Source organism: Rhodoblastus acidophilus (assembly GCF_009720655.1).
Classification (GTDB): domain Bacteria; phylum Pseudomonadota; class Alphaproteobacteria; order Rhizobiales; family Beijerinckiaceae; genus Rhodoblastus; species Rhodoblastus acidophilus_A.
In genome coordinates, this window is the sequence record NZ_WNKS01000001.1 from 281006 (window position 1) to 394360 (window position 113355).

105 protein-coding genes (1 of these 105 running past the window's edge) are annotated in these 113355 nt (G+C 64.7%); 40 read left to right on the top strand and 65 right to left on the bottom strand.

The genetic code is table 11. The features are described 5' to 3' along the window. From bcsA to GJ654_RS01335, 6 genes are all read left to right on the top strand, one after another. Positions 1–2102, top strand: partial view of a UDP-forming cellulose synthase catalytic subunit gene (bcsA, locus tag GJ654_RS01310; protein ID WP_155444283.1) — the 3' portion only. 226 nt of this gene lie to the left of the window's left edge; the window shows 2102 of its 2328 coding nt (coding positions 227–2328); the start codon falls outside the window, past its left edge; the stop codon is at positions 2100–2102. After that, on the top strand, positions 2102–4681 hold the full coding sequence (locus GJ654_RS01315; RefSeq protein ID WP_246664542.1) for a cellulose biosynthesis cyclic di-GMP-binding regulatory protein BcsB: 2580 nt from the start codon (positions 2102–2104) through the stop codon (positions 4679–4681). Before bcsA ends, GJ654_RS01315 begins: the two co-directional genes overlap by 1 nt. Then, positions 4672–5802: a glycosyl hydrolase family 8 gene (locus GJ654_RS01320; RefSeq protein WP_155444285.1), complete on the top strand. Its 1131-nt coding sequence runs from the start codon at positions 4672–4674 to the stop codon at positions 5800–5802. Before GJ654_RS01315 ends, GJ654_RS01320 begins: the two co-directional genes overlap by 10 nt. Beyond that, positions 5787–7682 (top strand): hypothetical protein, encoded by a 1896-nt coding sequence (locus tag GJ654_RS01325; protein ID WP_155444286.1) that lies wholly within the window; start codon positions 5787–5789, stop codon positions 7680–7682. Before GJ654_RS01320 ends, GJ654_RS01325 begins: the two co-directional genes overlap by 16 nt. Positions 7683–7694: 12 nt before the next feature. After that, positions 7695–8864, top strand: coding sequence for a cellulose biosynthesis protein BcsN (gene bcsN / locus GJ654_RS01330; RefSeq protein WP_155444287.1), 1170 nt, complete (start codon positions 7695–7697; stop codon positions 8862–8864). A 315-nt stretch (positions 8865–9179) separates the two neighbouring features. Next, the gene (locus GJ654_RS01335) at positions 9180–9542 is read left to right on the top strand and encodes a hypothetical protein (RefSeq protein WP_155444288.1); all 363 of its coding nucleotides are present in this window, start codon (positions 9180–9182) and stop codon (positions 9540–9542) included. Positions 9543–9632: 90 nt separating this feature from the next. Here the strand turns inward: GJ654_RS01335 and GJ654_RS01340 are convergent, their stop codons facing one another. From GJ654_RS01340 to GJ654_RS01380, 9 genes are all read right to left on the bottom strand, one after another. Continuing rightward, positions 9633–9926 (bottom strand): hypothetical protein, encoded by a 294-nt coding sequence (locus GJ654_RS01340; protein WP_155444289.1) that lies wholly within the window; start codon positions 9924–9926, stop codon positions 9633–9635. 166 nt (positions 9927–10092) lie between these two features. Next, positions 10093–10575: an Lrp/AsnC family transcriptional regulator gene (locus GJ654_RS01345; protein WP_155444290.1), complete on the bottom strand. Its 483-nt coding sequence runs from the start codon at positions 10573–10575 to the stop codon at positions 10093–10095. Between the two features lie 7 nt (positions 10576–10582). Further along, the gene (locus tag GJ654_RS01350; RefSeq protein ID WP_155444291.1) at positions 10583–11395 is read right to left on the bottom strand and encodes a transglutaminase family protein; all 813 of its coding nucleotides are present in this window, start codon (positions 11393–11395) and stop codon (positions 10583–10585) included. A gap of 9 nt (positions 11396–11404) precedes the next feature. Continuing rightward, positions 11405–12364: an alpha-E domain-containing protein gene (locus tag GJ654_RS01355; RefSeq protein WP_155444292.1), complete on the bottom strand. Its 960-nt coding sequence runs from the start codon at positions 12362–12364 to the stop codon at positions 11405–11407. Positions 12365–12372: 8 nt separating this feature from the next. Next, entirely contained in the window at positions 12373–13803 is a 1431-nt protein-coding gene (locus GJ654_RS01360) for a circularly permuted type 2 ATP-grasp protein (RefSeq protein WP_155444293.1), read from the bottom strand. 236 nt (positions 13804–14039) lie between these two features. Beyond that, a complete protein-coding gene (locus GJ654_RS01365; RefSeq protein ID WP_155444294.1) occupies positions 14040–14258 on the bottom strand; it encodes a hypothetical protein in 219 nt (72 codons plus the stop codon). 99 nt (positions 14259–14357) lie between these two features. Further along, on the bottom strand, positions 14358–15440 hold the full coding sequence (locus GJ654_RS01370; protein ID WP_155444295.1) for a CorA family divalent cation transporter: 1083 nt from the start codon (positions 15438–15440) through the stop codon (positions 14358–14360). 52 nt (positions 15441–15492) lie between these two features. After that, complete coding sequence (locus GJ654_RS01375) at positions 15493–16926, bottom strand: homospermidine synthase (protein ID WP_155444296.1); 1434 nt, start codon at positions 16924–16926, stop codon at positions 15493–15495. Between the two features lie 116 nt (positions 16927–17042). Beyond that, positions 17043–17600, bottom strand: a complete 558-nt coding sequence (locus GJ654_RS01380) for a GNAT family N-acetyltransferase (protein WP_155444297.1) — start codon at positions 17598–17600, stop codon at positions 17043–17045. A 740-nt stretch (positions 17601–18340) separates the two neighbouring features. Between GJ654_RS01380 and GJ654_RS01385 the strand changes: the two genes are divergently transcribed. Further along, positions 18341–19924, top strand: a complete 1584-nt coding sequence (locus tag GJ654_RS01385) for a glucan biosynthesis protein (protein ID WP_155444298.1) — start codon at positions 18341–18343, stop codon at positions 19922–19924. Positions 19925–20325: 401 nt separating this feature from the next. Here the strand turns inward: GJ654_RS01385 and GJ654_RS01390 are convergent, their stop codons facing one another. Both GJ654_RS01390 and GJ654_RS01395 read right to left on the bottom strand, forming a co-directional pair. Next, on the bottom strand, positions 20326–20766 hold the full coding sequence (locus GJ654_RS01390) for a hypothetical protein (RefSeq protein ID WP_155444299.1): 441 nt from the start codon (positions 20764–20766) through the stop codon (positions 20326–20328). Positions 20767–20771: 5 nt separating this feature from the next. Next, entirely contained in the window at positions 20772–21920 is a 1149-nt protein-coding gene (locus tag GJ654_RS01395; protein ID WP_155444300.1) for an ImmA/IrrE family metallo-endopeptidase, read from the bottom strand. 30 nt (positions 21921–21950) lie between these two features. On the opposite strand from GJ654_RS01395, the gene GJ654_RS01400 reads away from it, so the two are divergent. After that, positions 21951–22496 (top strand): hypothetical protein, encoded by a 546-nt coding sequence (locus GJ654_RS01400; RefSeq protein ID WP_155444301.1) that lies wholly within the window; start codon positions 21951–21953, stop codon positions 22494–22496. A 520-nt stretch (positions 22497–23016) separates the two neighbouring features. Here the strand turns inward: GJ654_RS01400 and frdD are convergent. The 7 genes from frdD to GJ654_RS01435 form a co-directional block, all read right to left on the bottom strand. Further along, positions 23017–23397, bottom strand: a complete 381-nt coding sequence (frdD, locus tag GJ654_RS01405) for a fumarate reductase subunit FrdD (RefSeq protein WP_155444302.1) — start codon at positions 23395–23397, stop codon at positions 23017–23019. After that, positions 23394–23792: a fumarate reductase subunit C gene (locus GJ654_RS01410; RefSeq protein ID WP_155444303.1), complete on the bottom strand. Its 399-nt coding sequence runs from the start codon at positions 23790–23792 to the stop codon at positions 23394–23396. Before GJ654_RS01410 ends, frdD begins: the two co-directional genes overlap by 4 nt. Beyond that, positions 23789–24565: a succinate dehydrogenase/fumarate reductase iron-sulfur subunit gene (locus GJ654_RS01415; protein ID WP_155444304.1), complete on the bottom strand. Its 777-nt coding sequence runs from the start codon at positions 24563–24565 to the stop codon at positions 23789–23791. Before GJ654_RS01415 ends, GJ654_RS01410 begins: the two co-directional genes overlap by 4 nt. Then, a complete protein-coding gene (gene frdA / locus GJ654_RS01420) occupies positions 24558–26345 on the bottom strand; it encodes a fumarate reductase (quinol) flavoprotein subunit (RefSeq protein WP_264586082.1) in 1788 nt (595 codons plus the stop codon). Before frdA ends, GJ654_RS01415 begins: the two co-directional genes overlap by 8 nt. 132 nt (positions 26346–26477) lie before the next feature. Continuing rightward, positions 26478–27296, bottom strand: coding sequence for a purine-nucleoside phosphorylase (locus GJ654_RS01425; protein ID WP_196305390.1), 819 nt, complete (start codon positions 27294–27296; stop codon positions 26478–26480). Then, positions 27280–27699 carry a cytidine deaminase gene (cdd, locus tag GJ654_RS01430; protein ID WP_264586083.1) on the bottom strand — a complete coding sequence of 140 codons (420 nt, stop codon included), beginning with the start codon at positions 27697–27699 and terminating at the stop codon, positions 27280–27282. Before cdd ends, GJ654_RS01425 begins: the two co-directional genes overlap by 17 nt. A gap of 12 nt (positions 27700–27711) precedes the next feature. After that, on the bottom strand, positions 27712–28530 hold the full coding sequence (locus tag GJ654_RS01435) for a hypothetical protein (protein ID WP_155444306.1): 819 nt from the start codon (positions 28528–28530) through the stop codon (positions 27712–27714). Positions 28531–28866: 336 nt separating this feature from the next. On the opposite strand from GJ654_RS01435, the gene GJ654_RS01440 reads away from it, so the two are divergent. Continuing rightward, a complete protein-coding gene (locus GJ654_RS01440; RefSeq protein WP_196305391.1) occupies positions 28867–29433 on the top strand; it encodes a methylated-DNA--[protein]-cysteine S-methyltransferase in 567 nt (188 codons plus the stop codon). Here GJ654_RS01440 and GJ654_RS01445 read toward each other — a convergent pair. After that, positions 29417–30613 (bottom strand): hypothetical protein, encoded by a 1197-nt coding sequence (locus GJ654_RS01445; RefSeq protein WP_155444308.1) that lies wholly within the window; start codon positions 30611–30613, stop codon positions 29417–29419. The genes GJ654_RS01440 and GJ654_RS01445 overlap by 17 nt on opposite strands. A gap of 156 nt (positions 30614–30769) precedes the next feature. Here GJ654_RS01445 and GJ654_RS01450 point away from each other — a divergent pair, with 156 nt between their 5' ends. The 6 genes from GJ654_RS01450 to GJ654_RS01475 all read left to right on the top strand — a co-directional run bounded on the left by GJ654_RS01450 (position 30770) and on the right by GJ654_RS01475 (position 35537). Beyond that, on the top strand, positions 30770–30970 hold the full coding sequence (locus GJ654_RS01450) for a hypothetical protein (RefSeq protein WP_155444309.1): 201 nt from the start codon (positions 30770–30772) through the stop codon (positions 30968–30970). Between the two features lie 69 nt (positions 30971–31039). Beyond that, positions 31040–31996: a thioredoxin-disulfide reductase gene (gene trxB / locus GJ654_RS01455; protein WP_246664524.1), complete on the top strand. Its 957-nt coding sequence runs from the start codon at positions 31040–31042 to the stop codon at positions 31994–31996. Between the two features lie 148 nt (positions 31997–32144). Then, positions 32145–32531: a response regulator gene (locus tag GJ654_RS01460; protein WP_155444507.1), complete on the top strand. Its 387-nt coding sequence runs from the start codon at positions 32145–32147 to the stop codon at positions 32529–32531. 120 nt (positions 32532–32651) lie between these two features. Continuing rightward, complete coding sequence (locus GJ654_RS01465) at positions 32652–33026, top strand: phage holin family protein (RefSeq protein ID WP_155444310.1); 375 nt, start codon at positions 32652–32654, stop codon at positions 33024–33026. Between the two features lie 35 nt (positions 33027–33061). Then, entirely contained in the window at positions 33062–33973 is a 912-nt protein-coding gene (locus GJ654_RS01470) for an SPFH domain-containing protein (protein ID WP_155444311.1), read from the top strand. Between the two features lie 70 nt (positions 33974–34043). Next, positions 34044–35537, top strand: coding sequence for a DUF1254 domain-containing protein (locus tag GJ654_RS01475; RefSeq protein WP_155444312.1), 1494 nt, complete (start codon positions 34044–34046; stop codon positions 35535–35537). A 75-nt stretch (positions 35538–35612) separates the two neighbouring features. Here the strand turns inward: GJ654_RS01475 and GJ654_RS01480 are convergent, their stop codons facing one another. Then, the gene (locus GJ654_RS01480; RefSeq protein WP_155444508.1) at positions 35613–36272 is read right to left on the bottom strand and encodes a phosphodiester glycosidase family protein; all 660 of its coding nucleotides are present in this window, start codon (positions 36270–36272) and stop codon (positions 35613–35615) included. 146 nt (positions 36273–36418) lie between these two features. On the opposite strand from GJ654_RS01480, the gene ribB reads away from it, so the two are divergent. Next, positions 36419–37714, top strand: coding sequence for a 3,4-dihydroxy-2-butanone-4-phosphate synthase (gene ribB / locus GJ654_RS01485; RefSeq protein WP_155444313.1), 1296 nt, complete (start codon positions 36419–36421; stop codon positions 37712–37714). A 422-nt stretch (positions 37715–38136) separates the two neighbouring features. On the opposite strand, the gene cbiB is transcribed toward ribB, so the two are convergent. Beyond that, a complete protein-coding gene (gene cbiB / locus GJ654_RS01490) occupies positions 38137–39114 on the bottom strand; it encodes an adenosylcobinamide-phosphate synthase CbiB (RefSeq protein WP_155444314.1) in 978 nt (325 codons plus the stop codon). Here cbiB and cobD point away from each other — a divergent pair. Continuing rightward, positions 39113–40114, top strand: coding sequence for a threonine-phosphate decarboxylase CobD (gene cobD, locus GJ654_RS01495; RefSeq protein ID WP_155444315.1), 1002 nt, complete (start codon positions 39113–39115; stop codon positions 40112–40114). The genes cbiB and cobD overlap by 2 nt on opposite strands. Here cobD and GJ654_RS01500 read toward each other — a convergent pair whose 3' ends face one another. Then, positions 40115–40954, bottom strand: a complete 840-nt coding sequence (locus GJ654_RS01500; protein ID WP_196305392.1) for a DUF1499 domain-containing protein — start codon at positions 40952–40954, stop codon at positions 40115–40117. It lies immediately after the preceding gene. Positions 40955–41022: 68 nt separating this feature from the next. Here GJ654_RS01500 and aroC point away from each other — a divergent pair, with 68 nt between their 5' ends. The 4 genes from aroC to GJ654_RS01520 all read left to right on the top strand — a co-directional run bounded on the left by aroC (position 41023) and on the right by GJ654_RS01520 (position 43947). After that, positions 41023–42132 (top strand): chorismate synthase, encoded by a 1110-nt coding sequence (aroC, locus tag GJ654_RS01505; protein ID WP_155444317.1) that lies wholly within the window; start codon positions 41023–41025, stop codon positions 42130–42132. A gap of 64 nt (positions 42133–42196) precedes the next feature. After that, positions 42197–42439, top strand: coding sequence for a hypothetical protein (locus GJ654_RS01510; protein WP_155444318.1), 243 nt, complete (start codon positions 42197–42199; stop codon positions 42437–42439). A 74-nt stretch (positions 42440–42513) separates the two neighbouring features. Further along, positions 42514–43161, top strand: a complete 648-nt coding sequence (locus GJ654_RS01515; RefSeq protein ID WP_155444319.1) for a class I SAM-dependent methyltransferase — start codon at positions 42514–42516, stop codon at positions 43159–43161. A 30-nt stretch (positions 43162–43191) separates the two neighbouring features. Then, complete coding sequence (locus GJ654_RS01520) at positions 43192–43947, top strand: lysophospholipid acyltransferase family protein (RefSeq protein ID WP_155444320.1); 756 nt, start codon at positions 43192–43194, stop codon at positions 43945–43947. Here the strand turns inward: GJ654_RS01520 and GJ654_RS01525 are convergent. The 4 genes from GJ654_RS01525 to GJ654_RS01540 all read right to left on the bottom strand — a co-directional run bounded on the left by GJ654_RS01525 (position 43908) and on the right by GJ654_RS01540 (position 47921). Further along, positions 43908–44795: a GNAT family N-acetyltransferase gene (locus GJ654_RS01525; protein ID WP_155444321.1), complete on the bottom strand. Its 888-nt coding sequence runs from the start codon at positions 44793–44795 to the stop codon at positions 43908–43910. The two genes, GJ654_RS01520 and GJ654_RS01525, sit on opposite strands and share 40 nt — an antisense overlap. 69 nt (positions 44796–44864) lie before the next feature. Further along, a complete protein-coding gene (locus GJ654_RS01530) occupies positions 44865–45917 on the bottom strand; it encodes a glycosyltransferase (RefSeq protein WP_155444322.1) in 1053 nt (350 codons plus the stop codon). Between the two features lie 71 nt (positions 45918–45988). Next, a complete protein-coding gene (locus tag GJ654_RS01535; RefSeq protein ID WP_155444323.1) occupies positions 45989–46675 on the bottom strand; it encodes a fumarylacetoacetate hydrolase family protein in 687 nt (228 codons plus the stop codon). Between the two features lie 4 nt (positions 46676–46679). Further along, on the bottom strand, positions 46680–47921 hold the full coding sequence (locus GJ654_RS01540) for an MFS transporter (RefSeq protein WP_246664526.1): 1242 nt from the start codon (positions 47919–47921) through the stop codon (positions 46680–46682). 113 nt (positions 47922–48034) lie between these two features. On the opposite strand from GJ654_RS01540, the gene GJ654_RS01545 reads away from it, so the two are divergent. Together GJ654_RS01545 and GJ654_RS01550 are read left to right on the top strand one after the other, a co-directional pair. Then, a complete protein-coding gene (locus GJ654_RS01545) occupies positions 48035–49654 on the top strand; it encodes an FMN-binding glutamate synthase family protein (protein ID WP_155444324.1) in 1620 nt (539 codons plus the stop codon). Between the two features lie 125 nt (positions 49655–49779). Beyond that, positions 49780–50571, top strand: coding sequence for a trypsin-like serine peptidase (locus GJ654_RS01550; protein ID WP_155444325.1), 792 nt, complete (start codon positions 49780–49782; stop codon positions 50569–50571). A gap of 11 nt (positions 50572–50582) precedes the next feature. Here the strand turns inward: GJ654_RS01550 and GJ654_RS01555 are convergent, their stop codons facing one another. Continuing rightward, on the bottom strand, positions 50583–51116 hold the full coding sequence (locus tag GJ654_RS01555; RefSeq protein ID WP_155444326.1) for a hypothetical protein: 534 nt from the start codon (positions 51114–51116) through the stop codon (positions 50583–50585). Between the two features lie 149 nt (positions 51117–51265). Further along, complete coding sequence (locus GJ654_RS01560) at positions 51266–52930, bottom strand: electron transfer flavoprotein-ubiquinone oxidoreductase (RefSeq protein WP_246664527.1); 1665 nt, start codon at positions 52928–52930, stop codon at positions 51266–51268. 141 nt (positions 52931–53071) lie between these two features. Here GJ654_RS01560 and GJ654_RS01565 point away from each other — a divergent pair, with 141 nt between their 5' ends. From GJ654_RS01565 to GJ654_RS01580, 4 genes are all read left to right on the top strand, one after another. Beyond that, entirely contained in the window at positions 53072–53923 is an 852-nt protein-coding gene (locus GJ654_RS01565; protein ID WP_155444327.1) for a uracil-DNA glycosylase, read from the top strand. Beyond that, the gene (locus tag GJ654_RS01570; protein ID WP_155444328.1) at positions 53907–54530 is read left to right on the top strand and encodes a ribonuclease HII; all 624 of its coding nucleotides are present in this window, start codon (positions 53907–53909) and stop codon (positions 54528–54530) included. Before GJ654_RS01565 ends, GJ654_RS01570 begins: the two co-directional genes overlap by 17 nt. 166 nt (positions 54531–54696) lie before the next feature. Then, the gene (locus GJ654_RS01575) at positions 54697–55884 is read left to right on the top strand and encodes a site-specific DNA-methyltransferase (RefSeq protein WP_425540367.1); all 1188 of its coding nucleotides are present in this window, start codon (positions 54697–54699) and stop codon (positions 55882–55884) included. 91 nt (positions 55885–55975) lie between these two features. After that, a complete protein-coding gene (locus GJ654_RS01580; RefSeq protein ID WP_155444330.1) occupies positions 55976–56863 on the top strand; it encodes a hypothetical protein in 888 nt (295 codons plus the stop codon). Between the two features lie 10 nt (positions 56864–56873). On the opposite strand, the gene GJ654_RS01585 is transcribed toward GJ654_RS01580, so the two are convergent. The 3 genes from GJ654_RS01585 to GJ654_RS01595 form a co-directional block, all read right to left on the bottom strand. Beyond that, the gene (locus GJ654_RS01585; RefSeq protein ID WP_155444331.1) at positions 56874–57800 is read right to left on the bottom strand and encodes an MBL fold metallo-hydrolase; all 927 of its coding nucleotides are present in this window, start codon (positions 57798–57800) and stop codon (positions 56874–56876) included. 38 nt (positions 57801–57838) lie between these two features. Then, positions 57839–58213 (bottom strand): hypothetical protein, encoded by a 375-nt coding sequence (locus GJ654_RS01590; RefSeq protein WP_155444332.1) that lies wholly within the window; start codon positions 58211–58213, stop codon positions 57839–57841. A 119-nt stretch (positions 58214–58332) separates the two neighbouring features. Continuing rightward, positions 58333–60141 carry a methylmalonyl-CoA mutase subunit beta gene (locus tag GJ654_RS01595; RefSeq protein WP_155444333.1) on the bottom strand — a complete coding sequence of 603 codons (1809 nt, stop codon included), beginning with the start codon at positions 60139–60141 and terminating at the stop codon, positions 58333–58335. Positions 60142–60281: 140 nt separating this feature from the next. Here GJ654_RS01595 and GJ654_RS01600 point away from each other — a divergent pair, with 140 nt between their 5' ends. Further along, the gene (locus GJ654_RS01600; protein WP_155444334.1) at positions 60282–60605 is read left to right on the top strand and encodes a hypothetical protein; all 324 of its coding nucleotides are present in this window, start codon (positions 60282–60284) and stop codon (positions 60603–60605) included. Between the two features lie 119 nt (positions 60606–60724). Then, the gene (locus GJ654_RS01605) at positions 60725–61921 is read left to right on the top strand and encodes an alpha/beta hydrolase (protein ID WP_155444335.1); all 1197 of its coding nucleotides are present in this window, start codon (positions 60725–60727) and stop codon (positions 61919–61921) included. Positions 61922–61981: 60 nt separating this feature from the next. Here GJ654_RS01605 and GJ654_RS01610 read toward each other — a convergent pair whose 3' ends face one another. From GJ654_RS01610 to ccmI, 6 genes are all read right to left on the bottom strand, one after another. Beyond that, positions 61982–62422 (bottom strand): PIN domain-containing protein, encoded by a 441-nt coding sequence (locus GJ654_RS01610; protein ID WP_246664528.1) that lies wholly within the window; start codon positions 62420–62422, stop codon positions 61982–61984. Beyond that, positions 62419–62661 (bottom strand): type II toxin-antitoxin system Phd/YefM family antitoxin, encoded by a 243-nt coding sequence (locus tag GJ654_RS01615; protein WP_155444337.1) that lies wholly within the window; start codon positions 62659–62661, stop codon positions 62419–62421. The genes GJ654_RS01610 and GJ654_RS01615 overlap by 4 nt, the downstream gene beginning before the upstream one ends. A 62-nt stretch (positions 62662–62723) precedes the next feature. Then, positions 62724–63188 carry a cytochrome c-type biogenesis protein gene (locus GJ654_RS01620; protein ID WP_155444338.1) on the bottom strand — a complete coding sequence of 155 codons (465 nt, stop codon included), beginning with the start codon at positions 63186–63188 and terminating at the stop codon, positions 62724–62726. A 111-nt stretch (positions 63189–63299) separates the two neighbouring features. Next, the gene (locus GJ654_RS01625; protein ID WP_155444339.1) at positions 63300–65279 is read right to left on the bottom strand and encodes a heme lyase CcmF/NrfE family subunit; all 1980 of its coding nucleotides are present in this window, start codon (positions 65277–65279) and stop codon (positions 63300–63302) included. After that, positions 65276–65767 (bottom strand): cytochrome c maturation protein CcmE, encoded by a 492-nt coding sequence (gene ccmE / locus GJ654_RS01630; RefSeq protein ID WP_155444340.1) that lies wholly within the window; start codon positions 65765–65767, stop codon positions 65276–65278. The genes GJ654_RS01625 and ccmE overlap by 4 nt, the downstream gene beginning before the upstream one ends. Beyond that, complete coding sequence (gene ccmI / locus GJ654_RS01635) at positions 65764–66846, bottom strand: c-type cytochrome biogenesis protein CcmI (protein ID WP_155444341.1); 1083 nt, start codon at positions 66844–66846, stop codon at positions 65764–65766. Before ccmI ends, ccmE begins: the two co-directional genes overlap by 4 nt. Positions 66847–66992: 146 nt before the next feature. Between ccmI and GJ654_RS01640 the strand changes: the two genes are divergently transcribed. From GJ654_RS01640 to GJ654_RS01650, 3 genes are all read left to right on the top strand, one after another. Continuing rightward, positions 66993–68498 carry a helicase HerA-like domain-containing protein gene (locus tag GJ654_RS01640; RefSeq protein ID WP_155444342.1) on the top strand — a complete coding sequence of 502 codons (1506 nt, stop codon included), beginning with the start codon at positions 66993–66995 and terminating at the stop codon, positions 68496–68498. A 119-nt stretch (positions 68499–68617) separates the two neighbouring features. Further along, positions 68618–70147 carry a Do family serine endopeptidase gene (locus tag GJ654_RS01645; protein WP_155444343.1) on the top strand — a complete coding sequence of 510 codons (1530 nt, stop codon included), beginning with the start codon at positions 68618–68620 and terminating at the stop codon, positions 70145–70147. Between the two features lie 105 nt (positions 70148–70252). Next, on the top strand, positions 70253–70936 hold the full coding sequence (locus tag GJ654_RS01650) for a response regulator transcription factor (RefSeq protein WP_155444344.1): 684 nt from the start codon (positions 70253–70255) through the stop codon (positions 70934–70936). On the opposite strand, the gene GJ654_RS01655 is transcribed toward GJ654_RS01650, so the two are convergent. Then, the gene (locus GJ654_RS01655; RefSeq protein WP_155444345.1) at positions 70909–71607 is read right to left on the bottom strand and encodes an O-methyltransferase; all 699 of its coding nucleotides are present in this window, start codon (positions 71605–71607) and stop codon (positions 70909–70911) included. The genes GJ654_RS01650 and GJ654_RS01655 overlap by 28 nt on opposite strands. Before the next feature lie 377 nt (positions 71608–71984). Between GJ654_RS01655 and GJ654_RS01660 the strand changes: the two genes are divergently transcribed. Then, complete coding sequence (locus GJ654_RS01660; protein ID WP_155444346.1) at positions 71985–72341, top strand: hypothetical protein; 357 nt, start codon at positions 71985–71987, stop codon at positions 72339–72341. 40 nt (positions 72342–72381) lie between these two features. Here GJ654_RS01660 and cydX read toward each other — a convergent pair whose 3' ends face one another. The 3 genes from cydX to GJ654_RS01675 are packed head-to-tail and all read right to left on the bottom strand — an operon-like array spanning position 72382 to position 75262. Next, complete coding sequence (gene cydX / locus GJ654_RS01665) at positions 72382–72507, bottom strand: cytochrome bd-I oxidase subunit CydX (protein WP_155444347.1); 126 nt, start codon at positions 72505–72507, stop codon at positions 72382–72384. Positions 72508–72522: 15 nt separating this feature from the next. After that, positions 72523–73683: a cytochrome d ubiquinol oxidase subunit II gene (gene cydB / locus GJ654_RS01670; protein ID WP_155444348.1), complete on the bottom strand. Its 1161-nt coding sequence runs from the start codon at positions 73681–73683 to the stop codon at positions 72523–72525. Between the two features lie 10 nt (positions 73684–73693). Next, on the bottom strand, positions 73694–75262 hold the full coding sequence (locus tag GJ654_RS01675) for a cytochrome ubiquinol oxidase subunit I (RefSeq protein WP_155444349.1): 1569 nt from the start codon (positions 75260–75262) through the stop codon (positions 73694–73696). A gap of 405 nt (positions 75263–75667) precedes the next feature. On the opposite strand from GJ654_RS01675, the gene GJ654_RS01680 reads away from it, so the two are divergent. Then, complete coding sequence (locus GJ654_RS01680; protein WP_196305393.1) at positions 75668–76075, top strand: Rrf2 family transcriptional regulator; 408 nt, start codon at positions 75668–75670, stop codon at positions 76073–76075. Positions 76076–76078: 3 nt separating this feature from the next. Here GJ654_RS01680 and GJ654_RS01685 read toward each other — a convergent pair whose 3' ends face one another. Next, complete coding sequence (locus GJ654_RS01685) at positions 76079–76546, bottom strand: RrF2 family transcriptional regulator (RefSeq protein ID WP_210350793.1); 468 nt, start codon at positions 76544–76546, stop codon at positions 76079–76081. A gap of 469 nt (positions 76547–77015) precedes the next feature. On the opposite strand from GJ654_RS01685, the gene petA reads away from it, so the two are divergent. Continuing rightward, positions 77016–77543 (top strand): ubiquinol-cytochrome c reductase iron-sulfur subunit, encoded by a 528-nt coding sequence (gene petA / locus GJ654_RS01690; protein ID WP_155444351.1) that lies wholly within the window; start codon positions 77016–77018, stop codon positions 77541–77543. A 38-nt stretch (positions 77544–77581) separates the two neighbouring features. Next, entirely contained in the window at positions 77582–78010 is a 429-nt protein-coding gene (locus GJ654_RS01695) for a NifB/NifX family molybdenum-iron cluster-binding protein (RefSeq protein ID WP_155444352.1), read from the top strand. 235 nt (positions 78011–78245) lie between these two features. Here the strand turns inward: GJ654_RS01695 and GJ654_RS01700 are convergent, their stop codons facing one another. Next, positions 78246–79385 carry an amidohydrolase gene (locus GJ654_RS01700; protein WP_264586084.1) on the bottom strand — a complete coding sequence of 380 codons (1140 nt, stop codon included), beginning with the start codon at positions 79383–79385 and terminating at the stop codon, positions 78246–78248. Positions 79386–79584: 199 nt separating this feature from the next. Between GJ654_RS01700 and GJ654_RS01705 the strand changes: the two genes are divergently transcribed. Continuing rightward, positions 79585–80487 carry a GNAT family N-acetyltransferase gene (locus tag GJ654_RS01705; protein WP_155444353.1) on the top strand — a complete coding sequence of 301 codons (903 nt, stop codon included), beginning with the start codon at positions 79585–79587 and terminating at the stop codon, positions 80485–80487. A gap of 117 nt (positions 80488–80604) precedes the next feature. Here GJ654_RS01705 and phoB read toward each other — a convergent pair whose 3' ends face one another. The 6 genes from phoB to pstS all read right to left on the bottom strand — a co-directional run bounded on the left by phoB (position 80605) and on the right by pstS (position 85865). Next, positions 80605–81348, bottom strand: coding sequence for a phosphate regulon transcriptional regulator PhoB (phoB, locus tag GJ654_RS01710; RefSeq protein WP_155444354.1), 744 nt, complete (start codon positions 81346–81348; stop codon positions 80605–80607). Between the two features lie 13 nt (positions 81349–81361). Continuing rightward, a complete protein-coding gene (phoU, locus tag GJ654_RS01715; RefSeq protein WP_155444355.1) occupies positions 81362–82063 on the bottom strand; it encodes a phosphate signaling complex protein PhoU in 702 nt (233 codons plus the stop codon). Between the two features lie 9 nt (positions 82064–82072). Beyond that, on the bottom strand, positions 82073–82816 hold the full coding sequence (pstB, locus tag GJ654_RS01720; protein WP_246664545.1) for a phosphate ABC transporter ATP-binding protein PstB: 744 nt from the start codon (positions 82814–82816) through the stop codon (positions 82073–82075). A gap of 101 nt (positions 82817–82917) precedes the next feature. Beyond that, positions 82918–83757 carry a phosphate ABC transporter permease PstA gene (gene pstA / locus GJ654_RS01725; RefSeq protein ID WP_155444357.1) on the bottom strand — a complete coding sequence of 280 codons (840 nt, stop codon included), beginning with the start codon at positions 83755–83757 and terminating at the stop codon, positions 82918–82920. 1 nt (position 83758) lies between these two features. Next, positions 83759–84745 (bottom strand): phosphate ABC transporter permease subunit PstC, encoded by a 987-nt coding sequence (pstC, locus tag GJ654_RS01730; RefSeq protein ID WP_155444358.1) that lies wholly within the window; start codon positions 84743–84745, stop codon positions 83759–83761. Between the two features lie 76 nt (positions 84746–84821). Continuing rightward, on the bottom strand, positions 84822–85865 hold the full coding sequence (gene pstS, locus GJ654_RS01735; RefSeq protein ID WP_155444359.1) for a phosphate ABC transporter substrate-binding protein PstS: 1044 nt from the start codon (positions 85863–85865) through the stop codon (positions 84822–84824). 665 nt (positions 85866–86530) lie between these two features. Here pstS and GJ654_RS01740 point away from each other — a divergent pair. After that, entirely contained in the window at positions 86531–86836 is a 306-nt protein-coding gene (locus GJ654_RS01740; protein WP_155444360.1) for a hypothetical protein, read from the top strand. Positions 86837–86944: 108 nt separating this feature from the next. Here GJ654_RS01740 and GJ654_RS01745 read toward each other — a convergent pair whose 3' ends face one another. The 3 genes from GJ654_RS01745 to GJ654_RS01755 all read right to left on the bottom strand — a co-directional run bounded on the left by GJ654_RS01745 (position 86945) and on the right by GJ654_RS01755 (position 92717). Continuing rightward, a complete protein-coding gene (locus tag GJ654_RS01745; protein WP_155444361.1) occupies positions 86945–88864 on the bottom strand; it encodes a methyl-accepting chemotaxis protein in 1920 nt (639 codons plus the stop codon). A 181-nt stretch (positions 88865–89045) separates the two neighbouring features. Continuing rightward, the gene (locus tag GJ654_RS01750; protein WP_155444362.1) at positions 89046–92048 is read right to left on the bottom strand and encodes an autotransporter domain-containing protein; all 3003 of its coding nucleotides are present in this window, start codon (positions 92046–92048) and stop codon (positions 89046–89048) included. Between the two features lie 150 nt (positions 92049–92198). Next, on the bottom strand, positions 92199–92717 hold the full coding sequence (locus GJ654_RS01755) for a CYTH domain-containing protein (RefSeq protein WP_155444363.1): 519 nt from the start codon (positions 92715–92717) through the stop codon (positions 92199–92201). A 274-nt stretch (positions 92718–92991) separates the two neighbouring features. On the opposite strand from GJ654_RS01755, the gene GJ654_RS01760 reads away from it, so the two are divergent. Then, positions 92992–94599 (top strand): inorganic phosphate transporter, encoded by a 1608-nt coding sequence (locus tag GJ654_RS01760; RefSeq protein ID WP_155444364.1) that lies wholly within the window; start codon positions 92992–92994, stop codon positions 94597–94599. 196 nt (positions 94600–94795) lie between these two features. Here GJ654_RS01760 and ppk2 read toward each other — a convergent pair whose 3' ends face one another. The 7 genes from ppk2 to GJ654_RS01795 form a co-directional block, all read right to left on the bottom strand. Then, the gene (ppk2, locus tag GJ654_RS01765; RefSeq protein ID WP_155444365.1) at positions 94796–95722 is read right to left on the bottom strand and encodes a polyphosphate kinase 2; all 927 of its coding nucleotides are present in this window, start codon (positions 95720–95722) and stop codon (positions 94796–94798) included. Positions 95723–95802: 80 nt separating this feature from the next. Continuing rightward, positions 95803–97530, bottom strand: coding sequence for a SulP family inorganic anion transporter (locus GJ654_RS01770; protein WP_155444366.1), 1728 nt, complete (start codon positions 97528–97530; stop codon positions 95803–95805). A 69-nt stretch (positions 97531–97599) separates the two neighbouring features. After that, the gene (locus GJ654_RS01775; RefSeq protein ID WP_155444367.1) at positions 97600–99042 is read right to left on the bottom strand and encodes a carbohydrate porin; all 1443 of its coding nucleotides are present in this window, start codon (positions 99040–99042) and stop codon (positions 97600–97602) included. A 3-nt stretch (positions 99043–99045) separates the two neighbouring features. Further along, a complete protein-coding gene (locus tag GJ654_RS01780; RefSeq protein ID WP_155444368.1) occupies positions 99046–99753 on the bottom strand; it encodes an MgtC/SapB family protein in 708 nt (235 codons plus the stop codon). A 30-nt stretch (positions 99754–99783) separates the two neighbouring features. Continuing rightward, complete coding sequence (locus tag GJ654_RS01785; protein WP_155444369.1) at positions 99784–100680, bottom strand: cation diffusion facilitator family transporter; 897 nt, start codon at positions 100678–100680, stop codon at positions 99784–99786. Between the two features lie 141 nt (positions 100681–100821). Next, positions 100822–102453: an NRAMP family divalent metal transporter gene (locus GJ654_RS01790; protein WP_155444370.1), complete on the bottom strand. Its 1632-nt coding sequence runs from the start codon at positions 102451–102453 to the stop codon at positions 100822–100824. A gap of 174 nt (positions 102454–102627) precedes the next feature. Beyond that, positions 102628–102831: a hypothetical protein gene (locus GJ654_RS01795; protein WP_155444371.1), complete on the bottom strand. Its 204-nt coding sequence runs from the start codon at positions 102829–102831 to the stop codon at positions 102628–102630. A gap of 409 nt (positions 102832–103240) precedes the next feature. Between GJ654_RS01795 and GJ654_RS01800 the strand changes: the two genes are divergently transcribed. Beyond that, the gene (locus tag GJ654_RS01800) at positions 103241–105169 is read left to right on the top strand and encodes a potassium transporter Kup (protein ID WP_155444372.1); all 1929 of its coding nucleotides are present in this window, start codon (positions 103241–103243) and stop codon (positions 105167–105169) included. Here the strand turns inward: GJ654_RS01800 and GJ654_RS01805 are convergent, their stop codons facing one another. The 6 genes from GJ654_RS01805 to kdpF all read right to left on the bottom strand — a co-directional run bounded on the left by GJ654_RS01805 (position 105170) and on the right by kdpF (position 113244). Continuing rightward, positions 105170–105856: a response regulator gene (locus tag GJ654_RS01805; RefSeq protein WP_155444373.1), complete on the bottom strand. Its 687-nt coding sequence runs from the start codon at positions 105854–105856 to the stop codon at positions 105170–105172. Continuing rightward, on the bottom strand, positions 105853–108534 hold the full coding sequence (locus GJ654_RS01810) for a sensor histidine kinase (RefSeq protein ID WP_155444374.1): 2682 nt from the start codon (positions 108532–108534) through the stop codon (positions 105853–105855). Before GJ654_RS01810 ends, GJ654_RS01805 begins: the two co-directional genes overlap by 4 nt. A 3-nt stretch (positions 108535–108537) precedes the next feature. After that, positions 108538–109134 carry a potassium-transporting ATPase subunit KdpC gene (gene kdpC / locus GJ654_RS01815; protein ID WP_155444375.1) on the bottom strand — a complete coding sequence of 199 codons (597 nt, stop codon included), beginning with the start codon at positions 109132–109134 and terminating at the stop codon, positions 108538–108540. A 157-nt stretch (positions 109135–109291) separates the two neighbouring features. Beyond that, positions 109292–111421, bottom strand: coding sequence for a potassium-transporting ATPase subunit KdpB (kdpB, locus tag GJ654_RS01820; protein ID WP_155444376.1), 2130 nt, complete (start codon positions 111419–111421; stop codon positions 109292–109294). A gap of 11 nt (positions 111422–111432) precedes the next feature. Then, complete coding sequence (gene kdpA, locus GJ654_RS01825) at positions 111433–113142, bottom strand: potassium-transporting ATPase subunit KdpA (protein ID WP_155444377.1); 1710 nt, start codon at positions 113140–113142, stop codon at positions 111433–111435. A 15-nt stretch (positions 113143–113157) separates the two neighbouring features. Next, positions 113158–113244: a K(+)-transporting ATPase subunit F gene (gene kdpF / locus GJ654_RS21650; protein ID WP_155444513.1), complete on the bottom strand. Its 87-nt coding sequence runs from the start codon at positions 113242–113244 to the stop codon at positions 113158–113160. Positions 113245–113355: the final 111 nt, after the last annotated feature.

A 113355-nucleotide genomic window follows, 5' to 3' on the forward strand; every position in this document is an offset into this window, starting at 1 on the left:
CCCTGCCGCCCGCGTCCGATCCGGTGGGTCTGTTCTTCGGCCTGATTCTGCTCGCCGCCGAAGCCTATTGCGTCCTCATCTTCGCCATCAGCCTGACCGTGAACGTCGATCCGCTCAAGCGCAAGGATCTGCCGCGCGATCCCGACCAGGACCTGCCGACCGTCGATGTGTTCATTCCCACCTATAACGAGACCCGCGACATCATCGCGGTGACCGTGGCGGCGGCGAAGTCGATGGACTATCCCGCGGAGAAGCTGAAGGTCTATCTGCTCGACGACGGCGGCACCGACCAGAAGTGCAATGACGAAAACCCCGAAAAGGCCGCCGCGGCGCGCGAACGACGCGCCGAGTTCCAAAAACTGTGCAAGGAGATGGGCGCGACCTATCTCACCCGCGCCCGCAATCTTCACGCGAAGGCTGGCAATCTCAACGCGGGGCTGAAACATTCCTTTGGCGAGATCGTGGTGGTGTTCGACGCCGACCACGCGCCGTTCCGCGCCTTCCTGCGCGAGACCGTCGGCCATTTTCTGCGCGACGAAAAGCTCTTTCTCGTGCAGACGCCGCACGTCTTCCTCAATCCCGACCCGGTCGAGAAAAACCTGCGCACCTTCCACGAAATGCCGTCGGAGAACGAAATGTTCTATTCGACGACTCAGCGCGGCCTCGACAAATGGAACGGCTCGTTCTTCTGTGGTTCGGCGGCGCTGCTGCGGCGCTCGGCGCTGGAGGAGGCCGGAGGCTTTTCCGGCGTCACCATCACCGAGGATTGCGAGACCGCCTTCCATCTGCACGGGCGCGGCTGGACCAGCGTCTTCGTCGACAAGCCGCTGATCGCCGGCCTGCAGCCCGAAACCTTCTCCTCCTTCATCGGCCAGCGTTCGCGCTGGTGCCAGGGCATGATCCAGCTCATGCTCCTGAAGAATCCGTTTTTCGCCAAGGGTTTGCAGCCCATGCAGCGGCTCGCCTACCTGTCGAGCATGACGTTCTGGCTGTTTCCGTTCCCGCGCCTGATCTTCATGCTGGCGCCGCTGCTCTACATTTTCTACGACGTCAAGATCTTCGTCGCCAATGTCGAGGAGGCCATCGCCTACACGGCCATCTATATCGTCGCCAACATGATGATGCAGAACTATCTCTACGGCTCGCTGCGCTGGCCATGGGTGTCGGAAATCTATGAATATGTGCAGGGCGTCTTCCTGTTCCGCGCGATCATTTCGACGGTGATGGCGCCGCGCAAGCCGACGTTCAACGTCACCGCCAAGGGCGAGACGCTGGACCACGATTTCCTCTCCGAACTGTCCTGGCCGTTCTTCCTCATCTGGGGATTTCTCGTCGCGGGCGAGGGGATGGCGATCTGGCGCTACATCTATGACCCCGACGCCAACTCGCTGATGCTGGTGGTCGGCCTGTGGACCGCCTTCAATCTGGTCATCGCCGGCGCCGCGCTGGGCGCGGTGTCCGAGCGCCGCCAGCCGGACCGCTACCCGCGCTTGGGGATCGAGCGCCAGGGCGCGCTGGAGGTGAACGGCGAACTCCATCCCGTCATCGTGAAGAATGTTTCGGCCGGCGGCTGCGCCTTCGCTTTCGCCGACGAGGCGCCTTACCGCTTCGGCGTCGGCGCTCCTGTCGCGCGGCTGCACATCAAACCGCTTCCCGGGTCGCCCATGCCGGCTCATGCGATCAGCCTGCCGCTTTGCATCAACCGCGGCGGGCCTGGCCCCGATGGGCTCTATGGCGCGGCCTTCGGCGATCTCGGCGCAGGCGGCTATTTCGCGCTGGCCGAACTGATGTACGGCGATTCCGAGGCTCTGCCGCGCTTCCTGATGAGCCGTCGCCGGCACAAGAACCTGTTCGCAGGCACGGCGCGGGTCATGCTCTGGGGCCTGCGGGAGCCGTTCCGCGCGCTCCGCTACGCCATTTGGCCGTCGAAGGAGCGGGATGAGGCGCCCGCGCCGTCTCCCGCGCCCAACCCCGGGGGGCGCGTCGATGTCGACGCCGCCTACGCTTCGGAAATTTCCGCCGCCCTGTTGCGCCAGACGCTCGATCTTGCCGCCGCGCGCATGGCGCGCGAGGCGCCTCGCAAGAAGGGAGAGGCGGCGTGATGTCCCCCCTCGCGAAACGGGTTTTTTGCGCGCTGGCGTCCGCCGTCCCGCTCCTCGCCGTCGCCGCCCAGGCGCAAAGCCTGCTGGCGCCCTTGCCCATGTCGCAGCTTCCCCTGATCGGGTCCGCGCCGTCAAAACTTCTTGCGGGGGCGCCCAGGCCGTCGCCCCCGCCGCCGTCGAATAAGATCGACTACACGCCGGTTTCCGCGATCCTCGACCCGCATGTCGGCGAGGCCGTGCTGCGGCATTTGCCCAACAACATCCAGGGCTTTCGGCTGCAAGGCGAAACCGGCGCCTCGGAATGGCCGATCTATCTGTCGGAAACGCAGGCCCTGCGAAAACTGTCGTTCCGGATCGGCTATCTTTCGGCCGTCTCGGTGATGCCGGAGGCCTCCACCCTCACGGTTTTCATCAACGACGTCGCCATCGGCGAGACCCATATCAACGCGCCCAACAAGGCGGAGCAGGTGGATTTCGCCGTGCCGCCCGAACTGCTGCGTCCCGGCTTCAACGCGGTGCGCGTCAGCGTCGACCAGCGGCACCGCGTCGATTGTTCGCTCGCCGCCACCAACGAACTGTGGACGCAGATCGACCCGTCGCGCACCGGCCTGCTGATCCCCGGCGGCGACGCCGGCGTGCGCGACATCGCCGACATTCCCGCGCTGCCGCCGGACGCGCAGGGGGCGCTGCCGATCCGCGCCGTGCTGCCGGGCCGCACCAGCCCCGCCAATATCGAGCGCATGATCCGCGCCGTGCAGTTCATCTCGACCCACGGCCGGTTCGAGCAGCCCTCCGTCGACGTTGGGCCGATGGCGTCGGGCGACTATGGCGTCAATCTGGTGGTCGGGCTCTACGAGGACGTGGCGAAACTCGCCGATCTCGACGGCGATCTCTCCGGCCTCGGACGCGTCGACGGTCCGCGCCTCGCCCTGCTGGCGGCGACGCCGTCTCGCCGCGCAACGATTGTCATCACCGGCCTGACCGAGGACGACGTCAACCGCGCTTTGGCGGATTTCGCACGCGAGCCCGCGCGAAAAGGCTCGCCGGAAGGGCTGCGCGCGGCGCAGAGTTTTCCCGGCTATCGCATCGGCGGCGGCCAGACCCTGCGCCTGCGCGATCTGGGCCTGCACAGCCAGGAGTTTTCCGGCCGGTTCTTTCGCGCCGGGTTCAACATCGTGCTGCCCGCCGATTTCTACCCCGCCAATTACGCCAAGGTTCCCTTGAATCTGTCGGGCGGCTATGTGGCGGGCCTTTCGCGCGGCGCGCAAATCCTCATCTCCATCAACGGCCGCGACGCCGTGAGCGCGCCGCTGCCCGCCAACGGCGGCGGCGTCTTCAAGGACAAGACCCTGCCGCTGCCGCTGGGCTTTTTCCGTCCCGGCCTCAACCGCATCGAAATCGCCGCGCAGGTTCCGACGCCTGAGGACCTCGTATGTGATCCCGTCAAAATGCTGGAGGCGAAAAAACGCTTCCTGCTGCTCGATTCCACGCAATTGCGTCTTCCCGATCTCGCGCGCATCGGCCGCGCGCCCGATTTGGCGGTGACCGCGACCGGCGGCTTCCCCTTCATCGGCGCGGGCAAGCAGCCCAAAATGTTCATGCCCGCGCCGGACCGCAATTCCATCGCCGCCGCCGCAACGCTCGCCGGACGCATGGCCGCCTCGGCCGGGCGTCCCATCGACTTCCGCTTCACCCTGACGCCGCCGCCTGAAGGGTCGGGCGCGACCCTCGCCATCCTCGACGGACGAACCCTCGACGACGAGACCGCGAAAAAATTTGGCGTCGACGGCGCGCGCCTGCGCGAGGCCTGGCGAGACAGGTTCGACGCCAAGGCGTCGGAGGTGGAGGAAAAACTCTCCGATTTCGACTCTCGCGCCCGCGCGCGACTTGTTCTGCAAAAGAACCTGCCCGCTGCTTGCCACATGAGCAAGCGCGCGGTGGCGGCCGCCAGCGCCGCCGCCCCGCCGGAGCCGCCGCCGACGATGGAAGAGGCCCATGCGCTGGAAAACGACGGGGAGCGCGACCTCGTCGCGGCCTGGGCGCGCGATGGCGTCAGCGAGGTTTTTTGGCGCAGGACCGGCGAGGCGATCAGCGCGGCGAGTGACGGATTGACCCGGATCACGCGGGGCGCGTGGAACGGCGCCCGCCATTTCGCCGGCGGCGGCGGCGAAGAGCGCGCCGCCAAGCGGGTTTACCGGCCGGCCAATTCGCTTGTCATCGCCCAGGTTCCGCTCGGCGCCGGTGCCGACGATATCTGGACGCTGGTGACGGCGCCCAACACGGCGCTGCTGGCGGAATCCGTCAATTGCCTGTCCGATCCGCGCGTGTGGCGCCAGGTCGAGGGACGGGTGGCCGCGCTCGACGCCTCGAACGGCGAAATCGCCCATCTCGAACCTGGAAGTCTCCGCTTCGTCGCGACACAGCCGCTGTCGGTCTCCAACCTGCGCCTGATCGCGGCGAGCTGGCTGTCGCTCAATTCCTTGGCCTATGTCGGGCTGGCGCTGCTCGCGGCGCTGCTGTTCGGCGCCGCCACCTTCGCCTTTGTCCGCTCGGTCGGCAGGAGGCAGGAATGCGACTGATCCGCATCGTCACGCTCGCGCTGACCGCCGTGCTGATCGCCGCCTCGGCCGTCTCGATGGCCCGGGCCGCGCCGGCGCGCGCGCAACCGGTCGAAGACGCGCCGCTCGATCTGGATGCGACGGAAAAGAAACTCGGCGGCGCGCTGAAGGCGCCGGAGCTTTGGGCGCTGTACAAGGCGCGATTCGTTTCCGAAACCGGTCGCGTCATCGATACCGCCAATGGCGGGATCAGCCACAGCGAGGGCCAGGGCTATGGCATGCTGTTCGCCGTCGCCGCCGACGACCGCGCCGCCTTCGACCGGATCTGGGGCTGGACCCGCGCCAATCTGATGGTGCGCGACGACCAGCTTCTGGCCTGGCGCTGGGAGCCCAATGCGCGCCCGGCGGTCGCCGACATGAACGACGCTTCCGACGGCGACATCCTGGTGGCCTGGGCGCTGGTGGAGGCGGCCGATCGTTGGAACGATCTCTCCTACCGCATCGCCGCCCGGCGCGTGGCGGTGGAGGTGGGCAGAAAGCTTCTGCTGCTCGGGGGCAAGAACGGTCCGCTGCTGTTGCCGGCGGTCGCGGGTTTTTCGAGGGAGGACCGGGCCGACGGACCTGTCGTCAACCTGTCCTATTGGGTGTTCCCCGCCTTCGCCCGCCTGCCGCGCGCCGCGCCGGAAGTCGATTGGGCGGGCCTGACCCAATCGGGCCTGGCCGTATTGCGCGCGTCGAAATTCGGCGCGGCCGGCCTCCCCTCGGACTGGCAGAGTTTCGCCGACGGCGTTCCAGCCCCGGCCAAGGGGTTTGCCCATGCCTTCTCCTACGACGCCATCCGCATCCCGCTTTACATGGCCATGGCCGGGGTGGGAGAGCGCCCCGCCTACGCGCCGTTTCTGAAACTCTGGGAGCGGTCCGGCCCGGTCGTCGCCGTCGATCTGGGCAGCGGTGTCGAAAAGGCCTTTGGCGAGCCCGGCTATGAGGCTGTCGCCGCGCTCACCCAATGCGCCGTCCAAGGGAAAAAGCTGCCGGGCGATTTCGCCGCGCCGCGCCCGAGCCAGAACTATTACCCGGCGACCCTGCAGATGCTGGCGGTGATCGCCGCGCAGACGAGGTATGAGTCATGCGCAAGAAGCTGAATCTGCTGTTTGGCGTCCTGCTTCCGCTGCTGAGCGCGCCTCCGTTCGCCAGCGCGCAAGGGTCGCGCGTCGACGAGAGCGCGCTGCGCTATTACGCCTCGACCGGGCAGGCCGAGCGCGCGCAGGCGGAAATTCGCCGCCTGCGCGCGCTCTATCCGGCATGGACGCCCCCCGAAAATCTGTCCGAGAAGACGTCGGCGGGCGGCGCCGACGAGGACGATCTGTGGGACCTCTTCGCCGCAAACAAACTGACGGAATTGCAGGCGGCGATCATGGCGCGCCGCGCCGCCGAGCCGGGTTGGGAGCCCTCCGCCGACCTGCGCGCAAAATTGCGCGTAAAACTGTTCCGCGCGCGCGTGCTCGGCATGGCCCACGATGGCCGTTACGCCGACATCGTCCGGGAGCTGAAGAGCGGCGGCATGCGGATCGAGGGCGCCGATGTCGAGACCCTTTGGGCCGTGGCGGACGCCTGGCGCGCGACAAGACAGAACGCTCAGGCGCTCGACATCTACAAGGCGATTCTGAAGGACACGTCCGAGCCTGGCCCGCGCCTCGCCACCGTGCAGAAGGCGATCGGCGGCCTGCGCATGGACGAGGCCGAACAGCTGATCGCCCTGGCGAAGAAGGGCGAGCTGGAGCCGATCGCCATGGACATCGCTCGCGCCCGCATCGCCGCTTTTTTGCACGACGAACGCAAGGAGGAGGTGGAGGCGGCCGATCTCAAACTGTTCGCCGAATACGCCAAGGGCGAAAAGGGATTGAAGGACGCCAATCAACCGGGGCTGCTCGGCTGGTATCACTACAAGCTGAAAAGCTATCAGGACGCGCTCGACTGGTTCAAGCTGTCGCTCGAACATGGCGGCGACGCCATGGTGGCTCATGGCCTGGCGCATTCGCTGCGCTATCTCGGGATGAAGCGCGAGGCCGAGGAAGTGGCCTATGCGTGGCGCGAGCCGCTGGTCAACAATTCCATCCTGTTCATCGACATTCTGGAGCGCGACCTGACCCGGCCGATTCCGCCCTATGTCGAGCCCGAGCGTCTCGCCCGCTACGGCGAGGTGACCCTTCAGACGGCCTCGGGCGAGGGCGCGCAGGCGCTTGCGTGGTACGCCTACAATTCCTGCCAGTATGATGCGGCGCTGCAATGGTTTACGCGCGCGGTGGCGTGGCATCCGAAGGAGCCGACCGTCTATGGGCTGGCGCTCACGCTCGGCCGGCTGAAGCAGGACAAGGAGGCGACGGTTTGGATCAACCGTTATGACGGGCTGTTCCCGCTGGCGGTCGAGATCATCTTCCCCGTCACGGTCAAGCCGCCGACGCCCTGCGACCAGCGCCTGGATCAGGTCGCGGCCTACCGCCCCGGCCTTCCCGGCGCGTCTGGCGCGCCCGCGCCCTATGGCGGCGATCCCCGCGCCGTCTCCGATCCCACCGGGCGTTATGCCTGGGGCCGCGTGTCGCCGCCCGGCCTCACCGCACCGATGGGCGCGCCCGGCGTTCCCAAGCTGGCGCGCGCATTCCCGATCGCGGTCGCGGCGGAAAATCCTCTGCGTTTCGCCCCGGCGGGGCAGGGCATGCTGCTCGGTCCCGGCGGCAGGCCCCCGGGCGGCTTTGCGCAGGACCGCTGGCAGACCGGCTTCCCGCTGGTCGCCCGGCGCGTGCCCGGCGTCGGCGCCATGCCCTACGAGCGCTACGGCTACGCCCTGCTGCCCGGCTACAACGGCGTCCAGACTTATTCTTCGCCAAAAGCCTCCGATCAGCTGGCGCCCGCCGGAACGCTCTGGTCGAAGGAGCCGCCCGACGACGCCTCTTCCGACAATCCCCCGGCCGCGCGCGCCGACCCTCGCCCGCCGGTCGACACGCGCGCGCCCCGCAATGGCTGAAGGAGTTCAGACATGAAAGCCAACCTCGTCCTCCTCCCGCCGCTGATGGCCGCGCTCGCCGGCTGCAACGCCTCCTCCGGCCCGAGCCTCGACATGATGGCGCAAGCCGCGGCGCCGGCCGCCGTCACCCACGCTACGCCGCCGCGCGCCGCCTCCGTCGACAGCGCGCTGGCGCGCCTGCCCGAGGGCGCCGGCGCCATCAAGGCGGTGCGCGAGCGCTATTATCCCAATGGCTATGGCCAGGACATCGTGCTGGCGAGCGATGCGCCTGGCGCCTCCAGCCACGTGGCGGTGTCGATCCAGAACGGCCCCGCCCGTGTGTCGGGTGAAAAGGCGCCGGTGTGGAAGCCGGGGGAAGCCGGAATCAAGGACGAGCTGGCGCGTGAATTCTCCGGCTTGCCGATGCGGGTGGTCGTCAACGGCGGTTACGAGAATCGCTACGGCCGGTTCGGCGTCGCCGTCGGGCGCGATGGCGAGGCCCTGCGCTGCATCTACGCCTGGCAATATGTGGACGACGCCCGCCGCAGCTTTGGACACGGCGCGCGCATCCCGCAGGCCGGCGCCGAGGCCGCGCCGGCGGTGGTGCGCATAAAACTCTGCCGGTCCGATCTCACGGTGGACGAACTGGTCGCCCAGGTGAAGGCGCTGGAGATCGACGTTCCCGAAGACTTCGCTTCGGCGCCGGTCGCCCTGCGCATCGCGCCGGCGCAGGCGCCTCGGTTGCGCGTCGCGCGCAAGCCGGCGCAATCGGTCGTCGCCCGGCGTCCGGTTCGCCCGGCGCAAGAGGCGCCGCTTCAGGAGTCGGCTTATCAGGGCTATCCTGCGCCCTATCCGGCCCAACCCACGCCGCTTTACGCGCAGGCTCCCATGGCGCCGTCCGCCGCACAGCCCGTTTATACCGCGACGCCGGCGGCCGCTGGCGCCCCGCGCTATCTGGCGCCGGTTCCTCCTACGGTCGTGGGAACGGGCGCCGCCAACCTCAATCCCAGCCTGCCGCCCCAAGCCTATCGGGGGCCGGCGTCGCGCGGTGGGACGGGCGACGCCGGGCCGCCGACGCAAAATCCCTATCGGCGCGACGGCGCGCGGACCTACGATGGCGCTCCGGTGAGCGCGATCGCGCCGGTTCGCGCCGCCGCCGAGGGCGCCCCGCGCGTCCTGCCGTTAGCGGCCGGAGAGAACTGATACGGTTTCCGCAAGATCGCCTCGCGATCCACGAAACGAATTCGCGCGGCGGCGCGGAGATCATTTGCAAGCCGCGCAGGCCGCAATGCCTGCGCGGCTTTGCCTTGTCTGCGCCTGTCGCGGGTGGAAAGCCGTCAATGCCACGGAAGACATGAATCGGAAAGACTTTTCCTTACGTAACCGGAACATTATTACAAAAATGAAGATTTTATTATAAAATATACTCTGTTCGCACGCGTGATTAAAGTGTTGTTTAGAGCGGAATGGCTAATCTCTGCTCGCTTTCATGAGGAAGGCGCCAACGAGGAGCAGAGCATGAAGCTCGCCTATTGCAAACCGGCCACTGCGGCGCCGGACCTCAAGCCGCAGAATTGGACCGATGTCCGGCTTTGCCTCGAACAATGCCAGGCGAGCGCGGCGAATCAGCCCCAACGGGTCGCGCGGCGGCTGGACCGTGTGCTGCGGCGTTTCGCCGGCGCCCTTGAAACGGATGCGTCGGAGCAGGACGGCCACGACCTGTTCGCGCAGGCGCGCCAGCTCGAGGAAATGGTCGCCTGGCTGGTCGCCATGCGCCGGACCCATGAGGAGACGCTGCGACTGCAGCGTAATCTGACCAGGCTGATGCACGAGGTGTTCCGCACGCCCGAATGGCGACGGTCGCAGATCCAGGGCATGTGACGTGACTTTCCCTCTCCCCGCAAAAGCAGGGGGAGGGGACGGAACCGTCCCCTGACGCGTCTGGCTCTGATTTGAAAAAAGCCTCGCGGCTCAGCTGCGCGAGGCCATGAACAACAATTGCGTGTCGAAGGCCGGCACCTTGGTGTAGCCGAGCGCGCGCAGGGCGCGCGGGGCCTCCACGTCGACCACGGAGAAGCCCTCCGCCGCGCTGCGTTGCTTCAGCTCACTGGTTTCTTGGGCGAAGCTGCGCACAGGATCGCTCACGCTGGTCAGGTCATCCGGCGACCATTTGGCCGCCCATCCCCAAACAGTGTCGTGCCCGGCGGGCAGGTCATGAGAGATGAAGTCCTGGGGTCGCGAAGCGCCCCGGGCGAAGATGTTCATACTGTCCTCCCCTCCACGTCCGGTCCGGGTCGCCGTCCTGCGGCCGCCGCTTTTTGCGGCTGTCCCGATCCTGACCTTGGAAAGGATAGGCCTTTAGCACTAGTCGCGCAACCGGCAATTGATCTGGCTCAAGGCGCGGGCGCTCACCTTGCAGCGGGAGGAAACGTCATGCCTCGGAGACGTCGGGCGCCGGAAGCCGGTAGACCGTGGTCGCCTTGATCCGCTCCATGGCGAAGCGCGAGGTGACTTTCTTCAGCGGGGCGGCGGCGATCAGGCGCTGATAAAAGGCGTCATAGGCGGCCGTATCCGGAACCACCACGCGCAGCAGGTAATCGACGTCGCCGGCCATGCGATAGACGTCCATCACCTCGGGCATGGCCGAGACGGCGGAGGCGAATTTCGCCAGCCAGGGTTGCGAATGGTCGTCGGTCTCGATCGACACAAACACGGTCAGGCTGAGGCCGATCTTTTTCGGGTCGAGCAGGGCGACGCGGCCGGTGATGACCCCCGCCTTTTCGAGTTTCTGCACGCGCTTCCAGCAGGGCGTGGGCGACAGGCCGACGCCGCGCGAGAGGTCCGCCAGCGCGACGGTGGCGTCCTCCTGGAGCAGCCCCAGGATTTTCCGGTCTATGGCGTCGAGACCCTTCATCCGCGCGCTACTGCTGGGTCTGCCAGCTGGCCTGCCGGGCGGCGGTCACTTTCAGGCGCGTCTCGACCTTCTGGTCCGCATAGCCGGAAAAGGCCTGGCGCCAGGGCGCCGCGCTCCAGTAATCGACGCCGTGGGCGAGGCGCAAATGGACGTCGCGCGGGCAAAAACCCAGCGCGCCATCGAAAGCGATCCAGCCGATGCCGTCGACATGCGCTTCCGCCCAGGCGTGAAAGGCGGCGCCTTCGGCGCCGTCGAGCAACAGGCCGGAGACGAAACGCGCCGGGATGTTTTGCGACCGCGCCGCCGTGACGAAGATCTGGGCGATTTCGCGCGCGCAGCCCTTGCCCTCAGCGAAAACCGCCGCCGCGGCGCGCGGCGCCGAGTCCGTCGGCGCGAAGGCGATTCGGTCATGCAGGGCGCCCATCAGCAGGTGCAGGCGACTCAGGCGGTCCGCTCCGCTGACCGATTTGGCGAAGGCTGTGATCTCTTCGCCCGGTCCATCGTGGGAATGGCGCAGGAAAAGGTCGAGCGGCTGCTTCTCATGCAACCCGCGCGAAACGCCCGCCGCGTCCTGGGTCTCGACCTGGCCTTCCGCCGTGATGGCGATTCGCTCCAGCGGCCCCGCATGCGAGCAGCTATGCGACATGTTGCCGTAACCGTCCTCGATGCGGCGCAGGGTCGCCACGGGCTCCACGCCGACGAACCAGTCGAGCACATGCAGGCCGTCGAATGGGCGCGGCGTCAGCCGCAAAAGCGTGTTCGCCGAGCGCACCGGTTCGGAAAAGGCTACTTCGATTTGCAGGGTCACTCGCGCGCGCATGGTCGCACCTTATCCGAGGAGATATTGTTCGGCTATGGCTTTGGCGAGGCCGTTGTTGTCGGTGATGAAGCCGTCGACGAATTCATGCAGGCCGGACTGGAAAATCTCCTTGATCGAGGCGCTCTCCAGCTTGCGCTGGATGGTGCGCGCCTGGCGCTGCGCATTGCCATGGCGACCGTACTGGTTGCCGATCGCGTCCAGCCAGCGCACCACCTCGCTGGTGCAATGGATGAGCGATCGTGGCATTTCCTGGCGCAGGATGAGCAAATCAGCGACATTCCACGGCTTGATGCTCTCGCGATAGACCCAGTGATAGGCGGTCAGCGCTGAAACGGAGCGCAGGATGGCGCTCCACTGGAAATAGTCGACGGAGCCGCCGAGCGGTTCGTGCTCCGGCAGCAGGAGCTGATATTTGACGTCGAGCACGCGCGCGGTGTTGTCCGCGCGCTCCAGAGACACGCCGAGCCGCGCGAAATAATAGATGTCGTTGCGCAGCATGGTGCGGTAGCCGAAGCCGTCATAGAGGCTCGACGTCTCCTTGACGAAGTCGAGGAAGCCGATGAGAGCCTCGCGGTCGATGGCCGTGGGGTCGCTGTGCTTCTGCTCGAACGCCTTGAGCTTGATCCAGGCGCTGTTGATGTGCTCCCACATTTCCACCGTGAGCGCGGTGCGCACGGCGCGGGCGTTGGTGCGGGCGAATTCGATGCAATTGCGGATGCTGGAGAGATTTCGGTCGTCAAACGCCAGATAGGCGATGACATTGGCCTCGTTGGCGGTGTCGAAATGATCTGGAAAGGTTTCGTCGGCGCCGGAGGCAATCAAAACGCTCGTCCATTCGTCCTGCTTGGCGGCGTAGGTGGTGGGCAGGGCGGAGATGCGATTTGACGCTTCGATCAGGCGCGCCAAAAAGTCGGCGCGCTCCAGATAGCGCGAAACCCAATAAATGTTGTCGGCGGTGCGGGCGAGCATTGTTGATCCTATTTCGCGTTGGTCGCCAAAACCCAGGTGTCCTTGGTGCCGCCGCCCTGGCTGGAATTGACCACGAGCGAGCCCTCTTTCAGCGCCACGCGGGTGAGGCCGCCGGGCACGATGCGCACGCCGTCCGCGCCGGAGAGCACGAAGGGGCGCAAGTCGACATGGCGCGGCGCCACGCCGCCGGTGAATGAGGTGGGGCAGGTCGACAGCGACAGGGTGGGTTGCGCGATAAAACCGTCGGGATCGCTGAGCAGCTTCTGCCGGAAGGTTTCGATCTGCTCCTTGCTGGCGTGCGGTCCCACCAGCATGCCATAGCCGCCGGAGCCGTTGACCTCCTTGACCACGAGTTCGGACAGGTGCTCCAGCACATATTTGAGCGCGTCCTGTTCGCGGCAGCGCCATGTGGCGACGTTCTTCAGCTTCGCCTCTTCGCCCAGGTAAAAACGGATGATGTCGGGCATGTAGGTGTAAACGGCCTTGTCGTCGGCGACGCCGGCGCCCGGCGCATTGGCGAGCGTGACATTGCCGGCGAGATAGGCGCCCATGAGACCGGCCGCGCCCAGCACGGAGTCCGGACGGAACACCAGCGGATCGATGAAATCGTCGTCGACGCGGCGGTAGATCACGTCGACGCGTTTTTCGCCCTCGGTGGTCTTCATGTAGACGATGTCGTCGCGCACGGTGAGGTCGCGGCCCTCGACCAGTTCGACGCCGAGCTTGTCGGCCAGGAACGAATGCTCGTAATAGGCCGAGTTGAACTGACCGGGCGTGAGGATGACGATGCGCGGATCGTCGGCGCAATGGGGCGGCGCCGCCGAGCGCAGCGAAGCCAGGAGATTGTCGGGATAATTGTCCACGGGAAGAACGGCGTGGTCGGCGAACAGGCCCGGCAACAACCGCATCATCATCTCGCGGTTTTCCAGCATGTAGGACACGCCGGAGGGGGTGCGGCAATTGTCTTCGAGGACATAAAAATCCTCGTCGTCGACGCGGACGATGTCGATCCCGGCGATATGGGTCCAGATGTCGTGCGGGGCGCGATGGCCCTGCATTTCCGGCCGGTAGCATTCGTTGCGGAAGATGAGGTCGGGCGGGACGATGCCCGCCTTGAGGATCTCCTGGCGGCCGTAGATGTCGGTCAAAAACATGTTCAGCGCCTTGACGCGCTGGATCAGGCCGGCTTCGAGCCGCGCCCATTCGTCGCCGCCGAGCAGGCGGGGGATGATGTCGAAGGGAATGAGGCGCTCGGCCGCGTCCTTTTCGCCATAGACGGCGAAAGTGATGCCGATTTTTCGAAACAGCAGTTCGGCCTGATCGCGGCGGGCGTCGAGAATTTCGGGCGGGGCGGCGCGCAGCCAGTTCGCCACACCGCTGTAGATGGCGCGCGGGTCCGCCGCGCCATTGGTCATCTCGTCGAAAAAGCCCTGGGACATTGGCCGAATCGCCCTCGGAAAATCATCGTGTTGCAAGGACGGCGCCGCTCGTGTCGCCGTGATCCCCGCGCTTCGGCCTAGCTTAAATGCCTTGCGAGAGGCTGTGGCGCCTAAATTTTGTTCAAACAACGCTGAATTGGCCTAATTGATATGCGAAGGGCGCGAATTGCCTAAATGCCGAGCGTAAGCTGCGTCAAGACCTTCCGCGCTTCAAGGCGCGCAAGGCCTTCCGCGCTTCAAAGCGCGTCTGCGGCGCTCCGGGTCGCCAAAAGCGCGCCGCGCCGGTCGAGGATCGGACAGGCGGCGGCGATGACGTGGCCGTTGACGTGTTTTGCGCCGCGCACGAGGTTCAACCGTAGCGCGCTGGCCTCGGCGGGATCGCTGTTGCGCGCGGCGAGACAGGCGCGAATCGCCATGTGCGACCCCCACAGCAGCAGGGTGACGGCGAGGTTCAAAAGGGTGAGCGGAAAAGGCCGTGGCGAAGCGGCCCCCGCCCCGAATCGGGACGTCCGACGCCAAAAAATGCGCGGCGGCGAACGTTTCGGCTGGCGGTCTCAGCCGCGCCGGGCGGTCTTGTCGGACCTGGTCCTCTCGGATTTGGCCTCGGGCGCGGCGAGGCCCCAGCGCATCAGCATCACCAGCGTGCTCGCCGCCGCCACGATGCACAGCAGGGTCGCGTAAAGCGTGCCGTTGTCGCTTTCGGAGAACATCAGGCTCTTGGTGTTCATGCCGAAGTAGCCGGTCACAAAAGTCGCCGGCAGCAGCACGGCGGTGACCAGGGTCAGCACATAGAGGCGGTCGTTGGTCTCCAGCGTCAGGATAGCGTTGATCTCGTCCTGCAACATGCGGGCGCGATCCTGGAGGTTGTTGACGTCGCGCGTCAGCGAGCCGGCGCGCTGGCCCAGGCCCGAGGCGATCGCGGCGAATTCCTCATCCTGGTGTTCGTCGGCCTCCTCCTCCATGCGCTCGAAGGTCGAATGCAGGCCGCTTACCTGCCGCGCCATGCGCACCGCCTGGCGCCGCGCCCGGCCAAGGCCGGCGCGCTGGTCGCGTCCGCGCCCTTCGATCACGACATTGTCCTCGATCTGGTCGAGGGTCTTGGCGATGGAGCGACACATTTTGAGTGTGCAGTCGCAGATGTGCGACGCCAGCATTTCGAGGAGTTGTGCGGGGGACGCGGCCTTGGCGCCCTGGGCCAGCGCGCGCCGCGTGGTCTGCGCCGAATAGAGCGCCGCCCGCCGCGCGGTGATGAGAAAACCGCGGCCGCAGGCGAAGCGCAGAAAGTCAGAATCCAGACGCGCGCCGTTGATGTCGATCTGATGGTCGATGATGGCGCCGGAAACGACGCCGTCGGCGCGCTCCACGAACTGGTGGTCGACCTGCCCGCTGAGGGCGTCGCGCGCCTCCTGCGTCAGGGCGGCGATATGCCGGAGGATGTCGTCGATGCGGCGGTCGACGTGGTCGAGATGCGCCCAAATAAAACTTTGGGGCGGCGCGTCCTCGGCCGGGTGCTCGCCCAGGGCGCGCAGGTCGTCGGCCGTCCCCGGTTCGGCATGGCCGGAGGCGTCGAAACGAAGGACCCAGACGCAGCCGGGAAGGCCGGTTTCCAGCGCGGGCTTGAGGCGATCGACAGACATGGGCTTTCGCCTTTTATGGCGGGCGCGCCGGGCTGGGCCCGGCGCGAAAAATTTAGCGAACCAGGATGTTGCGGAACTGCCAGGGATCGCTTTCGTCGATGTCGTCGGGGAAGAACCCAGGACGTCCCTTGAGCGGGGTCCAGTCCGTGTAGACGCCGACAACCGGACCCAGATAGGGGGTCTGGACTTCGAGGCAGCGCTTGTAGTCGAGTTCGTCGGCTTCGAGGATGCCGGCATCAGGGTTTTCCAGCGCGTAGACCATGCCCGCGAGCACGGCCGACGAGACCTGCAGGCCCGTGGCGTTCTGGTAGGGGCACAATTGCCGGGTCTCTTCCACCGAAAGCTGCGAGCCGTACCAATAGGCGCCCTTGGCGTGGCCGAACAGCAGAACGCCGAGTTCGTCGATGCCGTCGACGATCTCGTGCTCGTCGAGAATGTGATGCTGCTCCTGCACCACGCCGCCGGCGCCGAACATTTCATGAAGCGACAGAACCGCGTCATCCGCGGGATGATAGGCGTAATGGCAGGTCGGGCGATAGACCGCCTCGCCCTTGGCGCCGCGCACCGTGTAATAGTCCGAAATCGAAATGGACTCGTTGTGGGTGACGAGGAAGCCGTATTGCGCGCCGGGAGTCGGCGCCCATGAGCGCACGCGCGTATTGGCGCCGGGCTGCAGCAGGTAGATGGCGGCGCCGCAGCCGGTCTGGTGCGTGCGGCCGTTCTCGGGCATCCATTTTTCGTGCGTGCCCCAGCCGAGTTCGGCGGGCTGCATGCCTTCGGAGACAAAACCCTCGACCGACCAGGTGTTGACGAAAACGCCGCGCGGTTTTGGATTGCGGGCGCGCTGGGTGTCGCGTTCGGCGATGTGGATGCCCTTGACGCCGAGACGCTGCGCGAGCGCGGCCCACTCTTCGCGCGTCTTCGGCTCGGGCGCGGTGTCGCCCAGATCCTTGGCGAGGTTCACAAGACCTTGCTTGACGAACCAGGACACCATGCCGGGGTTCGCACCGCAGGTGGAAATGGCGGTGGGGCCGCCGGGATTTTCGCGCTTGGACTTCAGCAGGGTCTCGCGCAGCGCATAATTGGTGCGGTCGCCCGCGCCGAGCGTCTTGTCGAAATAGAAGCCGGCCCAGGGCTCGACCACGGTGTCGATGTAGAGCGCGCCGATTTCGCGGCACAGCTCCATGATCGCCACCGAGGAGGTGTCGACGGACAGGTTGACGCAAAAGCCCTGGCCGCCGCCGTTGGTCAGCAGGGGCGTGAGCAATTCGCGATAATTGTCCTTGGTGACGGCGCTGTGGACGAAGTCATAGCCGCGCTCGTCCACCAGCTTGCGGTCGGCGTCGGACGGATCGATGACGGTCAGCCGGGCGTGGTCGAATTCGAAATGCCGCTCGATCAGGGGCAGGGCGCCCTTGCCGATGGAGCCGAAGCCGATCATCACGATCGGGCCGCTGATGCGGCCGTGGATGGGCGATTTGGTCATTTTTCGTCCTTGTGCGGGAAAGTTTGCCGGCTTGATGGCAAAGGCGAAGGCTGGAGTCAAACGCCAGCCTTCGCCCCTTTTGCACAGGTTTGTGACAGTTTGGCGCGTGGGTCTGCTCAGGCCGCCTTGCGGCGCGACGCGACCGGCGCCGGTCGTCCCGCCGGGCGCAGGACGCCAGACGCCCCTTCGAGCGCGCCCTCGCGCAACTCCAGTCCGAGAAAACGCGCCTTGTCCACCGGGCCGGGCATGTCCAGCGCCTCCATATGGGCGACGGAGAAGCCGAATTTCCGGTAATACGGCTCGTCGCCGACCAGGATCACCGCGTCATGGCCTGACGCCGCGGCCTTTTGCAGGGCCATGCGGATCATCTGGCCACCGAGACCCTGCGAGCGCATCGAAGCGGAAATGGCGATCGGGCCGAGCAGCAGGGCTTTGCGGCCGTCGCCGGTCTCGATGTCCCACAGCCGCAGCGTGCCGACCAGCACATTGTCGCGCATGGCGGTGAAGGCGAAGCCCTCGGACGGCAGGCGGTTTTCGCGCAGCCGTTCGCTGGACTTGCGGGCGCGGTTGAGGCCGAACGCCTTGTCCAGGAGGACTTCGCGGGCAAAGACATCGCGCGGGACTTCGTCCCGGATCAGGATTTCGCCCTGTTGGGGCCGGGGGAGCGGATGCATGGTGACCTCCACGGGGTCGAGAGTGCGCGCCGACGGCCCGAAAGCCGGCGGGAGGAGGCGTCACGCGAACTGAAGACTCAGATCGGGGGCTCAGCGAGAGCGGGTGTGGCCTTGCGATGGCGCGAATCGTCGCGCGCATCGCCATCGTCGCGATCTCGGGAAGTGGGACAGTTCATGCATCGCGGCATCCCTTCGAAGGGCGCTAGAGCGCGCCACAGACCAACTTCGAGCGGATGAGTCCAAGTCGTGTCCGCCCGCGCGATGGAGACGCGAACGAACCGTTGCTTGAGCCATCCAGGGTTTTCCTAGCGAAAAACCCGGTGCTGCGCCGTGAGCGGAAGGGACTTCCGCACGTGCGGCAAGAGAGACAAGCCTCTTCGGTACGTCGGCTTTGGAGGCCGACAGAGACGAAAAAGCCCGGTCCGTCGTTGCTTCAAGTCACGATCCCCCGAGGGGTCCGCCGGTTCGCATCCGGCCGCCGGTTTTGCAACCGACGCGCAACCACAGGCACGTGCGATTTGGGCAAGCGGAGAAATAGTCCAAATGCGCGGGAATGCAAGGGAAAAAACGCCGCGGTCGCAACTCTTTCGCAGGCCGCGCGGTTCGGGCGCGCTGCATCAATAAGCAGCATGGATAAAATGTAATCCCCAGGCGTCCGGTGCGGGCGCCAACGCCTTGCCGAACGCCGAAAAGCTCGCTACCAGCAAGGCCATAGTCTTGTTTTGCCCCCCGAGTCGAACATGCCCTCCCTTGACCGCCGCTTCGTCCTCAGCGTTCTCGCCGCCTCCGGCGCCGCCGCGCTGGCGCCGCCGGCTTTGGCGAAGCCCGCCTATGCCCAGCCAGGACCTTCGGAGAAGGGCCAGCCGCCGCAGCCGCAAAAGTTCAATTTCGAAGACGTGCTCAAGCGCGCCAAGGAACTGGCAGCCGCGCCTTACGACGCCATGCCGCCGAAACTGCCGGAAGCCCTGGGCAAACTCGATTTCGACTCCTATCGCGACATTCGCTTCAAGGCGGAAAAATCGCCGCTGAACGTCGGGCCCTTCCGCCTGCAATTGTTCCATCCCGGCTTCATCTACACGCGCCCCGTGGTGGTCAACACCATCCGCGACGGCATCGCCACGCCCATTCCCTATTCGGCGAACCTGTTCGACTACGGCCGCAACAAGTTCGACCACAATCTGCCGGTGAACCTCGGTTTTGCGGGCTTCCGGCTGCACTACCCGCTCAATTCCGCCAAGGGCAATGACGAACTCGTCTCCTTCCTCGGCGCCACTTACTTCCGTTTCCTGGGTCGCGGCCAATCCTATGGCCTTTCCGCGCGCGGCCTGTCCGTCAATACCGGTGGAGACGACGAGGAATTTCCGCTGTTCCGCGAGTTCTGGATCGACGTGTCGGAGGGGGCTGAGCGGGGGACGATCTACGCGCTGCTCGACAGCGCTTCCGTGACCGGCGCCTTCCGCTTCGACCTCTACCCCGGCGTCGAAAGCGTCGTGGAAGTGACGGCGGCGATCATCCCGCGCCGCCCCGACGTGAAATTCGGTCTCGCGCCGCTGACCTCGATGTTCTTCACCGGCGAGGACAGCCCGCGCCCGCCCGAGGAATACCGGCAGGAGCTGCACGATTCCGACGGCCTGCTCATGCACACCGGCGTCGGCGAGTGGATCTGGCGGCCGCTGCGCGCGCCCCGCATCGGCGGCATGTCGACCTTCGAGGACAAGTCGATCAAGGGGTTTGGCCTCGTCCAGCGCGACCGCAATTTTGACCGCTACCAGGACATCGAGCTGTCCTACGAGACGCGCCCGACCTATTTTGTCGAGCCGCACGGCGACTGGGGCGAGGGCCGCATCGAACTGCTGGAGCTGGCGACCAAGGACGAGACGGCGGACAACATCGTCGCCTACTGGACCCCGCAGAACCGGCCGGAAGCGGGAAAGCCGTTTTATTACTCCTACCGCATCCGCTCGCTGTTCGAGGCGCCCGATCTCTCGCCCAACGGGCGGCTGGTCAATCTGTGGAAGACGGTTCCCAAGGCGCTGGGCTCGTCGGAGCAGGTGGGCGTGGGTTCGCGGCGCTTCATCCTCGATTTTGCCGGCGGCGACCTCGGCTATTACCTCACCGATCCCAGCCAGGTCGAGGTTTCGGCCACGGCGTCACGCGCAAAAGTGTTGCGCACGTTTATCGCGCCCAACCCGCACGTCCAGGGTTTTAGAGCCATGATCGACGTGCAGACCGATCCCGGTGTTTCAGCGGAAATCCGCGCCTTTTTGCGCGCGGGACCGCGGGCGCTGACGGAGACTGCGCTCATTCCGTGGATCGCGGAATAGGGCGCATTTTTCCGGGAGCCTCGATCCTTGCCCCGCTCGCGGGGAGAGGTTGGGCGCCGCATTGATGTCGCCGGGAGAGTGCGTGCCCATTTCGCGAGCCGTAAGGGCGTAGCGCGGGGTCAAGTCCTGGCGGCGCGATGACATGCCGCGCGAAAGGCCGAGTCCGGCTCTGAACGGATATCCAGCCTTGATAATGGCCGACTGTAGTAACAGGGTAACCGGTCATTCGCCGAGTTAATAATCCCACACGGACAGATCATTTCCCTCCGCACTCGTCCTTCGACCAGCTCTTTTTGGAATTCTGATGCGCCATCAAACTTGACGTCGGGATTATTCGCGCGCATGTAGCCCCCATCAAAGCCGTCCGCAACCAACGCGGCACCGATTAAACTGGGAGCGCTTCAAATGCTGCCAATATCGTCAATTTCCAGCACAGTGCAGGTAGTGACCTTTTTGTAAAAAGCCATGTTTGATGCCCCGTGCGTGAACAATCCCACTTTTTCGACGGATGCGACCGCTCCTGCCGCCCAGTTGCTATTTCCGTATGGGTCCATCCGAAAGCCCGAGTTTGACTTCGTCACGAGCGACGCCGTGGCTGCATCGTAACTAACGCTGTTTTTTATCTTTGTGATATTTCCACTTACAGACTCTTTTAACAATTCCGCTTCGTCCTCAAAAGCTTGCGTAAATTCGTCCCATACTTGAGTTGGAACGCGAATAGCGCCATTGCTTAGCATGTGTAGGGCGGCACTTTTAACGGAATTCTTTGTAGTGGTTGCGACGTGAAGCAGTGCTTCACAGTCAGCAACATAATATGAAGGCTTGCTGGCGGTGCGCGACATGGAGTTCAATCCTCCATATCGGTGGGCAACGCTGTTGATGCTAATTCAAAATATGGCCTTTGCCATTTCGGTTTCAGCCCACAGGCACGGTAAATCTCGATAGGCGAAACATCTCCTCTCGATAATGCGCGTGAAAAGACCTTGGCGAAACAAAATCCGTATTTGGCTAATTTGAATTTTTCTTCCGGTGCTCGACGACCAATACCAAAGCCCTGAGTTATGTAATCGGGATTTCCGCTTGCACGAACCAGAGAAAGCCAATTGATATAGCTTCCCTTATCCAAGATAGCTAATTGCTCGAAGCGTAATACTGTTGCCTGCTGGCTTGCCTTCAATTTCTTGGCCGCACGAGCGACTGTGTCTCGATCCGCTGTTTGTGAAATGCCAAGATCGGCAGCGACCTCGTCGCATAGACTTTTTGGCAACAAAAACGCAGCCGCAAATCGGTTACACAAAGCCTCCACAGGATTTCTTCGAATGAAGGGATCAGATATCCCAGTCTGCGCCAGTATGACGTGGGCGAGTTCATGAATTAGGGTGAAGAGTCGCCTTGATGCATTCTGGTTTTTCGTATTCACCACAATTACGGGCGCGCGCTTGTCCGATAGACAGAATCCACTTCCCTCTTCGGATGGGAACGAATCTTGGAGAACAAAAACCCCATTCGCCTCAATTTTTTGTCGGCATATATAGTAGAACGCGCGAGCATCCTTCGCATTTTTTTGGTCAAGCGCTGTTATTTTAAGGTATTTGCGCACTTGTTTTGCGAATGCGATAACATTAAACGGCGTTAGTTGCCCTTCAACATCAAGCGAGCACAGCGCTTTGTTTTCAATTGCAATCTCTTGAACGCGTCTCGCGACTTCAATCGCTTCTAGTGTTTCCCTAGAATTCGCTCTGAATGTCGGCGTTTCTAATCTGAAATCAGGAATCGCTGCCCTTAATGGTGGCGCTTCGTCCATGTAAAAGACGAATGTGGGCACGGCAAGCTCACGCGCCATTGCGGCCAGCGTGCTACGTTTTGGTCCTTCGTCCGAACGTAGTTGCTCCGCGAGATCGGATTCGTGCTGTTCAAGACGCGCGGCAATCGATTTGATTGTTTGGTTTCGCGCTTCTAGTACGGCTTTGAAAACCGATGCGTTAAAATGCGACATAGATCGAATCGTCGATAATGAGCGGGCACAATGAAGCTGAGCGATTTTGAATCACTTGTCCAGCTTGGCGTAGGCATTCATGCCGGAACTGCATTTTTCAGTATGCTTAATGAAATTCAGCTTCAGCCAATCGCCGGGCGAATCGCCGAAGTGGAGGCGTGGTTGAAAGATTGCAAATCGAAATACATTGATAATAAGCGTGGTTTTTATTTCTATGAATTTCTTAATAAAAAAAATAAAACTGAGCTAGAAATAAAGGTAGATGAGTTAATTGATAAGCTAAATGGTATCAGAACTTCTATTAAAATATGCAGGATTCAGCACTTTAATGAATTTAAAAAGCTAACAAAGATCAACTTTTCAGTTGGCGGTCTTCTATTGATGGTGCTTGTCGTCGCATCGTTCTGTCCCGATGCTGAACTCAATGTATGGACGGCAATCTTGCTTAGTGGACTGTGCTTTTGCCCAGCATTGTGGAGCTTCATTAGGCTTTGGCGGCGCGGGCGCGATGCACTGGCTCCTGCGCTCGATCGCTTGGCATTCTTGGAAGCGATAATGCGGGGTGAGGACGTTTAACGCCGCCACTCGCGACAGGAAAGGGGATCGCTAGGGACAAAGTTCAAGAACGACAGCTCTGTGCGCCATTTATTACACTCAGCCTACGCCCGCTTCCCGCCGATTCCCGACTGGCGCCCAAAGCATTTCTGCGGTCTTTTTTTGGCGCTGTTCACTGGAGCGCGAGAACCTGTTTCCCAGAAATTTCCACTAAAGGTTGAAATCAGCACGAAAAAAGTGATCGGAAATCGCGTTGTTTCTTGCATTTTCGTGCGAAAAACGCGCAAAAGACGTCCGTTTTCGTGTGTGCAACTCAGAGGTTGTTGCGGCGGCCGGGGTGTGGCGGGTTCGGCAGGCGTCGAATAAGGTCGATATGATTCAACAGTTTACGCAAAAATGTTTCACGTGGAACATAACAAGAACAAAAATTTCGCGTTTGTCAACCGGGGGGGATTCGTTTTCACTTTTCACCAAAATGCGGTTTTTGGCCTCGCGGGCTGGCGTGGACGCCCGGCGCAAGGCCGGACGTCACACGCGCGGGTCAGAACCCGATCGCCAGAAGCAACAAAATCGTCGCCACGCTCACCAAAGCCGCGACGCCATAGGTTCCGAGTTTCAGGACAAGGCTCGACCCTGCCTTCATGTCCTTGAGCGTGAGAAAAACCCGCTCGGCGCCGTGCCAGAAGAACAGCGCGATCAACGCCAGCAGGACCAGTTTACCCAGCGGATTTCGCGCGAAGGCGAGCGCGGCGTCGTAGCTCAAAAAGTTTTCGGGCAGGCCCGTTCCCGTCGGCGCCAAAATGCCGGTGATGAGGATGAGGGCGGGTCCGAACAGAGCCGAAAGCATGCCGCCTGCGCCGAACAGCAGCCAGAAGATCGGCGATATGCTGCGTTTTTGGATTTCTCGCGTGCTAAAAGTCATTGGGCCGCCCCCAGCACAAAAAACACCAGGGCCAGCGACATCGCGCCGGCGAAAATGGTGGCGATCCGCGTGATCTTTTTCGGCGGAACCGCTTCGCCGTTGACGATCATTTTCGGCATCGTTTTTGGAAGAGTCTGGAACCACGTGATCACGTGAAAAATAACCGCCGCCAGCAGCAGCACATGCAGCAGCAGCGACGCCGGGCTCTTGAGGAAATCAACGAAACCCGCCCAACTCTCCGGCCCACGCGAAAGGCTCAGGAGTCCCGCGAACAGCACGCCGCCATAAGCCGCGACGGCGACGCCGCTCAGCTCGCGCGCGGTATAGGCGCGGTACGGCGGCTTGGCCCACCAATTCCCCGGCATCGGCCGCCGGTAGGGGCGTCTCTCGTTCATTGGGGCTGCTCCGTTCTCAGGAAGCGCAGGAAGAAGTCGAAGGCGCTGTTGGTCTTGTTCTGGTTGACGGCGTTGGCGGGGTCCACCTGTTTTGGGCAGACCTCCGAGCAGATGCCGACGGCGGTGCAGGACCAAACCCCGTCCTCGCCATGGATCGTGTCGAGGCGTTTTTGCCGGCCGCCGTCGCGCGAATCGCCATTATAGCGTTGCAGCATGGCCATGGCGCCGGGGCCGATGAAATCGGGGTTTTCGCCGAATTGCGGACAGGCGGCGTAACACAGCATGCAATTGATGCAGTCGCTGAACGACTCATAGGCGGCCATCTGGGCCGGAGTCTGGAGATGCGGTCCTTCCGCGACGGTCTTCTGCTCCTTCGGGATCAGATAAGGATAGACGCTCTCGATCTTCTTCACGAAGGCGTCGACGCTGATCACCAGATCACGCTCGATCGGGAAGTTTTGCAGGGGCTCGACGGTGACGGGGCCCGGCGGGAGATCGCGAAGCAAGGTCGAGCAGGCGAGTCGCGGCGTTCCATTGATCATCATGCCGCAGCTTCCGCACACGGCCATGCGGCAGGACCAGCGGTACGACAGCGTGCCGTCCAACGTATCCTTGATGGTCTGCAACGCTTCCAGCACTGTCATGCCTTCCGCGCCCGTCACCTGGAACGAGCCGAAAGCGGGCTCCTCGTCGCGCCCCGGCGTATAGCGCAGGATTCGCAGCTCGAATGTTTTCTGCAGCACGGCGGATTCGGCGTTAACGGGTTCAGACATGCGCCCCGTCCTTCTTTTCAAGCTGTTCGCCCCGCGCCCCATAGGCGCGTTCGCCCGGCTGAGACTTGGTGATCTTGACCGGCCCGTAGGAAATTTCGGGCGCGGCGCCCGGTCGATAACGCGCGAGGCTGTGGGCCAGGAATCGTTCGTCGTCGCGCTTTTCGAATCCGTCGAGACGCTGGTGCGCGCCGCGCGATTCTTTGCGCAGCAGCGCGCTATGCGCCATCGCCTCGGCGACATCGAGCTGATAGCCGAGTTCGAGCGCGGCGAGCCAGTCGGTGTTCCAGATGTCGGAGCGGTCGTCGAGCGTGATGTGTTCCGCGCGGCGCTTGAGTTCGGCGAGTTTTTCACACGTCTCCTGCATTTCCGGCCCCAGCCGGTAAATGCCGCAGCCCTTTTCCATGGTGCTCGCCATTTCCTTGCGGATGACGGAATGGCGTTCGCCGCCGCCTTTTCGGTCGCGAACCGACAGGGCTTTGGCGATGCTCGCCTTGGCCTGATCGGCCAGGCGGGCGGGATCGACCGCCGGCGCGCCCCGGGCGAATTTGACGGCTTCCTGGCCCGCGACGCGTCCGAACACCGTGAGTTCCCCCAGGGAATTCGAACCGAGCCGGTTGGCGCCGTGGATGCCGACGCTCGAACATTCGCCCGCCGCGAACAATCCCGCCAGCGGCGTGGCCGTATTGATGTCGGTGAGGATGCCGCCCATGGTGTAATGCACGGCGGGACGCACGGGGATCGGCGTCTCCGCGGGATCGAGGCCCATGAATTCCTCGGCGAGGCCGAAGATCAGCGGCAGCCGCTCCTTCAGCTTGGCGCGCCCGAGATGGCGCAGGTCGAGGTAAACCGCCGATTCGCCCTGCGGCGTGACAAAAGTGCGGCCCTTGCGCTCCTCCTGCCAGAACGCCTGGCTGAGTCGGTCGCGCGGCCCCAGCTCCATGGTCTTGTTGCGCGGCTCGGTCGTAACCGGGCCGAGACCGTAATCCTGGAGATAGCGATAGCCGTCCTTGTTGACGAGATAGCCGCCTTCGCCGCGACAGGCTTCGGTGAACAGAATGCCGGAGCCGGGCATGCAGGTCGGATGGTATTGCACGAATTCCATGTCGCGCAGCGGCACGCCGTGCCGGAACGCCAGCGCCATGCCGTCGCCGGTGACGATGCCGCCATTGGTGTTCTGCCGGAACACGCGTCCCGCGCCACCGGTCGCCAAAATCACCGAGCGCGCGAAAATGGCGGTGAAGGCGCCGGTCGAGGGCGACAGCACCGTCGCGCCCTGGGCGCGGCCGTCGGCGACGATCAGGTCGAGACAAAAATGTTCGTCGAATCGCTTGATCGAGGGATAATGGGTCGAGGTCTGGAACAGGGTGTGGAGGATGTGGAAGCCGGTGCGGTCGGCGGCGAACCAGGTGCGCTCGATCTTCATGCCGCCGAAGGCGCGCACGTTGATCTGGCCGTTGGGCTTTCTGCTCCAGGGGCAACCCCAGTGCTCCAACTGGATCAGCTCGGCCGTGGCTTCGCTGACGAAATACTCCACCACATCCTGCTCGCACAGCCAGTCGCCGCCATGCACCGTGTCGTTGAAATGGTTTTCCAGCGAATCGTGCGCCTGGATGACGCCGGCCGATCCGCCCTCGGCCGCCACCGTATGGCTGCGCATCGGCAGGACTTTCGACACCAGCGCGATGGTGAGCGAGGGGTCGGCTTGCGCCGCGGCGATCGCCGCCCGCAGGCCGGCCCCGCCCGCGCCAATGATCAGGACATCAGCCTCAAAAATCTCCACGGCGGGCTCCGTTCACACAAAGGAAGGCGCTGTCCCGCGGAGCGGGTGTGAGCGAGGGGATCATAGCAGGCCTTCGGGGTTTCTCCACAATGCTGCGACGCATGAAAGAGTTATTTTTCGGAAGAGTGAGGGTCAAAACGTATCGGCGGTTTTCATGAAGGCGCGCAACAGGCGGCGCATCGGCACCAGAGCGGCCAGCGCATGTTTTTGGTTCTCGGCGAGGCTTGGCGGCTCTGAGGCTTGCAATCCCGAGAAAATGTGCGACGCCGCCACGACGCCCGCCGCGCGCAGGCCGATGGCGCGCGCCAGGATGATCTCCGGCGCGACCCCAAATCCGATGGCGTCGGCGCCCATCTGTCGCGCCGCGCGCGCTTCGGACGGCGTGGGGAATGTGGGACCGGTCGCCCACAGGAACACGCCTTCCTGGAGCGGCACTCCGGCGCCGGCGGCGGCGCGCTTGATGCGCCGTTGCAGGCGAGGATCATAGGCGTCGTGCAGCGAGAAGATGGTGTCGTGGCCTGTGAGGCCGATCAGCGGGTTCAGTCCGAACAGCGCGATATGGTCGGTGACCAGCATCAGGTTGCCGGGATAAAGGTCGGCCTTGCAGGAGCCGGCGGTGGCGAAGATCAGGAGATATTTGGCGCCCAGCGCCTTCGCGGTTAGCAGGGGCGTCATCATGCAGGTGGGGTCGCCGGCGCCGAAAAAATGCGGCTGTCCCTGAAGCATGAAGACATTGGCGCCCTCGAACGCGCCGATGCTCGCCCGTCCGGTCACGCCGGGTTCGTCGACGGCGACGAACCCGGGGAGTTCGGCGTAGTCGACGCTCACGCCGCCGCTCAGCATTTCAGAAAATCCCCCCAGGCCGAAACCAAGGAGCACGGCGAAGTCGACGGGTTCGACCGCTCCGCGCGTGCGCAAAAGGGCCGCGGCTTGTTCAGCATTTTTCGACATCGGCATTCCCGTTGAGAGCCTCCGGCCCGAACGCGTGAGGGAGAAGCTCGGAAAGAGCGTGACGGCTGCAATTCCCCGATTCGTCCGCGAGATAGACTACCACCAAACCTTTAGCGAATTCGGACATGCGCTGGCGGCAGGCGCCGCAGGGCGCGATCCGCTTGGGACCCAGCACCAGGATTTCCAGGATCTCCCGATCGCCGCCCGCGACCATGGCGGCGATCGCCGAGGTCTCGGCGCATATTCCCAAGGGATAGGCGGCGTTTTCGACATTCGCGCCCGCATAGACCGCGCCACTCGCCGCGCGCAGCGCCGCGCCGACCGGAAAGCGCGAATAGGGCGCGTGGGCGCGCCCGCGCGCCTGTTTCGCCCGGTCGAACAATTCAGCCAGAAAGTCGTTCACGCAAGAGTCCCGTCAGAATCGGCGCCACAGGGCGATCAGCGCGCCATATTCGCGGTAGGCGTTGACGCCGGCAAGGGTGGCGAAGCCGCCGATTTGCGCGCGCCAGTTTTCGTTGACGGCGTAGACGAGGCTCAGTTGCGCCTTGGACTGCGCCCAGCGGGGATAAGACGGGTTGGTGGAAGGCCCGGACACCACGTTGAAACTTTGCGCCAGCACCATGAGATCGGGGCGCGCGTAGACGCCGAGGCTCAGGTCGGCGTGGGCCTCGTTCGGCGGCTGGCCGCCGCGAAAGCGATAGCCCAGGGAGACATCGACGAAGCCCGGCAGGGCGCCGACGAAAAAATTCTTGCCGCCGAGAAAGCGGAAGTCGAAATCGATGTTCTGCGAGCCGCTGAGCGAAGCGTTCGCGGCGCCGCCCGTGCCGGGAACCTGCGCCTGGGCCTGGACCGAGATCACGGAGACGTCGTTTTGCCAGACCCGGCCGCGCACGCCGATTTCGCTGTTGCCCAGGCCGGTGAATTTCTGATTCTCCGGCGCTCCGAGCGCCGAGCTTTGCACCGATGGCTTCACTGTCGCGGCGAGCCAGTCGGTGAGGCCGTAATCGAGATAGATCGACGCCTGCCAGGAGCGGTATTTCGGCGTCGGCGTGAATTGGCCCACCTGGTTGAAGCCTGTGTTCGACTGGTCGAACAGGGTGGTGACGATGACCTCGCCGTGTCCGGCCTCAGGCGTCCAGGCTCCGGCGAAGGCTGCCGCCGGGACGAGGGACAGGGCGAGCGCGCAGACGGGCGCGAACACACTCCGGTGTGAGCTCGGATCGCCAAGGCACATGGTCGCTTCCTGTCCTGGTGACGCAGCGGGACTGCGTCACCTGAACTATCGCCTTCCCTGAAAAACGGACAACCGCGAATGCAATCTATTTTTGCAAATTCGCGCAATACAACCTTGCGGTGTGTAATCGGAAAGGACGGTTTGCGGTCTTTTCGACCTTTGCTTCGCGCGCCGGCGCCAGTATGGTTTCGGGTCGCGGAGGAGGGGGGGCCGCTGCGCGTGGGACGATCCCGCGCGCGCAGGTTCCGCGCGTCCGTGCGATTTGCATTCGGCGCCGCGCCTTGTCTCAGGGGGCGGCGCGGGGGTTCGGTCGGGTGGACGCACATGGCGAGCGGGATGCGAAGGGCGAGGAAGCCTGAGGGGAACGGTGAAGACGTCGTCTATGGGTTCGGCGATACAGTCCTGGGTTCGGCGCTGGCGGCCGTTTCCCCGCGCGGCGTCTGCGCCCTGCTGTTTGGCGAGCAGCACAAGAAGCTGACCAAGGAATTGCGCGCGCTCTATCCCCGGGCGCAGCCCGCGCCGGAGGAGACGTTGCAATGCGCCCTCGATGCGGCCCGCGACGTCGCCGAGCAGCCCTGGCGTTCCTTCTCCCTGCCGCTGGACATAGAAGGCACCGAGTTTCAGCTTCGGGTCTGGACGGCGCTGCGCGATATTCCGCCGGGCGTGACCGTCAGCTACGCCGAAGTGGCGCAACGGATCGGCGCGCCCAAAGCCTTGCGCGCCGTCGCCGGCGCGTGCGCCGCCAACCATCTGGCCATCGTCATCCCCTGCCACCGGGTTCTGCGGCTCAATGGGTCTCTCTCAGGCTACCGTTGGGGCCGGGAGCGCAAGCTCCGCCTGATTGAATTGGAGAAAGGCGCGGCGAGGCCCACGCCGGAGGCGCGGGTCACCGCAAGTCCGTGAACGAGCCTGCGTTGGTTTTCCGCCCGCGCGCGCCCAAAACCACTTCGCCGGTTGGCGACGCCGGTTCACGGGCGGATGGACCCGCCGTGTCAGGCTCATCATCGGGCCATGGTGAACGCAAGAACGAACGCCAGGACGGCCCCGCGTCCACGAATTCGATGCGGTTGTCGGTGATGCGCGCGCGGGCGCATTCCTCGGCGCGCGGCGCCTGTTCCGTGTCGGACTTCAACTCGCGGCAGACAAGGTCGCCCTGCCGGCGCCAGGCGCCGATCCAGAGGCTCACCGTGTGGCGCGCGAGACGGGACGCTTCGAACACCTGTCCGTTCGGCGCGAAAAAGGTCGCGGCGCGATCCGCGTCGCGGCGTTGACGTACGAGAAGGGCGCCGACAAAGCTGCGCCCGTCCGCGACCGGGTCCCGCGTCCATTCGGCGGCGGGCTTGCCTTCGAGCAGCGGGACGTAACCGGGGAGTCCCAGGACGTTGCCGCGCAGCAATTGGACATTCGGCGCGCCCACGCCCTCGACGGAGCCCATCGGCTCACCCTCTTCCAGGGCGCTGATCCTGTCGGGCAAGGCGCTCAACGCGCCTTTCCGCAGCTGGTCGTTCAGGCGAACGGCGAGGTAGAAACATTCACGCTTGTCGCCGCCCAGGCTGCGGCACAGACGGTCGTCGTCGCGGCTCCAGAGCCGCGCCTCGAGTCCGGCGCCGTCGGATTCGGCGACCACGCCGCGCGAGGCGAAATAAAGGAAGCGCTTCTCTCCTTTGGGGCCGGTGATTTCCAGCGTGTTGTCGACCACCGCCCCCAGAGCGGCGGCGCCGCGCAGCGTCGCGGGCATGACCTCCTGAGGCGGCAAGAGCTTCGGCTTCTCCGCTTCGGCCGCGTTTTTCTCGGCCTCCTCTGCTTTTTTGTCCGCCTCCGCCTTTTTCGCCTCTTCCTCTTCGCGCTTTTGCTGATCGGCGGCGGCTTCCGCGGGGGCCTCTTTCGAGGCGTCCGCCGGCCCGGCCTCCTCGGCGCCCATGAAGGCGTCCCCGTTGCCGGCCGCCTGCCCCTTCTGCTTCTTCGCCTTGTGCGAAGCGAGGACATAGGTTCCAGGCGCCTGGTACTGAACGAACATGCCGCCGACGAAGCCGATGGCGATCAGCAGGGCCACGGCCCGGAGCTTGTAGGGATCTTTCTTCATGCTCCCTGATCTCAAAGAGGCGATTTCCGCGGCAGCCTAGCTGGCAAGCGTAAATTTCGGTTGAACGACGCTGTCGGCGCGGCGTCCCAAGCGCGACCTTAAAAATAATTTCAACCTTTGTGGGTTTTCTTGGGCGAGCCCCAAGAGGAACCTGCCGTGGACCAGCCTCAGCCCGAATCGACCAACAATCTCGCCGTCATGTTGCCCGTGATGCTCGCGGTGACCGTGGGCGTTGGCTACGCGCTGAATTCCGTGTTGCGCGACAAGGGCCTCGGCATTTTCGGCAACGGCGCCGTGATGATGGTCGGCATGGCGATGGGCGTCTTCTTCATGAGTTTCGTCCAGTCCTGGCTCTGAGGCTGGCTTTCCCTTGGCCGTGAATTCCTGTAGACGCGCACGAAACGTTTGTGTCTGCGGAGAAGAGTCTTGAGCCCCACCTCGCGCCACGCCAAGGTCGTCATCATCGGCTCCGGCCCCGCCGGCTACACCGCGGGCATCTACGCCGCCCGCGCCATGCTGAAGCCGCTGCTGATTTCCGGTTATGACGCCGGCGGACAGCTCATGATCACCACCGATGTCGAGAATTATCCCGGCTTCGCCGAGCCGATCCAGGGCCCGTGGCTGATGGAGCAGATGCGCGCGCAGGCCGAGCATGTCGGCGTGGAGTTCGAGTCCGACCATATCGTCGCCGCCGACTTTTCCCAGCGTCCCTTCCGCCTCACCGGCGATTCCGGAACGCTGTACACCGCCGACGCGGTGATCATCGCCACGGGCGCCAAGGCGCAATGGCTGGGCCTGCCCACCGAAGAGAAATTCAAGGGGTTCGGCGTGTCGGCTTGCGCCACCTGCGACGGCTTCTTCTTCCGGGGCAAGCCGGTGATCGTCGTCGGCGGCGGCAATTCGGCGGTCGAGGAGGCGCTCTATCTCGCCAACATCGCCTCGAACGTGACCCTGGTGCACCGTCGCGACTCCCTGCGCTCCGAGCGCATCCTCCAGGAGCGGCTGTTCGCCGCGAAAAATGTGGAGATTCGCTGGAACCGGGTCATCGACGAGATCATAGGGTCTCAGTCGCCGCTTTCCGTCGAGCGCGTGCGGCTGCGCGACATTGTGAGCGGCGCGACCGAGGAGATCGAGGCGGAGGGCGTGTTCGTCGCCATCGGCCACAAGCCGGCGACTGAGCTTTTCGCGGGACAATTGGCGCTCAAACCCGGCGGCTACATCAAGACGGCGCCGGATTCGACCGCGACCAACATCGAGGGCGTGTTCGCCGCCGGCGATGTCGCCGACGACAAGTACCGCCAGGCGGTGACGGCGGCCGGGCTCGGCTGCATGGCGGCGCTGGAGGCCGAACGCTGGCTGGTCGCGCAGGCGGGAGGCCATTGATCCGACGCTTCGTCAAGTGACGAAGGTTAGCAATGTTCTGGTTTCATTAACGGTTCGCGGGGCATGATCACGTTTGAATGACGCGGACATCCGCGTGAAAGGCATGCGTCAGGCGAGGCGCATGCCGGGGCAAGCCGGGGCGAACGTGATGAAACAGGGGCTGATCGTCGACGATTCCGCGGTGATTCGCAGGGTGACCGGCCGCATTCTTGAACTGTTGGGTTTCGTCAGCACGGAACTCGACGATGGCGCGAAGGCTCTGGACCATTGCCAGGCCGCCATGCCGAACGCCATTCTGCTCGATTGGAACATTCCGAACGTCGACACGATCGAATTGCTGCGCAAACTGCGCCGCGTGCCCGGCGCCGACCAGTGCAAGATTCTGTTCGTCATCACCGAGAACGACCCGATGCTGATCGGCCGGGCGCTGCGCGCCGGCGCCGACGACATCCTGCTCAAGCCCTACGATCACCATGCGGTGCAGGAAAAGCTCGAGGATCTGGGGCTCATCGCGCGTCAGGCGCAAGCGTCCTGAACTCTTCGGGAGTCTCGAACTCTTCGGGCGTCCTGAACTCTTGGCGCTTGCGCCCAAGCTTCCTATCTATGCATTAATGCGGCAGCGCGCGGCGTATTGGCGCGCGGCCAGGAGGCTGTCATGATCGGATTTCTGCTTCGCGCCCTGGTGGTTGCGCTCGGCTTGGCGGTGGCGTCGCGGATTGTTCCCGGCGTGTCCTACACCTCAACGGAAAGTCTGCTGTGGGCGGCGGTGCTGCTCGGCGTCGCCAACGCCATCATCCGGCCGATCCTCGTCGTCCTGACCATTCCCATCACCATCCTGACGCTCGGCCTTTTCCTGGTCGTCATCAATGGCCTGATGATTGAACTGGTCGCCCATTTCCTCGACGGATTTGTCGTGAGCGGCCTGGGCGCCGCCATTCTCGCCTCGCTGGTGGTGAGCGTGGTGAGCTGGATCGTCTCCTGGTTCGTCGGTCCGCGCGGCGGGGTCGAAATCATCGTCGTGCGGCGCTGAGTCCGGCGCCGCCGCGTTCGGCAGGGGAGGCGTCCATGGAGATGATCATCGGTTTCGGCGTGCTGGGGTTCGCGGGCTTCCTGGTCCTTGTGCTCGTCCTCGGGGCGTTCTTCACGGTGCAGACCGCCGAAATGGCTGTCATCACCCGGTTCGGGCGCTATGTCCGCAGCGCCGAGGCCGGTCTCAACTGGAAGATCCCGCTGATCGAAAACGTCGCGGGCCGCATGAGCCTGCGGGTCAACCAGATCGCGCTGACCATGGAGACCAAGACCAAGGACAATGTCTTCGTCACCATTCCCATTTCCGTGCAGACGCGGGTGAGCGCGGAAAAAGTGTTCTCCGCTTTCTACAGCCTATCCGACCCCGAGGCGCAGATTCGCGCCTATGTCGAGCAGGTGGTGCTCGGCCATGTGCCCGGCATGACTCTCGACGCGGTGTTCGCCAGCCAGTCCAGCATAGCGGCGGCGGTGAAGCGGGAGCTCGACGTCGACATGGCCGCCTTCGGCTATGAGATCGTCAATGTTCTCGTCACCGACATCATCCCGGACGCCAAGGTGAAGTCGGCGATGAACGACATCAACGCCGCCCAGCGCGAGCAGGTGGCGGCGGCGGCGCGCGGCGAGGCCGAAAAGATTCTGGTGGTGAAGAAAGCGGAGGCCGAGGCGGAGTCCAAGGCTTTGCAGGGCCAGGGCATCGCCAACCAGCGCAAGGCGATCATCGAGGGCCTGCGCGGCTCGATTGAGGATTTTCAAAAGACCTTGGGCGACGCCAGCGCCAAGGAGGTCATGCAGCTGGTGCTGGTCACCCAATATTTTGACACGCTCAAGTCCATCGGCGAGCAGAACAAGACCAACACCCTGTTTCTCTCGCACGCGCCCAGCGCGGTGCAGAATGTCACCGACCAGATTTTGCAGGCGCTGGTGGGAGCGGAGAAGACCAAGGGGTAGCGATCACATTCGAGCGCTCTGTTGCTGTGATCGATGGCGGGCCGACGGCCCGAAATTCGGAGACTCATTCATGAAAGCAGCGTTGTTTGGCGCCCTGTTTGCCTCAATGGCATTGTCACCGGCTTCGGCGGAGACCTACAAGACGACCACCCCTCTCGCGCCAGGCGTGGCCACGCCGGATCATCTGGAAACGTCCATCGGCGCCCTTCATCTCATCGACGGCTCGCCGACCCCGAGGACGGTGGAAAAGATTTACGACAATCTCGACCGCTCGCGCGCGTTGCAGGCCTATCTGCTGGGCGTGCCGATCGTCAATCAGGCCAGCATGCGCGAGTCCCTGCGCAAGTTCGGCCCCGACAACCAGACCGACGTCATCTGGGAGACCCTGGTCGACCCCAGGACGGTGGAGCTGACCGCGAACGACAACACCATTTACAGCTTCATCTGGCTGGACACGCACAAGGGTCCTCTGGTCGTCGAAATTCCGCCCAAGGTGCTCGGGGCGATTAACGATTTTTGGTACAAATGGGTCGCCGACGTCGGCATCACCGGCGCCGATCACGGCGAAGGCGGCAAATATCTGGTGCTGCCGCCGGACTACAAAGGCGAGGTTCCCACGGGCTACATTGTCGTGCGTCCGAGCACTTATGGCAGCTGGATGCCTTTCCGCTCCTTCCTCGTCAACGGTTCGCCCAAGCCCGGCGTCGAGTCGGTCAAGAAGAACCTGAAGATTTACCAGCTTTCCGACGCCGCCAATCCGCCGCCGATGAACATCGTCAATGCGTCCGGGATTCCCGCCAATTTTGTTTTCCCCAGCGACTATTCGTTCTGGAGCCTGCTCAATGACGTGATCCAGGAGGAGCCGAGCCAGGGCTCCGACCCGACGACGCTCGGCCTGTTCGCGTCCATCGGCATCGTCAAGGGGCAGCCGTTCGCTCCTGACGAGCGGATGAAGAAGATCCTGACCGACGCCGCCAACATCGGCGCGGTGACCGCGCGAACCCTCGCGTTCAAGATCCGTCCCACGGATGCGTATTTCTATCCGGACAGCGAATGGCGGAAGCCGTTCTTTGGCGGCTACAAGTTTGAATCCGCGCCGGGCGTCAGCAACCTCGATGGCGCGGCCTTCTATTACTTCTTCGCCACGGGCGTTACACCGGCGATGGAAGAGAAAATGGTCGGCCGAGGCTCGCAATACCCCTGGACGGCCAACGACTCGAAGGGCAAACCCTTCGATGGCGGCAAGCTTTACAAGCTTCATCTGCCGCCGAACATTCCGGTCAAGGATTTCTGGTCGGTCATCGTCTACGACAACCAGACACGCTCGATGTTGCAGACGGACCAGAAGGCGCCAAGCGTGAGCAGCCTCGATCCGGGCTTCAAGACCAATGCCGATGGTTCCGTCGACGTCTTTTTCGGCCCCAAGGCGCCGGAGGGGCAGGAGAAGAACTGGGTGCAGACGATCCCCGGCAAGGGCTGGTTCACGATCCTGCGCCTCTATGGACCGCTCGAAGCCTGGTTCGACAAGAGCTGGCGTCCCAGCGAGATCGAATTGCAACAATAATCCGGTGGACGTGCGGGCGTTGAGGGCGAAGCTGGGCGTAGCCTTCAACGTTTTTGCTATCCAACGCTCCCGCGGCTACTTGCCCTTGACCACCACACCGATCATCGGCCCGAGCGGCAAGGTAAAATCGTCGCGGCCGAGTTCGGGCGCGTAGAGCGCGGAAACCGAGCCGTCGAGGAACAGAGCGTTGTCGCAGCGCAGGGCGTCGCGGAACAGGTCGGCGAAAGCGTGGAAGGTCACGGGCTCGTTGGAAATGGCGAACACCGCCATCCCCTCCCGGTCCACGCCGACCCCATTGCGCGACTTTTCCGAGACGCCGTCGGCATGGATGCGCGGATGGATTTTTCCGGCGATCACCAGCATCGGGCCGGACTGGGTGGCGTAATCGGCGGCGGGGCGCTCTTTCAGGAACGCCGAGGTTTCCACGACGCCCGCGCGGCCGCGCCCGACATAAAAGACGCCGTTGGGTTTGAGGTGAAAATTTCCGGCGCCGGAGCGGGTGTTTGCCCGGCGCAATTCCTCCGCCTTCTCGATGTAGAGGCCAACGGGCGCATTGTCCCTGTCGTACATGCCGGCGTTCATGGCGAAGGCCAGTCTTTCCACGGGTTTCAGTGTGGCCGCGACGCCCGAGAAGGAGCCGAGCGGCGCGCCGTCGGGGCCTCGCCAGAACGTTCGAATGTCGTCGTGGCGCGGGTCGAACTTGCAGACGGTGTAGTGCTTGCCGTCGCGGCTCATGTCCTCGCACGCCTTGGCGAGGGCTGGCGGCGCGGCGACGCTCAAGCTCGTTGCGAGGCACAAAAAAACCGCTCGGTGCGGGTGGGGTCTGCCGAACAGCGATTTTAGTATTGCTAAAATCGGCAAAAGCTCTAGCCTCTTGCGCCATGAAGTTGGCGGATTGGTTGCGCAAATCCGGCGTGAGCCGAATCGAGTTCTCAAGGCGGCTCGGCCTCACTCCTGGCGCCGTCAGCCAGTTGTGCAATCAGCAGAGCGTGTGGATGTCGCGCGAGACGGCGCAAGCCATTGCGCGCGAGACCGGCGGCGCGGTGACGCCGAACGACTTTCTGCACGAATTCTCGGCAGACAACAAGAGGATGGCATCAAGCATGACTCATTCGGTGAATGAGGCGATCGAGGCGATCAAGCGCGGCGAAATTGTCGTCGTCACCGACGATGACGACCGCGAGAACGAGGGCGATCTGGTGATGGCGGCGAGCCTGTGCTCGCCGGAGAAAATGGCCTTCATCATCCGCAACTGCTGCGGCATCGTCTGCGCGCCACTGACCCTCGAGGAGGCGCGCCGCCTCCATCTGGCGCCGATGGTCGCGGAAAACGACGCGCCGCTCGGCACCGCCTTCACCGTTTCGGTGGACGTGAAACACGGGCTGACCACCGGAATTTCGGCGGAGCAGCGCGCCAACACGGTGCGCGGTCTCGCCAACAACAATCTCGGCGCGAACGATTTCGTGCGCCCCGGCCACGTGTTTCCGCTGATCGCGCGCGAAGGCGGCGTGCTCATGCGCTCCGGCCACACCGAGGCCGCGGTCGACCTGTGCAAGCTCGCGGGCCTGCCGCCGGTGGGGGTGATCTGCGAACTCGCCAATGACGACGGCACGGTGATGGTGGGGCCGCAGATCGCGGAATTCGCGGAAAAGCACAAGCTCAAGCAGATTTCGGTCGCGGAGCTGATCGCCTACCGACAGGCGCGCGAGCATCTCGCGCAGCGCGTCGCCGAATTCCCTGTTGAAACCAAGTTCGGCACTTTTAAGGGCTATGCCTACGTCACCCCCTTCGATCAGGTCCAGCATTTCGCCCTGGTGGTCGGCGACATCGGCGACGGCCGGGACGTGTGCGCGCGCCTGCATCGCGCCGACCTCTTGGGCGATGTGTTCGGCGGCGGCGCGATGATCAACGCCGCGCTGGACAATTTTTCGAAACAGGGTCGCGGCGTGCTGGTCTATCTGCGCGACGGCGCGGTGGGCGTGCCGGCCAACATTTTGGGGCAGAAGGAGGAGACGGCCGCGGAAAACCAGCGGGCGAAGAACTGGCTCGACATTGGCCTGGGCGCGCAGATCCTGCGCGATCTCGGCGTCGTCTCGATCCGTCTGCGCACCAAGGCCCCGCGCCGCTACGTCGGCCTGTCCGGGTTTGGTATCGAGATCACGGCTTTCGAGGAATGAAGGTTGTTGGGCGTTGCCTCTCCCTCTCCCCGCCAAAGCGAGGAGAGGGGCGGGTCGCGGCCTGCAGGACCCGCGCGAGAGCCCGTTCACCGAACGGGCTCTCGTTTTTTGTTTCTACGCGTTTTCTTCACGCGAACCGGCGCCCACGTCGCTCGAAAACGCTCTAAGCAAACATGCGTTGATCGCCCAACGAATGTTTGCTTAGGTTCCTTTGTTTTTCGCAGATTTTTCATCCGAAAACCCGGTGGCCACTTTTCGGAAATCCTGCTTAGGCCGCCGTGATCGATCGCATTCTCGACGAACTGGCGGACCATCTCGCCGCTCATGCCGATCTTGACGTCCGGTTCAGTCTGGCGCGGTGAGCGCGCAAAAAAAAGAGCCGGCCCAGGGGCCGGCTCCAATGCGTAAAGTCGTTGAAAAAATTACCAGATCACCAGCAGCAGCAGGGCGGCCAAGACGCCGATCTGCACGAAGCAGGCCTTGCGATAGAGCGTCAAGGCGCGCTTGACGTCCGCAAAGTTCAGCTCCGAGCGGCCATTGCCCATGGTGGCGTCTTCAATGGTCTCGCCATTGTAAACGCGCGGTCCCGCGAGCTTGTAGCCGAGCGCGCCAGCGACAGCCGCTTCCGGCCAGCCGGCGTTGGGCGAGCGATGGCGGCTGGCGTCGCGCAGCACCGCGTCCTTGGCGCCGCGCCAGTCGGCGCCGGGCGTCAGCGCCGCCGCGATGGCGAGCCAGACGGCGGAGATGCGGGACGCCGGCAGGTTCAGGAGATCGTCGAGCTTCGCCGTCGCCTCGCCGAACACGCGATATTTTTCGTTCTTGTGGCCGATCATCGAGTCGGCCGTGTTGACCGCCTTGTAGATCGCGCCGCCGAAGACGCCGAACAGAACCGTGTAGAACGTGGGAGCGACCACGCCGTCGGAAAAATTCTCGGCGAGGCTTTCGATCGCCGCGCGGGCGACGCCGGCCTCATCGAGTTCGGCGGTGTCGCGGCCGACGAGCTTGCCGACCTTTTCGCGAGCGGCCGGGAGACCTTCAAGCTGCAAGGCGCGAGCGACTTCCTCAACGTGATCGTAGAGGCTGCGCTGAGCGACCAGGCTCGAGGCGACGGCGGCCAGCAGCACAAAGCCGATGATGCCATGACCGGCCCAGTCCGAGAAGAAATAAGCCACGGCGCCGGTGACGACGACGATGATCGCGATGGTCGCGATGCCGCCGTTGCGCTTGGCGTCGGGGGTGGCGCCGGACGCGTTCAGCTTGTCGTCGAGCAACTTGATCAACGCGCCGATCCAGCCGACCGGATGACCGATTGCGGCGTAAACTTTTGGCGGATAGGAGAAGAAGCCCTCGAGCAGCAATGCGGCGAGGGCGAGGGCTAGAGTGAAGGCGGATATTATCATGGCGAATCCCTGTGACGCGCCTCATTATCATGGCGGAAGACTTTTCGCCGCAACAAAAAAATACCCCCTTGCCCCCAAGCCCTGGCTTGATCTTTCGACGGGAATCAATTGCGTTGCTTATCCGTTCGTTACGCCAAGCGCCGACGCCTATGCGCGGCTGCCCGAACCGGAGGCCGTGGAGGCTTTGGAGGCGGTTGCGGCCCGGTTTTTCGGACTGGGTGATTCGCAGTGCTGTGTCGCCGCGCCGGGCACGCAGGCGCTGCTCCAGGCGTTGCCTCGGCTGATTCCGGCCAAAACCGTGGCTGTTCTGGGCTTTTCCTACGCCGAGCATCGCCGCTGCTGGGCGGCGAGCGGCGCCGAGGTTTTTGTCGCCGAACACTTCGACGGTCTGCTCGCGGCGGAGGTGGCGGTCATCGTCAATCCCAACAATCCCGACGGGAAGCTGCGGCAATTAGCCGCGCTTCGCGATCTCGCAAGCCGTCTGGCCCAGCGCGGCAAATGGCTCGTCATCGATGAGGCTTTCGCCGACCTTCTGCCCGGCGCCAGTCTCGCCCCGGACCTGCCGCTGCCGGGCGTGATCGTGCTGCGCTCGTTTGGCAAATGTTTTGGCCTTGCGGGCGTGCGGCTCGGTTTTGCGCTGGGCCCGCAGCCCTTGGTTCGGCGGTTGCGGCAGGCCCTTGGGCCCTGGGCGGTGAGCGGCCCGGCGCTTGAGATCGGCCTTCAGGCCTATGCCGATTCCGGCTGGGTCGCGCAAAGCGCCGCGCGTCTGGCGCGCGACGGCGCGGCGCTGGACGCCGTGATGCGCGACGCCGGTCTTGATGCGGTGGGCGGGACGCCGTTGTTCCGCCTCGTCCGCCACGAGCGCGCGGCGGAGATTTTCGAAAAACTTTGCGGCGCGGGCATTCTCGTTCGGCCCTTCGAGGAAAAGCCGGGATGGCTGCGCTTCGGCATCCCCCATGGCGAGCAGGAATTCGCCAGATTGCGCGGCGCTCTGGCCTGACTATTCCTCGCTGTCCCTGTCTTCCAGCGCTTCGGTCAGCGTGCCGATCAGGGTCGCGCCGGCGCCGAGATCGGTGGGCGCGTAGCGCATGGCGACGCGCATGTCGACGCGGGTCTGCTCGTCTGCCGGTTTGATGCGGATCGACACGGCGATGGGGATGTGCAGGGCGCGCGACCAGGTGAGGGCTTCCAGCCGCCCCTCCGGCCGCGCCTCGCCGCCCGGACGGACCTCGTCGAGCACGGTCCAGCCCAGGGCCGTCACCGCCTCTCGGGCGGCGTTGAAGGCTTCGTCGGTTTCGAGATCGAGCAGCACCGGCTTCACGTCGGGATAGGCGGCGACCTGCTCTTGCGCCCTGCCGGGGTCGAGCGGTTTCGGCGCCCAGCCGCGCGCCTTCTCGACGGCCGGTTCGGCGGAAAACACGGGGGGATCGACGTAATCGGTGGAAATGTCGGCGAGAAGCGTGGGGGCGCCGGTCGAATACGCCAGCCAGGCGGGATAGGGGATGAAAAGGGTGAGCAGCAGCAGGGCGACGATGATCTGCTTCGCCCCGCGCCGGCCATTGACCCAGATCGAGACCATGGCGGCGCAGGCGGTCAGCAGGGCCGCCGCCGCGATGACCAGGGCGATCAGGAACAGCAGCAGGCCGAGCCCCGGAGAGGGCGTGCGCGTCGGGCTGAAGGTGAGAACGGCGACGAATAGCGCGAGCGGGCCGCGCGCGTGGCTCGCCGCCAGCGCCAACAGCGCCATCCCGATCGACGCCAGCGCCAGCTTCCTCGCCAAGATCGCCGTACGCGACACCGGCTGATCATACGCCAGCCGCCGCAATGCGCTTCCCGCCATGGCTCCCCCTTGTCCGCGAAGGGGTAACAAGGCTTGGCGTTCCCCGCAATCCATGATTATTACGGCACATGTCTCACAACACCTTTGGCCACCTGTTCCGCGTCACCACGTTCGGCGAGAGCCACGGGGCGGCGCTCGGCTGCGTCGTGGACGGCTGCCCGTCGCGGCTGCCGCTCGAAGCCGCCGAAATCCAGAATTTTCTGGATCTGCGCCGCCCCGGCCAGTCCCGCTTCACCACCCAGCGGCAGGAGCCCGACGCGGTCAAGATTCTGTCCGGCGTGATGATGGACGAGTCGGGCCAGCACCTCACCACGGGAACGCCGATCGCGCTGCTGATCGAGAATACCGACCAGCGCTCCAAGGACTACGGCGAGATCAAGGAGTCGTACCGGCCCGGCCATGCCGATTACGTCTATGACGTGAAATACGGCATTCGCGACTATCGCGGCGGCGGGCGCTCCTCCGCGCGCGAGACGGCGGCGCGGGTGGCCGCCGGCGCCGTGGCGCGAAAAGTGATTCCGGGCGTCAAAATTCGCGCCGCCATGATCCAGGTGGGTCCGCACAAGATCGACCGCTCCCGCTGGGACTGGGACGAAGTTGCGAACAACAGCCTGTTTTGCCCGGACGCGCAGGCCGCCGCCCTTTGGGCCGATTATCTCGACGATATCAGGAAAAAGGGCTCGTCGATCGGCGCGGTGCTCGAAGTCGTGGCGGAAGGGGTTCCCGCCGGCTGGGGCGCGCCGGTCTATGGCAAACTCGACGCCGATCTCGCGGCGGCGCTGATGTCGATCAACGCCGTCAAGGGCGTCGAGATCGGCGACGGATTTGACGTCGCCGCGCTCACCGGCGAGGACAACGCCGATGAGATGCGCGCGGGCAATGACGGGCCGCAGTTCCTGGCGAATCACGCCGGCGGCGTTCTGGGCGGCATTTCCACGGGTCAGCCGATCGTCGCGCGTTTCGCGGTCAAGCCGACGTCCTCGATTCTGACGCCGCGCCTGTCGGTCAGCCGTTACGGCGAAGAGCTGGAATTGCGGACAAAAGGCCGGCACGACCCCTGCGTCGGCGTGCGCGCCGCGCCCATCGCCGAAGCCATGGTCGCCTGCGTGCTCGCCGACCATTTTTTGCGACATCGCGGCCAGCAGGGCGAGGGGTTTTCCTGGCCGTTCCCGCGATGAGCATGGACGGCGCGGCGGCGGGGGCTTAAGCTTCGGCGATCAACTCCCGATTGTGGAGGCGGTCATGCCATTTCTTCTTTCGATATTGGTCCTGGTCTGCGGCGCGAGCGCCGCATCGGCGCAAGACGCGGTATCGCCGACCGTGCAGCATTTGCTCAACCAGGAGTTCGGTGTGGTCGGAACCTTCCCGAGTCCGAGCGGGGTGGGCGTGTTCCTGCAAAAGAAGGATCAGCTTTTTCTCTGTCTGGTGACGGAGACGCCGAATTCGAAAACCGTGTCGACCAGCTATTGCAAGCCCGTCGAGTAGCCTGCAAGCTTCATGTGATTGTCACCTGAGTTTCATAGGCAGTCGGAATTGTCCTGGGTTATCGGGAGTTCGACATGTCGCAAGTGCTGGCGCCGGCTGAGGATCTCAACGCGCGCAAAACCTATGAGCGCATCGCCTTTCTTTATGATTTGCTGGACGCGCCCTATGAGATCGGCTGGAAGCGCGCCTTGCGCCGGCGCATGTTCGAGGGCCTGACCGGCGCCATTCTCGACGCCGGCGTCGGCACAGGCTGCAATTTCACCGCCTATCCGATGGGGACGAGGGCTTCCGGCTGCGACGCCAGCGTCGCCATGCTGGAGCGCGCCCGCGCCCGCGCCGACCGGCTTGGCGTCGATGTCGAATTGCGCCGCTCCGATCTTACCCGGCTCGACTGGCCGGACGAAAAATTCGACGGCATCGTCGCCACCTTCGTCTTCGCCTGCATCGAGGATCGCGAACAATTGGCGGCTCTCGAGGAATTGCGTCGCGTCTGCAAGCGCGGCGGCGAAATCCGCATCGTCGATTATCGCCTGTCGTCGCGCCCTCTGGTGCGCAAGCGCCAGCAGGTGATGTCGAGATGGCTGAGCGGCGCCTTCGCCGCCACCTATACCCCGACCACCGAGGCTTATTTCGCCGACGCCGGTCTGGAAGTGATCGAGGAAAGGTTCTTGCGTGGCGATGTGCTCAAGATGATTCGGTTGCGCCCGCGCCAAATGTCATGAAACTGTCGTCGGCGCGTCCGATGAAGCGGCATGCCCTACCTTCGCGCGCTCGCTTTCCTTCTCGCCCTGACCCTCTCCCTGATTTTCGCCGCGCCGCTGCAATGGCTGGCGCGGCGGTTTGACTGGCCGCTCCAGCATCGCATCCAGATGGCGTTTTGCCGCGTGATGCTCGCGACAATCGGCATTCGCGTCGAGGCGCACGGGACAATCCCCGGCGCGCGCCCGCGCTTCCTCGTCGCCAATCATGTGTCATGGACGGACATTCTGGCGCTGGCGAGCGTGACGCCACTCGTCTTTCTCGCCAAGAAGGAAGTGGCGAGCTGGCCGGTGCTGGGTTTCCTCGCGCGCCTGCAAGGCACGGTGTTTGTCGAGCGCGAGAACCGGCGCGCCCTTCCGCTGGTGAATGCCGCCTTGTCTGAAAAGATGCGCGGTGGAAACGATGTCGTCGTCTTCGCCGAGGGCACGTCCAGCGACGGCTCATCCGTGCTGAAATTCAACGCCGCGCATTTCGCCATGCTGGCCGATATGCAGGCGGCTGGGCAATCCTTCACGCTCGCGCCCGTCGGCATCGCCTATTCGCGGGATGTCGGCTGGTACGGCGACATGACCTTTGTGCCCCATCTGTGGAGCCTGATGAAGAGCGGCGGCGTCGTCTGCCGGATTTTCTTTGGCGAGGCGGTCGCGACCGAGGGACGCGACCGCAAGCAACTGGCGGCGGAAACCGAGACGCGGGTGCGCGACCTGCTTCAGGCCGCGCGCTCGGAATCGCCGAAAAATTCGAGATAGCGCGTGTCCATCTCGGCCACGGGCATGACGACGAACACGTCGGTGGTGTTGAATTTCTTGTCCACCACGGCGCCGTCGCCGAATTTCGCGCCGACGCGCAAATAGCCCTTGATCAACGGCGGCAGGCTGGCGAGCGCCCTGCGCTGGTCCATCGCCGATTTGTCGAGCATGGCCATGGGCACATGCAGTTCCGTTCGCGCGCGCACGCTCCATTCCGCGTCGGCGCCGGCGTGGTGCGAAAGGAAGCTGAGGGCGACCGCGTGCTTCAAGGGGTTTGCGCCCTCAAGACTGGCGCAGCCGATCAGCGCGTCCATGTCGTAAGCGCGGATGTAGGCGAGAAGGCCGCGCCACAACAGTTCAATGGTTTTTTTCCCTCGATAGGGTTTCAGGACGCAAGAGCGGCCCAGTTCCAGAAACCGCTTGTCGGGGTGGCGGGCCAGCAGCGGCGCCAAATCGTATTCGCTCGACGAATAAAACCCGCGTTTCTTCACTGCGACATCGCTGCGCAGCAGGCGATAGGCGCCCACCACCGTCGGCTTCTTCTTTCCAGTACGGCTGCGTCCCTCATGATCGATGACGATGAGATGATCGCAAAACGCATCGAACTTGTCGGCGTCGCGGCGGGTGAGCGCCGCCCTCGCATCGGGGATCGCGCCGCCTTCCTCAAAGAAAACCTTGTAGCGCAGGCGCTGCGCCTTGTGCAAATCCTTGCGCGTCGCGGCGAGGCGCACTTCGAGCGAACCGATGCGGCCCAGCGATCCCGATAAAGTCACCGGGAGGACGCGGAACGGCTTTCGAAACGCGCCGGCGATGATTTTCTTGCCGACTACGGGCGACAACCCCCACATCGCGACTCTCCAAAGCTTGATCCAAGTATTCGCTTCAAAGATCACATGGCGGCGAAGCTTTTGTGACGATTAAACGGCCTCGGCGCAGGGGCGCCGCGCCCAGGACAGGTTTTGCGCCTGCGCGGATTCGCGTGCGGCGATCACATTTGCCAAAAACTGTTCCGCGCTCGCGCGCCAAGTGTAGCGCGAGGAAAGCGCGCGCGCCGCGGCGCGCGGGATGTCCAGGGCCGCCAGGCAGGCGGCGCGCAGGTCATTGGACAGAACGCCGGCGCCGCTGTCGCCGATGACGTCGGCTGGCCCTTGCACGGGGAAGGCGGCGACGGGAACGCCGCAGGCGAGCGCTTCCAGCAGCACAATGCCGAAAGTGTCGGTCAGGCTGGGAAAGACGAAGACGTCCGCGCTGGCGTAGAGGCGCGCCAGCTCCTCGCCGCGCTTCGTTCCCAGGAAATGCGCTTGCGGAAACGCTGTTTCGAGGCTCGCGCGCGCCGGGCCATCGCCAACGACCACCTTCGACCCCGGCAGATCGAGCGAGAGAAAAGCCTCGATGTTCTTCTCCGGCGCGACCCGGCCGACGTAGAGGAAAATGGGGCGCGGCAGGTCGAGCACGCTCTCGCGGGGATGAAACAGGTCCTGGTCGACGCCGCGCGACCAGATCATCGGTTTGCGAAAACCGCGCGCCTCCAGCTCGTCGGCGAGCCGCTGCGTCGAGGCCATCAGCCCCGCGCCGGCGTTGTGAAAACCGCGCAGCGCCGCGTAAGACAGCCCCATGGGGAAACGGGTGCGGGCATACAAATATTCGGGAAAGCGCGTGTGATAGCTGGTGGTGAAGATCACGTTGCGCATCAGGCACAGGCGGCGGGCCGTCAGGCCCAGCGGCCCCTCGGTGGCGATGTGGATGTGGTCCGGCGCGACCGCCTCGATGCGTTTTTCGACCTCCCAGGGGGAGGCGAGCGCCAGCCTGATCTCGCGATAGGTCGGCATCGGCGCGGTTGGAAAACCCTGAGGGGTCAGGAAATCCATGGTCGCGCCGATTTCTGGCATGGCGCGCGCCACCGCCTCGAGCGTGTGCACCACGCCGTTGACCTGGGGGCGCCAGGCGTCCGTGACGACGAGAATGCGCATCAGGCGGCTGCAAACGAATGTGTCTTCATGAAGAAGCTAGAAACACACTCATGTTGCGTCTGCGTGACAGGTCATACGATCCGCGTCGTCACCTCGCCGACGCCCTCGATCTCGCCGTTCAAGAAGTCGCCCGCCTCGACCGGGCCGACGCCGGCAGGGGTTCCCGAAAAAATCAGGTCGCCCGGCGCCAGCGCGACATGGGTCGAGAGGATGGCGATGATTTCGGAGACCGACCAGATCATGTCCGCGAGATCGCCTTGCTGGCGTGGGCTCCCGTTGACCGACAGGGCGATGCGCCCCTTGCCGACCTCGCCGCAGGCGCCTGCGGGGCGGATCAGGCCCAGCGGCGCGGAGCCATCAAACCCCTTGGCCATGTCCCAGGGGCGTCCGGCCTTCTTCGCCTCGGCTTGCAGGTCGCGGCGGGTCAGGTCGATGCCAGCGGCATAACCGAAAATCAGCGCCCTGGCGTTTTCGGGCGCCATATTCACGCCGCCGCTCGCCAATGCGACCACCAGTTCGATCTCGTGATGGAGATTCTTGGTCAAGCTGGGGTAGGGGGCATCCGCGCCGCTGGTGACGAGCGAATCGGCTGGCTTGGTGAAGAAGAACGGCGGATTGCGCTGGGGATCGCCGCCCATTTCGCGCGCGTGCTCCGCATAGTTCTGGCCGACACAAAAGATGCGTCGCACCGGAAACAGCCCGCCGCCGGCGACGGGCGCGGAAGGCTGGGGCGGCGGCGCGATGACAAAAGGACTCATGGATTCACTCCGCAGGCTGGGCGGCGGGCAAGGGCGCCTGGCGATCCGCGACCGGCAGGTTCAGCAGCGCGGAGATCACGCCGAGCGCGATCGACAGCAGCCAAACCGGCGTATACGAGCCCGTCGCCGCGCGCGCAAAACCGCCGAGCAGCACACCAAAAAATCCGCCGAGTTGATGGAGGAAAAAGGCGAAGCCGTAAAGCATCGACAGATTGCCGGCGCCGAACATGCGGCCGATCACCCCCGAGGTCGGCGGCACCGTCGACAGCCAAAGCATGCCCGTCACCGCCGCGAAGATCAGCGTGGTCTCCGAGGTCGCGGGCAGGGCGATGAAAATGGCGGTGGCGAGCGATCGGGCGAAATAGATGAAGGCGAGGATATACGGCCGCGAGACGAAACCGCCCAGCCAGCCCGAGAGCAGCGATCCGAAAATGTTGAAGACGCCGACCAGGGCGAAGGCCCAGGCGCCGAGCTCCGGGGAAAGCCCTGATTCCACGACGTAGCGCTGGAAATGCACGGTGATGAAGGCGAGCTGGAAGCCGCAGGTGAAGAAACCCAGGGACAGCAGCACATAGGATTTATGCGCCATCGCCCGGCGAAACACGGCGGTTTGCCCGCCGCTGGCCGAAAAATCGCCGGGCGGCGTTTTCAACACGAAGGCGAGCGGGACGATCAGCGCGGTGACGCCGGCGAAGATCACGCAGGTCGTCTCCCAGCCCATATTGGCGACGAGGCCGCCGGCGAGCGGCGAAAACAGGAACTGGCCGAACGAGCCCGCCGCCGTCGCCGCGCCGAACGCGTAGGACAGGCGTTTCGGCGGCAGCAGTTTGGCGAAGGCGCCGAGCACGAGATTGAACGAGGCGCCCGACAGGCCCAGGCCGATCAGCAGCCCCGCCGAAAGGTCGAACGTCAAGCCGGAAGGCGCCACGCTCATCAGCGCCAGCCCGAGCGCATAGAAAAGCCCGCCGACGATCAGGACGGGACGCGCGCCGAACCGGTCGGCCATGGCGCCGGCAAAAGGTTGTCCCAGACCCCAGAGCAGGTTCTGCAACGCCAAGGCGATGGCGAAATGTCCGGCGCCCCAATCGCGGCTGGCGAAGACCGGCAGTTGGAACACGCCCATCACCGAACGCGGCCCGAAGGAGATGAGGGCGATCAGGCAGCCGGCGGCGAAGACCAGAGCGGGCGGAATCTTTTTGGCCGTGTCGGACAGGTTCGGGCTCCTTGTCTTGAAACTTGCTTGCAAGATAGCGCGCTCGACGCAAGCCGTCCTTGCGCGGCTGCGAAACCGAGCCACCGTTTTCGCAAAAGTTACGCCTCCTATAGTGTAGCTTTCGTCGGATTCGCCGGGGGAGCGTCATGCCAGGACTTGTTGCGATCTTCGCGCCGCGCCATTGGGCGCTGCTGGTCAGCGTGTGCGGCCTGGGCTGGGCGTTCTGGCTGGCGCTGAATGCGGGCGGCGGCTGGCTTTGGCTTGTCGCCTTCTTCGGTTTCTTCAGCGCGCTCGGCGTCTATGACCTTGTCCAGACCCGGCATGCGGTGCTGCGCAATTATCCGATCCTGGCGCATCTGCGCTTCCTTCTCGAAGAGATGCGCCCGGAAATTCGCCAATATTTCTTCGAGAGCGAGACCGACGGCGCGCCGTTCTCGCGCGACCGCCGCGCCCTGGTTTACCAGCGCGCCAAGATGCAACTGGACAAGCGGCCGTTCGGCACCCACCTCGCGACCTATTCCGACGGCTACGAATGGCTGCTGCATTCCTTCGCGCCGCGCCCGCAGGCCGATCCGGATTTCCGCGTCAAGATTGGCGGACCCGATTGCGCCAAACCCTATTCGGCGTCGGTGTTCAACATTTCCGCCATGAGTTTTGGCGCGCTGAGCGCCAATGCGATCCGCGCGCTGAACGGCGGCGCCAAAGCGGGCGGTTTCGCCCATGACACCGGCGAGGGCTCGCTGTCGCCCTATCACGAGGAGCAGGGCGGCGACATCATCTGGGAGATCGGCTCGGGCTATTTTGGTTGCCGCACGCTCGACGGCGCTTTTTGTGCGGAAAAATTCGCGGCGACCGCGCAAAAACCGCAGATCAGAATGATCGAAATCAAGCTGAGCCAGGGGGCGAAGCCCGGCCATGGCGGGGTTTTGCCGGCGGCCAAGGTGACGCCGGAGATCGCCGGGATTCGCGGCGTGCCGCTCGGAAAAGATTGCGTGTCGCCGGCCGCCCACAGCGCCTTTTCGACGCCGCTGGAGCTGATCGCCTTCCTCGCCCGCCTGCGCGAACTGTCCGGCGGCAAGCCTGTCGGCATCAAATTCTGCCTGGGCCAGCCCGGCGAATTTCTGGCTCTGGTGAAAGCCATGCTGGAGCTGGGGACGGCGCCGGATTTTCTGGTCGTGGACGGCAAGGAGGGCGGCACCGGCGCGGCGCCGGAAGAATTCATGGACCATATGGGCACGCCGTTGCGCGAGGGCCTGAGTTTTGTTCACAACGCGCTGGTCGGCGCCGGCCTGCGCGACAGAATCCGCATCGGTTGCTCGGGAAAAATCACCACGGCCTTCGACATCGCCCGCGCCATGGCGCTCGGCGCGGATTGGTGCAATTCCGCGCGCGGCTTCATGTTCGCCGTGGGCTGCATCCAGTCGCTGGCTTGCCACACCGACTCCTGTCCGACCGGGGTCGCTACTCAGGACCCGTTGCGGGGCCGCGCGCTGGTGGTGCCCGACAAGATCGCGCGCGTCGCCAACTATCACCGCGCCACACTGCATTGTCTGGCCGAACTGGTGGCGGCGGCGGGGCTCGACCACCCCGGCGCCTTCACCCTCGACCAGTTCCGGCGGCGGGTGTCGGAGACCCGCGTGGCGAGTTTTTCGAATCTTTATCCGTCGCTGGAGCCCGGCGAATTTTTTCGCGGCGCGCGCGATCCGGATTTGCGCGCATTGTGGGAGGGAGCGAGCTCGAAAAGTTTTGGGGTCTCGCGGGGGTGACGTTAGGCTTCGGCAGCGCGGTTGTTGTGCAAGGCGACGCGCGGGAATAGCCTTCACAGGCTTTTTGTTTCGGCCGCGACGGACCCGATTTTTGCTTTGCAGGGCGCGGCGCAAGGGAGGCGATCATGGTCGCCATGCGTTGGCTTGCATGGTTGCTGTTTGCTGCCGGCAGCGCAGCTCTGACCTTCTCGCAGGGGGGCGCTCAACCCGCTCCCCAGCCGCAAGAGGGCGGCGTTCATTTCGGTGAAATCGGCGATCCCACCAAATGGCCGCTTTCCGCGATCGGGACGGTCCGGATCATCTGGGGAATCGGCTACAGCAAGCAATGCACGGGAACGCTGGTCGGACCCAGACTGGTGCTGACCGCGGCCCATTGCGTTCACATGAACGGAAAGGCGCTGCCGCCGGACCATGTCCATTTTCTCGCGGGACTGAACAAGGGCATGCCGGGCGCGCATTCGCTTGCCGCGCGTCTCGATGTGGCGCCCGGTTACATTGCGACGGAAGCGCCGACGGCCGCCGGCGCCGCGAATGACTGGGCGCTGATCACCCTTGAGGCGACGATCCCCGTCAAGCCGATCGCCGTCCAGGCGCTTGACGAATTCGCGTTTGCCGCCGTCGCCCGATCGGGCGCGGCGCTGCAGGTCGGCTACGGCAAGGACCGTCCCTATCTGCCGTCCGTGCGCCGCGAATGCGCCATCAAGCCGGGAGCGAACACGGGAACCTTCACCTTCGAGTGCCTGCTCAATTTCGGCTATTCCGGAGCGCCGATCCTCGCCGACGTCGCCGGCGAACCCGCCGTGATCGGGATCGGCACATTGGTCTATTTCGCCGCGGACAAGCGTCCCGTCATGGGTGTGGCGTGCTCATCGACGCAATTTTCCGCGCGCGTCGGCGAATTGCTCGGCGCTCGTTAGGCGGTCACGTATTACTTCTTGACGACCTGCGCGATACGGCTCGGCAGTTCCGGTTCGATCATGGCGGCGCGCTTGGCGTCCATGTCGCGCCGCAATCGCCCATGAACGAGATTGATCAGGCCCCGGCGCAAAAAGCCTGCGAGCATCATCGACAGGACGAGGGCCGGCACCGCCGCGCCCGCGACCAGAACCGCCAGCAGGAAGTCGTGAGTGCGGCCCTGGACCTGCGACAGCAGGCCGAATTTGGGCCCGAGCGCGTAGAGGGCCAGGCAGGCGCCGGCCAAGCCGATCACGCCGTTGACGATGGCGCCAAAACCGGTGTCGCGAAAGGCGAGGTGCGAGGAATAGCCGAACAGGAGGCCGAACACGACCAGCAGCAGCGCCATGAGGTCGCGCTGGTCCCCTTGCAGACCGTCGTAGCCGAGCAGGCTGACCAGTCCGTCGAAGCCGGGCAGGGACGAATTCTTGCCGTAGGCCTGCGCCAGAGCAGGCAGGCAGCCGGCCATGAAAAACGCGGGCGCGAACACTTGACGCGGGCTGAACATGGCTCGAGTCCTCCGGCGCCCACGCTCCGGTTTTCGGATCCGACAAGGCGCTGCGCCCGCGCGCGTTCGAACGCGCGCAAGCTTCAACCCACGCTAGGTCCGCGCGATTGAAATTTCGTTAAGTTCCGCCGCCCTTACGTCAGGCGCACTCACATGTTCGGATAGTTCGGGCCGCCGCCGCCCTCCGGCGTGGTCCAGGTGATGTTCTGCGCGGGGTCCTTGATGTCGCAGGTCTTGCAGTGCACGCAATTTTGCGCGTTGATGACGAAGCGCGGGTCGGCCTTGGTCGCCTCGTCGCCATAGACAATTTCGTACACCCCGGCCGGGCAATAGAGCCGCGCCGGCTCGCCGTAGAGCGGCAGGTTTTTTTCGACCGGGATCTTCGGATCCGCCAGCCGCAGATGGATCGGCTGGTCCTCCTCGTGATTGGTGTTGGAGAGGAAGACCGACGACAGCTTGTCGAAGGAAATGACGCCATCCGGCTTGGGATAGACGATCGGCGTCACCTCGCTCAGCAATTTCAGCGTCGCGTAATCCGGCTTGCCGTGGCTCATCGTGCCGAACAGGCTGAACCCGAACGTGTTGGTCCACATGTCGAGACCCGCGAGCGACATGCCGACAAAGGTCCCGTATTTCGACCACAGCGGCTTGGCGTTGCGCACCGGCTTCAAATCCTTGCCGATCGGGCCGTCGCGCCAGCCCGCGTCATAGGCCGACAATTCGTCATGGGCGCGCCCGGCGGCCACGGCCTGGGCCGCCGCCTCCGCCGCCTCGATGCCCGACAGCATGGCGTTATGCGTACCCTTGATGCGGGGCACGTTGATGAAGCCGGCCGCGCAGCCGAGCAGCGCGCCGCCCGGGAACGCGACCTTGGGAGCCGATTGCCAGCCGCCTTCGGTCAGGGCGCGGGCGCCATAGGCGATGCGCTTGCCGCCCACGAACGTGTTGCGGACGCTGGGGTGCTGCTTCCAGCGCTGGAACTCGTCGAACGGGGACAGCGTGGGGTTCTTGTAGTTCAGATGGAGGACGAAGCCGACCGCGACCTGGTTGTCCTCGATATGATAAAGGAAAGAGCCGCCGCCGGTATGGCTGTCGAGCGGCCAGCCGAACGAATGCTGCACGAGGCCCGGCCGGTGTTTTGCAGGGTCGATCTGCCACAGCTCCTTGATGCCGATGCCGTATTTCTGCGGTTCCTTGCCCGCGTCGAGATTGTATTTGGCGATGATCTGCTTGCTCAGCGAGCCGCGCGCGCCCTCGGCGAACAGGGTGTACTTGCCGCGCAGCTCCATGCCACGCGTAAACGAATCCTTCGGCTTGCCGTCGCGACCCACGCCCATGTCGCCGGTGGCGACGCCGACCACTTCGCCGGTGTCGCCATAGAGCAGTTCCGCCGCGGCGAAGCCGGGATAGATTTCGACGCCCAGCTCCTCCGCCTTCACGGCCAGCCAGCGGCAGAGATTGGCCAGCGAGCCGACGAAATTGCCGTGGTTGTTCAGCATCGGCGGCATCATGGCGTTGGGCAGCTTGTAGGCGCTGGTCTCGCCAAGGAAGTGGAACTGGTCTTCGTGGACCTGCACGGTGAGCGGCCGCGTGGCGTCTTCGCGCCAGCCCGGCAGCAGCTTGTCGAGGCCGATGGGATCGATGACGACGCCGGAGAGGATGTGCGCGCCGACTTCCGAGCCCTTTTCCACCACGACCACGGTGAAGTCGGGATTGATCTGTTTGAGTCGGATCGCGGCGGAAAGGCCGGCCGGGCCGCCGCCGACGACGACAACGTCATAATCCATGGACTCGCGAGGTTCGAGTTCGCTCATTTCCGCATCTCCCGCCAGATTGGCCTTTTGCAAATGTCTTAGCGGTTCGCGCGCGCCTGTCCACTGGTCGGATGGTGATCCCACGCGTTTTTTGCCGCAGTGCGAAATGGACGGCCCGTCGCGGAGCAGTTAGAAACGGCCATGATCGACCTGACGGCGCTCGACCGGGACGGCGCGGCGGCCTTGCTGCGCTTTTATCGCGACATTGGCGTTGAGACGCTGGTGGCGGAAACCCCGTTCGACCGTTTCGCGCAATCTCAAGCTGAATTTTCGCGGCCCAAGCCGCCGCCGCCCAAGCCGGTCGAAAAACCCCGCCCCGCGCCCATCGCGCCGCCCGTCAAACCTGCGGCGCCTGTCAGACCCGCCGCCGCGATGAGTCAGGACGCGGCCACCGCCAGCGCGCGCGAGCAGGCGGCGAACGCGCAAACCCTTGACGAATTGCGCGAAAAACTCGCCGCCTTCGACGGCTGCGCGCTGAAAAATTCCGCGACGCAACTGGTGTTTGCCGATGGCGCGCCCGATGCGCGGGTGATGCTTATTGGAGAGGGGCCGGGCGCGGACGAGGATCGGCAGGGAAAACCGTTCGTCGGGCGCGCTGGGCAGTTGCTGGACAAAATGCTTGCCGCCATCGGGCTCGACCGGACAAAGGTCTATATCGCCAATGTCGTGCCCTGGCGCCCGCCGGGCAACCGCACGCCGACCCCGCAGGAGCTCGCCCTGTGCCTGCCCTTCGTCCGCCGCCAGATCGAGCTGGTCGCCCCGGATTTTTTGGTGCTGCTCGGGGCCTGCGCGGCGCAGACGGTTTTAGACGAGAAAGAGGGGATCATGCGGCTGCGCGGCCACTGGCGCGATTACGCGTGCGGCGGCAAAACCATCCGCGCCCTGCCGATGCTGCATCCGGCCTATCTGCTGCGCGCGCCGCTCAAGAAAGCCGAGGCGTGGCGCGACCTGCGGGCGCTGAAAAAGGCCATCGACCATGTCGGCGCATTTTGAGGTCGAGCGCGATCTGATCGCGCAAGGTTTTGCATTGGTGGCCGGCATCGACGAGGTCGGGCGCGGCCCGCTCGCCGGCCCGGTCTGCGTCGCGGCGGTGATTCTCGACCCGGACAACCTGCCGAACGGGCTGGACGATTCGAAAAAGCTGTCGGCGAAGCGCAGGCGCGCGCTCGCCGAGGAGATTTATGCTTCGGCTTTGGCGATTTCCGTGGTGATGGCGCCGGCGGCGGAGGTGGACGCGCTCAACATAAGAGGCGCGACACTGGCCGCCATGGTCCGCGCCGCGCGCACATTGGCGCGGACGCCGGCTTTCGCCCTGATCGACGGGCGCGACGCGCCGGAATTGATCTGTCCGGCGCGCGCGCTGGTCAACGGCGACGCGATTTCGATGTCGATCGCCGCCGCCTCCATCGTCGCCAAGGTCGCTCGCGACAATCTGATGCAGCGGCTGGACCGGCTCTATCCCGTTTATGGATTCGCGGGGCACGCGGGCTACGGAACAGCGGCGCATCTGGCGGCGCTGAGGTTTTATGGCCCGTGCCCGGAACATCGCCGCTCCTTCGCCCCGGTGCGGGCGGTCGCGTCCCTGGATACCTGCCCGTAATGGCCGCAAGGCGAGGGCGCGCCGGACATGACCTTAGGTAAGCCTACGAAACTGTTAAGGCTTTCGTACGGAAAAGGGACACATCCCCGGCCGGTTTCTAAACTCCGTCTTTACCCTGGCGCGCCTAATCTCCGTTTGTCAGTCAGTCGCGTTCAGGTTCGAGTGCATGAGTATCCAACGCGCCGGGGCGGCCGGCTCCAGAGTCCAGAAACTGGTTTCGCGTACTGGACTTCAGCCGGTTCCTCGCCCTGGCGCGTTTGGCTCCATGGCGGCGGCGCCCGTCGATCAGATCCTCGTCGGCGACTGTATCCATAGCCTGCAAAGCTTGCCCGAAGCCAGCGTCGATCTGGTATTCGCCGATCCGCCTTACAATCTTCAGCTCGAAGGCGGTCTGACCCGTCCCGACCAAAGCGAAGTCGACGCGGTGGACGACGACTGGGACAAATTCGCCTCCTTCGCCGATTACGACCGTTTCACCCGTGACTGGCTGTCCGCCGCCCACCGGGCGATGAAGCCGGACGCGACCCTGTTCGTCATCGGCTCCTACCACAATATTTTTCGCGTCGGCGCGATCCTGCAGGATCTCGGCTTCTGGATTCTCAACGACATCGTCTGGCGCAAGGCCAACCCGATGCCCAATTTTCGTGGACGGCGTTTTACCAACGCCCACGAAACCCTGATCTGGGCGAGCAAGGGGGCGAACGCCAAGGGCTACACCTTCAATTATGAAGCCCTGAAGGCTGGCAACGAGGACTGCCAGCTGCGTTCCGACTGGTTTTTTCCGATCTGCACCGGCGCCGAACGGCTCAAGGACGCGAAGGGCAAGAAAGTCCATCCGACGCAGAAACCCGAAGCCCTGCTCGCCCGCGTGATGATGGCGGCGTCCAAACCCGGCGATGTCGTGCTCGATCCCTTCTTCGGCACCGGCACCACCGGCGCTGTGGCGAAAAGGCTGGGGCGCCGCTTCATCGGCTGTGAGCGCGATCCCGGCTATATCGCGGCGGCGCGCGAACGAATCGCCGCTGTCGAGCCGCTGCCGGAAGCGGCGTTCCACACACCGCTGCCCAAGCGCCAGGAAAAGCGCGTCGCCTTCGCCAGTCTGGTCGAGGCGGGGCTAATCGCCGCCGGCGCCGAACTGTTCGACGAAAAAAAGCGCTGGCGGGTGGTGGTTCGCGCCGACGGGGCCGTCGCGCTCGGCGACATTGTCGGCTCCATCCACAAGATCGGCGCGCTGGCGCAGGGCCTGCCCGCCTGCAACGGCTGGACGTTTTGGCGCTGCGTCGAAAACGGCGCGGAGATTTGCATCGACGATTTGCGCGCCCGCTATCGCGCCGCGGCGCCGGGCGAGGAGTGATCTCCTTTGTAAAGACGGCGAAATCTTCGCCTTAATAAAGTCTTTACCCTGTCGTTTCCAATCTGCGTCGGAATGAGCTAACGACGCACGAATGACCTATCTTCACCCGCCGCCCGGCGACGCCCCGGTGATCGTCACCAAGGACGTCGGCGGATATGTCGATCAATATGCCGCGATGACCCGTCTCTACGCCGAGACCGGGCGCGAGGTGCGGCTGCACGAATGCCGCTCCGCCTGCACGCTGGCGCTGAGCCTTCCCAATGTCTGCGTCTATCCGAGCAGCCTGCTGAAATTCCACAAGGCGTATAATCCGCTGAACAAAGAGGCCAACGACGAGGTCTCCGACCAGTTGATGGCCTCCTATCCCGCGGCGGTGCGCGAGCGGCTGGGCGATTTGACCCGCACCTACAAGGTTCTGACCGGCTCTGAACTGATTCGGCTGGGGATTCGCGACTGCAATCGGCCCGCCGGCCCCGCCTACGCCGTCGCCCGGGCGCGGCCAAAGCCCGGTGGAGCCGAGCCCGGTTTCTTGGGCAAGGTCGCCGAAATGTTTGCGCCGACTCCGACGGCGGTCCAGGTCGAACCCCGGCGCGTCCAGGTCGTCACCGCGCCGGTCAAGCCGGAGCCGCCGAAACCCGAGGCTGCGCCGCCCGCGCCCCAAGTTGCGCCGCCCGCGCCCCAAGTTGCGCCGCCCGAGGCCGCGCCGCCCACGCCCGAACCCACGTCGGAAGTCCCGCTGCCGCCGGCGCGTCCCGCCGATCTCAACGCGCCGCCCGCCCCGCCGCCGCCGCAACGGGTCGCGACTCCCGCGCCGCCGCCGCCTCCGCCGCCACCGCCCGAGGTCACCGCTCCGGCGCCGCCGCCTCGCCCGCCGGAGATCAAGGTCGCCGCCTGGAACCGGCGCATCGCCGGCTCCGCGCCAATCCTGATCACGACGCGCTTCACGCCGTTCTCCTATCGCCTGCTGCCGAAGGGGTGATTTCGCGCGTTCAGCGTCGCCGGAAAACGCTCGTCAGTTGCGGCGCGCCTTCGGTCTCGATGAGCCCCCGTTCGCCCAAATCCTCAAGCGCGGCGAGGGTGGACAGCGCCGCCGCGCCTTTCAGCCGGGGATCGAGCTTTTCGTAAACGCGCTCGACAATTTCGGGGATTTTTTGCGCGCCCGCGTCCAGCGCCGTGAGAATGGACGTCTCGCGCGCGCGTCGGTGATGTAACAGCGCGCGGACAAAACGCTGGGGTTGCGAAATCGGCCCGCCATGTCCCGGCCAATAGATCGCATGATCGGCCTCGCGCAGCCGGGCGAGCGAGTCGATGTAGGGCCGCATCGCGCCGTCGGGCGGCGCGACGATGGACGTGGACCAGCCCATGATGTGATCGCCGGTGAACAGGGCCTTTTCCTGCGCCAGTTCGAAGCACAGATGGTTCATCGTGTGGCCTGGCGTCGTCCAGGTTTTCAGGGCATAGCCGGGTCCGGCCACGATTTCGCCGTCGCTCAAAACCCGGTCCGGCGCATGGTCCGTGTCGTTGGAGGCGTCGAGCTTGTTGGTCTCGCCCAAGGCCAGTTCGCGCGCGGGAAAATGCGGCGCGCACCCCAAAATCTCCGCTCGCGTCGCCTTTTGCAGCGGGCGGGCGGCGGGGGAGTGGTCGCGATGCGTGTGGGTGATCAGAATTTTCGAAATCCGCTCGCCCGTCAGCCCGGCCAGCAGCGCCTCGACATGCTCAGGAAGATCGGGGCCGGGATCGATGACGACGACATCGCCGGACCCGACGATATAGGTGCAGGTGCCGGTAAAAGTGAAGGGTCCGGGATTGGGCGCGACCAGCCGGCGCACCAGCGGCGAGACGCGCTGCATCTCGCCGGCCGGGGCGGAAAAACGCAGGTCGAAACGCGGCTCTTCACCGTTCGAAACGTCGGTCATGGCGGCAGTCTGCGCCGCAAACGCCTGCGATCCAAGCCTTAATTGGTCTTCGTCGCGGTCCAGCGGCCGCCGCAGTAATCAGCGTTGGCCGACCAGGCGCCCGAGGCTGTCGAACCCTTCACCGAACCGTTGGCGCGCAGCGCCCGCTCGCCCTGGCTGAAGCGGCCGACGACGGTGTTGCTGGCGTCGATATAGCCCCAGGCCTCGCCGCTGGCGCCGTCAACGCCGACCACCTTGGCCTCGCGAATGGTGACGACCACATTGGCCGACGGCGTGCAAGCGCCAACCGTGGTTTGCAGGGACATGGTCCATTTGCCGTCAAAGGCGCGGGAGGCGAGGCCGCCGTCCTGCGACAGGGCAGGCAGTGGCGAGAGAACAAGAAGCAGCGGAACGAGCTTGCGGACAGCGCGCACGGAAAACCTCCGATGTCGGTATTTGCCGTACCGCTGCCATGTTTTCGCCCGATTGCATAGGGACCAAAGCGTGTGCGGCGCCATTTTTTGGGCGCCGCAGCAAAATGGCCACGCCTGAGTTACGCGGCGTCGAGGGCCGCCGTCAGTTGCGCCAGCACGTCGCTGCCGACAAAGACGAAATCGGCGACGCCGGCTTCGCGCAGGGCGGCTTCGAGATCGCCGGGGCGGCCGGCGAACCAGACGGTCGCGCCCGCGTCCTTCAAAGCCTTGGCCGCCGCGACGCCGCTTTCGGCGTAAAGCGCGTCGGACGAGCACAGCACCGCGAGTTTGGCGCCGGACGCCTTGAACCCCGCCGCAAGCGCCGCCGTATCGGCGAAACCGTCGTTGGACAGGGCTTCGATGCCGCCGGCCTCGAAGACGTTCTTGGCAAAGGTCGCGCGCGCGGTGAAGGCGGCGATCGGGCCGAGGTTCGCCAAGAAGATTTTTGGACGAGCGCCGGCTGCCTCCGCCTTGTCGCGCAACGCCTCGAACGGATGGGCGACGCGCTGCGGCGCGAGCGCCTTGGGGTTCGCGGCGGGCGCGGCCGGCGCCGGGATCAGCACCGCCACGGGCTTTTCGTTGATGTCGGGGAATTCCGAGGCGCCGGTCAGCGGCTCTTTTCGACGCGCGGTCGCCTTGGCGCGCTCGTTCGCGATCTTGGCGATTTCGCCGCCGATCAGACCGCTGGCGAGCGCCCTGGCGAGGCCGCCGGCCTTTTCGATGTCCTGGAACAGGCTGTAAGCCCGCTCAACCAGCGACTCGGTGAGCGCTTCGAAACCGCCCGAGCCGGCGGCGGGGTCGGCGACCTTGCCGAGGTTGGATTCCTCGAGCAGGACCAACTGGGTGTTGCGGGCGATGCGTCGTGCAAGAGCGTCGGGGAGGCCGATCGCCTGGGTGAAGGGCAGAACGGTGATGCTGTCGGCGCCGCCGAGGCCGGCGGAAAACACGGCGACCGTTGAACGCAAATGGTTCACCCAGGGATCGCGGCGGGTCATCATGCGCCACGCGGTTTCGCCATGCACCCGAATCGGCCGGGGAGTCAGGCCGCAGGCGGTTTCGATGCTGGCCCAGAGACGGCGCAGGGCGCGGAATTTGGCCAGCGTCACGAATTCGTCGGCGTCGGCGGCGAGGCGGAAGTCGATTTTTTCGCGCGCCTCTTCCAGGGAAAGGCCGCCGGCCTCCAATGCGCGGAGGTAATCGACGCCCGCCGCCAGCGCAAAGGCGAGTTCCTGCGCCGGCGAACCGCCGGCGGCGTGGACGATGCGGCCGTCCGCCGCCACAACTCCGCCAAATCCCTTTTCATGGAGCGCCTTGACCCGCGCGGCCAGCGCGAGGCCGGCTTTCGGCCAATCCAGCGCCTCGCCGGAGAGCGCGGCGGCGCCCAGCGGATCGAGCCCGAGCGAAAGGTCGAGTGTTTTCAGGTCATGGCCGGCGACCCGATTTTCAATCGCTTCGACAATGGCGGCAGTGTCGCCGGGCAGGTCGAAAACGATGCGCAGGCCCGCGTCGAGATAAACACCCTCCAGCGCGAGGGCGAGGGCGGCGGCGTCCTTCAGGCCGAAACCATAGGCGCCCGCCGAGCCGGCGAAGACCACATGCAGGCCGTTGGCGCCGTTTTCCAGATCGGTCAGCGCCAGCTTGTTGGCTTCCGCGCCCTCGGGATGATCGACGCGCGCGGTCACCGCCCAGTCGCCGGCGCCGCGGAAGGCGCGCGGTTTTCCGCTGGCGCGCGCGTAAAGCGGCTGGACGTCGAACCCGTCGTAGGTCTTGGAGATCAGGCGGGAGAATGGCGCGCCCTTGAGGGCGGCCTCGACCTTCTGGCGCCATTGCTCCTCGCTGGCGGGGGCGAACACATCGGCGAAGGGCGTGGCGGTTTCGGTCGCTGCCATGACAAGTCTCCTATTTCGCGCCCTTTTGCCACGTCGCGCGGCCGCGCGCACCTTGTCTTTTGGCGAAGGGGAAACCTTTACCCAATGTTCATCCCAGCTTCTGACATAGTGGCCATTATTGCGACTCGGAGCATTGCGTCATGGAATCCTATTTCCCCATCCTGATTTTTGTTTTTGCTGGATTTTGGCCGACGCTCGGCATGGTGAAGGGCCTCGGCCTTGTCGAGGGCATGGGCAGGCCTGTCGATACGCCCGACGTCTGGCTCATGACCTCGGCGGTGACGTTGATCCTGCTCTATTGTGCGGTCCACAGCGCGCTCGATCCTCAATTCCTGACCAAGGGGCAATCGGAACGCGACAGCGATTCAGCGATCCCGCGCGCCGTCAAGGCGCTGTTGTTCTTCTGGGCGGCGCAGCCGTTGCCCGTGCTCTGGCTGATCACCCGCAAGAAACGCCGCCGTTAACAAATGTTAACACTTTTCGTTTCCAAGATCAGCCCCGGACGCTGCGGCGTCGGTCCCATTGTCGCCGTGTTTCTCCCGCAGAAACGGCCGAGATTCTGCTTTTGGAAGTGAATGCACTGATGTTTGCGCGAAAGACGGCGGCGGGCTTCGCCTTGCTCTCCCTGGCCCTGGCTCAAACCCTGTCGGGCTGCTCGACGGTGAGCATGGCCGAGGGCGGCGCCCATCCCGGCTCGCAGATGCAGGCGAGTTTTTCCAACGTGGGCGGCCTGTTTTCGGGCGGCCCTGACGCCCCCGCCTATTCGACCCGCATTTTCGTCGTATCGACGCGAAAGGGCGGCAATCATTCAACCGAGCTGACGCCTGGCGCCGTCGCGCGCTATTCGCTCGACACGATCACCGTGCCGCCGGGCCACGAGGCTGGCGACCTGGAGCGCCCGAACTGGGGCGCGCCGGACCCGCGCCGTCACATCGCGGTCGCCGATCATTCGGCTCTGGACGACCGCGAGTTCCGCAGCCAGCTCGCGGCGCAGATTTCCGGTCGCGTTGGCCTCTCCCGCGACGTTCTGGTTTATGTCCACGGTTTCAACACATCGCTCGACGACGCGCGCTTTCGGCTGGCGCAACTGGTGGTGGACGGCAATTTTTCCGGCGTCCCCGTGCTGTTCACCTGGCCGTCGAAATCGGCGCTGCTGGCTTATGGCGCGGACAAGGAGAGCGCCACGGCCTCGCGCGACGCCTATTTAAAAGTTCTCAATGAGATCGCGGCGACGCCGGGCGTGGGCCGGGTCCACATTCTCGCGCACAGCATGGGCACTTGGCTCACCATGGAAACGCTTCGTGAAGCCGCGCTTTCGGGGACGCCCGATCTCAACGGCAAGCTCGGCCAGGTCCTGCTGGCGGCGCCGGACATCGACCTCTCCGTGTTCCGGCAGCAGATTTCCCGGCTCGACGCGTCAAAATTCTCGGTGTTTGTGTCGAAGGGCGACCGCGCCTTGCAATTGTCCGCGGGCTTGCAGGGCGACCGCCGCCTCGGCGCGCTCGACCCCGGCTCCAGCAGGGACCGCGAGCTGATCGACGGCCTCGGGGTCTCCGTCTACGACATCTCGGCTTTTTCCAGCGGTCTCATCGGCCACGACAATTACGCCAACGCCCCGGCCGTGGTGAGCCAGATCGGCGCGACGCTGAACAAGGCGCCGACCGACCAGGGGCAGGCGGTGATCGACGCCGGCGCCGACCGCAGCGTGCGCCCGGACCCCAGGGCGATCACGACGACGGATTTGCCGCCGGTGGCGGAAGAGCAGAAGGCCGCGCAATAGAGCGTTTTCAAGCGAAGTGGATACTGGTTCGCGTTTCCACGAAACGTGAAAATGGTCTCGTCAGTCGGGCGTCCGCTCGAACGGGTCGATGACCTGGTCGTAGATCGGCGCGAAATGGCGGACGTTCCGCGTCAGCAGCGTGTGTCCATGGGCGGCGGCTGTGGCTGCAATGGCGATGTCGGCGAAGCCGGGCGCATGACCGGAGCCCCTGGCGCGGTCCGCCATTTCACCGGCGAGCTTCGCAGCTTGAAGGTCAAAAGTCAGAATGCGCGCGCCATAGAGGTGCTCGACGGCGCCCCACCAGGAGGCGAGATTTTCGGCCTTGCGGTGGGCGCCCTCGCGCCTCGCCTTGGCGATGCCGGCGCGGATTTCGGCCGATGTCACGACAGACAGAAACAGTTTTTCGGAGTTGCGCTCCAACCAAGTGAGCAAAATTTCTGGTCGTTCGGCGCGTGCGGGCGCCAAAGCCGAAATGACATTGGTGTCGACGAGGAAGCTCAAAACCCGGCGTCTCGCATCGGGCCGGGATCGCGGGGCGGCAAGTCGTCCGGCTCGAGCGGAGCCGAGGTCAGAAGCCGGGCGAAGCTTGGGACGTCGGAAAGGCGGCGCCATTCTTCCCAGGAAATGACCACGGCTTCCTTGCGTCCATGACGGGTGAGGACGACCGGTTCACCCGCCTTGGCGCCATCGACCACAGCCGACAAGGTGGCCTTGGCGTCCTTCAGTTGAATCTCACGCATCGCGGCCTCCTAAATGACCACAGTGGTCATATTAGCATGGCGCCGGATGATTTCAATTCAAGTCAGGCCTTTTCGTCCAGCAGCGCCTTCAGCTTCTCGCTTTCCTCCGCTGACAGCGGCGCGGCGGGCGCGGCCTCGACCTTCCGGGTGCGGCTCTTGCGCCACACGAAAAAGCCGGCGATGGCGAACAGGGCGAAGGGGGAGAGCCACAGCGCCGCCGTGTCCCATTCGAACGGCGGCTTGAGAAGAACGAAATTGCCGTAGCGGTCGACCAGAAAGGTTTTGATCTCCTGATCGCTCTTGCCAGCCTTGAGTTGCTCGCGGACCAAGGTTCGCAAATCCCGCGCGAGCGACGCGTCGGAATCGTCGATCGATTGATTCTGGCAGACGAGGCAGCGCAGCCCCGCCGAAATATCGCGCGCCCGTGACTCCAGCTTGGGGTCGGGCAGGATTTCGTCCGGCTGCAACGCGCTCGCCGGCGAGGCGAGCGCGGCGAGGGCAAAGAGGGCAATAAGAGTCTTGCGCATTTAGCCTCCAAAGCCGTCATTGCGAGGAGCGTCAGCGACGAAGCAATCCGTCCCGCGGTTTGCACGCAAGGTGGATTGCGTCGCCGCGCTCGCAATGACGGCGATCAATTTCTATTCCGCCGCCTGGACGGCCCCGACAACCTTCGCCCTTCGCGCCACGCCAACCCGAAGCCGCCGGTCGGCCAGCGACAGCGCGCCGCCAAACGACATCACCAGCGCCCCGAGCCAGATCAGCGACACCAGCGGCTTCCAGTACATGCGCGCGTCGAAGGCGCCGTCCGGGCTCTGCTCGGCCACGGCGACATAGACCTGGCCAAGGTTGAGCGTGACGATGCCGGCCTGCGACGTCGCCATCTGCCGCGTCTTGAAAAAGCGTTTTGATGGATCGAACGTCGCCACTTCCTTGCCGTCGCGCGAGATCGTCATGTGGACGATGGCTTCGCGGTAGTTCGGACCCTCGGCGGCCTCGATCGACGTCGCCTGCAACGCATAGGGTCCGACCTGATAGGTTTCGCCTTTTTGCACCTTGGTGATCTTCTCCACGCCCCAGCCGGTGGCGGCGAGGCCGAGCAGGGTCACGCCGAGCCCGGCATGGGCCAGCGCCGAGCCCCAGGCCGACAATGGCAGGCCGGCCATACGGCCGAACGCGTTGGCGCTCTTGCGAAAACCCTGCGGGAAGACGCGGCCCCAAATCTCGACGAAGGAGGCGGTCATCAGGTAGATCGCGACGCCCGCGCCGATCACGGCCACCACTGGTCCGCCTTGCAGGGCGTAGAAACCGAGCACGGCGACGAGGCCCAGCGCCGCCACAAACCAAAGCCGCTGCGCCGCGCCCAAAAGATCGGCGCGTTTCCACGCCAGCAATTGGCCGAGCGGCGCCAACAGCAGGATTGGCGCGAACAAGGGGCCGAAGGTGAGGTTGAAGAAGGGCGCACCCACGGTGATTTTCGAGCCGTTCCAGGCCTCCAGCGCCAGCGGGTAGAGCGTGCCGATGAACACGGCGGCGCAGGAGGCGGTGAGCAGCAGGTTGTTGACGACCAAAAACCCTTCGCGGGAGATCGGCGCGAACAGGCCGCCGCCGGTCAGCGTCGGCGCGCGCAGCATGAACAGGAACAGCGCGCCGCCGATGAACAGCACGAGGATCCCAAGAATGAACAGGCCGCGCGTCGGATCGCTGGCGAAGGAATGCACCGAGGTCAGCACGCCCGAGCGCACCAAGAATGTGCCGAGCAGCGACAGCGAGAAGGTGAGGATCGCCAGGAAGATCGTCCAGACCTTTAGCGCGTCGCGCTTTTCCATCACGCTTGCCGAATGGAGCAGGGCGGTCCCCGAAAGCCACGGCAGCAGCGAGGCGTTTTCGACGGGGTCCCAGAACCAGAAGCCGCCCCAGCCGAGCGTGTAGTAAGCCCAGTACGAGCCCATGGCGATGCCAAGGGTCAGAAAAATCCAGGCGGCGAGCGTCCACGGGCGAATGAAGCGGGCGAAGGCGGCGTCAGTGCGGCCGCTGATCAGCGCGCCGGCCGCCAGCGAAAAGACGATGGAGAAGCCGACATAGCCCAGATACAGCAGCGGCGGATGAATGGCGAGGCCGGGGTCCTGAAGGATCGGGTTGAGGTCGTTGCCCTCCATCGGCGGCGTTTCGATGCGCGCGAAGGGGTTGGAGGTCAGCAGGATGAACAGCAAAAAAGCGACGCTGAGCAGGCCCTGAACCGAAGTGGCGTCGGCCATCAGGCGCGGGGGAATCGCGCGCGCGAACACCGCCATGGCCGCGCCCGAGAGCGACAGGATCAGCGCCCAGAGCAACATTGAGCCTTCGTGATTGCCCCAGACGCCCGAGATTTTATAGATCATCGGTTTGGTCGAATGGGAGTTCTCGATGACGTTGACGAGCGAAAAATCCGAGACGACGTGGGCCCAGGTCAACGCGCCATAGGCGAGGGCGACCAGGGCGAATTGCGCCAGCGCCAGCGGACGGGCGGTCGCCATCAGATTGGCGTCGCGCGCCCGCGCCCCCCAGAACGGCAGCACAACCTGCATCAGCGCCAGGGCGAGCGCTAGGGCGAGCGCGAAATGGCCGGTCTCGATGATCATTGGGCAGCTCCGGCTGGGTTTTTGGCCGGTTGCGCCGCGCCTTGCGCCGCTGCGCCCCCCTCCTGCCACACCCCCTGTTTCTTCAGGGCGTCGGCGACCTCGCGCGGCATGTAGCGCTCGTCATGCTTGGCCAGAATGGAATCCGCCTTGAACACGCCCGCTGTATCCAGCGCGCCTTCGGCGACCACGCCTTGCCCTTCCTTGAACAGGTCCGGCAGCAGGCCGGTATAGCTCACGGGCACATCGGCCTTGCCGTCGGTCACCTCGAACTTGACGCTCTTGCCTTCGAGACGGACCAGCGTGCCGGTCTTCACCAGCCCGCCGATGCGCAGGCGCGTTCCAGCAGCGACATGTTTTTCGACCAGTTCGCCCGGCCCGTAGAAAAACACCACATTGTCGCGCAGGGCGAACAGGATCAGGCCGACGGCGAGCGCCAGCACGCCGAGGGCGGAGCCGATCAGGGTCAGTCTCTTCTGCTTGCGCGTCATTTGTCCAATCCCAGCTCTTTCGCCTGCGCGTCGATCTTTTCCCGCGCTTGCGCGTCCTGCGCCAGCGCTTTTCGCGCGTCGGCCAGCGCGCCTTTCGCCTTGGCGGCTTCCTTCAGCACCGCATAGGAGCGGATCAGGCGCTCCCATTCATCGACCGTCCCGCCTTTTTCCTGGAGACGCGCGGCAAGCTGTTCGACCATCGAACGGATCATGTCGTTTTGAGGATTGGCCGGCGCCTGGGCGGTGTCCGCCCGTTGCGCGATCGGGCCCTTGGAATCGAGTTCGGCGATCTGCTCCTCGACCGCCTTGCGCGGGGGCGAATTTTCCGGGAGGTCGGCGGCGAGGGCTTTCCAGACGGCGCGCGCCCGTTCGAATTCGCCCTTTTGCGCGGCGGCGGCGCCAGCGAAATAGCGCACCTCCGGCGATTTCGGCTCCAGCTCCATGGCGCGGTTGATGCTGTCGTACGCCTCGGGCGGAAACGCGCCATTGTTGGCGTTGGCCATGGCTTCCGCGAGCCTGATGCGCCGGTCGGCGGTCTCGCCGAGCAGGCGGATGACGTCCTTGCGCGCGGCAAGCGCTCTTTCGGCATTGCCCATGCGCATCCACACCGGGGCCATCAGCTCCAGCGCCTTGCCGTCGTCGGGATGGGCGGCGAGATGCCCCTCCATCTTGGCGACCACGACCATGAAGTCGTTCTGCATCGGGGCGTTGAGGCGGGCCGTGAGCGGCATGTCGGGCTGTTCGGGATCGCCGGTGCGCAGGTAAAGGCCGACCGACACCAGGGGGATGAGCACCAGCGCCAAGGCGGCCGCGGTCTTGCGATGGGCGTTCGAAGCGGGGGCCGCCGCCTCCTGCGGCGCGCTGGCGAGCAGGCGGCGCGCAGCCTGCGCCTTGGCGGTTTCCGCCTGGTCGGGGGCGATCGCGCCACGTTCGCGTTCCGCGTCGATTTCCGCGATCTGCGCGCGATAGAAGGCGACGTCGGCGGCGTCCTCCGTCGCGGCGGCGGCGGAACGGGAGAGGGGCCAGAGGGCGCTGAGCACGGCGGCGCCGGTCAGCAGGGCGAAGACGATCCAGATCATGGCTGGGTTCTTATCGTTTTCCGCGGCTTAAAGGAAGCGGGCTTTGCCCCTGCTGTCGTCTTGAACGTGCGCCGCCGCAAACCGCCTTGCGCTCGCGCGCCGCGCGCCCCATCCTTGCCGATGAGAGAGTCATCCGAGAGTCGCCGATGCCCGTCGATCCCCAAAACGTCCCCGGAAAAGTCCTGGTCGGCAAGGCCGAGGATTTTATCTACCTGCTGCTCAAATACGGCAATCGCCACGGGTTGATCGCCGGCGCGACCGGCGGCGGCAAGACCGTGACCCTGCAAACCCTGGCCGAGGGGTTCGCCAATGCCGGGACCTGCGTTTTCGCCGCCGACGTCAAGGGCGACCTCTCCGGCATCGCCATGATGGGCGAGGAAAAGCCGTTTATCGCCAAGCGGGCGAAGGAACTGGGCCTCGACTGGCAGCCCAACCTTTACCGCGCCGTGTTCTGGGACGTTTTTGGCGAAAAGGGCCATCCGGTGCGCGCCACCGTGTCGGAAATGGGCCCGCTGCTGCTGTCGCGCATCCTGCAACTCAACGACGTGCAGGAGGGCGTGCTCAACATCGCTTTTCGCGTGGCCGACGAACAGGGCCTCGCCTTGCTCGACATGAAGGACCTGCGCGCCATCCTTTCCTATGTCTCGGAAAACGCCTCGGACCTGCAGCAGCGCTATGGCAATGTCTCCGCCGCCAGCGTCGGCGCCATCCAGCGGCGGCTCCTGGTGCTCGAGAACCAGGGCGCGGAAAAATTTTTCGGCGAGCCGGCGCTCGACATCATGGACCTGCTCAAGCCCGACCTCGACGGGCGCGGCTATATCCATATTCTCAAGGCTGAAAAGCTGATCCTCAGCCCGAACCTCTACGCCACCTTCCTGTTCTGGCTGCTCTCCGAACTGTTCGCGCGGCTGCCGGAGGTGGGAGACCTCGACAAGCCGAAACTGGTCTTCTTCTTCGACGAGGCGCACTTCCTGTTCGATGAGGCGCCCAAAGCTCTTTTGCGCGCCATCGAGCAGGTGGTGCGGCTGATCCGCTCCAAGGGCGTCGGCGTCTATTTCGTCACCCAAAACCCGATCGACGTGCCTGATGTCGTCCTGGGACAGCTGGGCAACCGCGTCCAGCACGCGCTGCGCGCCTTCACCCCGCGCGATCAGAAGGCGGTCCGCACCGCCGCCGAAACGTTTCGACAGAACCCGGCGCTCGACACCGCCGACGTCATCACCAAGCTCAAAGTTGGCGAGGCCCTTGTCTCCACGCTCGACGAACACGGCTCCCCGACCATGGTCGAGCGCGTCAAAATCGCGCCGCCGAGCACGCGCGTGGGGCCGCTCACCGACGCCGAACTCGCCGAGGTTCAGGAGTCCAGCCCGCTGAAGGGCAAGTATGACACGCCGGTGGACCGCGAATCCGCGTTCGAGATTTTGCAGGCCAAGGCGCAGGGGCGGGCCAGCGGCGCGCCGGTCGGGGAGCAGGACGAGGGCGGCATTCTTTCAAAAATCGGCGCGGGCCTGGGCGAACTCTTCAAGCCGCAGGGCAGGCGCATGTCGGTGGGACAGGCGGCGGTGCGCTCGGCGGCGCAATCCGCGGCCCGCAGCGTGGGCTCGGCCATTGCGCGGGAGATCGTCCGCGGCATCACCGGGGCGATGAAGTAGCTCACGGAAAAATTACTAAAAATTCATGCTCCCGCCACAGCGAGGCAAGGAGCGGACCCTCATATTGCAGAAACGAAACGGCATGGATCGCCGCAAGACTGCAAGTGGAGCCCGTTGAAATGTTGTCGCTGTCTTCCCTCGAAACGCTCGCCCCCGTCCGCGCTCGCCGCGCGACGCCGCGCGGGATGCTGCTCGGCGCCGTCGCCGCGCTGGCGCTTTCGACTGGAATGACGCTTCCCCTTGCCGCCCGCGCCGAGGCGCCGGTCACCCAGGGTATGGCGGCTGTCGGCCCGGCTTCTTTTGCCGACATGGTCGATCGCGTCAAAGGCGCGGTGGTTTCGGTCAAGGTTACGACCGTTGACAAAGCTGAAGGCGACACCGCCGAAGGCCCCGGCCTGCCGCCGGGCATGCCGCCGATGTCGCCCGACGATCCGCTCTATCGCTTCTTCAAGCGCTTCGGCGGCCAGGGGCCGCACGGAGAGGCTCGCCCGCACAAGGGACAGGCGCAGGGCTCCGGCTTCATCATTTCCGCCGACGGCTATGTCGTCACCAACAACCACGTGGTGGAGAACGCCACGGAGGTGTCCGTCACGCTCGACGCCGGCAAGACCGTGTCTGCGAAAGTGCTGGGCTCGGACAAGAAGACCGATCTCGCCCTGCTGAAGATCAGCGAAGCCGGGACTTATCCCTTCGTCCAGTTCGCAGCGGAAACCCCGCGCGTCGGCGACTGGGTGATCGCGGTGGGCAATCCTTTTGGACTTGGCGGCACCGTGACCGCGGGCATCGTCTCAGCCAGGGGCCGCGACATTGGCTCCGGCCCGTATGACGACTACCTCCAGATCGACGCGCCGGTGAACCGCGGCAATTCCGGCGGCCCGACCTTCAACAACAAGGGTGAAGTCGTCGGCGTCAACACCGCCATCTTCTCGCCGTCCGGCGGCAGCGTCGGCATCGGTTTCGCCATTCCCTCCGAAGTCGCCAAGGATGTGGTTGGCGCGCTCAAGGACAAGGGCACGGTGACGCGTGGCTTCATCGGCGTGCAGATCCAGCCGGTGACCCAGGACATCGCCGACAGCCTCGGCCTGAAATCGACCAAGGGCGCGCTGGTCGCGCAAGCGCAGGCCGACAGGCCGGCGGCCAAGGCCGGCATCAGCTCGGGCGACGTCATCATCGCCGTCAACGGCGACAAGGTCGATGGACCCCGCGAACTCTCGCGAAAAATCGCCGCTCTCGGCCCCGACGCCACCGCGGAACTGACCTATATCCATAACGGGTCCGAGAAGAAGGCGTCCGTAAAGCTCGGCCAGTTGCCGAACGAAAAGGAAGCCAGGCTCGACGCTCCCAAGGCGAAGGCCGGCAAGACCTCGCTCGCCAAGTTCGGCATGAGCCTCGTTCCGGCCTCCGATGTGCCCAACGCCGGCAGCGAAGGCGCGGCGGTGTCCGATCTCGATCCGGATGGCGTGGCCGCGCAAAAAGGCCTGCGCCCGGGCGACGTCATTCTCGACGCCGGCGGCAAGCCGGTCACGAGCCCGGAAGACATCGTCACCGCGTTCGACACCGCGCGCAAGGATGGCCGCACCGCCGTTCTGCTGCGGGTGAAGACCGGCGACAACACCCATTTCCTCGCGCTGCCCACCAACCCGTCGTAGCGCGCAAAGTTCTCGGACGCCCTCAGCCAGCGTCCACCTCCGGCAGGCCAGTTCCACCCTCTCAACTGGCCTGCCGTTTTTCTTTTTGTTTGCTATAGTGCATTCATGCGAATCCTTATTGTTGAAGACGATCCCCAAGCGTCCTCCTATCTCGTCAAGGCTTTTCGTGAAGCCGGCCATGTCGCCGAGTCGGCCGGCGACGGGGTGACCGGCTACGCCCGCGCCGAAGCGGGCGGCTACGATGTGCTGGTCATCGACCGCATGCTGCCGAAAATGGACGGCTTGACCCTGATCGGCGGCTTGCGCGCGCAAAAAATCGACACGCCTGTGTTGATCCTCTCGGCGCTCGGCCAGGTGGATGACCGCGTCAAGGGTTTACGAGCCGGCGGCGACGACTACCTGCCAAAACCCTATTCGTTCGCGGAACTGCTCGCCCGGGTCGAAATCCTGGCGCGCCGCCGCCCCGGCGGATCCACCGAGGAATCGGTCTATCGCGTCGCCGACCTCGAAATGGACCGGCTCAAGCACAAGGTGTTTCGCGCCGGCAAGGAGATCGTGCTGCAGCCGCGCGAATTCCGGCTGCTCGAATATCTGATGCGCCACGCCGGGCAGGTGGTCACCCGCACCATGCTCCTGGAAAATGTCTGGGACTATCACTTCGATCCGCAGACCAACGTGATCGACGTCCATATTTCCCGGCTGCGCAGCAAGATCGACAAGGGATTTGAGCCGCAATTGCTGCAGACGGTGCGCGGCGCCGGCTATTCGCTGCGCGACGGAGAGCCTTGAGGCGTCGCCTCTTCGACCACCCCGATGGCGAACCCGTCCCAGCCCTTGGCGCCGACCGTCTGCACGGCCGAGGCAACCCAGCGCCTTTGCCCCGCCGCGCAGTCGAAAAACCGCCGCGTTCCCTGAACATCCGACCTGTCGTTCGCCGGATCGATGATCGCGCCTTTGCGCACGACATTGTCCACGATGATGGTCGCGCCGACCCGCGCCAGTTTTATCGCCCATTCGAGATAGGGACCGTTGTTCTCCTTGTCGGCGTCGATGAAGACGAAATCGAATGTTTTGTTTTCCGCCTGCAAGACCGGCAGCAGGTCGAGCGCGGCGCCGACGCGCAGGTCAACTTTTTCGGCGACGCCTGCGGCCTGAAGATTCTTTCGCGCGACATCCGCGTGTTCGGGCGCAAATTCCAATGTGACGATCCGGCCGCCCTCGGGCAGGGCGCGGGCGAGCCAGATGGTGGAATAGCCGCCCAGCGTTCCGATTTCCAAAATGCGCCGCGCCCCGGTCGCGCGCGCCAGCACATGCAAGAATTTGCCTTGCAGCGGCGAAACGTCGATTCCGGGCAGTCCCGCGGCCCGGTTGGCCGCCAGCGCCGCGTCAAGCGCTGGATCGGACTGCAATAACTTGCCGCCCATGTAAGCGTCCACCGCGCCCCAGGTGTCATCCGTCATCCGCGTCCCCCTTGTCCGCTTAGACTTGGGGCGCGGATCAACCCGCGTCAACCGGCGTGCGGGCGGAACGGGGATTTCTGTCGACGCTATAGCTCGATACCGACGACGATCTGGTTCGAGCGCCGCTCCGAGTTTTTTTCGCGCGGGGAGGCTGATGAAACAGCCGTTTTGGCGGGTGTTCCTGGGCATGCGGCTCGCCCTTGCCGTGGGCCGGATGCGCGGCAGGATTCGGCAAAAATTAGTGCGCATTTTGCTCGAAGTTAAATCAAATGCATAAAATGCCGCGGAGCCCTTTGGACCTTCCTTTGCATCTGGTCCGCAATGTTCGAGCGTCCCTGTGGCGGACGTTTTCCTCACCAGCTTTTCGAGGCGGACCAATGCAAAGAACCGATTTCATCCCATCGAATGAACAGCAGGGCACGGCGTTCGGCGAGTCGAAACAGTTGATCGCGGCCGCCGGGGCGGCGTTCGGTCTTGCCGCCTGGCTTGTCTCCTCGGCGCACGCCTTCGGTTGGTGGTCCTCGGAGGCGGATTTTGCCGCCGCATGCGAGAGAAACCAGCTCAGACACGCCTATGCCAATTATTGCATCGACGATCGCCGGATCGTCCATGTGCTGGCGCCAGATGGAACGACGTCAAAACCTGGTTTTGACTGGAACGTGAACAATGCGGCTGTTGTCAGGGCTGAAGCGGCCGTGCGCTACGCGCATCGCTCGCAGGTTCGCGAGCACTGACATTGAATGGGCGACAGCGCGTCGGCGCGCGCGAAAGGGATCAATCCGACGACTGAGAACTCGATCCATTTCGATCCGGGTTGTCCTGGAATTCAAACCACATCACGTTGATCACGCCGATGGCGACCGCCGCCGTCACGCCGAGAATCCAGGCGAAATACCACATGCCAAAACCTCCCGTTCAATAGGCCGAGTGGGACTGCGCCTCGATCTGGTCGGCGGTGACGCGGCCCCACATTCTTGCGTAGCACCAGATGGTGTAGCCGAGCACGATCGGCAGCAAGATCGCGGCCGCGACGAACATGACGGTCAGCGTAAAATGGCTCGACGCCGCGTCCCAGATCGTGAGGCTGGACCTCGGGTCGATGCTCGAGGGCATGATGAACGGGAACATCGACAGGCCGGCGGAGCCGATGATTCCGACCATGCCGAAAGCATTGGCGACAAAGCCCAGGCCTGGGCGCCGCGCGGACGCAAGGAGGCCCGCGACAATGGGCCCGAGCACGCCCGCGACCGGCGCGGCCTTGGCTGCGGGAACGACGGCATAGATGTCGAACCACGCATGGGCGACGCGCGCCACTTCCTTGGCCAGCGGATTGGATGCGGCGTCATGCGGGGGCGCCGAGACCACGCGAAAGCCGTCCACGCCGAACCACAGCCAGACGCCCGCGCCGAGAAACAGCAGCGCCACGACGGGCGCCAGCGCGACCGTGGTTTTGCGCGCCCGCGACGCCACGGGATCGTCGGCGCGCAATTGCAGCCAGAGAGCGCCGTGGACGGTGAGCATGCCTAAGCTGATCACGCCGGCCAGCAGCGCGAAGGGGTTCAGTAGCGGCAGCAGCGCCGTCAGCAGGCTGCCTTGGTAATGCGAGCGCAGCATGTCGTCGAGGTGAAACGGCACGCCCTGAAGCAGGTTGCCGAAGGCGACCCCGAAAATCAGAGCTGGAACCGCGCCGCTGACAAACAGGCCCCAGTCCCAGGCCGAGCGCCAGAGCGTGTCGTCGATCTTGGAGCGATAATCAAAGCCGACCGGGCGGAAAAACAAGGCGAACAGCACAAGCAGCATCGCCATGTAGAAGCCGGAAAAGGCGGCGGCGTAGACGGCGGGCCAGGCGGCGAAGATCGCGCCGCCGGCGGTGATCAGCCAGACCTGGTTGCCGTCCCAGTGCGGTCCGACGGTGTTGATGGCGATGCGGCGCTCCGCGTCGGTGCGCGCCACGAAGGGCAGCAGGACGCCGACGCCCATGTCCATGCCGTCGGTGATGGCGAAGCCCATCAGCAGCACGCCGACGAGAATCCACCAGACGAATTTCAGGGTCGCGTAGTCGAGAAGGTCGAACATGACGTGAGCCTCATTTCATGGTGAGCGCGCGCTTGGTCTCGTGGTGATAGCGTCCGAGGCCGAGCGAACTCGGGCCGAGCCGCGCGTATTTCTGCATGAGGAAAATCTCGATCACGAGCAACAGCGTGTAGAAGGTCAAAAAACCCGCGAGCGAGAAGATGAGGTCGCCGGTGGTGAGGCTCGACGTCGCCAAAAAGGTCGGCAAGACCTCGCCGATGGCCCAGGGCTGGCGGCCGAATTCCGCGACGAACCAGCCGGTCTCGCAGGCGATCCAGGGCGCGGGAATCGCGAGGACCGCGAGCCAGAGATACCAGCGGTTTTCCTCCAGCCTGTTCGTGGCGTTGAGCCAGAAGCCGGCGGCGAAGACGAACAGCATCAAGAAGCCGAGGCCGACCATGATCCGGAACGACCAGAACAACGGCCACACCGTTGGAATGGTGGTCTTCACCGCGGCTTTCACCTCGGCGTCGGTCGCCTGCGCGGGGTTTTCGGTGAACTGCTTGAGCAGCAGGCCGTAGCCGAGGTCCTTGGCGTGGGCGTCGAACAGGGCCTTGGTTTGCGGCGAGGCGTCGCCGCCGCGAATCTTCATCAGGCCGTCATAGGCGATCATGCCCGAGCGGATGCGTCGTTCGTGGTCGACCATCAATTCGCTCAAGCCCTCGACCGGCTTGTCGAGCGAGCGGGTGGCGATCACGCCCATCAGCCACGGGATCTGGATTTTGTCCTCGGTCTCCTCCTTGTCCTGCGAAGGCAGGCCGAACAGGGTGAAGGCGGCGGGCGCCGGCTCCGTATGCCATTCCGCCTCGATGGCCGCGAGTTTCACCTTCTGGACGTCGCCGAGCGTGTAGCCGCTCTCGTCGCCGAGCACGATCACCGACAGGCAGGAGGCGAGGCCGAAGCCGACCGCCACCGCGAACGAGCGGCGCATGAACGGCAGGTCGCGGCCCTTCAAAATGTGCCAGGCGGAAATGCCGAGCACGAACAGCGAGCCGGTGACATAGCCGGCCGCCACGGTGTGAACGAATTTCACCTGGGCGACCGGGTTGAAGAAGACGTCCGCGAAGCTCTTCATCTCCATCCGCATGGTCTCCGGCGAGAACGCCGCGCCCACGGGATTCTGCATCCAGCCGTTGGCGACGAGAATCCACAAGGCCGAAAGATTGGAGCCGAGCGCGGTGAAGAAGGTGACGGCGAGGTGCTGGCGCTTGGACAGCTTGTCCCAGCCGAGGAAGAACAGGCCGATGAAGGTCGATTCGAGGAAGAAGGCCATCAGGCCCTCGATGGCGAGCGGCGCGCCGAACACGTCGCCGACATAGTGCGAGTAATAGGACCAGTTGGTTCCGAACTGGAATTCCATGGTCAGGCCGGTGGTCACGCCGAGGGCGAAATTGATGCCGAACAGCTTGCCCCAGAACCGGGTCATGTCCTTGTAAATTTCCTTGCCGGTCATGACGTAGACCGTCTCCATGATGACAAGGAGCCAGGACAGGCCGAGCGTCAGGGGAACGAACAGGAAGTGGTAGAGCGCGGTGCCGGCGAATTGCCAGCGGGACAGCGCGACAAAGTTCGGATCGATCATGGCCGAATCGCCTTCTCGACAGCGCGTCCGGGCGCGGCGCTCCGGAGCGGCGTCCAAGCATACATTTCAGTTATAAAATAAAGAAACACATTCGCAACGACAGATATTTTGGTTCGGTTTGCGATTTCGTGGAGAAGCACATTCTGTGACATTTCGTTGCATCCTGGCGTCACGAGTCCGTTGCCTGACGAACTTTCCGAGGATTTATGTCGATTATAAGTTTTGGAGCCGCGTCAGCTTTTGAGCGGCATCTCCCGCGAAACGTCGTCCTTCTGGCGCGCGCAAGACCCTTTTCCTTCGCGCGGCGCCCGCCGCGCAACAATTTGCGCATGGACTTTCGCGCGGACTTGCTGCACCAGACAAGTCCAAAATGTTGAGCCGCCAATGTCGCTTCAAAGGAGCATCATGCGACTGAACGCCGCGACCAATGGCGCCCTGCGCATCTTGATGTTCTGTCGCGAAGACAGGCCGCTGACCATGCCCGACATGACGCGAAAGCTCGGCCTGACCGAAGCTTTGGTGATCAAGACCTGCAACGAACTCATGCAGGCCGGCGTGCTCGTGGGGCAGCGCGGGCGCGGCGGCGGCTACCGGCTGGCCCGGCCGGCGTCCAGCATCGGCGCGCTGGAAATCATCGACCTGTTCGAGGCGAAACAGACCCTGTTTCCCTGTCATGTGGGCGAAACCGGCGAATGCCGCATCCTCCCGGTCTGCAAGCTGCGCCGCGCCTGCGAAAAGGCCCATGCGGCGTTTCGCGGCGCGTTGGAGATGCTGACCGTAGCCGACCTCGCGCTGGACACGGAACAGGCCTGAGCGTCACGCCGAAATCTTGGCCTCCCGGCAGGAGGGCGCCGTCAGCTCCAGAATTTTCAGGAGATCGTCGCCATTGCTGGCGACCTCTTCGAGCGTGATGGCGTCGAGCGTGTCGAGGAAGGCGACGGTCGCGCGTTGCAGCGCCGGGCGCAGCCGGCAGCGCGCGATCAGCGGGCAGGTGTTGGTCTCCTCGCGAAAACATTCCGCGAGATCAAACCCTTCCTCCGTCCTGCGCATGATCTCGCCGATCGAGATCGCGTTCGCGGGGCGCGCGAGCCGGAACCCGCCGCCATTGCCGCGCACGGTTTCGATATAGCCCCACGTTCCCAGCTGATGCACGCATTTGACCAGATGCGTTTTCGAGATGGCGAAGGCTGCCGCGAGTTCGCCGATGGTTGTCAGGGCCGGGAAGCGGACGGCGGCGATCATCAGCACGCGGAGCGTGTAATTGGAATAGCTGGTCAGTTTCACTTGGGACGCGCAGCAAGTCGGTTCATACGGTTTCCGCAAGATCGCTTCGCGATCCGCGAAAACGCTTTTACCGCGCGTTGCGCCCGATGGCCATCGGCGCGATCCGCGAAGGGTGTCATTTGAACTTCGTCATATCGTAAGAGATGTCATTTTCGCACGGCACTGTGGATGTTTTCAATTTAAACTCTGAAAAATAAGGATTTTTCAGGCGCTGGGGTAGATCGCAAGATATATCTTGCGATATCGGCTCGGACGGGCTATCAAAGTTATACGCAGTTTAGATGTTTGGCTATGGGCGCGCAAAATCACACACCGGGCGGTCCGGCCCGCGGACGAGGCCGAAAAGGTCGCCATTTCGCAGGCGCCGCCAGCCTCATGCGCAAAGCCGCCGCCAGCCTCATGCGCAAAGCCGCCGCCAGCCTCATGCGCAAAGCCGCCGCCAGCCTCATGCGCAAGACAGGAGAATGAAATGACAGCCATTCCCATGGAAGACCCGAACCGACGCGACATCCTGATGATCGCGACGGGCGCCGTCGCCGCGGTTGGCGCGGCCGCGACGGCCTGGCCGCTGATCGCGCAGATGAGCCCGACCGCCGCGACGGTGGCGGCCGGCGCGCCGCTGGTCGTCGACCTCAGCGCCATTCCTGTCGGCGGCTCGATCCAGGTGTTCTGGCGCGGCAAGCCGGTGTTCATCAATCACCGCTCCGAACAGGAGATCGCCGCCGCCCGCGCCGACGATGGCGTGATCGACCCGCAACCGGACGCCGAGCGTGTCAAAGCCGGCCACGAGCAATGGCTCGTCGTCAACGGGATCTGCACCCATCTCGGCTGCATCCCGGCCAATCACGAAGGGGATTATGGCGGCTGGTTCTGCCACTGCCACGGTTCGCAATACGACGGCTCCGGCCGCGTCCGCAAAGGTCCGGCGCCCAAGAACCTTGCGCTCGTTCCCTACGAATTCCTGTCGGACACCAAGCTCCAGATCGGCGCCGTTTGACGATCGGATTGATCACCTCGCAACTTGAAAGGACAGACATGCTCATCGCCGTCGCCAGCCAGAATTTCCGCACCGTCACCGGTCATGCGGGCAAGGCCACCCGCTTCATCGTCTTTAACGCCCAGACCGGCCAGCAGCCGCGCGACGTCATGCACCTCGATTTGACGAAGCAGCAGTCGATCCACGAATTCAAGGGCGAGGGCCGCCACCCTCTCGACGACGTTCAGGTCTTGATCGTGGGAAGCGCCGGCGCTGGCTTCATCGACCGCATGGCGGCGCGCGGCGTGAAAACCGTCGTGACGTCGGAAACCGATCCGGTGACCGCCGTCGACAACTACCTCGCCGGGACCTTGGCCGGGCCGGGGCCTCACGACCATGACGATTGCGGCCATGATCACGACCATGACCACGATCACGATCATGGCGCCGACGCCGGCGGCTGCTGCTGCGGCGCGGGCGGCCGCTGACGAAGCCAGGCGTTCGCGGGCCAGCGCTCTTCCGCCGCAATGCGGCGCCGAGGCTCGGACGGCGCCGCCTTTGCGACGGCAGCGAAAGCGCACAAGCGCGCAAGCTTTTTGCGGTGCGCCGGCGCCGTCCTGCTAGAGCGTTTTCGAGCGAAGTGGACGCCGGTTCGCGTGAAGAAAACGCGTAGAAACAAAAAACGAGAGCCCGTTCGGTGAATGGGAGTTCACCGAACGGGCTCTAAACGCCCAATCTGTCGCGAACAATATTGACGAAGATCGCAGCGCCCAGCGGCAGGATGGAATCGTCGAACGCATAGGCGGGATGATGGATCATCTCGCCGCCCTGGCCGAGCAGGAAATAGCAGCCGGGGCGCGCCTGCAGCATGGTGGCGAAATCCTCCGATCCCATCAGGGTCGGCATCTCCGTGATGACCTGCGCCCCCGCTGCGCGCGCCGCCCGCGCCAGCGCCTCGGTTGGCGCTTCGGCGTTGATGGTCGCGGGACAGCCCATGTCGATCTTGAACTCGATCGACAGGTCCTGCGCCGCGGCGACGCCGGCGCAAATCTCCCGGATGCGCCGGCCGATGGTCTCGCGCGCGGCGCTGCCGCCGGCGCGAGCGGTTCCGCGCAGCACGACGGACTCCGGGATGACGTTTGGACTCGTTCCACCAAAAATCATGCCGATGGTGACGACGCCGCTTTCGGTCGGGTCGAGCGAGCGGCTCACCACGGTCTGGAGATTTGTCACAAGCTGCGCGGCGGCGACGATGGGATCGGCGCCGAGATGGGGCAGCGCGGCATGGGCGCCCCGTCCTCGCACGAAAATGGTGAAATCGTCACAGGCCGCGAGGATCGCGCCGGTCCGGACGGCGACGACGCCTACGCCCAGGGTGGGGGCGTTATGCAATGCGTAGATTTCGTCACAGGGGAATTTTTCGAACAGGCCGGCAGCGATCATCTCTTCCGCGCCGTTCAGCGCTTCTTCGGCCGGCTGGAAAATGAAATGCACGGTCCCCTTGAAGTCAGGGGCGCGCGCGAGCGCCGTCGCCGCGCCGAGCAGGATCGCCATATGTCCGTCATGGCCGCAGGCGTGGAATACGCCGGGAGTTCGCGAACGGAAGGACACGGCGGCCTGTTCTTCGATGGGCAAAGCGTCAATCTCCGCGCGCAAGCCGATCGCGCCCGCGCCGTCGCGGCCGCGGAGCGTGCCGACGACGCCTGTTCCCGCCAATCCGGTCCGCACCTCCATGCCGAGCTTGGTGAGAATGCCCGCGATCTTGGCGGACGTGCGCACTTCCTGGCGCCCGAGTTCCGGGAAGCGATGGAGATCGTGACGCCAGTCCGTCATGGTTGCCGCAATGTCGTCCGGAATCAGCACGTCAATCTCCACGTCGCATGTCTCCATCAATAGGCTGGACTTCATCGAACCGCGTCTTGAATACGCATCGGCCAGGCTTTGGTTGCGCCCGTTCTCCAAGAGCAAGCTCCAAGAGCAAGCGGGAATTCCGGACCCGCCGACGTCACAAAAGCTTCGCCGCCGTGTGATCCTGTCGACAAGACAGAGACGGAGAACGATCATGTGGGGGATGGCGCCAGCAATCAGCCGCAAGCTCTTTGTCCGCGGGTTGCCGCTGCAAGCGTTTCGCAAGCATCGCGCCATTCCGGTTGCCCTCTCCGGCGCGCTCGCCCGCATCGGGTCGCTCGAAGTGCGCCTCGCGGCGACGCGCAAGGAGGTGCTCAAGGCGCAGCGCCTGCGGTTCAAGGTGTTCTTCGAAGAAGGCGGCGCGACCCCCGACGCCAAGGCGGCGTTGACGCGTCGCGACGCCGACAAGTTCGACGCCTTCTGCGACCATCTCATCGTCATCGACCATGAGGGCAAGAGCCGTCGCGGCAAGGTCAAGCCGACCGTGGTCGGCGCCTACCGTCTGCTGCGCAGCGATGTCGCGATGAAGAAGCACGGCTTTTATTCGGCCTCCGAATACGATCTGGCGCCGCTGCTTGCGCGCCATCCCGGCAAGAGATTTCTGGAACTCGGCCGCTCCTGCGTGCTCCAGCCGTATCGCGGCAAGAAAACCATCGAACTTTTGTGGCGCGGCATTCTGGCCTATATCCGCGCCTACGATATCGACGCGCTGATCGGCTGCGCCAGTTTCGAGGGCGCCAATCCGCTCGCGCACGCGGCTTCGTTGAGTTTCCTGAAGCACCACGCGGGCGCGTCCGACGCGTGGTGCGTGCGGGCGCGCCGCGACCTGCACGTGCCCATGGACATGCTGGACATCTCGGCCATCGACGCGCGCAGGGCGCTCGCCGCCCTCCCGCCGTTGATCAAGGGCTATTTGCGCGTCGGCGCGAAATTCGGCGACGGCGCCGTCGCGGACCACAAGTTCAACACCACGGATGTGTTCGTCGTCATGCCGGTGGCCGAAATGGACACGCGTTATCTCGAATTTTTCGGAAGTTCCTCCGATCGCGCGGCCTGACCAGGACGAGGTCGCCCGCCCGCGTCTCCACCGCTTCGTCCCGGCGAATGCGGCAGACGGCGCCGGCGAGCCCGCTCCGGCTGCGCGGCGAGCGCCTTCTGCGTGCGTGGAAAAGCTTCAGCGCTTTCCGTAGGTTTCATCGAAAGAATATCCCGCCCCGCGAACAGTGCGGATTGGATCGATTTCCTGGTCGGCGGTGAGCGCCTTTCGAAGGCGGCCGACATGCACATCAACCGTGCGCTCGTCGATATCGATGGAAATCCCCCAGACATTGTCGAGCAGTTGCGCGCGCGTAAACACGCGACCCGGCTTTTCCATCAGATATTCCAGCAGGCGAAACTCGGTCGGGCCGAGGTGCACCTCACGGGCCGCGCGCCTGACGCGACGCGTCTCCCGATTGAGTTCGAGGTCGCCGGCGACGAGCGTCGTCGCGACGCGTTCGGGCCGCGCCCGACGCAGCAGCGCCCGCACCCGGGCCATCATCTCCGGCACGGAAAACGGCTTGACCACATAATCGTCGGCGCCGACCGAAAGACCGCGCACGCGCTCGGCCTCCTCGCCGCGCGCGGTCAGCATGATCACCGGCAGGGTGCGGGTGGCTTCGCGCGCGCGCAGGCGGCGGCAGAGCTCCAGGCCCGAGACGCCCGGCAGCATCCAGTCGAGCAGCACGAGATCGGGGCAGGCTTCGTGCAGCCGCGCTTCCGCCTCGTCGCCGCGCTCGACCCGGTCCACCACAAAACCTTCGGCTTCGAGGTTATAGGCCAGCAGCAGCGCGAGCGCGGGTTCGTCCTCGACCACCAGGATGCGCGGCGCTCCGTTGGCGGTCGCGGCGCCCGGGAGTGTCGCGCGCGCCTCGTTCATGATCTCGCTCCGTTCATGCCGGACGGGCATATCCGACGCCGCGCGGCCGGTCGGCCGGCAAGACCTGGCCGGTCACGATGAAATACACGGTTTCGGCGATATTGGTGGTGTGGTCGCCGACCCTTTCGAGGTTCTTCGAGCAGAACAGCAGGTGCGTGCAGAACGTGATGCTGCGCGGGTCTTCCATCATGTGGGTGAGGAGTTCGCGGAACACGGCGTCCTCCAGCAGATCGAGCTCCACGTCGCGCAACCACACGGCGCGGGCGCGCTCGGGGTCGCGCTGGGCGTAGGCGTCGAGCACGTCGGTGAGTTGCGCCACGGCCAGGTCGTGCATGCCCCTCAAGCCGCCGAGCGGGCGGGGCACGCGGCCCTCGTTGGCGATCTTGCCCGTGCGCTTGGCGATATTCTTGGCGAGATCCCCGACGCGTTCGAGTTCGGTCGAAATGCGCAGCGCGCCGACGATTTCGCGCAGGTCGACCGCGACCGGCTGGCGGCGGGCGATGACCGAAACGGTTTCTTCTTCCACCGTGCGCTGCAGCGCATCGAGCCGCGCATCCGCGGCGAGCACCAGATCGGCCAGTTCGGCGTTCATGCCGCCCAAAGCCTCCATGGCGTCGGCGAGCATCTTTTCGGCGATGCCGCCCATTTCGGAAATGTGCCGGCCCAGCAGTTCGAGTTCGGCGTCGAAGGATTTGACGGTATGGGGTTCGACCATGGTTTCCTCCTAGCCGAAACGGCCGGTGATGTAGTCTTGCGTCCGCGGCTCTTTGGGCGCGGTGAAAATCTGGTCGGTCTCGCCGAACTCGACCATTTCGCCCAGATACATGAAGGCGGTGTGTTGAGAGACGCGCACCGCCTGCTGCATGTTGTGGGTGACGATCGCGATCGTGTAGTCCAGGCGCAATTCGTCGATCAGCTCCTCGATCTTGGCGGTCGAGATCGGGTCGAGCGCCGAGCAGGGCTCGTCGAACAGGATCACTTCCGGCTGAATCGCCACGGTGCGGGCGATGCACAGGCGCTGCTGCTGACCGCCCGAGAGCGACAGGCCGGAGGCGTTGAGCTTGTCCTTCACTTCGTCCCAGATCGCGGCGCCGCGCAGCGCCCTTTCGACGCGCTCGTCCATCTCAGTCTTGCTGAGCTTTTCGTAAAGACGCACGCCGAAGGCGATGTTCTCGTAAATTGTCATGGGGAACGGGGTCGGTTTTTGAAAGACCATGCCGACGCGGGCGCGAAGCGCGTTGAGGTCGAGCCTGGGATCGAGAACGTTCTCGCCGTCGAGGAGCACCTCGCCCTCGGCGCGTTGGCCCGGATAGAGGTCGTACATGCGGTTGAGCACGCGCAGCAGCGTGGACTTGCCGCAGCCCGAGGGGCCGATGAAGGCGGTGACGCGCCGGTCGTAGAGCGGCACATTCACCGATTTCAGCGCGCGGTTGTCGCCGTAGAAGAAATCGAGCTTGCGAATGGACATCTTTTCGCTCTTGGCGCCGGAGGCGAGCGCGGCATAGGCGCCGGCGTCCGCGACCAGAGGTCCGTCCGAGGGGACAGAATTCTCGTTCATCTACAGTCCCTTCACTTCGAGGTTTTTTGCGCGCCGAGGATGCGCGCGGTGATGGAGAGCGCGAGCACCGCGGCGGTGATCAGCAGGGCGCCCGCCCAGGCCAGGTTTTGCCAGTCCTTGTAAGGGGACATGGCGAACTGGAAGATCACCACGGGAAGGCTGGACATGGGCGCGTTGAGGTTGGTGCTCCAGAACTGGTTGTTCAGCGCGGTGAACAACAGCGGCGCGGTCTCGCCGGAGACGCGGGCCACCGCCAGCAGCAGGCCGGTGATCAGCCCGGCGCGCGCCGCCTTGTAGGCGACGTGGCGGATGATCAGCGAGCGCGGCAGGCCCAGCGCCGTCGCCGCCTCGCGCAGGCTCCCCGGCACCAGATTCAGCATGTCCTCGGTGGTGCGAACGACGACGGGAACCACCAGCAGCGACAAGGCGAGGGCGCCGGCGTAAGCCGAGAAATGTCCCATCTGCAAGACGGTGATTTCATAGACGAACAGGCCGATGACGATGGAGGGCGCCGACAGCAGAATGTCGTTGATGAAGCGCACCACCGCGGTGACTCTGGAATAGCGGCCATATTCCGCCATGTAGGTGCCGGCGAACAGGCCGAGCGGCGCGCCGATGGCCACGCCAAGGACGGTCATGATCAGCGAGCCGACAATGGCGTTGAGCAGACCGCCGGCGGCGCCGGGCGGCGGCGTCATCTGGGTGAACACGGCCAGATTCAGGCTCGAAAACCCGTTCCAAAGCAGGGCGCCGAGAATGATCGTCAGCGCCGCGATGCCGAGCGCGGCCGAGGCCACGCAGGCCGCCATGGCGAGGGAAGAGCGCAATTTGCGCGCGGTTGCGAGGGACATGTCAGCGTCCTTCCTGGCGCTTGATGCGGGCCAGCAGCAGCCGCGAGGCGGCCAGCACGAAGAAGGTGATGATGAACAGGACGAGGCCGAGCGCGATCAGCGACGACGTGTACATGGCGCCGTCGGCCTCGGTGAACTCGTTGGCGATGGTCGCGGAAATCGTCGTGCCGGGGCCGAGGATCGACGCATGGATCTTGTGGGCGTTGCCGATCACGAAGGTGACCGCCATGGTTTCGCCGAGCGCCCGGCCGAGCGCCAGCATCACGCCGCCGACCAGGCCGACGCCGGTGTAGGGCGCGACGATGGAGCGCATCACCTCCCATTTGGTGCAGCCGATCCCATAGGCCGCCTCCTTCAGAACCGGCGGCACGGTCTCGAACACGTCGCGCGAGATCGAGGCGATCAGCGGCAGGATCATGATGGCGAGAATGATCGAGGCCGTGGCGATGCCAATGCCGTAGGGCGGGCCGGCGAATAGGTCGTTCAGCACGGGAACGTCGGCGAAACCGGCGATCAGCCAGGGTTGGAGCGTCGCCTGCAGCACCGGCGCGAGAATGAACATGCCCCAGATGCCGTAGATGATCGAGGGGATGCCGGCGAGCAGTTCGATGGCGACGCCGATTGGGCGCCGCAGGACGTGGGGGCAAAGCTCGGTGAGGAAGACCGCGATGCCGAAGCCCATCGGCGCGGCGATCAGCAGCGCCAGGAATGAGGTGACCAGCGTGCCGTAGATGGCCGGCGCCGCGCCGAATTGCTCGGTGACCGGATTCCACGCCTGCGAGGTCAGGAAGGCAAAGCCAAATTGGCCCAGGGCCGGAGCGGAGCCGTGAATCAGGGAAACGATCACGCCGCCGAGCAGCAGGAGGACCGCGATGGCGGAGGATTTGGTGACGACATGGAACGCCACGTCGCCCAACTTGAAGCCTTTCAGGGCTCTGGCGCGCGCGCCCCCTGCCTTCACGTGATCGGACAAGACCGCTTCAGTCATGATCGCCCCTTTGTATCCTGCGGGACGCGCCGACCAGACGCGTCCCGGGTGTGGAGGAGGAGAGTCCCCCGGATTGTCAGTTGCCCTGGAACACCAGCTTGCCGTCGACGCCCTTGATCTCGGTCGCCCAGGTGGTGCGGATCATGCCGATGACATTGTCGGGCATCGGGATGTAGTCGAGGGCTTCCGCCTCCTTGGCGCCGTTCTTGAACGCCCAGTCGAAGAACTTGAGCGCTTCCCCGACAGCCGCCGTATCGGTCGGCTGCTTGTGCACCAGGATGAAGGTGGCGGCCGTGATCGGCCAGGATTTTTCGCCCGGCTGGTTGGTCAGGATCTGGTAATAGCCGGGGGCGTTGGCCCAGTCGGCGTTGGCGGCGGCGGCCTGGAAAGCGTCCATCGTCGGGGCGACGCGCTTGCCGTCCTTGTTGACGAGATCGGCGAAGGCGATTTTGTTCTGCTTGGCGAAGGCGTATTCGACGTAGCCGATCGAGCCCTTGGTGTTGGTGACCGTGTTGGCGACGCCTTCATTGCCCTTGGCGGCGAGGCCGACCGGCCATTCGACGGCGGCGTCGGAGCCGACCTTTGACTTCCAGTCCGCCGAAACTTTCGCCAGATAATCGGTGAAGTTGAAGGTGGTGCCGGAGCCGTCCGAACGGTGCACGACCGCGATCGGCGTGTCCGAGAGCTTCAGATTCGGGTTCAACTTGACGATGGCCGGATCGTTCCAGGTCTTGATCTCGCCCAGGAAAATCTTGGCCAGCGCCGTGCCGTCGAGCACGAGCTGCTCACTGGCGACGCCCTCGATGTTGATGATCGGCACGATGCCGCCCATCACCTGCGGCCACTGCACCAGGCCGTTCTTTTCAAGCTCCTCGGCCTTGAGCGGCTTGTCGGTCGCGCCGAAGGTGACGGTGTTGGCGATGATCTGCTTGATGCCGCCGCCGGAGCCGATCGACTGGTAGTTCAGGCCGTTGCCGGTCTGGGTTTTGTAGCTGTCCGCCCATTTGGCGTAGATCGGGTACGGAAAGGTGGCGCCGGCGCCGGAGATGTCGGCGGCGAGAGCCGGGGCGACGCCGATGATGGCGGCCACCAGCGTGGCGCGCAGGAACATTTTCGACATGCGAGACCTCTTGTGAGGTTTGTGATCCGCCAGGTCTCAAGCGGGACTCGCTTCAGACGTGCAGGCGTCCCTTCCTCTACGACGCCGATGCGAAGCTCACGTGACATGGACTGACGCCCGTCAATTCAGGGCGCCGCAAGTCCCTCAATGCCGCGAATGATCGTCATCTCTCGTTTCGACCGTATTTTTTGATCGCAGTAAGCGGGCCTGTGTTTTCATGTCAAAAATAAGCAATGCCATCATCGAATTGTCCATGAATGATCTGATGTGCATAAAATTCGCGATCACGCATTTTCACAGTTGAAATAAACAAGTTTCGCGAGCTTCGGAACACATTGAGAGTGCGATCATCGCATTGGTTGGTGTGAATCCGGATGATGAAAGCCGACAAAAATTGGCGTCTCAGATTCTGAAGCGCTCCCGTATCTTGGTCTTCAACTAACCTGATTTTAGACAAAAAGGTCGAGGACCAGGAGGCGCCAATGCGGCTCCTGTGCCGCCTCCGAATGTCGGCTCATGTTGTGACGCGGCTGGTCGGCGCCCGCAAATCCCTCGTAAAAAATAGCCCGGATTTGCTGAACGCCCACTGCCCAGATGCAGCGCTTGTGCTATATTCAAAAAGCCAGAAAGCACGAAAGCACGATATTCCGAGAAGGGCCTGATCCATGAAAGACAAGAAGACCGAGAAGAAAACGGCGACCGAGCCCGCGTCGCCCGTGACGGCGCCCGATCAGACCGGGAAGAGCGCCAAGACCAGCAAGGCCAAGTCCGAAAAATCGACGGGCAAGTCGGACAGCCTCGCCAAGGCGAAGGTCGAGAAGCCCAAGGATGCGAAGAAGGCGCTGAATTTCAAGGTTTCTTCGGAGTTCAGGCGCGAGTTCAAGACCTATGCTTCGGCCCATGATATGAAGCTGGGCAAGCTGCTGGAGGTCGCGTTCGAAAGCTATCGCAAGCAAAATGGCGGCGGCTGACACAAACAAGGCTTTGCGCCGCGAGGAGCCCTGAACGGCCCTCGCGGCGGAGCGGATCGCTTCATGGGCGAGGACGCCTCCACCCGGAGCCGCTCGTCTTTCCCGGTTTCACGCGGCCTTCGCGCCAGAAACATAATTGGCCACATTCTCGTGGAGTCGGGCGGCTTCCTGCTCCAGTTCGCCGACGACATTTCGCACCTCAAGCGTTTCGGTGCGCGACACGGCGATCGCCTGCGCCACTTGCGCGATGCTGATCGTCACTTCCTCCGAACTCGAAGCCGCCAGCTGAATATTGCTGGCGATCTCCCGGGTGGCGGCGCGCTGCTGTTCGATGACGCCCGCGATGGCGGTCGAGACGAGATTGACCTTCTCGATGGTGCCCTCGACGCCATTCATTGCGGCGATCACCCGGCCGGACGCTTCGGTCACCGCATGGATATGGCCGGCGATCTCCTCGGTCGCGCGCGCGGTCTGGCCCGCCAAAGTCTTGACCTCGGCGGCGACGACCGCGAAGCCCCGGCCGGCCTCACCCGCGCGCGCGGCCTCGATGGTGGCGTTGAGCGCCAACAAATTGGTCTGGGCGGCGATGTCGGTGATGAGACTGATGACGGCGCTGATCTTTTCCGACGCTTCGGACAAGTTTTCGACCATTGCCTGCGCCTGTCGCATGTCGCGCGAAGCGGCGGAGGTGATTTCGGAGGCTTCGATCACGCTGCCGGCGATGTCGGTGATCGAAGCCGCCAGTTCATCGGCCGAACTGGCGACGAGTTGGACGGTTTCGGACGCCTGCTGCGCGGCTCTGGCGATGGCCTCGGCCTGGCTGGCGGCGGCGTCGGTCTGGTCGGCGATGCGGCAGGCGCCGCCTTCGGTCTGCTTGATCTGGCGGCCGAGCGCGGCGATGGCGCCGTGCATGGCGTTTGTGAACGCGGCGTTGGCGTTTTCCCGGGCGCTCATATCCCTCAGCTCCTGCTCGTGCCGGGCTTTGGAGTCGCCTTGCGCCCGAACGGCCTGCGCGGCGGCGTCACGATAGCGTTGGGCGGCTATAGCCAACAGGCCGATCTCATCGCGGCTTCGGACCTCGGGAACGACGATGTCGAACCGGCCATTCTGTATGCTATCGAGCGCTTGGACGATGTTGATGATGGGCCGGGTGACGGAGCGAATCACCAGCAGCGCCGCGAGCAGTCCGAGCAGGGCGATGACCAGCGAAAAGGCCACGCGCGCGAACACCGCTGCGCGGAAGCCGGCGACGCGCGCCTCCAGCAGGCGCTGCATGGCGTCGTCGAGTTTGGGAAGCGCGGTCAGGATGCGGCTCTCCATATCCGGCGCGAGTTTCAGCACGGCGGCGAGGTCACGATCTTTCGCCGCCTGAACCAGTTTCGGCAGGAGCGCGGCGATGGGCTCCATGGTCGCGCCCATCTCCGCGCGCAGCCTCCCGTCGGCATTGCCGTTGACCGCCCGGGTCCAGTCGTTGGCGAAGCTGGCGGCGGCGGTGGTGAGGTTTTCGCGGGCCACGGCGAAAGCGATCGTCGCCTCTTCCGATTTGGCGCGTTGCAGAATCCGGGCTGCGGCGACAAGTCCATCCGAACGCTGAAGGATCGCCTGCGCCTGGTTGACCATGATATCGCCGACGAAATAGGCGTCCGTTTCAGGGTCGAGCGTGATGTTGGAATTGTCCGACGCCATGGTGATGGCTTCCGACAGTTTCGTCAGCGCCGCGTCGAATTGTCCGGACCTGAAGTCCGCCGCGATGGCCCGGCTTTGTTGCGTGAGCGCCAGCCGGCCCTGGTCGGCGTCCTCCGCCTTCAGAATCGCCGACGCCGAACCGGAGCTTTCCTCGGCCAGCGCCGAGGCGAAGCCCTGCTGCAAAGCGCGCAGATAGGCCACGCCCGCCATTTCCTTCCGCGTGGACTGGATCTGCGAATCCTTTTCGATCACAACGAAATAGAGCAGGGCGGCGATCGGGACGAGGAGGATCGCCAGCGCCGAAAGGAGCTTTTGCGACAAGGACAGGTTCTGCAATGACATGAGGCGATCCCGCGATGCGTTCAGGAGAACACAACCACAAGTAGCCCAGGCATCGTTAAAAAAGCCTGTGCGAAAGCGTTAACTGGTTGTCATAAAAGAGCTTTGTCGATCGCGTTGCGCGGGCCGCGGAAAAACGAAACCGCCGGCGCGAGGCCGGCGGCATCCTGGCAGGAGGTGACGCCTAGAAGGCGTAGCGCGCGCCGATCTGGCCGCCATAATAGGAGACCGAGGGGGCGAACTCGCCGGTGAACTTGGCGAACACCGAGAGCGGACCGCCGTTCGTCAGGTCCACGCCCGCCTTGACCTGGGCGAGATTGGCCGCCGCGCGCGGACCGGCCACGGTGAAGTCGGCGCCCGGCAGCGCGATCAACTGGCCGTTGACGTTGCGGTCGGTCGAGAACTCATGCACCCAGGCGAGGCTCAGCGACGGCACAGCGCTTATGCCGTTGCCTAGCGACGTGAAGCCGGTCAGCTTGAAGCCGAGGAACAACGGCGCGGAGAGCGTGGTCTGCGCTTTGGCCGAGAGCAGGAACGGGCTGGCGCCGCCGCTCGCGGTCGTTTCCGTGTAGGCGCTGCTCTGCAAGGACGCGATTTCGCCGGCGATGAACGGCGTGACCTGATAGTCCCACCAGTTGAAGGCGCGGCCGAATTCGAGCCGGGTGCGCGCTTCCCAGGAGCCGTAGGAGGCGTTGATCTGCTGGGTGGCGAGGCCGCCAAAACCGCTGACCCAGCGCTTGCCGTGGTTGTCGTTGACCGCAAAGGTCTCGGACCCCTCGACATAATAGCCGTTGGCGAAGAGGGCGGCGGTATAGAGGCCGGCGTTGAAGGTCGAGACGTCGCCGGAGGACGCCAGCGACGTGTTGTAGTGGGAGGAGCCGCCGCCGAGCGCGACGCCGAGCAGCCAGTTCGGCTGGATGAGGTAGTCGAGACCGGCGAGGCCGCCGTAGGTGGCGCCGGCATACGAGGGCCGTCCGCCATCGGCGCCGATATTGGCGCCGCCGCCGAGGAACGCGCCCCACATGCGCCAGTCGCGCGCCGGCGCGGGCGCCGGCCCCTTGACCACGATCGGACCCTTCTTCGGCTCGGCCGCATAGGACAGAACATGCGAGACGCCGGAGGTGTCGGGGCCGGAGCCCATCAGGCCGAACGCGGCCTGGTTGGAAATGGCGTCGGCGACGCCCGCGCCCTGCTGGAGCGCCGCGACAGTGGCGCCGGCGCGGCCCGCGCCGCCAAGGGCGTCGAAGGTCGAGCCGGTCGCGCCGCCGGTGATCAGGCTCTTGTAGAGGCCGCCGGCGTCGGTGAAGCCCGACGCATTGGCCGACGCGTCGATCGCCGAGGCGACCGCATTCTGGTTATGCGTCTGCGCGAGGCCCGCCATGTTGGAGGTCAGTTTCAGGTCGAGCTCGCTGTTCTTGACCGCGAGGCTGGCCTTTTCATAGGAGAGCACGGAGCCGGTGACGCCGACCGAAGAGCCCAGCGAAATGGCCTGCCCGGCGTCGGCCTGGACCAGCTTGTAGGTTCCCGGCAGCGCCAGGGTGTTGCCGAGGGCGACAGTGGCGCCGTTTTGCAGCGTGACCGCGCCGCTCTTCACCGTCAGCGCGGACTTGGTGTCGGTGGTCAGCGACGAACCGCTCTGATAGGTGAGGTTGCCGGCGATCACGCCCGCGCCGCCGAGCGCGCCGCCGCTCGCCACGGTGACGTCGGTCTTGACCGTGTCGGTCGAGGCCAGCGTCAGCGCGCCGGTGACGCCGGAGAAATAGCCGGCGGCGTCATAGAGGTTGATGCGGGTCCAGTAGCTCAGCGCCGTGCCGTAATAGGCGGCCAGCGCCTGGCTTTCGGTGTTGACGATGATGGTGTTGATCGTGTCCGTGGACAGGCTGCCGAGCAGGCCGCCGTTCGGCGCGATCGCCTTGGCCGCGGCGCTGTTGCCGCCATAGACCGTCGCCAGCAGGACCGAGGCGTCCGGGCCGCCGGTCGGGGCGGCTTCGCGCGGCGCAGCGGTGTAAGACAGCGTCGGCAGCCCATAAGTCTGGGTGTAGGCGACGAACGCCTTGTCGGTCGCGGCGGTGGCGAAGCGGCTGGAATCCTGGGCCGCGCAAGACGCGATCGTGGCGCCGCAGCCGGTCGCCAGCGCATTGCGCAGCTCCGCCTGCGCGGAGACGAAGGCCGCCTGGGCGTCGGAAACGCTGGCCTTTTCGCCGGCGGCGTAGCCGACGACGTTGCTATAGCCGTTGACCGTGAAACTCTGGTTCAGATAGGCCGAAGTGTTGTTCAGCATCTGCGCCATGTCGTAATAGGTCAGGGCGCGACCGCCGAGCACGTCCAGCGCGTAATGGGCGCCGAGCACGATGCGGCCGTTGCCATATTCGGCGCCGCGCGTGATCATCTCCTTGTAGCGCTCGGGAACCATCATGGCGAGCAGCAGCGATTCCGTATAGCCGTAGGTCGTATGGCCCGACGGCCAGGCCGGGCTGTTCTTCAGGTTCTGGACCTTGGTCAGGTAGTCCGAACTCGGCATGCTGTTGCCGAAGAAGTCCACGCCGTCGAAGATCGTGACCGACTTGAGCGTCTGGAACGGGCGCGAGTTGCCGTAGATGTCGGTCCCGTAGGCGCCCGTCACGCCATAGGCCTTGGTGAAAATGTCCGTCGTCCCGCCCACGGCGGTCATGTAGTCGGTCGCCGTCGCCGAAGTCGCGCCGCCGCTGGTGAGGGCGCCGTTGGCGAAGAAGTACTTGCCCATGCCCGAATCGGACTGGCTCAGGCTGTAGCTGTAAACGATGAAATTGGTCAGGGTCTTGGAAATGCCGGTGGCGGTCGCGACCACGCTGCCGCTCGGCGCCGTGTAGCTCGTCAGGGACTGGTAGGCGCCGCCGAGCTTGGTTCCCAGGCCATCGGCGAGCTGGTAGGCGTTCGGGCTGGTGATCGCCGCATCCTTCAGCGCCTGCTGCTGCGTCTGCGCGAACGAGGTCAGGAAGGGCTGGCCGGACGTTCCGGCATTGATCCCGCCGGTGACGTCATAGTTGGCCGTCAGCGTGGCCTGGCCGGCGCTGGTGTTCAGCAGCGTGCTGAACGGAACCAGCAGTTGCAGCGCGTTGAGGTTGGACGCCGTCTGCGCGGCGGCCGGAGAGACCGCCAGGCCGGCGGCGAGAATGAGAGCAAGGGAAGAAATATCAGCGCGACGCATGGAAAGCCCCGGTTCAAGCTGTTGTACCGGGACCGACCTTTATGGTCCGCACATACTGCCTTTACGACAATCTGGCTTTGTCAGGTCATTTCTAGGTTGTGTTGCGCTGCGACAACAGTCGCGCTCAAGCTTGAAGCAAAGCCTTCGGGTTCAGGCATGGGCGAGAAACGCCAAACCAAGAAGGTCCTCCACTGTCAGCGGGGCGGCGGAGGCCAGCGACAGCCGCATCATGTTCCGCTTGTGAAAACGCGCGTCGCCGGTGACTTCCGCGCCGACCCAGGGCGGCAGCGGAATGTGCTGGTCTTCGTGGTCCAGTTCGATTTCGGCCAGCGCGATTCCGGCCAGACGTTTTTCGTACACGTCCACCGTCCATTCGAAACCCTCGTGGATCACCCGGTGACGCAACTTCTGCGCGACCATGTCGCCGCACATGGTCGTCAGCATGAGCTCCGCGTCGGATCGCGAGATCGGGTACTCGAATTCGTGACGCGCCAGACCCGTGGCCGGGCTCTTGACCGTCAAGGAGGCGAAGGAGTCCGCGAGGCGAACGCGGACCTTCCCGCAGCCGGTTTCGGCGATGAGGCCGTCGCGGTAGCGCTCGACGTCCACGACCTCCGCGCGCCAGTCGTTGGTTCGCAGCAAGAATTTGCGTTCAATCTCAACGTTCATGCTTGGATCGTCCGATGAGCGTCAGCGTCCTTGGAGCGTTTTCGAGCGAAGTGGATGCCGGTTCGCGTGAAGAAAACGCGTAGAAACAAAAAACGAGCGCCCGTTGGGTGAAAGAGAGTTCACCGAACGGACTCCAGCCAGAGTTGTCGGGTTAAATGACGGTTTGACGACAGCGCCACGCCTCCGCCCTGCGACAAATGCGACCCAGCGTCATCTCGATGTGATCTTGGCGACATATGCGCTCAGGCTTAGTCCCTGGAGGAGAGAGTTTGTCATGACAGTCGCGTCGTCGATCCCGGCCGAACCGGACGCAATCAGGCCCAATCTCGACCGTCCCGCGGAGCCCAAAACCGTCTGGGCGATGATCGCTATCGGCTTGGGCGGCCTGGCTTTTGCAGCATGGTCGATCTATTCCGATCTCGGTCCCAACGCCCCCGTGGCGAAACTCTGGCCGTTTATGTTGCTTGGCCTCGCGCTGGTGATCGCGCTGGGCTTCGAATTCGTCAACGGTTTTCACGATACCGCCAATGCGGTCGCGACCGTCATCTACACGCATTCGCTGCCGGCGTCCTTCGCCGTGGCGTGGTCCGGCCTCTGGAACTTTTTGGGCGTTCTCACCTCCAGCGGCGCCGTCGCCTTCGGCATTATTTCGCTGCTGCCGGTCGAACTGATCCTGCAGGTCGGCTCCGACGCCGGCTTCTCCATGGTGTTCGCGCTGCTGATCGCCGCGATCATCTGGAATTTGGGAACCTGGTGGTTCGGCCTGCCTGCCTCCTCCTCGCACACGCTGATCGGCTCGATCATCGGCGTCGGCGTCGCCAACGCGATTCTGCGCGGACGCGACGGCACCTCGGGCGTGGACTGGGGCAAGGCCACCGAGATCGGCTATGCGCTGCTGCTGTCGCCTTTGGTCGGCTTCCTCTGCGCCTTCGGCTTGCTGCTGCTCATGAAATTCCTGGTGCGCAAGAAGGAGCTTTATGAGGCGCCCAAGAGCCAGACCAAGCCGCCGCTGTGGATCCGCGCGCTGCTGATCTTCACCTGCACCGGCGTGTCCTTTGCGCACGGATCGAACGACGGCCAGAAGGGCATGGGCCTGATCATGCTGATCCTGATCGGCACCGTGCCCACCTCCTACGCCTTGAACAAGTCGCTGCCGGCGAGCCATGTCGCGCAATTCGCGCAGGCCTCGACCGAAGCGTCAAAAGTCGTGGACGCCAAGGCCTCCGGCTACGCCATCATCGGCGATCCCCGCCCGGCGGTGACCGCCTATATTTCGCAGCACAAGATCACCGAGGGCACGTATCCGTCGCTGTCGGTGCTGATCAAGGATATTTCGAAACAGGTCGAAACCTATGGTTCGATCGCGCAGGCGCCGTTCGAGCAGGTCGGCAACATTCGAAACGACATGTATCTGACCTCCGAGGCGATCCGCTTCCTGATGAAGGACAAGGCCGCGGAGCTTTCGGCCGCCGAGAGCGCCGCGCTGAAAACCTACAAGGGCTCGATCGACCAGGCGACGAAATTCATCCCGAACTGGGTGAAGATCGTGGTCGCCATCGCGCTGGGCCTCGGCACCATGGTCGGCTGGAAGCGCATCGTCGTCACCGTCGGCGAAAAGATCGGCAAGAGCCATCTCACTTATGCGCAGGGGGCTTCGGCCGAGATGGTCGCCATGGGCACGATCGGCGCCGCCGATGCGTTTGGCCTGCCGGTCTCGACCACGCACGTGCTGTCGTCGGGCGTGGCGGGAACCATGGCGGCCAATGGTTCGGGATTGCAAATGGCGACCATTCGCAATCTCGCCATGGCCTGGATCCTGACCCTGCCGGTGGCGATGCTGCTGTCGGGCTCGCTCTACTGGCTGTTCCGCTCCATCTTCTGATACGGTTTCCGCAAGATCGCTTCGCGATCCGCGAAAACGACATCGCGCGGAAATCCTCCAGGCAAAGGGCGGATTTCCGCGCGAGCGGAATACGATTTCCGAACTGATCGTTCGGAAATCGTATGACAACGTCTGGACAAACAACAGGCCGCCGCGACAGTGTCGCGGCGGCCTTTTTCGTTTCCTGTTCGTGGCGTCAGAACAGCTTCGGGACGTACATCTGTTCCGGGATCGGTTCGCGGGAATAGTCGGGGTGATGGGTTCGCGCCGGCAAATCGATCTCGGGATGAACGACCTCGGCGTAGGGAAATTGCGTCAGCAAATGCGAGATGCAGTTGAGGCGCGCGCATTTCTTGTCGTTGGCCTCGATGACCCACCAGGGCGCTTCGGGAATGTGGGTGTGCTCCAGCATGGATTCCTTGGCCTTGGTGTAGGCCTCCCAGCGCACCCGCGACTGCAGGTCCATCGGGCTGAGCTTCCATTGCTTCAGCGGATCGTGGATGCGCATCTGGAAGCGGAAATGCTGCTCGTGATCGGTGATCGAGAACCAGTATTTTATCAGCTTGATGCCTGAGCGCACCAGCATCCGCTCGAACTCGGGCGCGCTGCGGAAGAACTCCTCCACGTCGTCCTCGGTGCAGAAGCCCATGACGCGCTCGACGCCGGCGCGGTTGTACCAGGAGCGGTCGAACAGCACGAGCTCGCCGCGCGCCGGCAGATGCGGAACGTAGCGCTGGAAGTACCATTGGCCCTTTTCCCGCTCGCTCGGCGCGGGCAAAGCGACCACGCGGCAGACGCGCGGATTGAGGCGCTGGGTGATGCGTTTGATGACGCCGCCCTTGCCGGCGGCGTCGCGGCCCTCGAAAATGATCACGGCCTTTTCGCCGTTCGCCTGAATCCAGTCCTGCAATTTGACGAGTTCGCGCTGGAGCCGGAACAGCTCCTTGAAATAGACCGAGCGCTTGAGGGTCGAGACCTCCGGATGGTCGCTGGCGTCGTCGAGCAGGTGGGCGAGACGCTCGTCGTCGATTTCCTCTTCGAGCTCCTCGTCGAAACTGTCGAGAATTTCCGCACGGATGCGCGCGGCGTTTTCGGGCTTTTGGTGATTACGATCCTTGGTCATTCACGTCTCTCGGTTGGGTCGCGTCGGAACTCAGCATCGCCGCATTGCAAAATGATGACGCGGAGCTCGATAGATGCGCCTCAAGACGCGCCGTCCTCGCGATCGTCCCAGTCCACCTTGTGACGATCGAGATAGGCGCCGACCGCCGCGCTGATCGTCGGAAAGAACGAGGGCTCGCCGATCTGGTCGAAGATGCCGAAGCGCTTCAGCTTGTCCTTCACCGGCCCCTTCAGCTCGGCGAAACACAGTTTGACGCCCGCGTCCTGCAATTCCCTGTCCAGATCGGACACGGCGTCGGCGGCGGTGACGTCAACGCTGGTCACCGGCTCCGCCGCGATCACCAGCCAGCGCGCCGGACTGGGCGCCTGCGCGACGGCCGCCAGCGCGCGCTCGCGAAAAAATTCGCCGTTGGCGAAAAACAGCGGCGCGTCCCAGCGGAACAGCACCAGCCCCGGGATTTGGCGCGCCTCGGGATGGCGAGACATGTCGTGATAGCCCTTGAGGCCCGCCGCGCGCCCGAGGATGGCGTAATGGGGCCTCCAGCCGTCCCAAAGGAATTCGATCACCGCCGCCACGACGGCGAGGCAGATGCCGGGAATGACGCCGAGCACGGCGACGCCCGCGAAGCAGGCCATCGACAGCCAGAACTCCCATTGCTGGATACGATAGATCCGCGCCAGATCCCCGATCTCGAACAGGCCGATCGCGGAGGCGATCACGACGGCGGCCAAGGCCGATCTGGGGAGGTTTTCGAGCAGGTTCGGCGCGAACACCAGCAGTGCGGCCACGCCCAGCGCGCCGACGACGCCGGCGAGTTGCGTTCGCGCGCCAGCGGCCTCCGCCACCGGCGTGCGGGACGAACTGCTGCTGATGGGAAAGCCCTGAAAGAATCCCGCCGCGAGATTGGCCGCGCCGAGCCCGATCATCTCCTGGTTGGGATCCACCCTTTGCTTCAGTCGCGCGGCATAGGCGCGCGAGAGGACGCTGGTGTCGGCGAACGAAACCATGGCGACGGCGAAGCCGCCGGCGATCACCGGGCCGAGCGCCTCGGCGCCCAGGGTCGGAACGGCGAATTGCGGCAGGCCGCGCGGCAGCGGCCCGAGCACGGCGACGTTATGGGCGTCGTCGAGGCCGAAGCCAGCGACGATCGCGGTCGCGGCGGCGACGGCGATCAGGACGGCCGGAATGTTTTTGAAGTTCTTCAGCGCGAGAACGATCGCGAGCGCGCCCGCTCCGAGCGCGAAGGCGAACCAATTGATTTTTCCGGCGGCGAGGGCGGCGGCGATGGTCTCCACCTTTTCGAAAAGTTCGCCGCCGCCTCCCGGAAAGCCGAAAAGTTCGGGCAGTTGGCTGACAAGCACCGTCAAGGCGATGCCGTTCATGTAGCCGTAGCGGATCGGCTTGGAGAGAAGTTCGGTGACAAAGCCGAGCCGCGCGACGCCGGCGACGATGCAGACGAGGCCGGACACGACGGCCATGGCGCTCGCGAGCGCGATGGCGCGGGCCGGATCGCCGGCGGCGAGCGGAGCGATCACGCCGAGGATGATGGCGGCCAGCGAGGAGTCGGGACCCAGCACGAGGATGCGGCTGGGGCCGAACAATGCGTAGGCGAGCAAGGGAACGATGGTGGCGTAGAGCCCGTAAATGCCCGGTACGCCCGAGGCGACGGCGTAGGCGACGCCGACGGGCGCCAGCATGGTCGCCAGGACGAGCCCCGCGACCAGATCGCTGGCCAGCCATGAGGCTTGATAGTCTCGGACCATGGACAACCCGGGCGCCCGGCGCAGCCAGGCCGGTTCCTTCAGCATGATCCGCCCTCCCAAACCGGATGGTGCGTCCGCACGGCTCGGCCGTCAACGGCGCCGCGTCGCCAATCGTCAATACTGGATGGTCGTGCGCACGCCGACGACGAGGGCGTTGGGGATGGGCCGAAGCGGATCGTGCGGGTCTGCGCCGCCCCCGGGGTGGATGACGTATTGAAGGCTTGGCTGCACAAGAAGGCCCGTGGCCGCCTTGTAGGAATAGGTGGCTTCGAGGATCGACTCGAACGTGTGCGCTGGCCGCCGCTGGCCGAGGAAAAAATTGGCGTCGAGGTCGGCGGCGCGCGCGGCGGGACTGACACGCGCAAACGTCGCCAAAAACGCGAATTGATCGGCGGGACGATCCGGAACCATGCCCTGGAAGGAGAGGCCGCCGTCGGCGTAAAAATCGATGATGTTGCGGTCGGGCGGCGCCCAGGCGATACGTCCGAAGGCGAAAACCCCATCGTCCGTCTTGTCGGGCTTTTGCAACACCTGCCGGTCCAGAACGCCATAGACCGAGAAATCGCCGCTATGCTGAAGCGGCGCGCCGCTGCCGTTGGGGTCCCAGATGGAGCGGCCGTCGCTTGAAAAGCGTTCGTCGGCGAAGCGGCCGAAATGGCTCCAGGCTCCGATCCTCAGAGTGCCGGGAGCCGTGTCCGCGCCATATTTGATTTGCGCCTCGGCGATGGCGAAAGGCGCGTCCATGATGCGGAAATTGAGCCCGTATGGGTTGCGCTTCTGCGGATCGCCGACCCCGGGCCCGGCCGGATCGCCGTTGAACACGGCGGCGAGCAGAGCGACGCTCTCACTCGGCGTGATTTTCAAGCGCGCCGCCGGCGTGGCGAAGGGATAGACGACGCCGCCGCCCGGAAGGTTGGCGGTCGCGATCGGCGGCCAGCCAAATGTTCCGCCAATGCCGATTCCCAGATAGGGCGAGAGGAAAAACTCGCTGTCAACCGCAAGCTGGCCGATTCGGAGCGACAGCCAGTCGGTGAGTTTCTGTTCGACCCAGACCTCGTTGAGCCGGGTGGTGGCGAGCGCCTCGATGTCCGAAACCGCGGCGTACGAACCGATGAAGGCGCCCGTCAGGCCGACGCCGTGAATCTGATATGTCGAGACCTGGAACAGCGCGCCCTTCCAGCCCGTGAGCGGCTCGGGATCGAAGTTCGCGACCGCCTGAACGCGGCCGATATAGGCCGGACCCGTTTTCAAGCCGCCCGAAACATTCGCCATGGGATCGGACTGGTAGGTGAATGCGAAGGTCAGGCCCTTTTTGGCGAGAGCTGGCCGCAGCCCGTTCCAGCTCGCCAGAGGCTCGGGCAGCAGCGCGCCGACGGACTGCTGGCCGATGTTGGCGGCGGAGGACAAAGGCGTGTTGACGTCGTCGGCGGCGTCGCGCTGGGAGGCTTCTTGAGCCGAGGCGGCGGTCGTCATTCCGAGCGCGACGACAAGCGCCGTCCGCCGCGTTTCGCGCAAGCAGCGGGCGCTCAGATGAAAAAGGGCGGGCCGGAATTTCACCGCTCATTCCTCCGCGTTCGACGACCAGCTCGCGTGTGACACGCGGGGCGAGGCCGCGAGCTTTTCCGCCGCCGCGTCCAGTTCCGTCGGCTCCACCGCCGTGCTGACGAGGGTGGCGACGACTTCCGTGATCTCGTCGGAGCGTTCGACCACTTCGACATCCCGGATTGGGTAGCTGGCCGCCTCCAGCACTTCGATGAGGCGGTCGCGCACTTCGCCGACATGCTCGGCTTCGGTCATCACATGCACTTCGTAGGTGGCTTCCGATGTCCGCTCGTCGAACGGCGCGCGGTTGATGGCGTCGACCAGCGGCCGCAGCAGCGTATTGCCGGCCAGCACCGCCGCCGTCACGATGGCGGCCTCGACCACGAGGCCGTATCCCGAGAGCGCGCCGATCGCCGCGGAGCACCAAAGCGTCGCGGCGGTGTTGAGGCCCCAGACCTTGCTGCCCTCCTTCATGATCGCGCCGGCGCCGAGAAAACCGATGCCGGACACGACATAGGCGGCGATCTGCGCCGCGCCGGTGGAGCCGTTGATGCGGAACCCAAGCGAGACGAAGGTCGCCGCGCCCACGGCGACCAGGACATTCGTTCGCAGGCCGGCGCTGCGCTGGCGATATTGCCTCTCGGCGCCGATCAGCGTCGCCAGGACAAAGGCGACCGCGACGCTGATCGTCAAATCCATCGCCGGTCCGATTTCGAATTTGATCATGATTTCGCCCTTTGCGGGTCCTGTGGGTCGCTACGAGGCGGAAGCCAACCGCCGATCGGTCGTCTCGGCCTTGTCGTGGGGCTCGACATGGATGGTCACGACGGTTTCGAGCAGGGCCTCCTTCAAGGCGGCTTCGATCCGGTCGCAGATTTCATGCGAGCGGGCGACGGTCATGTCTCCGGCAACCAGGAGATGAAGGTCGATGAACGTGACCTTGCCGGCATAGCGCGTGCGCAGGTCGTGAAACGCGATCGCGTCCCGGGCGTGATCGGCGAGAATTTTTCGAATGGCGACAAGCTGGTCCTCCGGCGCGGTCTCATCCAGGAGGCTTCCGGAATTTTCCCTAAAAACCTCCCAGCCGCTCCACAGCACGTGGAGCGCGACGAGGCCGGCGATCACGGCGTCGAGAACCTGGATGCCGGTGACGACCACCATGCCGACGCCCACCACCACGCCGGCCGAGGTGACGACGTCGGCGAACAGGTGTTTTCCGTCCGCGACCAGAGCGGGGGAATGGTGTTTTCGGCCCTGCCGGATCAGCACCGCGCTCCAGACCGCGTTGAGGACGGTCGCGACGGTGCTGATCCCCACGCCAAGCAGCGGCGCGTCGATCGGCTTTGGCGCGAGAAGGCTTTTGTAGGCTTCGTGGAGAATGGCGACGCCGGCGAGCACGATCAGAACGCCGACGACGACGGCGGATATGTATTCGGCCTTGTGATGGCCATAGGGATGCTTTTCGTCCGCCGGTTGGGCGGCATAGCGGATCGCGGCGATGGCCGCGATGGCCGTCACGACGTTGATGACGCTTTCCAGCGCGTCGGAGAACAGCGCGACGCTGCCGGTGACGTACCAGGCGAAGCCCTTGATCAGCAGCACGATCAGGCTGACCGCAAGGCTGCCCAAAGCGATTTTTCGGGAAAGGGGCATGTGACATCAACTTCCGTCTGGAGCGCTGAATACAGATTTGCGCGCATCATTGATCGATGTCGATGCGCCGGGAATGTTTCGGATTCATGACAGCCGGGACTTCGCGCCCCGGCCGCGTGCTTCAGAGAAGGGCTTCCGGCGTCACTGCGCCGTGAGCGCCAGCGCCACGATCCGCCACAGCACCAGTCCGCCAGCGATGACCAGGTAGAGGCGCAGCACGATCATCCACAGCCGCGACGCCTTGGAAAGACGCGCCGGCGGGAGTTTGTACAGCGGCGGCATCCGCCAGGTGGCGCGGAGTTGGGGATCGATCTTTTTCATGGTTTCCCCCTTGCTCCTCAGTACGAACGTCGCGAGGGCGCCGAGCAGGGTCAAGAGTCCGCCGCCGCCAAGGATCGCCAGGATGAAAGTTTCATCGGCGGCGTCCGGCAGCATCACGGACGCGGTCAGGATGATCGACAGGATCACAAGGGCGCCGATCACCGCGCTGGTGAAGACATTGAGCCAGCGTCCGTTGACCCAGGGGCCGAGCACGTCCTTGTCGTTGCACAGCAGCAGCAGGAACACGGTGGCGGAGGGCAGCAGCACGCCCGCGAGCGTCTGCACCGCATTGGTCAGCAGGCCGAGCGGCGCGCCGGGGGTGAGGACGAGACCGGCGGCGAGGACGATCAGGCCGAAATAGACCACATAAAACCCCTTGGCGTCCGAGGGTTTCCTGTGCAGCGAGTGTTTGAGCGACAGCACGTCGCCGAGCGCGTAGGCCGTGGACAGCGACACGGCGGAAGCGCCGATGATGCAGGCGTCGATCAGGGCGATGGCGAACATCACGCCGACAGCGCGGCCCGCGTGCTGCTCAAGGCCCGTCGCGACCGCGCCCGCGTCGGTGAAATTGCCGAACTCCGGCTTGCCCGCGAAGGCGGCGGCGGTGAAGGCCATCATGGCGACGGCGCCGATGATCACCAGCACGATGCCGAGCCACAGGTCGGCCCTTTCATAGGCCATGAAGCGCGGCGTGATGCGCTTGTCGATGACATAGCTCTGCTGGAAGAACAGCTGCCAGGGCGCGACGGTCGTGCCAACGATGGCGATGATCAGCAGCATGACGTCGCTGAGTTTTCCTTCCGGCACTTGCGGCGTGACGAAATCGCGCGCGAGTTGAGCCATCGGCGGATGGATCGCCAGAAACACGGGAATGAGCAGCAGGCTGCCGGCGACCAGCGCCATGGAAAAGCGCTCGAAGCGGCGGAAATCACCGGTGCTCGCCGCCGCCATGATCAGGATCGCGGACAGGGACACGCCAAGGGCTTTTGAGACGCCGAGATAATTCAGCGCCAGGGCGATGCCGATGAACTCGGTGACGATGGTCAGGGCGTTGAGCAGGAACAGGTCGATGACCGAAAACGCGCCCCAGAATTTGCCAAAGCGCTCCAGGATCAGCCGGGCGTGGCCGACGCCGGTGACCGCGCCGAGGCGCAGCACCATTTCCTGGTTCACATAGAGCACGGGGATGAGCAGCAGCAGCGTCCACAGCAGGGTCGTGCCGTAGTTCTGGCCGGCTTGCGTGTAGGCGCCGAACGCGCCGGCGTCATTGTCGCCGACCATGACGATGAGGCCCGGACCGATAATGGCGAGCAGGGTTTGCAGGCGATGGCGCCAGTTTTGGCGGGGGCCGTGGTCGTGATGCAGGATTGTGCCGAAGGCGCCGCGGATGTGGCCGACGTGCTTGTCGTCGAGCACGGCGCCGACGTTGGGCCGATCGATAGTGGCGTTCATTTTGATCTCCTGGCGGCGCGCCTCGGCGCCGGCCAGGAGCGACCCGCGTCGCTACGCGCCGAAGCCGCGCCTGAGGCGCGCCGGTTGCTTTGCGATTGAGATTTTCAGGGAATCCGCCCCCGCGAGCGCGGAGACGGAGCGACTAGGGCCGTCGTTCAACAGGGTCTCCAGTGGTTAGGCGGCGAACCGCAATCGGGACGAGGGCGGCTCCGCGCCTTGCAGGCAGGCTTCGCCGGCTTCGGGGCGCCAGCGCGCGACCAGACGGCCGGACGCGTCGCGCGTCCAGCGGCAGGTCAGGCGCGGCTTAGCAGCGCCCGCGAATGCGGAACGGATCTGGGGGCGACGCAGGTCGCCCTTGCTGGGGAAGTTTACAATCATGTCTCGCCTCCGGCTTCGGGCCGGACGGCGAGCGACACATGGCGTTAACGCCTGGCGTCCCTCACGCGGCCGGCGCCGCGAGCCCTTCACGATGTTGCGGCGAGGCTTTCCCGCTTCGCGCCGGGATCGCTCCGCCTAAGGGAGTACTGCCCATGTGTCCTTGACTTGGGTTGGGAAAACGGCGGGCCGACAGCCAGCCGATGAAACGCCTCTGCGCTCGAAAGTTCTTGCTGTCAAGAGGGACACGGAATCCGTCGCGGAACGCGCGGAAGATGGAGCTTGCGATCTTTATGATTTCCTTATTCCGGGGCAATACATTCCATATCGAATCCTTATTCGGTTCGGCGCGACTGTGCGGCGCAATCGATTGCGACGGCCACGCCACTGGCCTGACTGACGGGATGTGTTGATGTCGCAAGACACCGTGGAGCCTTCCATTTCCGACGCTTCGACGCCCTCGCAGTCGCCCGTCGCCCCGAATCATCGCCCCGATGGCTTCTGGACCATGATTCTCGGCTCCATGGGCGTGGTTTATGGCGATATCGGCACCAGCCCGCTCTACGCCCTGAAAACCGCGCTCGACCACATGAAGACCGATGGCGTCGTGGAATCCGAGGTGATCGGCGTCGTCTCGCTGCTGATCTGGGCGCTGTTCATCACCGTCACGTTCAAATATGTGTTCTTCCTGATGCGGGCGGACAACAAGGGCGAGGGCGGTACGCTGTCGCTGATGGCGCTGGCGCGAAAATCCTTCGGCGGAAACTCGAAGATCATCTTCCTGCTCGGCGTCGCCGGCGCCGCCCTGTTCGCGGGCGACGCGGTGATCACCCCGGCCATTTCGGTGCTGTCGGCCGTCGAGGGCCTGAATACGGCGTCGCCGGCCTTCCAGCCCTATGTGCTGCCGATTTCCGTCGTCATCCTCGTGTCCCTGTTCTTCGTGCAAAGCGTGGGAACGGCGCGGGTGGCGGCTTTCTTCGGTCCGGTCATGGTGGTGTTCTTCGGCCTGCTCGCCGGGCTCGGCGTCGCGCATATCGCCGACGCGCCGCGGATTCTGAGCGCCTTCAACCCGCTGCTCGGCCTGGGTTTCCTATTCGGCCATGGCGCGACCGGTTTTGTCACCCTGGGCCTCGTCTTTCTCGCCGTGACCGGGGCGGAAGCGCTTTACGCCGACATGGGCCATTTCGGCAGAAAACCGATCCAGATCGCCTGGCTGGTCTTCGTCCTGCCGGCGCTGATCTGCAACTATCTGGGACAGGGCGCGCTGGTGCTCATGGACCCCGAGGCGGTGAAAGATCCCTTCTACCTGATGGCGCCGCAATGGGCGCTGATCCCCTTCGTCGTGCTCGCGACGGTGGCGACGATCATCGCCTCGCAGGCGGTGATCACCGGCGCCTTCTCGCTGTCGCGGCAGGCGATCCAGCTCGGGCTGCTGCCGCGCCTGGAGATCCAGCACACCTCCGCCAGCACCGAGGGGCAAATCTATGTCCCGCGCGTGAACAAGACGCTGCTCATCGGCGTGCTGATGCTGGTGTTCATGTTCCGCAGCTCCGAGAATCTCGCCAACGCCTATGGCATAGCGGTGACCGGGACCATGCTGGTCACCACCAGCCTCGCCTTTTTCGTGGTGTGGAAATTGTGGCGCTGGCCCTTGTGGCTCGTCGTTCCCGTGATCGGCTTCTTCCTGACGGTCGACCTCGCCTTCCTGGCGGCCAATCTCATCAAGGTTTTCGAGGGCGGCTGGGTTCCGCTGACCATGGGCGCGCTGGCCATGGTGGTGATGTGGACCTGGGTGCGCGGCACGGACCTGCTGCGCCAGAAGACCCAGCGCGATTCCATTCCGACCGTGGATCTCATCCGCATGCTGGAGAGGTCCAAGGCGGAGCGCGTCGCCGGCACGGCGGTGTTCCTCACCGGCGACCCCAATGTGGCGCCGTCGGCGCTGATGCACAATTTCAAGCATAATAAAGTGGTGCACGAGCGGGTGTTGATCATGAACATCGTCACCGAGCCCATGCCGCGCGTGGCGGAAGCCAATCGGTTCGAGATCGAGAAGCTTTCCAGCGATTTCCTGCGGGTCACTCTGCATTTCGGCTTCATGGAAAGTCCGCGCGTGCCCGCCGCCATGGCGCTGATGCGCAAGGCTGGCTACAAGTTCGACATCATGACGACGTCGTTCTTCTTGGGAAAGAGGACGCTCAAGACCTCGCCGGCGTCGGGCATGCCGCAATGGCAGGACAAGCTTTTTGTCACCCTGTCGAAGCAGTCGGCCAACGCCACGGATTTCTTCTCGATTCCTTCGGATCGCGTGGTCGAACTGGGCGCCCAGGTGACGATCTGATCATTCGGCCGCGCACAGGCGGTAGCCGACGCCGGCCTCGGTCTGGATCAGGCGCGGCGAGTCCGGCGAGGGCTCGATCTTGGCGCGGAGCTGGCCGACGAAGACGCGCAGATATTGCGTGTCCTCGGCATGCGCTTGTCCCCAGATCTGGGTGAGGATCTGCTTGTGCGTCACCACCTTTCCGGCATGGCGCACCAGGATGGCCAGCAGGTCGAATTCCTTCGGCGTCAGTTTTATCGGCGCGCCATTGCGGTTGACCAGCCGTCGCTCGAGATCGACGCTGAGACCCTCCACCTCGAAATGGCTGATCTCCTTCTCGTTGCGCGCGGCGTGGCGCAAGGCCGCGCGCAGACGCGCCATGAACTCGCCGATGGCGAAAGGTTTTTCCACATAGTCGTCGGCGCCGAGATCGAGCGCGGCGATTTTTTCGGCTTCGCGGTCGCGCGCGGAAAGCACGATCACCGGGGCTTGCGAAAACTGCCGGGCCTGCGCCAGCACGTCCTTGCCGTCCATGTCGGGCAGGCCGAGGTCGAGCACGATCAGGTCGGGCGCGGCGGTGGCGATCAGATGCAGCGCCTGCCGTCCGTTCTCGGCCGTCAGCACGTCGTAGCCGCTCGCCGCGAGCGCCGGTTTGAGGAAACGGTGGATCGGAGCCTCGTCGTCGATGACCAGGATGCGCGCATTCATGTCGATTCCACCTTCATCCGCGCCGCCGGGAAGCGCAGCAGGATGCGGGTTCCGCGCCGGCGCGCCGCCGGGCTCTGCGCTTCGATCGTTCCGCCCATGGCCTCCACCAGGCCCTTGCAGATCGACAGGCCAAGGCCGGTGCCGGCCTTGCGGCCGTCCGCGCGCCCGCCCCGGTAGAATTTTTCGAAGATGCGGGAGAGATCGGCCGGCTTGACGCCCGGCCCGTCGTCGGTGACGCTGATGACCACAACTTCGCCCTCCGACCGCGCGTGGATGATGGCGCCAGCTTCGCCGCCATATTTATGCGCGTTGTCGAGCAGGTTGAACAGGACCTGTTCCAGCATCTGGGCGTCGGCGCGGATGAAGGGAAGATCGCGCGCCACGCTGGTTTCGATCCTGAAGCGGGGAAAGGTTTTTTTGATGCGCTCGGCGGCGGCGCGCACACTGTCCGCAGGCTCGATATAGTCGCGGCGCAATTTGAGCGCGCCGGATTCGATGCGCGACATGTCCAGCAGATTGGCGACGAAGCGGGCCAAACGCGCCGTTTCCTCCTCGATCGAGGCGAGCAGGTCGTCGCGGTCGCGCTCGGGCATTTGCGCGCCGAACTGCCGCAACGTGGTCACCGCGCCGGTGATCGAGGACAGCGGCGTGCGCAGGTCGTGCGACAGCGACGACAAAAGCGTGGTGCGCAGTTTTTCGTTGTCCTCCAGCGCGGCGGCGCGCACCGCCTCGCCGATCAGCAGCGAGCGGTCGATGGCGAGCGCCATCTGTTCCAGCAGCGCCGCGAGTTCGCGCTCCTGTTCCGGCGAGAGCGGCGCTTCGGTGGATTTCGGGACGAAGCCGCAGACGCCGACCGCGCCGCGCGGGCTCAGGAGAGGGCGGAATTGCATGGCGAGATTGGGCAGGGTGTTGGTGCGCCAGCCGGAAAATTCCTGCTTTTCGAACGCCCATTGCGCGGCGCTGATCTCGCCCGCCGACAATTCCCGGTCCGGCGGCCATGCGGACTGGAGCTGGACCTCGCCCTCCTGGGGAAGCAGCAGCACGACCGGGCCGCCCTGGGCGCGATGCAGATGGGTCACCGAGGCCCACAGCACGTCGTCGAGCCGCGCCGCGCCCGCGAGCTTGCGCGAAAAATCATAAAGCGAGGCGATGTTTTGGGCGCGCTGGCTCGCCGCCTTCGCCTGATCGTGGACGCGCCCCGCCAAAGATCCGGTCAGCACCGCGACGATCAGGAACACCAGCAGCGAAAGCACTTCCTGCGGTTCGGCGACCGTAAACGTGTGGACCGGCTGGATGAAGAAGAAATTGTAGGCGAGAAAAGAGATAAAGGAGGCGGCGACCGCCGACCATAGCCCAAAAGTCGCCGAGCAGCCGAGCACGGCCAGCAGGAACACCATGGAGAGATTGGGGAGGTCGAGGGCCAGCGTCAGGGCCTGGCCGACGCCCACCGCCAGGGTCACCGCGACGGCGGCGGCGCCGAGGCCGGTCCAAAGCCTGGCCGGCCGGACAACCGCAAGGGCGCGCTTCTCGGGCGGCGGTTCGGGCGTGTTGACGACGTGAAGGGCGATGTCCGGCGCCTGGTCGGCAAGAGCGGCGACAAACCCCGCGCCGGTGAGGCGCCGCCACAGCGATTTGCGCGGGCGGCCCACCACGATCTGGGTGACGTTTTCGCGGCGGGCGAGACGCAGGATTTCGCCGACCTTTTCGGGGGCGATCAGCCGCCGCGTGTCCGCGCCCAGCCGCTCCGCCAGATGCAGGGCGGAGTCGAGGCGCTTCAGCCGCGCGGGGTCGGTCTCCTCGTGGCCCGGCCGTTCCGCATGGACCACGATCCAGGCGGCGTTGAGCCGCGTCGCCAGCCGGCCCGCGGCGCGCACGACGATTTCCGCCCCCTTGTCCGCACCGACGCACACCAGCAGGTAGTCGGAGGTTTCCCACGGCCCCTCGATGGCGTTCTGGCGGAGGTAGTTGACCATCTGGTCGTCGACCCGGTCGGCGGTGCGGCGCAGCGCCAGTTCACGCAAGGCGGTCAGATTGCTCGGGGTGAAAAATTTTTGTGTGGCGCGTTTCGCCGTCTCGGGCAGATAAACCTTGCCTTCGTTCAGACGCTCGATCAATTCCGCCGGCGTGATGTCCACCAGCACGACGTCGTGGGCCTTCTGCAACACGCTGTCGGGCACGGTTTCCCGCACCACGACGCCGGTGACGCGGCTGACCACATCGGCGAGGCTTTCGAGGTGCTGGATGTTGAGCGCCGTCCAGACGTCGACGCCGGCATCCAAGAGGTCCTCGACGTCCTGCCAGCGCTTGGGATGGCGGCTTTCCGGCGCATTGGTGTGCGCGAGTTCATCCACCACGATCAGCTTCGGCGCACGGGCGAGCGCGGCGTCGAGGTCGAAGTCTTCGATTTTTCGCCCACGGTGCTCCACGACGCGCCGGGGCAGCATGTCGAGGCCTTCGGTGAGGGCCGCGGTTTCCGCGCGGCCATGGGTCTCGATCAGGCCGATCAGGACGTCCTGCCCCTCCGCCTTGAGCCGGCGGGCGTTCTGCAACATGGCGTAAGTCTTGCCAACGCCGGGCGCCGCGCCAACAAACACTTTGAGGCGGCCACGCCGCCCGTCCTCCGTCAGCGCCAGCAGCGCGTCCGGATCGGGGCGGCGGTCTCGGTTTGGGTCGTTCATGCCCTATTCTAACGCATCCAGAGCCAGATTCAGCTTGAGAACGTTGATGTGCGGCTCGCCGATCAGCCAGAGCCAGCGTCCGCTGGTTTGCGCCTCGACAAGCGCGCGCAGCCGGGCTTCGTCCATTCCGCGCGCCCTGGCGACGCGCAAAACCTGCGCCAAGGCGTTTTGCTGCGAAATATCGGGATCGAGGCCGGACGCCGAGGTCGTCAGCGCGTCGGCGGGAAGGGGCCCCTGCCAGCCCGCCGCGCGCTTGGCCTCCGCCGCCGCCTGGACCCGATCGATCAGGGTTTTGGAGGTCGGGCCGAGATTGGAGCCGGAGGAGTTCGCCGCGTTATAGGGCGCGTCGATGGTCTTGGTCGGGTCCTGCGGGTCGGGCGCGCTGGTCGCCGAGGGCCGCGGCTGGAAGAAGCGGTCGTCAGCGAAATTCTGGCCGATCAGCGCGGAGCCGATCGGCTGGCCATCGCGCAAGATCAGGCTGCCCTCGGCCTGCCTCGGGAAAACCACGGAAGCGACGCCGGTGAGGGCAAGCGGGTAGACGAGCCCGGTCAGCGCCGTGAACAGCAGCAGCAGGACCAGGGCGGGACGGAAATGAGACATGGCGTACTCCTTATGATGGGCGGGCGGCTGCCTTCTCCCCTTGCGGGAGGAGGTGGCCCCGAAGGGGCCTGACGAGGGGTTTCCCCGCGTGCCCCCTCATCCGTCTCGGCGCTGCGCGCCGATCCCCTTCTCCCGCAAGGGGAGAAGGATCGTCGCCTTACGCCAGATGCATTCCGGCGACCGCGAGGTCGATCAGCTTGATGCCGATGAACGGCGCGATCAGCCCGCCGAGGCCGTAGACAGCCAGGTTGCGCCGCAGCAGGGACGCCGCGCCCACGGCGCGGTACTTCACCCCCTTCAGCGCCAGCGGGATCAGGGCGACGATGATCAGGGCGTTGAAGATCACCGCCGAGAGGATCGCCGATTGCGGCGAGGCGAGATGCATGATGTTGAGCGCGCCGAGTTCCGGATAGGTCGCGGCGAACAGCGCCGGCAGGATGGCGAAATATTTCGCCACATCGTTGGCGATGGAGAAGGTGGTGAGCGAGCCGCGCGTCATCAGCAGCTGCTTGCCGATCTCCACCACTTCGATCAGCTTGGTCGGGTCGCTGTCGAGATCGACCATGTTGCCCGCTTCGCGCGCGGCCTGCGTGCCCGTCTGCATGGCGACGCCGACATCGGCCTGGGCGAGCGCGGGCGCGTCGTTGGTGCCGTCGCCGCACATGGCGACGAGGCGGCCGCCGGTTTGCTCTTTACGAATGAACTTCAGCTTGTCCTCGGGCGTCGCCTCAGCCAAAAAATCGTCGACGCCGGCCTCGGTGGCGATGGCGGCGGCGGTGAGCGGATTGTCGCCGGTGATCATCACCGTCTTGATGCCCATGGCGCGCAGCTCGGCGAAACGCGCCTTGATGCCGGGCTTGACCACGTCCTTGAGGTGGATGAGGCCGAGCAATTGGCTGTTCGCCACCGGAGCCGCCTGGGCGCCGACGGCCTGCGCCGGCGCGGCGGGCGGGAAAAATTCGGCCACGGCGAGCGGCGTGCCGCCGGCGCGGCTGATGCGGTCCACGGTGGTGCGGAATTCGGCGGGCGCCTGGTCCAAGGCAAGGCCAGAGAATTTCAGCACCGAATCCACCGCGCCCTTGCGAAGCCCGCGTTCGCCCAGATCGACGCCGGACAGACGCGTCTGCGCGGCGAAGGGAACGACATGCATCGGTTGGTCGGCAAGGTTGGGTTCGCTCAGGCCGAACTCGGCTTTCGCCAGCGCGACAATGGAGCGGCCTTCCGGCGTCTCGTCGGCGAGGCTGGCGAGCAGCGCCGCTTCCGCCAGCCGGCGCGGATCGACGCCCGGCAAGGGCAGGAATTCCGTCGCCATGCGATTGCCGAAGGTGACGGTGCCGGTCTTGTCGAGCAGCAGCGTGTCGACGTCGCCCGCCGCCTCCACCGCGCGGCCCGAGGTCACCAGCACGTTGAAGCGCACCAGGCGGTCCATCCCGGCGATGCCGATCGCCGAAAGCAGGCCGCCGATGGTGGTCGGGATCAGCGTGATCAGCAGCGCCACCAGCACCACGACGGAGGGAACCGCGCCGGAATAGACGGCGAGGCCGTAGAGCGTGACGACCGCGATCAGGAAGATCAGGGTGAGGCCGGCGAGCAGAACGGACAGCGCCAGTTCGTTGGGCGTCTTCTGCCGCTCCGCGCCTTCGACCAATGCAATCATGCGATCGATAAACGTTTCGCCGGGCTGAGCGGTGACGCGCACCTTGATCCAGTCCGACAGAACGCTTGTGCCTCCGGTGACCGCCGAGCGGTCGCCGCCGGCCTCGCGGATCACCGGGGCGGATTCGCCGGTGATGGCGCTTTCGTTGACGGAAGCCACGCCTTCGACGATCTCGCCGTCCGAGGGGATGACGTCGCCGGCCTCGACGAGCACCACATCGCCGGGGAGCAGCGACAGCGCGCTGACCTTTTCCACCACCGCTTGCAGATGGTTTTCGCCCGTCGGATCGATCAGACGCTTGGCCATCGTATCGCTGCGGGTGGCGCGCAGGTTCGCCGCCTGCGCCTTGCCGCGTCCTTCCGCCAAAGCTTCGGCGAAGGTGGCGAACAGGACCGTGAACCACAGCCATAGGGCGATCTGCCCCGAGAAGAAGGGCGAGCCGGTTCCGTAAAAAAACGCGCGCAGCCACAGGATCGTCACCAGCGCGGCGACCACTTCTGTGACGAAAATCACCGGATTGCGCATCAGTTTTGCGGGGTTGAGTTTTTTGAACGCATCGCCTCCCGCCGTGAGCAGCAGCGCGGGATCGAACAGGGCCAGCGAATGGCGCGCTTCGGATTTCGCGGACATGGACAAAACTCCTAAAAAGTCTTTCCCCCGAGCATCAGGACGTGCTCGACGATGGGGCCAAGGGCGAGAGCGGGGAAGAACTGCAAGCCGCCGACGATGAGGATCACGCCGACGAGCAGGCCGACGAACAGGCCGCCATCGGTCGGGAAGGTCCCGAGGCCGGGCGCGCTCCTCTTCTTGGCGGCGATGGAGCCGGCCATGGCCATCACCGGGATCACATAGCCGAAGCGGCCCATCACCATGGCGATGCCGGTGGTGGTGTTGAACCAGGGCGTGTTGGCGCTGAGGCCGGCGAAGGCGGAGCCGTTGTTGCCAGCCGCCGACGTGTAGGCGTAGAGCAGTTCCGAAAGGCCGTGCGGGCCCTGATTGGCGAGGCTGCTCAGCGCCGAAGGCAGCACCGCCGCAACGGCGGAAAAGCCCAGGATCGCCAAGGGCAGGATCAAGACCGCCAGCATGGCGAGCTTGATCTCGCGCGCCTCGATCTTCTTGCCCAAGAATTCCGGCGTGCGCCCGACCATCAGCCCGGCGATGAACACGGAAAGCACCGCGAAAACCACCAGCCCGTATAGCCCGGAGCCGACGCCGCCCGGCAGGACCTCGCCGAGCTGGATGAGGAACATCGGGACGAAGCCTCCCAGCGGGGTGAGCGAGTCATGCATGGCGTTGACCGCGCCGCAGGACAGGCCCGTGGTTACGGCCACGTAAAGCGCGGTCAGCGCCTGGCCGAAGCGCACTTCCTTGCCTTCGACATTGCCTTGCGCGGGATCGAGACCGAGGGCCGTCAGCATCGGATTCCCGGCGGTCTCGGCGATATAGACGACCGCGACGCCGCCGATGAGGATCACGCCCACGGCGCCGAGCAGCGCCCAGCCCTGCCGCTCGGCGCCCACCATCTTGCCGAACATGATCAGCAAGGCGGCGGAGACGGTGAGCATCGACCAGATTTGCAGGATGTTTGAAAAAGCGTTCGGATTTTCGAAGGGGTGCGCGGCATTGGCGTTGAAAAAGCCGCCGCCATTGGTTCCAAGCTGCTTGATCGCCTCCTGGCTGGCCATCGGTCCCATGGCGATGGTTTGTTTCGCGCCTTCCAGCGTTGTCGCATCCACGGCGCCGGTGAGCGTCTGCGGGACGCCTGTCGCGATGAAGGCGAGCGCGACGAGGATGGCGAGCGGCAGCAGCACATAGAGCGTTGCGCGGGTGAGATCGACCCAGAAATTGCCGAGCGTCGCCGCGCTCGCTCGCGAGAACGCGCGGGTGACCGCCAGCGCCAGGGCGATGCCGGTCGCGGCCGACAAGAAATTATGCACGGCGAGGCCGGCCATTTGAGAAAAATGGCTCATGGTGGTTTCGCCGCCGTAAGCCTGCCAGTTGGTGTTGGTGAGGAAGCTGATCGCCGTGTTGAAGGCGAGGTCCGGCGGGACCCCGTCGAAACCCTGCGGATTAAACGGCAGATACGCCTGCAATCGCAGGATCGCGTAAAGCGAGGCGAAGCCCAGCGCGGAAAATGTGAGCATGGCCAGCGTATAGGCGAGCCAGCTCTGCTCCCTGTCCGGCGCCACGCCGGCGAGCCGGTAAAAACCGCGCTCGATCCGGCCGAGGACCGGCGAGGCGAAGCTGCGCCGTCCCTCGAACACCGTGGCCATGTAAAGACCGAGCGGCCTGACCGCGACCAGCACGAGGCCGAGGACCAGGCCGATTTGCAGCCATCCGTTAAGTGTCATGGGAAGCTCCCAGGGTCAGAAGCGTTCGGGCTTGAGCAGCGCGAGAACGAGATAGGCGCTTAAGGCCAAAGCGACGAAGAGACCGGCGAGCGGTTCGAACATGGCCGCCTCCCTCAAGCGCGTGTGAGCGCGTGCGCGTAAAGCGCCATGACGCCGATCAGACTTAAGCCCAGAAGGATGAAAAGCGCGTCAGACATGGTTTCGCTCCTTTAT

Excerpts from the sequence above, each read along its gene's own strand:
- GJ654_RS01315 (WP_246664542.1), top strand. The coding sequence starts at position 2,102 with ATGTCCCCCCTCGCGAAACGGGTTTTTTGCGCGCTGGCGTCCGCCGTC.
- GJ654_RS01320 (WP_155444285.1), top strand. The coding sequence starts at position 4,672 with ATGCGACTGATCCGCATCGTCACGCTCGCGCTGACCGCCGTGCTGATC.
- GJ654_RS01325 (WP_155444286.1), top strand. The coding sequence starts at position 5,787 with ATGCGCAAGAAGCTGAATCTGCTGTTTGGCGTCCTGCTTCCGCTGCTG.
- bcsN (WP_155444287.1), top strand. The coding sequence starts at position 7,695 with ATGAAAGCCAACCTCGTCCTCCTCCCGCCGCTGATGGCCGCGCTCGCC.
- GJ654_RS01335 (WP_155444288.1), top strand. The coding sequence starts at position 9,180 with ATGAAGCTCGCCTATTGCAAACCGGCCACTGCGGCGCCGGACCTCAAG.
- GJ654_RS01340 (WP_155444289.1), bottom strand. The coding sequence starts at position 9,926 with ATGAACATCTTCGCCCGGGGCGCTTCGCGACCCCAGGACTTCATCTCT.
- GJ654_RS01345 (WP_155444290.1), bottom strand. The coding sequence starts at position 10,575 with ATGAAGGGTCTCGACGCCATAGACCGGAAAATCCTGGGGCTGCTCCAG.
- GJ654_RS01350 (WP_155444291.1), bottom strand. The coding sequence starts at position 11,395 with ATGCGCGCGCGAGTGACCCTGCAAATCGAAGTAGCCTTTTCCGAACCG.
- GJ654_RS01355 (WP_155444292.1), bottom strand. The coding sequence starts at position 12,364 with ATGCTCGCCCGCACCGCCGACAACATTTATTGGGTTTCGCGCTATCTG.
- GJ654_RS01360 (WP_155444293.1), bottom strand. The coding sequence starts at position 13,803 with ATGTCCCAGGGCTTTTTCGACGAGATGACCAATGGCGCGGCGGACCCG.
- GJ654_RS01370 (WP_155444295.1), bottom strand. The coding sequence starts at position 15,440 with ATGTCTGTCGATCGCCTCAAGCCCGCGCTGGAAACCGGCCTTCCCGGC.
- GJ654_RS01375 (WP_155444296.1), bottom strand. The coding sequence starts at position 16,926 with ATGACCAAATCGCCCATCCACGGCCGCATCAGCGGCCCGATCGTGATG.
- GJ654_RS01380 (WP_155444297.1), bottom strand. The coding sequence starts at position 17,600 with ATGCATCCGCTCCCCCGGCCCCAACAGGGCGAAATCCTGATCCGGGAC.
- GJ654_RS01385 (WP_155444298.1), top strand. The coding sequence starts at position 18,341 with ATGCCCTCCCTTGACCGCCGCTTCGTCCTCAGCGTTCTCGCCGCCTCC.
- GJ654_RS01390 (WP_155444299.1), bottom strand. The coding sequence starts at position 20,766 with ATGTCGCGCACCGCCAGCAAGCCTTCATATTATGTTGCTGACTGTGAA.
- GJ654_RS01395 (WP_155444300.1), bottom strand. The coding sequence starts at position 21,920 with ATGTCGCATTTTAACGCATCGGTTTTCAAAGCCGTACTAGAAGCGCGA.
- GJ654_RS01400 (WP_155444301.1), top strand. The coding sequence starts at position 21,951 with ATGAAGCTGAGCGATTTTGAATCACTTGTCCAGCTTGGCGTAGGCATT.
- frdD (WP_155444302.1), bottom strand. The coding sequence starts at position 23,397 with ATGACTTTTAGCACGCGAGAAATCCAAAAACGCAGCATATCGCCGATC.
- GJ654_RS01410 (WP_155444303.1), bottom strand. The coding sequence starts at position 23,792 with ATGAACGAGAGACGCCCCTACCGGCGGCCGATGCCGGGGAATTGGTGG.
- GJ654_RS01415 (WP_155444304.1), bottom strand. The coding sequence starts at position 24,565 with ATGTCTGAACCCGTTAACGCCGAATCCGCCGTGCTGCAGAAAACATTC.
- GJ654_RS01425 (WP_196305390.1), bottom strand. The coding sequence starts at position 27,296 with ATGTCGAAAAATGCTGAACAAGCCGCGGCCCTTTTGCGCACGCGCGGA.
- GJ654_RS01435 (WP_155444306.1), bottom strand. The coding sequence starts at position 28,530 with ATGTGCCTTGGCGATCCGAGCTCACACCGGAGTGTGTTCGCGCCCGTC.
- GJ654_RS01440 (WP_196305391.1), top strand. The coding sequence starts at position 28,867 with ATGCGAAGGGCGAGGAAGCCTGAGGGGAACGGTGAAGACGTCGTCTAT.
- GJ654_RS01445 (WP_155444308.1), bottom strand. The coding sequence starts at position 30,613 with ATGAAGAAAGATCCCTACAAGCTCCGGGCCGTGGCCCTGCTGATCGCC.
- GJ654_RS01460 (WP_155444507.1), top strand. The coding sequence starts at position 32,145 with ATGAAACAGGGGCTGATCGTCGACGATTCCGCGGTGATTCGCAGGGTG.
- GJ654_RS01465 (WP_155444310.1), top strand. The coding sequence starts at position 32,652 with ATGATCGGATTTCTGCTTCGCGCCCTGGTGGTTGCGCTCGGCTTGGCG.
- GJ654_RS01470 (WP_155444311.1), top strand. The coding sequence starts at position 33,062 with ATGGAGATGATCATCGGTTTCGGCGTGCTGGGGTTCGCGGGCTTCCTG.
- GJ654_RS01475 (WP_155444312.1), top strand. The coding sequence starts at position 34,044 with ATGAAAGCAGCGTTGTTTGGCGCCCTGTTTGCCTCAATGGCATTGTCA.
- GJ654_RS01480 (WP_155444508.1), bottom strand. The coding sequence starts at position 36,272 with ATGAGCCGCGACGGCAAGCACTACACCGTCTGCAAGTTCGACCCGCGC.
- ribB (WP_155444313.1), top strand. The coding sequence starts at position 36,419 with ATGAAGTTGGCGGATTGGTTGCGCAAATCCGGCGTGAGCCGAATCGAG.
- cobD (WP_155444315.1), top strand. The coding sequence starts at position 39,113 with ATGGCGAATCCCTGTGACGCGCCTCATTATCATGGCGGAAGACTTTTC.
- cbiB (WP_155444314.1), bottom strand. The coding sequence starts at position 39,114 with ATGATAATATCCGCCTTCACTCTAGCCCTCGCCCTCGCCGCATTGCTG.
- GJ654_RS01500 (WP_196305392.1), bottom strand. The coding sequence starts at position 40,954 with ATGGCGGGAAGCGCATTGCGGCGGCTGGCGTATGATCAGCCGGTGTCG.
- aroC (WP_155444317.1), top strand. The coding sequence starts at position 41,023 with ATGTCTCACAACACCTTTGGCCACCTGTTCCGCGTCACCACGTTCGGC.
- GJ654_RS01510 (WP_155444318.1), top strand. The coding sequence starts at position 42,197 with ATGCCATTTCTTCTTTCGATATTGGTCCTGGTCTGCGGCGCGAGCGCC.
- GJ654_RS01515 (WP_155444319.1), top strand. The coding sequence starts at position 42,514 with ATGTCGCAAGTGCTGGCGCCGGCTGAGGATCTCAACGCGCGCAAAACC.
- GJ654_RS01520 (WP_155444320.1), top strand. The coding sequence starts at position 43,192 with ATGCCCTACCTTCGCGCGCTCGCTTTCCTTCTCGCCCTGACCCTCTCC.
- GJ654_RS01525 (WP_155444321.1), bottom strand. The coding sequence starts at position 44,795 with ATGTGGGGGTTGTCGCCCGTAGTCGGCAAGAAAATCATCGCCGGCGCG.
- GJ654_RS01530 (WP_155444322.1), bottom strand. The coding sequence starts at position 45,917 with ATGCGCATTCTCGTCGTCACGGACGCCTGGCGCCCCCAGGTCAACGGC.
- GJ654_RS01535 (WP_155444323.1), bottom strand. The coding sequence starts at position 46,675 with ATGAGTCCTTTTGTCATCGCGCCGCCGCCCCAGCCTTCCGCGCCCGTC.
- GJ654_RS01545 (WP_155444324.1), top strand. The coding sequence starts at position 48,035 with ATGCCAGGACTTGTTGCGATCTTCGCGCCGCGCCATTGGGCGCTGCTG.
- GJ654_RS01550 (WP_155444325.1), top strand. The coding sequence starts at position 49,780 with ATGGTCGCCATGCGTTGGCTTGCATGGTTGCTGTTTGCTGCCGGCAGC.
- GJ654_RS01555 (WP_155444326.1), bottom strand. The coding sequence starts at position 51,116 with ATGTTCAGCCCGCGTCAAGTGTTCGCGCCCGCGTTTTTCATGGCCGGC.
- GJ654_RS01560 (WP_246664527.1), bottom strand. The coding sequence starts at position 52,930 with ATGAGCGAACTCGAACCTCGCGAGTCCATGGATTATGACGTTGTCGTC.
- GJ654_RS01565 (WP_155444327.1), top strand. The coding sequence starts at position 53,072 with ATGATCGACCTGACGGCGCTCGACCGGGACGGCGCGGCGGCCTTGCTG.
- GJ654_RS01570 (WP_155444328.1), top strand. The coding sequence starts at position 53,907 with ATGTCGGCGCATTTTGAGGTCGAGCGCGATCTGATCGCGCAAGGTTTT.
- GJ654_RS01575 (WP_425540367.1), top strand. The coding sequence starts at position 54,697 with ATGAGTATCCAACGCGCCGGGGCGGCCGGCTCCAGAGTCCAGAAACTG.
- GJ654_RS01580 (WP_155444330.1), top strand. The coding sequence starts at position 55,976 with ATGACCTATCTTCACCCGCCGCCCGGCGACGCCCCGGTGATCGTCACC.
- GJ654_RS01585 (WP_155444331.1), bottom strand. The coding sequence starts at position 57,800 with ATGACCGACGTTTCGAACGGTGAAGAGCCGCGTTTCGACCTGCGTTTT.
- GJ654_RS01595 (WP_155444333.1), bottom strand. The coding sequence starts at position 60,141 with ATGGCAGCGACCGAAACCGCCACGCCCTTCGCCGATGTGTTCGCCCCC.
- GJ654_RS01600 (WP_155444334.1), top strand. The coding sequence starts at position 60,282 with ATGGAATCCTATTTCCCCATCCTGATTTTTGTTTTTGCTGGATTTTGG.
- GJ654_RS01605 (WP_155444335.1), top strand. The coding sequence starts at position 60,725 with ATGTTTGCGCGAAAGACGGCGGCGGGCTTCGCCTTGCTCTCCCTGGCC.
- GJ654_RS01615 (WP_155444337.1), bottom strand. The coding sequence starts at position 62,661 with ATGCGTGAGATTCAACTGAAGGACGCCAAGGCCACCTTGTCGGCTGTG.
- GJ654_RS01620 (WP_155444338.1), bottom strand. The coding sequence starts at position 63,188 with ATGCGCAAGACTCTTATTGCCCTCTTTGCCCTCGCCGCGCTCGCCTCG.
- GJ654_RS01625 (WP_155444339.1), bottom strand. The coding sequence starts at position 65,279 with ATGATCATCGAGACCGGCCATTTCGCGCTCGCCCTAGCGCTCGCCCTG.
- ccmE (WP_155444340.1), bottom strand. The coding sequence starts at position 65,767 with ATGACGCGCAAGCAGAAGAGACTGACCCTGATCGGCTCCGCCCTCGGC.
- ccmI (WP_155444341.1), bottom strand. The coding sequence starts at position 66,846 with ATGATCTGGATCGTCTTCGCCCTGCTGACCGGCGCCGCCGTGCTCAGC.
- GJ654_RS01640 (WP_155444342.1), top strand. The coding sequence starts at position 66,993 with ATGCCCGTCGATCCCCAAAACGTCCCCGGAAAAGTCCTGGTCGGCAAG.
- GJ654_RS01645 (WP_155444343.1), top strand. The coding sequence starts at position 68,618 with ATGTTGTCGCTGTCTTCCCTCGAAACGCTCGCCCCCGTCCGCGCTCGC.
- GJ654_RS01650 (WP_155444344.1), top strand. The coding sequence starts at position 70,253 with ATGCGAATCCTTATTGTTGAAGACGATCCCCAAGCGTCCTCCTATCTC.
- GJ654_RS01655 (WP_155444345.1), bottom strand. The coding sequence starts at position 71,607 with ATGACGGATGACACCTGGGGCGCGGTGGACGCTTACATGGGCGGCAAG.
- GJ654_RS01660 (WP_155444346.1), top strand. The coding sequence starts at position 71,985 with ATGCAAAGAACCGATTTCATCCCATCGAATGAACAGCAGGGCACGGCG.
- cydX (WP_155444347.1), bottom strand. The coding sequence starts at position 72,507 with ATGTGGTATTTCGCCTGGATTCTCGGCGTGACGGCGGCGGTCGCCATC.
- cydB (WP_155444348.1), bottom strand. The coding sequence starts at position 73,683 with ATGTTCGACCTTCTCGACTACGCGACCCTGAAATTCGTCTGGTGGATT.
- GJ654_RS01675 (WP_155444349.1), bottom strand. The coding sequence starts at position 75,262 with ATGATCGATCCGAACTTTGTCGCGCTGTCCCGCTGGCAATTCGCCGGC.
- GJ654_RS01680 (WP_196305393.1), top strand. The coding sequence starts at position 75,668 with ATGCGACTGAACGCCGCGACCAATGGCGCCCTGCGCATCTTGATGTTC.
- petA (WP_155444351.1), top strand. The coding sequence starts at position 77,016 with ATGACAGCCATTCCCATGGAAGACCCGAACCGACGCGACATCCTGATG.
- GJ654_RS01695 (WP_155444352.1), top strand. The coding sequence starts at position 77,582 with ATGCTCATCGCCGTCGCCAGCCAGAATTTCCGCACCGTCACCGGTCAT.
- GJ654_RS01705 (WP_155444353.1), top strand. The coding sequence starts at position 79,585 with ATGTGGGGGATGGCGCCAGCAATCAGCCGCAAGCTCTTTGTCCGCGGG.
- phoB (WP_155444354.1), bottom strand. The coding sequence starts at position 81,348 with ATGAACGAGGCGCGCGCGACACTCCCGGGCGCCGCGACCGCCAACGGA.
- phoU (WP_155444355.1), bottom strand. The coding sequence starts at position 82,063 with ATGGTCGAACCCCATACCGTCAAATCCTTCGACGCCGAACTCGAACTG.
- pstB (WP_246664545.1), bottom strand. The coding sequence starts at position 82,816 with ATGTCCATTCGCAAGCTCGATTTCTTCTACGGCGACAACCGCGCGCTG.
- pstA (WP_155444357.1), bottom strand. The coding sequence starts at position 83,757 with ATGTCCCTCGCAACCGCGCGCAAATTGCGCTCTTCCCTCGCCATGGCG.
- pstC (WP_155444358.1), bottom strand. The coding sequence starts at position 84,745 with ATGACTGAAGCGGTCTTGTCCGATCACGTGAAGGCAGGGGGCGCGCGC.
- pstS (WP_155444359.1), bottom strand. The coding sequence starts at position 85,865 with ATGTCGAAAATGTTCCTGCGCGCCACGCTGGTGGCCGCCATCATCGGC.
- GJ654_RS01740 (WP_155444360.1), top strand. The coding sequence starts at position 86,531 with ATGAAAGACAAGAAGACCGAGAAGAAAACGGCGACCGAGCCCGCGTCG.
- GJ654_RS01745 (WP_155444361.1), bottom strand. The coding sequence starts at position 88,864 with ATGTCATTGCAGAACCTGTCCTTGTCGCAAAAGCTCCTTTCGGCGCTG.
- GJ654_RS01750 (WP_155444362.1), bottom strand. The coding sequence starts at position 92,048 with ATGCGTCGCGCTGATATTTCTTCCCTTGCTCTCATTCTCGCCGCCGGC.
- GJ654_RS01755 (WP_155444363.1), bottom strand. The coding sequence starts at position 92,717 with ATGAACGTTGAGATTGAACGCAAATTCTTGCTGCGAACCAACGACTGG.
- GJ654_RS01760 (WP_155444364.1), top strand. The coding sequence starts at position 92,992 with ATGACAGTCGCGTCGTCGATCCCGGCCGAACCGGACGCAATCAGGCCC.
- ppk2 (WP_155444365.1), bottom strand. The coding sequence starts at position 95,722 with ATGACCAAGGATCGTAATCACCAAAAGCCCGAAAACGCCGCGCGCATC.
- GJ654_RS01770 (WP_155444366.1), bottom strand. The coding sequence starts at position 97,530 with ATGCTGAAGGAACCGGCCTGGCTGCGCCGGGCGCCCGGGTTGTCCATG.
- GJ654_RS01780 (WP_155444368.1), bottom strand. The coding sequence starts at position 99,753 with ATGATCAAATTCGAAATCGGACCGGCGATGGATTTGACGATCAGCGTC.
- GJ654_RS01785 (WP_155444369.1), bottom strand. The coding sequence starts at position 100,680 with ATGCCCCTTTCCCGAAAAATCGCTTTGGGCAGCCTTGCGGTCAGCCTG.
- GJ654_RS01790 (WP_155444370.1), bottom strand. The coding sequence starts at position 102,453 with ATGAACGCCACTATCGATCGGCCCAACGTCGGCGCCGTGCTCGACGAC.
- GJ654_RS01795 (WP_155444371.1), bottom strand. The coding sequence starts at position 102,831 with ATGATTGTAAACTTCCCCAGCAAGGGCGACCTGCGTCGCCCCCAGATC.
- GJ654_RS01800 (WP_155444372.1), top strand. The coding sequence starts at position 103,241 with ATGTCGCAAGACACCGTGGAGCCTTCCATTTCCGACGCTTCGACGCCC.
- GJ654_RS01805 (WP_155444373.1), bottom strand. The coding sequence starts at position 105,856 with ATGAATGCGCGCATCCTGGTCATCGACGACGAGGCTCCGATCCACCGT.
- GJ654_RS01810 (WP_155444374.1), bottom strand. The coding sequence starts at position 108,534 with ATGAACGACCCAAACCGAGACCGCCGCCCCGATCCGGACGCGCTGCTG.
- kdpC (WP_155444375.1), bottom strand. The coding sequence starts at position 109,134 with ATGTCTCATTTCCGTCCCGCCCTGGTCCTGCTGCTGCTGTTCACGGCG.
- kdpB (WP_155444376.1), bottom strand. The coding sequence starts at position 111,421 with ATGTCCGCGAAATCCGAAGCGCGCCATTCGCTGGCCCTGTTCGATCCC.
- kdpA (WP_155444377.1), bottom strand. The coding sequence starts at position 113,142 with ATGACACTTAACGGATGGCTGCAAATCGGCCTGGTCCTCGGCCTCGTG.
- kdpF (WP_155444513.1), bottom strand. The coding sequence starts at position 113,244 with ATGTTCGAACCGCTCGCCGGTCTCTTCGTCGCTTTGGCCTTAAGCGCC.